This is a genomic window from Campylobacter sp. IFREMER_LSEM_CL1890 (assembly GCF_025772045.1).
Lineage (GTDB): Bacteria > Campylobacterota > Campylobacteria > Campylobacterales > Campylobacteraceae > Campylobacter_D > Campylobacter_D lari_D.
On record NZ_JAKMRK010000008.1, the window covers coordinates 1 to 89,244 of the forward strand.

Here is an 89,244-nt window from a genome sequence, read left to right on the forward strand (position 1 = left end):
GAGTTTTAGTAGATTATAATATAATATTAAGATGATGTTAAATAAATTATATTTTTTCTTAAAAGATAATAATATATTTCTAAGTGGTTCTGCTGGAGTTGGTAAATCATTCTTAACTACAGAACTTGTTAAATTATATAGAAAACAAGGTAGAATTGTTGTTGTGTTGGGTTCTACTGGATTAAGTGCATTTAATATAGGTGGAGTTACTTTACATAGTTTTTTTGCCTTTAAAAGATGTCAAAATTATGATGAGTTATATTATGAAGATAGAAAGCAAAGGGATAAAATAGAAAAATTAAAGAGAATTTTAAAGCAATGTGATTTGTTGGTTATTGATGAAATCTCTATGGTGAGTGCTTCATTGATGGAAATGATTTATTATAGATTAACAAGAAGTGACTTTAGTGGCAAAATTTTATTAGTCGGTGATTTTTTTCAACTTCCACCTGTAATAAACTACAAAGAGAATCAAAACACTTTATTTCAAAATACTCTATATGCTTTTTCTTCTCAAGCTTGGAATGATTTAAAATTTGTCAATTTAAAGCTTAGTATTACTAAAAGAACTTTGGATAAACAATTTTATGAATATTTATTTTTTCTTAGAATTGGTAAAGTAAATCAAGAAATACTAAGTTTTTTTAAAAAAATGTTATTTTATCCAAAAGATTTGCTTGAGTATATGGATGAATATACCCTATTGTGTGCTACAAATAAAAAAGCTAATTGTATAAATGCTAAAAAATTAAATCTTTTACAAGGTAAAGAAAAAATATTTAAATCAAGAATGGAAAAATTAGATCATACTTTAGATGATAAAATTTATGAGCAGTGGATTAAAGGATTAAATTCTTTAGAGGAGTTAAAATTAAAAATAGGCGCTAAGATTATTTTTTGTGTAAATAATAAAGAGGAAAATTATTACAATGGAGAACAAGGAATTATTTTAGATTTTATAAAAGATGATGAGCAAGAATATATTTTAATAGAAAAAAGTAATGGTGAGAATTTGCGATTAAAGGTTTATGAGTATATTTTGGAAGAATATAATTTAGATGATGAAGAAAAATTAGAAGTAAAAGTAAAAGCAAAATTTATTCAGTTTCCGATAAAGTTAGCTTATGCTATAACAATCCATAAATCTCAAGGTATGAGTATAGATAAGCTTATATGTGATATTGATGGAATTTTTGAAAAAGGACAATTATATGTATGTTTATCAAGGGCCATTAATCCTTGCAATTTAAAAATCATATATAATTATAAAATGCCTTTTGAGGATTATTTTTTAAGAATTTTAAAAACCGATAAAGAAGTGAAAAAATTTTATTTACAAGAAAAATTTATAGATTTAGAAGAAGACGAGGAGATAATATGAAATGGATTATAGTTTTGCTTTTAATGTTTTTTAATATCCATGCTAGTTCCTTGAGTATAGAAAATTTTAGAACTGATTTATATTCAAAGGTTGGAAATAATACTTTAAAAAAAATTGAAATGAATTTAGATTTTGAGGGAGAAAATTTAGATCAAAAGAAAATTATAGATGCTTTAAACACTATTGTATCCAGTTATTTTTATGAAGATTTATTTACAGAAGTTGGTAAAAATAATTTTAAAGAAACCTTGCTTAAATTTAGTAATAAAAAATATAAAACTCAAATTAAAAATATTTATATTTTAAAAATTAATTCGGTAGCTAAGTTTGACTTGGAAGAATTTAAGCGTTTTATAAATGATTTGGAAAAAAAAGATGACAATATAATAAAAACTATCAAACAAAAGGAAATTCAAGATAATTCCAAAGTTGCAAAAAATACGGATCAAAATAATACTCAATCAAAAGATATAAATACCGATCAAATAAACAACAATGATAAAGATGATAATAAAAGTTTTAATCAAGATACTAACACAAGTAAAGAGGCTATGGATATGATTTTAAAAACCATGGAAAAAACTCAAATGCAAATGTTAGCTCCAAGTAAAGAACAGCAAGATTTGTTTAATGAAATACCATTTTGATTATTGAATAATATCAAAATGGCTTGGGATTTTTGGTATAAAAATATTTTCGTTGATATTTTGATCAAATTTCTGATTATAAAAATAAATACTAACTAAGTTTCCCAACTCATCTTTATAAGAAATATTACTAAGATTATCATTTTTTAGTTTGATATTATATGTGATATTTTCGTATTTTGCTTCATAATTTTCATGAGATATTAATTTTGCATTTTTAAAAATTTCTTGAAGATTTGGTAAATTTTGCAATTGAGTATAAATAGCTTGTTCTAACTCAGGCTCTATGATAATAACTTCTTTGTGATTGATATAAATTTGTTTTTTATTTGGTTTAGTATAATTCCAAAATGCTTTATTTTGAGTAATGATAAAATTTCCTTTATAATTTAGCGAAGAATTATTGCTTTGCACCTTTTGTTCAAAATCACTACTAAAATTTTTAAAATTTATATCAAAAGCAAAAATACTACAAACAAATAACATTAAAAATATAAAATATCTCATAATTATCCTTTAAAAATTTTGTAAATTATATAAAATTTATCCAAACAAAACTTTTTATATAGTTCTAATTAAATTCAAGGTATAATCTAGCATATATTTTTGTAATTAAAGGTAAAAAAATGTTTTCTAGTGTATTTAAAGCAATATTTGGCACAAAAAATGATCGAGAAGTAAAAAAATATTTAAAGAGGGTTGCACAAATTAATGCTTTAGAATCAAAATACCAAAATTTAAGCGATGATGAATTAAAACAAGTATTTATAGAATTTAAAACACAAATTCAAAAAGAAGAAAAAACTTTAGATCAAATATTGAATGATGTTTTTGCGATAGTTAGAGAAGTAGGAAAAAGAACTCTTAATATGCGTCATTTTGATGTGCAATTAATTGGTGGTATGGTTTTACATGATGGAAAAATTGCTGAAATGAAAACTGGGGAAGGTAAAACCTTGGTTGCAACTTTACCTGTTGTATTAAATGCTATGAGTGGTAAGGGTGTGCATGTGGTTACCGTAAATGATTATTTGGCTAAAAGAGATGCAGAGCAAATGAGTGCTATTTATAATTTTTTAGGTTTTAGTGTAGGTGTGATACTTTCAGAGCAAAATAGCGATGAGGCACATAAAAAAGCTTATGAGTGTGATATAACTTATGGTACAAATAATGAATTTGGCTTTGATTATTTACGCGATAACATGAAATTTTCAAAGCTTGAAAAAGTACAAAGAGAGCATAATTTTGTTATAGTTGATGAAGTAGATAGTATTTTAATAGATGAAGCAAGAACTCCGCTTATCATAAGTGGACCTACAAATAGAACTTTAGACGGCTATGTTAAAGCAAATGAAGTAGCAAAACAAATGCAAAAAGGCCAAGCAGCTACTACTCCTCAAGAATTGCCAAGTGGTGATTTTGTTGTCGATGAGAAAAATAGAACTATTATGATTACAGAGGTTGGAATTTCTAAGGCTGAAAAATTATTTGGAGTAGAAAATTTATATAGCTTAGATAATGCAATATTAGCCCATCAGCTTGATCAGGCTTTAAAAGCGCATAATTTATTTGAAAAAGATGTGCATTATGTATTAAGAGATAAAGAAGTTGTAATTGTTGATGAATTCACGGGAAGATTAAGCGAGGGAAGACGCTTTAGTGATGGTTTACACCAAGCATTAGAAGCTAAAGAAGGGGTAAAAATTCAGGAAGAAAGTCAAACTTTAGCAGATATTACTTTCCAAAATTATTTTAGAATGTATAAAAAGTTAGCAGGCATGACAGGTACTGCACAAACTGAGGCAACGGAATTTTCTCAAATTTATAATTTAGATGTAGTTTCTATACCTACAAATATACCAATTGCAAGAATAGATAAAGATGATTTGATTTATAAAACTCAAGAAGAAAAATTTAAAGCAGTTATTGAAGAGATAAAAAAAGCAAATGCAAAGGGTCAGCCAGTTTTAGTGGGAACTGCAAGTATTGAAAGAAGTGAAGTATTTCATAATATGCTTGTAAAAGAACGCATTCCTCATCATGTGCTTAATGCTAAAAATCACGAGCAAGAAGCTTTGATTATTCAAGATGCGGGTAAAAAAGGTGCAGTGACTATAGCTACTAATATGGCAGGTCGTGGGGTTGATATAAAAATAGATGATGAAATAAGAGCTTTAGGAGGGCTTTATATTATAGGAACTGAACGCCATGAAAGTAGAAGAATAGATAATCAACTTCGTGGTCGTGCAGGACGTCAAGGTGATCCTGGTGTAAGTAGATTTTACTTAAGTTTAGAGGATAATCTTTTAAGAATTTTTGGTGGTGATCGCATTAAAAATATCATGGAAAGATTAGGTATAGAAGAGGGTGAGCATATAGAAAGTCGTATTGTTACAAGAGCTGTTGAGAATGCGCAAAAAAAAGTTGAAAGCTTGCATTTTGAAAGCAGAAAACACTTGCTTGAATATGATGATGTGGCGAATGAACAAAGAAAGACTATTTATAATTATAGAAATGAATTATTAGATGAAGAATTTGACTTGCAAGATAAAATTTTAAAAAATATTGCTGAGTATAGTAATCACTTAGTAAGCCAAATTTATTTAAATGCAGAACTTGAAGATGATGTTAAGCATTTTGAAAGCTTAAAGCAAAAAGTAAGTTATGAGTGTAATCTTGAGCTTAGCGAAGCTGATTTTAAAGATTTAGGTGTAATTGAAGTAGAAAATAAATTAAGTGAAATTTTAGAAAAAGCTTACAAAGATAAAATGAGTATTATTGATGATAAGGAAGCTAGAAGAATTGAAAGAATCTTATATCTTCAAATTTTGGATAATCTATGGAGAGAGCATTTGTACCAAATGGATGTTTTAAAAACTGGTATAGGTTTAAGAAGTTATAATCAAAAAGATCCTTTAGTAGAATATAAAAAAGAAAGTTATAATCTTTTCATGGAGCTTGTTGAGCGTGTTAAATTTGATAGTTTAAAATTGTTATTTAATGTAGTTTTTACTCAAAAAGAAGCACAAAATTTTGAAGAAAAAAGCCATGAGCAAAATGAGCAGTTTTTAGCTAATACCACAGAAAGTGGTGTTGATGAAAACGGTGAAGCACAAATTACTAAAGTACCTAGAAATTCACCTTGTCCTTGCGGTAGCGGTAAAAAATATAAAGAATGCCATGGTAAAAGTGGTCCCAAAAAAGGTATTTTAGCTTAAGGTTTGAAATGAATTTAGTTATAGTTGAAGATGATATAAATATGAGAAAATCACTTGAAATTGCTTTGAGTGAGTATGAAGAATTTGCTATAAAATCTTATAAATCAGCAACTGAAGCTTTAAAAAAACTAAATGATGATGTTGATTTGATTATTACAGATATTAATATGCCGGGTATGGATGGTATTGAATTTGTGCAAGCTTGTGAGAATAAATATGATTTTATTATTATCACAGGTAATGCAACACTAAATCGTGCCATAGAAGCAGTAAGACTTGGAGTAAAAGATTTTCTAGTAAAACCATTTGATATTAATACTTTAGTAACTGCGATAAAACGTGCAAAAATAATCCAAGAAAAGACTTCTAAAAAAACAAATAAAAAGACTATTAAAAAAGAAGAAAATCAAGATTTTTATGGCACTTCTAAAGCTTTGGAAGATTGTTTAAAATTGGCTACTAAGGCTGCTAAGACAGATGCAAGTGTGCTTTTTTTTGGAGAAAGTGGGGTAGGTAAAGAAGTTTTTGCAAATTTTGTGCATAAAAATTCAAAAAGAGCACAAAAACCTTTTGTGGCTATTAATATGGCAGCAATTCCATCAAATTTGATAGAAAGTGAGCTTTTTGGTTTTGAAAAAGGTGCATTTACCGATGCTAATACTACTAAAATAGGGTTGTTTGAGCTCGCTAATGAAGGCACTTTGTTTTTAGATGAAATAGGTGAAATGCCTTATGAAATTCAAGCAAAATTATTAAGAGCCTTGCAAGAAAAAGAAATTACAAGATTAGGAAGTACTAAGAGTATAAAGATTGATGTAAGAATTATTAGTGCAACTAATGCTCATATAGAAAAAAAGATTGCAGATAATGAATTCAGACAAGATTTATATTATAGGCTTAATACTATTCCTATTAATATACCACCACTAAGAGAGCGTCAAGAAGAAATTTTGCAAATTGCACAAAAGGTATTACTTGATACATGTAAAGAATACGATTTTAATGAAAAAACTTTAAATCAAGAAGCACAAGATGCTTTGCTAGCTTATGATTTTCCAGGTAATATTAGAGAGTTGATTTCTATTATACAAAGAGCTTGTATTTTAAGTGAAAATGATGAGATTAGCACTCAAGATTTATTCTTAGAAAGTAGAAAAAGTAAAGATATTAAAAATCTTGAAAAAGAATTGATTTTAGAAGCTTTAAAAAATTCGCAAGATATTGCAGAAGCAGCTAAGCTTATAGGGATGAGTGAGAAAATTTTTAGTGAAAAAATGAAAAAATACAATATTACTTAAAAAGGATGGATGATGAAAAAAATAGCCATTGTAGGTGCAACTGGAGCAGTCGGAGAAGAGCTTTTAAATGTTTTGGATGAGCTTGATTTCCCGGTTGAAAGTATTTTACCATTAGCAAGTGCAAAAAGCGCAGGTAGTGAAGTAGAATTTAGAGGAAAAAGTTATAAAGTAAAAGAATTAACTCCAAATGTTTTTAAAGAAAATCCTGTAGATATTGCTTTTTTTAGTGCCGGAGGAAACATAAGTGCTGAGTATGCAAAATACGCAGTAGAGTGTGGTGCTGTAGTGATTGATAATACTAGTCATTTTAGAATGGATGAAAATGTTCCTTTGGTAGTTCCTGAATGCAATAGCGAAGATATTAAAGATTGGGAAAAAACAGGAATTATTGCTAATCCAAATTGCTCTACTATACAAATGGTGCATGTTTTAAAACCACTTGATGATGTATTTAATCTAAAAAGGGTAGATGTAAGTACTTATCAAGCAGCAAGTGGTGCAGGTAAAGAAGGTATGGAAGAATTAGTTCAAGGAATGCAAAGTTTTTTTGCTTTTAAATTAGATGAATTTGAGGCAAAAACTTTTCCATATACCTTAGCTTTAAATTTAATTCCTCAAATTGATGTTTTTAGTGAAAATGGCTACACTAAAGAAGAATTAAAAATGGTAAATGAAACGCAAAAAATATTGCATAAAAAACTTGAAATTTCAGCAACTTGCGTAAGAGTTCCTGTGCTTAGAAGTCATAGTGAAGCTATTACTATGCATTTTGAAAAAGATGTTGATGTTGTTAAGGTTAGAGAGATACTTTCTAAAGCACCAAGTGTTGTTGTGATTGATGATGTAGAAAATAAAAAATATCCTATGCCACTTTTTACAAGCGATGCTAATGAAACTTATGTAGGAAGAATTAGACGCGATATTAATCATAAAAATATTTTACACTTATGGTGCGTGGCTGATCAAATTCGTGTAGGAGCTGCTACAAATGCAGTGCGTATTGCACAAAAATGGTTAGAATTGGTTTAAAAAGGAGAAAAATGTTAGAAAGATTTTTTGAGAATTTATTGGTTAAGAGCCGTTTAGTCACTATTTTGCCTGTAATTTTTGGCCTTATAGGAGCTTTTGTTTTATTTTTTATTGCAAGTTATGATGTGATTAAAGTTTTAAAATATGTATTTGAGTATTTTATGTTACCTAATTCTACGGTAGATTTGCATGAGGATATTGTTGGTTTGATTATAGGGGCTGTAGATTTATATTTAATGGCTTTAGTTTTATTTATATTTTCTTTTGGAATTTATGAACTTTTTATTAGTGAAATAGAAGAATTTAAACAAACTAAACAGTCAAAAGTTTTAGAAGTGCACAGTTTAGATCAACTAAAAGATAAACTTGCAAAAGTTATTATTATGGTTTTAGTTGTAAATTTTTTCCAAAGAATTTTACAAATGCAACTAAATACGGTTTTGGATATGACTTATCTTGCAGGTTCTATTTTAGCTCTTTGTATAGGACTTTATTTTTTACACAAAAGTGATCATTAAAATAAGGAATAAAAATGATTTTTATTGATGCATGTTTTAAAAAGTCAACCCCTTATACTCCAGTTTGGATGATGCGCCAAGCAGGAAGATATTTACCTGAATATATGCAGGTTAGAGCAAGTGCTGGAGATTTTTTATCACTTTGTAAAGATTATAAAAAAGCGAGTGAAGTTACCTTACAACCAGTAGATATTTTGGGTGTTGATGCAGCTATTATTTTTTCAGATATTTTGGTAGTACCTTTAGAAATGGGTATGGATTTAAAATTTGAAAAAGGCGAGGGCCCTATATTTTCAAATCCTATTAAAACAAAAGAAGAATTGGAAAGATTAGATGTTGAAAAAAGCATTAAAAACCTTTCTTATATTTATGATGCACTAGCATTTACTAGAGAAAAACTTACACAAGATAAAGCTTTGATTGGTTTTTGTGGAAGTCCTTGGACTATTGCTACTTATATGATAGAGGGTGGTAGTAGTAAAAATTATGCAAAGTGTAAAAAAATAGTTTATCAAAATCCTGAATTTTTACATCAAATTTTATCTAAACTTACTTTTGTTTTAAAGTATTATATTCAAGAGCAAATTAGAGCAGGTGCTAATGCTATACAGATATTTGATAGTTGGGCAAGTGCTTTAGAAAAAGAAATGTTTTTTGAGTTTTCTTTTAAATATATGCTTGAAATTGCTGATTTTATAAAGGAAAAATATCCGCATATTCCTGTGATTTTATTTCCTAAAGGGGTAAGTGGGTTCTTAGATGATATAAATGGAAATTTTGATGTCTTTGGAGTAGATTGGAGTACCCCTTTAGAGTTGGCTAAGGAAAAACTAGGCGCTAAATATACTTTGCAGGGTAATATGGAGCCTTGCAGACTCTATGATAAAAAAGCTATTGAACAGGGTGTGGATAAAATTTTAAATATTATGCAAGATAGTGCGCATATTTTTAATCTCGGACATGGAATTTTACCTGATATTCCTGTTGATAATGCTAAATATTTTATCAAGCTAGTTCAAGAGAAATCTAAAAAGTGAGTAAAATAACTTTTGGGCCTATAAGTTCAAGAAGATTTGGACTTTCATTGGGAATTGATTTAAGTCCAAATCAAAAACAATGTAATTTTGACTGCGTTTATTGTGAATTACAAGCTGCAAAACCTTTGGAAAAATCTTTAATTTATCCTAAAATAAAAAATATTATCGATGAAGTACAAAGTGTATTGAAAGGTAATGTGCAATTTGACTTTTTAACATTAACTGCAAATGGTGAGCCTACTTTATATCCTCATTTAAAAGAATTAGTTTATGAATTAAATAAAATAAAACAAGATAAAAAACTCTTAATCCTAAGCAATGGTAGTGGAGTTTTAAATTCGGATATTTTTGATGCTTTAATGTATATTGATGTAGTTAAATTTAGTCTTGATAGTGCAATGGAAAAAACTTTTTATAGAGTTGATAGGGCTTTAAAGCAAATAAAACTTGAAACAATGATAGAACAAATGATCGCCTTTAGAGAGAAATTTTTGGGTGAGCTTGTTATGGAAGTTTTAATTGTCAAGGGATTGAATGATAACAAAGATGAGATGTTGGCTTTAAATGAGGCATTTGACAAGATAAGACCATCAAGAGTGGATTTTAGCACTATAGATAGACCGCCTGCGTATCCTGTTAAAGGTATATCTTTGGAAAAGTTGGAAGAATTAAGTATGTATATCACTAGTGTGCCTGTTGTGCTTGCTAAACATTATTACAAAGGTGAAAAAATTGATTTTAATATCCAAGAGCTCTTGAAGATGCTGCAGCTTAGAGCACAAAGTGAATTTGACATAGAAAACAAATTTAGTCAGCATAGTAAAGATATATTAGAAAAATTAATTAAAGAACGAAAAATTGTTGTAGAAAATTTAGCAGGAGTAAAATTTTACAAAAAAGCGTAATTTTTTATAAAAAATCTTGACAAAAAAGTTTTTTTCTTATATAATATCATTTCTTATTTATTGATGTTCCGGATTAGCTCAGCGGTAGAGTAGTCGGCTGTTAACCGATTGGTCGTAGGTTCGAATCCTACATCCGGAGCCACTTTGTAAATTTAATCTCATGTATATTTTATAATAATCTAATTTGTAATTTATAATTATATTTTTTTTGATGGTCAATTAGTATTTTCTTATTTTATGAAAATACTAATTTTTAATATCAAAAGTAAAAAATTTACTTTCAAAATTATTTCCTACTTTTTCATATTGAAACATAGCAGGTTCTAAATTTTGGACTTCATGATATAATAGTCCTAGTGCAAGTCTTGCTTCTAAGGTTTCTTCATTTTCTAATTTTGCAAGCTCTAGTAAAGCTATGGCTGAATTTGGATTATTAGAACCTATCGCTGCTACTGCGGCTAAAAATAAAGTTTGTGCATCTTTGATTTTATAATCATCTATTAAGATATTGTAAAGCGTATATGCTTCTTGGTATTCTTTAGCAAAAATATCAACATAAGCTAGAGCAAAAATCAGCCCGATGGAATTTTTATTACTCATAGCAAGTCTTTTTTTTATGTCATTTCTAACATGATTTAATAAGCCTGTAATTTGCATAAGTGTCACATAGCTGTCTTTAACTATACCAGCTCCACCAAATAAAGAATTATAATCAAGCTTGGTTGTTAAAAAATACATTTGTGCTTGTTTGGCATACTCTTTAATATCAAGATTTGTGTTTTTAGAATTAAAATATAAAATATTGCTAATAATATCCTCACCGAGCAAATCTTTTAATTCTTTTATTTTTTGATTTCTTAAAATTTCAAGATTATTGCCATTAGCAGCTACTATAGCAAACATTAGTTCTAAAGGAGTATTTTTGCTATTTGAAAGGTTGTCTAAATAAGGAATCATAGCAGTAAAGTCACTTTTAACTAGATGTAGTAAATATTTATAGATATTATGATTTTGATCGATATTATTATCTGCTTGTAAATTTTCCAAAAGTTCATTAGCAAGTTTGGTATAATCTTTTTTTACTAAATCCATGCAATATATGGCAAAAATACCTGCAATATAATTTTTTGGATTTAAATGATAAGCAGTTGAAAAATGTTTATATGCATTATTATAATCTTGCAGTTGTGCATAAGTTAAAGCAAGATTATAATGAATTACATCGTGAGCATGATAAATTTCACTTAAATTTTTAAATTCTTGATTTGCTTCTCTTAGATGAAAATTAAAAGCTAGATTGATAGCATGAGATAATTCCACATTAACGCCTGATAAAGCTTTGCTTTTAACAAGCAATTCATTTTCATACTCATACCCTTGTATGAAATTTCCCAAATCAGCTTTTGTGATGAGTTCCATGCTTTGTTTTATATCAAAAACGCGATAAGGTGAAAAATAAAAAAGTAAATCATAAATTTGTTGTTTTCCTGTGATTAAACTTTTGGCAAAATGTTGCTGCGCTATATCAATATTTGAAAAATTTCTTTTTAGTCTTGTTTTTATGTTATAGTATTTTGAGCCAATAGCTCTATCTTTTACATATAAAGTTTTTAAAATTTGTGCACCATTGTCAAATTGGCCTGTTTTTAATTCTACTAAAGCTAGAGCCATTTTGCTTCTTATGGCTTGATTTTCTATTTTTGATGCTTTTTCAAGATATTCTTTAGCTTTTTTATATTCTCCCAGTTTTGCATATAATAAACCTAAGGGTAAGCTTGCTTCATAATCTTGTTGCTTTTGCAGAAGATTAATGGCGTTTTGATCAGATTTTAATAATGCGTAAATTTTTGCCCCAAGGTAATAAGACTCCCCTTGATAGCTGTTGATATTACTTGAACGCATGAACATTTGTAAAGCCTCTGGATAAAATCCTTGATAGTAATTAATTAATCCTAGATAATAATCATACAAAGAAGATTTAGAATCTTGTGGTAAATGTACTCTTGCTAAATCAAGATAATATTTAAATTTCTCTTTATCGCCTAGATTAAAATAACACACAGCTATATTAATAGCTGCTGCAACTTTGTGTTCTTCTAATTCTAAAGATTGTTTGAAATTCTCAACAGCACTAATATAATCTTTTTGTTTCATTTGAGCTACACCAAGATTATAACTTGATAAAGATTGATTGAAAATATTAATATTATTATAAAGCTCTAAAGCACTTTCTATATCACCTTTTTCATATAATAAATTTGCCTTTTGTACTACAAGATCTAAAGCAGATTGTTTCACCTTTGTGATACTTGTACTAACATTATCTTCTAAAATTGGATTATTTGTGATTACTTTTTTATCTTCTTTAAAAACAAGAAGTAAAACTAAAATAATAAATAAAATTAGAGCAAGAGCACCAAGTGTTGAAATCAAAATAAGAAATTTTTTATCAAAAAGCTTTTTCTTTTCTTCAGGTTGTGATGCTTGAGGTTCTTCCTCTACTCTTTGAAAAGTACTTTCTTCTTCCTCTAATTCAGGAGGTATTGTGCCAGGAGGGATAGTTTGTTCTTCCACTCCTGGATTTTCATCAATCTCTGAAAAAGCTTTTTCTTGATTATCTTGTTCTTTAAGTGTTACTTCTTCGGCCATGTTTTCTCTTAAAAGTATTTTCTTAATGCATCAGGAATTCTTATATTTCCATCTTTTTCTTGATAATTTTCCATAATAGCTACCAAGGTTCTACCAACAGCTAGTGAAGAACCATTAAGTGTGTGAACTAATTCATTTTTGCCCTTATCGTTTTTAAAACGGATCTTTGCGCGTCTTGCTTGAAAATCTTTACAATTTGACACAGAGCTAATTTCACGGTATTTGTTTTGCGATGGAAGCCATACTTCTAAGTCTACTGTTTTCGCAGCAGAAAAGCCCAAATCTCCCGTGCAAAGCATTAAATGCCTATGTGCTAGACCCAAAGAGCTTAGTAAATCACTGGCGCAATTTAACATTTCTTCAAACATCAATTCACTTTGATCAGGCTTACATATACTAACAAGCTCTACTTTTTCAAATTGATGTTGCCTTATAATACCTCTTGTATCTCTACCCGCGCTTCCTGCTTCTTGTCTAAAACAAGCACTATAGCAGGTCATTTTTAAGGGTAGTTCTTCTTGAGTTAAAATTTCATTAGAATAAAGATTAGTTACAGGAATTTCAGAAGTTGAGATGAGATATAAATCATCATTTTCTACCTTATACATATCATCTTTAAATTTAGGAAGCTGTCCTGTGCCATACATGGTTGCGCTATTTACTAAAAATGGTACATTGACTAGCTCAAAACCTCTACTTCTATTAAAATCAATCATATAATTTACCAAGGCTCTACTTAGTAAAGCTCCTTCATTTTTAAGCACACAAAAACGACTTTGTGAGATTTTAACCCCTCTTGTAAAATCAAGCCAGTTTAATTTTTCTCCCAAATCATGATGTTCTTTGATTTCAAAATCAAAACTAGGAGGTGTTAGAACTTTTTTTAATTCTACATTTTCATCTTCATCTTCTCCAAAAGGCACGCAATCATCAGGGATATTTGGTATTGCTAGGGCAATTTGTTCTAGTTTTTCTTCTAGCGTGCTAACGATTTTTGACTGAGTATTGATTTTTTCTTTATTTTGGCTTAGTTGTACTTTTAAGCTTTCTTTATCTTGTGTTGTTGCAAGCTCTTTACTAAATTTATTTTGAAAAGCTTGAAATTCTTCCAAAAGTGCTTTTTCTTTTTTTAAATTTATAAATAAGTCGCTAAGTTCTTTGAGTAAATTTTCATCTACTTTTTTAGCTTTTAGTTTTTGCGCAATTTCATCAAAATTATTTTGCAAAAGTTTTAAATCTAACATTCTAACTCCTTTTATAGTCCTATTTTAGCATAAATTTTTTCCATTGTTTCTCGGGCTTGTTTTTTTGCTTTGCTTGCTCCAAATTCTAAAATCTCATCGATTTTAGAAGGATTAGCTAGTAATTTTTCATATTCTTCCTTAGCCGAGGCAAAATACTCACTAATGATTTCATTTAAATATATTTTAAAATGCCCATAGCCTTCACCACCTTTTTCATAACGGCTTTTTAAAGTTTCTTGTTTTGTTTTGTCTAAAAACAATTTTGCGATTTTAAATACATTACAATTTTGCCAATCTTTTGGATCTTCTAAAGCTGTACTATCTGTAACAATGGAAGAAATTTGTTTTTTAATAGCTTTTGGTGTATTAAAAATATCGATTGTGTTTTGATAAGACTTGCTCATTTTGGCTCCATCAGTACCAGGTACTACTGCAACTTCATCATTAACTTTAGCTTGAGGTAGGGTAAAAATTTCACCCCATTCGTTATTTACTTTTAAGGCTATATCTCTTGCTATTTCAACATGTTGAATTTGATCTTTACCTACAGGAACTACTTGAGCATTAAAAAGTAAAATATCTGCAGCCATTAAAACAGGGTAAGAAAAAAGCCCATGGTTGGCATTTAAACCTTTGGCAATTTTATCTTTATAGCTATGTGCTCTTTCTAAAAGTCCCATTGGGGTAAATTGAGAAAGAATCCAATAAAGCTCCATTACTTCTTTTACATCACTTTGTAACCAAAATACGCTTTTTTGTGGATCAATTCCTAAACTTAAAAAAGCTGCCGCAGCTTTGAGTGAATTTTGTTTAAGTTTTTCTCCATTAAAATTTGAAGTCATAGCATGATAGTTTGCTATAAACATATACATTTGATTTTCTTCTTGCATATTTAGCATTTGTTTTATAGAGCCAAAATAATTTCCTATATGTAAATCCCCACTTGGCTGTAATCCTGTAATAATTCTCATTTTACCTCTTTTTTGATTTCTTTAATTATTTCTTGGATATTTTTGTTTTCAATATTTATAATGATATTTGCTTTTTTTTCATATTTTTTGATTCTTTGATCAAATAGTATTTTAGCATTGTTTGTGTTTGAAAATAAGGGTCTTGTGGCCAATTCTTCTTTATTTAGTCTTTGCAAGAGATAATCAAAACTTGCTTTTAAGTAAACGATAGTACCAATATTTTTTATTTTTTTTTGTTCTATGAAGCCACCACCGCTTGCAATAGAACAATTTTGCACATAAGTTAAAAACGAAACAAGTTTTTTTTCTTCTTTGCGAAATTTTTTTTCTCCATATGTTTTAAAAAATTCACTAATTTCAAGATTAAATTTTTCTTTGATTAAAACATCTGTATCTAAAAAGAATTTATCATATTTTTTTGCATAAGCCCTTGCTATAGTTGTTTTACCACAGCCCATAAATCCTACAAAAAGGAGGTTAGTTTTCTTGCTCATCTTTGCTACCTTTTTTTCTTGAAGCTAAAATTAAAGGTACACCTTCAAAGTTAAATTGTTTTCTAATTTGATTTTGTAAATATCGTTTATAACTAAAATGTAAAGCTTTTGGTCTATTCATAATTAGAGCTATTTTTGGAGGTGCTAAGTCGTATTGAACCGCATAATAAATTTTCACTAATTTACCATAATCATGTGGTAGCGGGTGGGCTCTTGTGGCTTCTTCTACCAAAGCATTTAATTTTGCTGTTGGAATTTTTTGGGTGAAATTTGCAAAAACTTCTAAAATTTTATCCAAAAGCACATGTATTCTTTTTCCACTTAAAGCTGATACGCTTACAACAGGTGCATAAGCTAGGAATTTAAAACGATCTAATTTTAATTCTTTTAAAGTTTTATCAAAATCAAGTTCGCTTTTATCCCATTTATTAAGTACGATAATCACACCTAAACAATGTTTAGCAGCAAGCCCTGCGATACGCTCATCAAGTTCGTTAAAACCTTCAGCTGCGTCAAGTACTAAAAGTGCAATTTGAGCATTGGCTAGGGCATATTCAGTTCTATTAAGTGCATAACGCTCTAAACCCTGTATTTTCCCGCGTTTTCTAATACCTGCGGTATCTACAAATTCGATGATTTTATCTTTATGCATAATGCTTTCATTAACAGGATCAATTGTAGTGCCTGCTATATCGCTTACCACGCTACGTTCTTCTTTTACTAAAGCATTTAAAAGACTTGATTTTCCTACATTAACCCTGCCGATAATTCCCACTTTAATATGATTTTCATTAATAGTTTTTAGCTTAAAATCTCCGCTATTTTCATCAAAATTTTCTAAATAACTTTCAAAGTCTTCTTCTTCATCTGCATTTAAATAACTTTCATCTAAAAACTTACTAGCCCACATACAAAGCTCATCAATGCCTATATTATGTGTTACAGAGATATTAAAAACTTCTTTTACTCCAAAATTAGAAAATTCCCAAGATCTTTCTTCGTCTTTTTTGTTATCGACTTTATTGATTACTAAAGCTATGGGTTTGTTGAGTTTTTTCATTTCATAAAAAAAAGCTTTATCTTCATCATCAGGTAAAAATTTTCCATCCACCATATAAAAGATAATATCACTATTTTTAGCAGCTTTAAGCGAATTTGCTTTGATATTTTTAAAAAGCTCATTACTCTCATCAAGCCCGCCGCTATCTATCAACAAAGCTTTTTTGCCATCAATTTCTACTTCTATTTTATTAGTATCTCTTGTAGTTCCACTTATGTCACTAGTTATTGCAATGCGCTTTCTTGCAAGTCTATTAAAAAGACTTGATTTGCCAACATTTGGTTTTCCTATTAAAATAATACTTTGCATTAATACTCATTTTTTAAATTTTTATTTGTGATTATATAAAAATTGCCTTAAAATTAAGCAAAAAAGACTAAAATAACAGGAATTTTATATGGAATTTATATGTTAAGAATAGTTAAAAAGAATTTAGGTATATATTTTATGATTATTGCTTCTATAGAATTTGCATTTGTAGGTGCTTGTGCAAAAATTCTTAGTGAAGAATTATCATCGATTGAAATTATGTTTTTTAGAAATATTATAGGCACAGCTTTTATGCTTTATGCGCTTTCAAAATTAAATTTTCATAAAAGTGGCGGACATCTTGGACTGCTTATTTTTAGAGGTATTATAGGAACGATCGCTTTATATCTTTTCTTTTATAATGTTTCTAATATTTCATTAGGTGGGGCTTTTGCTTTTCAAAAAACAGCGCCTATTTTTATAGCTTTGATTGCTTTTTTGTTTTTTAAAGAAAGTTTGGGATTAAAAGCTTGTTTTGGGATTTTGATTGCTTTTATAGGAGTATTATTAATCTGTCAGCCTTTTGCAGATAGCACTACGCATTCAGGTTTTGATTTAAAAAATAGTATTTTAGGAATTTTAAGCGGTTTTTGTGCAGCCTTGGCGCTAACTAGCGTAAGAGAGCTTAGAAAATCATACCCAGCGCCATTTATAGCTTTATCTTTTGTTTTAATTGGTACTTTGATGCCTTTAATGTCTATGATTGTAGGTTCTTTTTATGAAATAAAAGAGCTTGATTTTTTAATTGCTCCTTTTGTTATGCCTAGTCTTAAAGCTTGGATTTTTATTGTTTTGATGGGAATTTTTGGAGCAATGTATCAAATTCATGTTACTAAAGCTTATGGAGTAGCAAAAAAGGCAGGAGTTGTTGCGGGGGTTAGCTATATAGATGTAGTTTTTACTTTATTTTTGGGCATATTATTAGGAGATGAATTTCCTAGCTTAATGGTTTTTATAGGAATTTTTAGCATTATTTTAGGAGGAATTATTTTGGTTAGTAAGCAAACAAAAGGAAAGAAAAATGGAAAATAAAACAGATTTAATTTATGGTTTAGAAGATAGACCACCTTTTGCTAAGGCATTTTTTGCTGCATTAGTGCATTTAATGGCTATGTTTGTTGCTGTGATTACACCTGCTTTATTAATTTGCAAAGGACTTGGGATAGATGATACTAATACGGCTAGAATTATTTGTATGTCGCTTTTTGCTTCAGGCGTTGCTTCGCTTTTGCAGATTAAAACTTGGGGTCCTATAGGGAGTGGACTTTTATCTATTCAAGGGACTAGTTTTAATTTTGTTGCACCTATTATTTTAGGTGGGCTTGTTTTAAAAAATAATGGTTTATCGCAAGAAGCAATGCTTGGAGCCATTTTTGGCACTTTAATGCTTTGTTCTACTACTGAAATGATTATTTCTCAAATTTTACCTTTTATTAGAAGAGTGATTTCGCCTTTGGTTTCAGGTATAGTTGTGATGATTATAGGTCTTAGTTTGATTAATGTTGGCCTTGTGAGTGCAGGAGGTGGATTTGCGGCTAAGGCAAGTGGTGAGTTTGGCTCATTACAAAATTTATTATTAGCCGGAGTTGTGATTTTAAGTATTATTGTTTTAAATCGTTTTAATAATGCCTATATAAGAATTTCTTCTTTATTTATAGCTATGATAATAGGACTTTTAGTAGCTATGACTTTTGAAAATTTTAGTTTTAATTTTAATGAAAATTTACCTTTAGTGTTTTTACCCGATCCTTTACATTATGGTTTGAGTATTGATTATAATCTTATTTTACCTTTGATTTTAGTTTTTATGGTAACTTCTTTAGAAACTATCGGCGATATTAGTGCTACTAGTGAAGTTTCAAATCAGCCAGTTAAAGGCGAACTTTATGCAAAAAGATTAAAAGGCGGGGTTTTGGCTAATGGTTTTAATTCCTTTGTTTCAGCCTTTTTTAATACTTTTCCAAATTCATGTTTTGGGCAAAATAATGGCGTTATAGCTTTAACAGGTGTTGCAAGTCGATATGTTGGATTTATTGTAGCTTTTATGTTGATGATTTTGGGTTTGTTTCCTATTGTGGCTGATATTACTTTGCAAATTCCAGAACCTATTTTAGGAGGAGCAACTTTAGTAATGTTTGGTACTATAGCTGCAACGGGAGTTAGGATTATTTCTAAGGAAAATTTAAATCGTCGTTCTATTATCATCATAGCTATGAGTTTGGGTATAGGGCTTGGAGTTTCTAATAATCCTGATATTTTAGAATTTATGCCAATGTGGTTTAAAACTTTATTTTCTTCAGGGATTGCAGCAGGTGGGATTACGGCTATTATCTTAAATTGCATTTTTCCGCTTGAAGAAAATGAAAAAAATAAAGTAAAATAATAAAAAATAAGGAAAAATAATGAAAAAAATGATACTAATAACAGGTCCTTGTGTAATAGAAAATGAAGAACTTGTTTTTAAAGTTGCACAAGAGCTTGAATGCTTTTTAAAAGATGGTAGAATTGATTTTTATTTTAAATCAAGTTTTGATAAAGCAAATAGAACTAGTATTAATAGTTTTAGAGGGCCAGGTCTTGAAAAAGGCTTGGAAATTTTGCAAAAAGTGAAAGATAAATTTGGCATGCAAATTCTTACTGATATTCATGAGAGTTCTCAAGCGAGTGTTGCGGCTGAGGTTGTAGATGTTTTACAAATTCCTGCCTTTTTATGCAGGCAAACTGATTTATTAGTAGCTGCTGCTAAAACAAAAGCCAAGGTAAATGTAAAAAAAGGGCAATTTTTAAATCCTGAAGATATTAAATACAGTGTAGCTAAAATTTTACAAACTAGAGGCATTGATGAAGAAGGTTTTGAAATAGCCAAAGAAAATGGAGTTTTTGTAGCTGAGAGAGGTTCGAGTTTTGGTTATGGAAATTTGGTCGTAGATATGAGAAGTTTGGTTATCATGAGAAAATATGCTCCAGTTATTTTTGATGCTACTCATAGTGTGCAAATGCCAGGAGCAAACGGTGGAAGTAGTGGAGGCAAAAGTGAATTTGTAGAGCCATTAGCAAGAGCTGCTGCTAGTGTTGGTGTAGATGGATTTTTCTTTGAAACGCACATTGATCCTTGCAAAGCTTTATGTGATGGACCAAATATGCTTGATCTTTCAAGACTTAAAAACTGCGTAAATACGCTTTTAAAAATTCAAGAAATCATTTAGAAAAGGAAAATTATGAAGATAATAGAGGGAAATTTAAGTTTAAAAGGTGATGAGAAAATTGCGATTATCAATGCAAGATTTAATCATATCATCACAGATCGTTTAGTTGAAGGTGCTAAAGATGCTTTTTTAAGACATGGGGGCAAGGAAGAAAACTTAAGTCTTATCTTAGTGCCAGGTGCTTTTGAAATTCCTTTTGCATTAAAACAAGCTTGTGAGAGTAAAAAATTTGATGGAATTTGTTGTGTTGGAGCAGTAATTCGTGGAAGTACACCACATTTTGATTATGTAGCAGCTGAAACTACTAAAGGTATAGCAAGTGTAGGGCTTGGAACCAATATACCTGTAAGTTTTGGAGTTTTAACAACTGATACTTTAGAGCAAGCCATAGAAAGAGCAGGTAGTAAAGCAGGTAATAAGGGTTTTGAAGCTATGCTTACTGTAGTTGAAATGCTTAATTTAATCCAAAAAATTAAGGCTTAAAATGGCTACTAGACACCAAGTAAGACAAAGTATAGTTTCTTTGCTTTATGCAGCACAGTTAAATCAAGAAAATAAAGATTTTATCAATGAATTTTTGGATGAGAAAAAAATTCGCAATGACCAAAGAAAATTCACTCTAGATTTATATAATGGTATCAATGAGCAACTTACTTTGCTTGATGAGAAAATCAATGAGTGTTTGAAAGAGCACAAATTAGATGGAGTAGCTAGTATAGAAAAGGCCATTTTGCGTTTGGGTACTTATGAGATTTTATTTACTTCTACACAAAAAGCGATTATCATTAATGAGGCTATAGAGCTTGCAAAAGAAATGGCAGGAGATAATGCTCCTAAATTTATCAACGGGGTGTTGGATAAAATTAACAAGGAAAAGCAATGAAACTTTGTGTGGCTTTTGATGTGTCAAGTTATGATGAGTGTATTAGTTTGGCTAAAGAATTAAAAGGTTTAGATCTTTGGGTTAAAATAGGGCTTAGATCATATTTAAGAGATGGGGTAAAGCTTTTAGAGGCGATTAAAAAAGTGGATGATTTTAAAATCTTTTTAGATTTAAAGCTTTATGATATACCAAATACCATGGCAGATGCTTGCGAAGAGCTTGCTAAACTTGATGTGGATATGTTTAATATCCACGCAAGTGCAGGTAAAAGTGCTATGTGTATGATTATGGAGCGTTTAAGTGTTTTGAGTAAAAGACCTTTGGTGCTTGCTGTATCTGCTTTAACTAGTTTTGATGAGCAAGAATTTTTTAGTATATATAGACAAAATATCAAACAAGCCGTTAAGGAATTTTCTAAAATTAGCTATGAAAGCGGTCTTGATGGTATGGTTTGTTCGGTATATGAGAGCTTATTGATTAAAGAAAATACAAATACAAATTTTATTACACTAACTCCTGGAATTCGTCCTTTTAAAGAAAATTTAGATGATCAAAAAAGAGTAGCTGATATACAGTGTGCTAAGGATAATCTGTCAGATTTTATCGTGGTTGGAAGACCTATTTATAAGGCAAAAGAACCTAGAATGGTTTGTGAGAATATATTAGAGCATTTAAAATAAGCCTAGAGGCTTATTTTAAATAAATTTTCATTTTCTTATTTTCTAAAATAATTCCATCATCATCACTAATAATTTGAAATTCTCCATTAAAATATCTTAAGAAGTCGTTTTCAAATTTCATAGATTCTTGATCGCAAAGCATTTTTGTCGAAGCAAGATTATCTTCTATTTTGATACTACTTCCTTGATCTTTATAGTTTCCAAAAAATCTATTACATCCTGATACACCAAAAACTCTTTTATCTTTATTATCAAAACTAATGCTTGCTTTAGTATTTTGAGGAAGTTCATGATTTTTTCCATTAGCTTCATAAGAACTTATAGTAAATTCTTTATTTTGTAAATCATCAACACTTAAATTTGCCACAGAACACCCACTAAAAATAGCTAAGCTCGCTATACTTAATGTGATTATTTTTTTCATTTTTATACTCCTTTGATTTATACATGAAAATGTTTTAATTCATCCTCTAAATTTTGACAAACTATATTTAACTCATGAGCAACATCTAATAAAATTTTTGAAATTTCTTCATTTTTATCACTTAATTTTACCGTTTCTTGCATTTTATCAAGCAAAGATTGCAAAGTTTCTTGTGTGCTTGAAATTTTTTGCATGCAAGCATTTGCTAAATCTCTTGCATTTTCATTGCAAACTTTTACTTCATTGGTTCCTTCTACAAGTTCTTTTGCATCTTGATTTAAAGAGTTAATTTCGTTAGCATTGTGTTTTAACTCTTTGGAAACTTCATTGATACTATCTACCAATTGTTTGGTTACGATGGCAATATTTTTTAAAAATTCTTCTGAATTTTGAGCAAGATTTCTTACATCTTCAGCAATAACTGAAAAGCCACGACCAAATTCTCCAGCACGCGCAGCTTCAATACCTGCATTTAAAGATAATAGATTGGTTTTATCAGCAATTTCTCCCATCATGTCAGAAGCTTTTTTAATCTCTTCTGCTTGTTTTTCCATAACTTCTACTTTTTGAGATAATATATCTTCATTTTCAGCTACAACTTTTACCTTATCTACTACTTGATTTAATGAGTCAAGCATAGTGTTTAAAACTTCAAAAGATTTTGTATTGGCTTTATTTGCGTTATTTGAAAGTTCAGCAAGATCTTGTAATTCTGTATGAATTTGCTCACTTAAATGATAAGATTCATCAGTTTTTGTATGACCTTCTTTAGTTCTATTTGCTAGATCAAGTGCATTAGCATTTAAAAGTTTAGATTGTTTATCTACCATTTGAGAATTTTTATTAGTAGAAATCACTGTATTTTGAATTTTTTCAATAAATTGGTTGATGTAGGTGCAAGCTTTACCTATTTCATCGGTGCTTTTTATATTAATTCTTGCGCGTAAATCTCCATCGCCGCTAGCTAGTTCTTTGGCATGTTTTAAAAGATCTAAAACAGGATTACCTACAACTATTTTTAAAATATAAAGTACAGCAAAAACGGTAAAAAGTAAAGCAACACTAAAGATTATAATATAGGTTCTAGCTGAACTTGCCAAATCATCATCTACATGTTTTAAATCATTGTACATATCCATAACACCCAAAACATCACCTTCTTTAGCATTAGCATGACAAGCAAGACAACCTTTATTGGCGATAAGTGGGCGTATAAGTCTTAGATAATGTCCTTGTTCGTTATTGATTTCAACGGCTTTAATTTCTGGCTTGTTAAATTGCTCGTTGATAATACTCTCATCACTTTTTGTAAAATGTTGTATTTCAAAGAGCTCAACTGTGCTTTTTGAAGGATAAATTTTAATATCTTTTATACCTTCTATTTCACCAGCATCTTTTATAGCTTGTTCTATAATAGCAGGATCGCCCAAATTCATTGCCATTCTTAATGTTTGAAAAACAGAAGTACTTAAAGTATCTAAATGTGCACGGCTGATTCTATCTGTAGTTTGTTGAGAATCTTTTTGTAAGATAATCTGCATGATAATAAAACTAATTAGCAATGTAGAAATCATTGCTAAAGATATTTTTGCGCCTATGCTCTTAAACATTTAAAACTCCTTTTATTAGTGTAAAAAGTGTCTTATGCCGCTAAAGTATAATGCGATACCATACTCATTAGCAGCTTGGATGATATCCTCATCTCTTATGCTTCCACCCGGTTCAATGATGGCTTTTACTCCTATTTTGCTAGCCTCATCTATACTATCTCTAAATGGAAAGAAAGCTTCGCTTGCTAAAACACAACCATTTAGATCAAGCCCCATTTCCTTGGCTTTATTAATAGCTGCTTTAGCTGCATCGATACGACTTGTCATACCCATACCAATGGCTACCATAGCTCCATTTTTTACATAAACTACATTGTTTGATTTAGTAAATGCAGCAATTTTCATAGCTATTTCAAGATCTTTTAATTCTTGTTCATTAGCTTTTCTTTCGCTTTTTAAAATCGCATTTTTTAATTCATCTTCTTTAACTTCATCACTATCTTGATATACAAAACCACCATCTATGTGCTTAAAATCATATTTATCATAAGCTCTAGTTAAAAATGGCGCTTTTTGTGTAAAGATTTTAATACGCTTTTTATCTTTAAAAACTTCCAAAGCATCATCGTCTACATTTGCTGCAATAATAACTTCTATATAAATTTCATTGATTTTTTGCGCTAATTCTTTATCTAAAGTTCCATTGATAGCAACAACCCCACCATAAGCACTTAAGGTATCGCATTTAAGAGCATGGATATAGCTTTGGAGTAAGTTTTCTTTTATGGCAAATCCGCAAGCATTTGCATGTTTTACAATGGCTACTGCCGGAGCTTTATCAAAAGCACTTGCTAAATTTAAAGCCGCGTTAATATCGGTTAGATTGTTAAAACTTGCTTCACCTTTTAAGGTTGTAAAATTGTGTGTGAAAAAGTCATCAAATTCATATAAAGCACCTTTTTGATGAGGGTTTTCTCCATATCTTGTGTCAAACACTTTTTGACCTACGATAAATTTACTTGCACCAAAGCCACCATTAAAACGCTCATTCATATAATTTGCTATGTAAGCATCATAATTTGCTGTATGCTCATAAGCTTTGATCATCAATGCTCTTCTAAAATCAAGATCTAAGGTATTATCTTTTAAAGCTTGTATGATTTTATCATAGTCTAAAATATCACAAACGACAATGACATTTTTAAAGTTTTTTGCACCACTGCGTATCATAGCAGGACCACCAATGTCGATATTTTCTACAATCTCATCAAAATCTTGGGTTAAAATTGTAGTTTTTTTGAAAGGATATAAATTCACACAAAGCAAGTCTATACTTTCGATGTTGTAATCTTTGGCTTGTTTTTGATGATCTTCATTTTCTCTTTTGTATAAAATTCCACCATGAATTTTTGGGTGCAATGTTTTAACACGCCCTTCAAACATTTCAGGGCTTTGAGTAAATTCACTAACTTCTTGTACTTGTAAATTATTTTCTTTTAAAAGCTTATAAGTACCTCCGGTGGATAAAAGCTCATAACCTAATTTAGTAAGTTCGCTAGCAAATTCTACAACACCTTCTTTATCACTCACACTAATTAGTGCTTTCATTAATTTTTCCTTTCTATATATTGTTTTAAAAATTCATATGATTCATTAATTTCTTGAAATTTTTTAACACCTTCTTTGATTTTTTCTTCATCACTATTGTTTGCGTTTAAAATATCAGGGTGGTATTTTTTGGCAAGTTCTCTATAGCGTTTTTTAAGCTCTTGTAAGTTTGCATTTTCATTTAAGCCTAAAATTTCACAAGCCTTTTGTAAATTCATACCTGTATTTTGTGTTTGCATAGAGTTTAAAAGTTTTTCAAGTATATTTACATCAAGTTCAAAAGCTCTAATGATAGCTCTTAAGACATCTTTTTTGGTATTGTTAAGTTCTCCATCAATCAAAGCCATTGCTACTAAGACATTTAAAATATTAATTCTTTCTTGTTGTGGTAAAGGCACTTCTTTGATAAACTCTTTGGCTATATCAAAAGTATCATTTAAAGTGTTTTTATGTTCATTAAAACATTGTTTTAAAAAATCTCTTTCTTTTTTATCTTTAGCATTATAATCAAGAATTTGTGAGATCATGTTTGCTTCATTCTCGCTAACTCTACCATCACTTTTTGCTATTTTTGCTAAAAGCGCTATAACATAATAGTTTAATCTCCTTTTAAAGCCATCAATCCTTTCTTCATGATAGCCTTGTTTAAAGCCTTGAGAGAAGCTTTTAGCTCCTTTTTTGAAAGAGCCTAAAAGATCATCTTTACCCCAAGTTTTATAATACCAATAAAATGCAAGAATTGCTAATACTAATAAAACAAAAAGCATTTCTATCCTAAATATTCTTTAAATTTATCAAAATAAATTTTTTGTAGTTTTACTAAAGATATCTTAATATCATCTAAAACGAAATCTTTTTCATTTAAAATTCCAAGTTTTGCAAAATTAATTTTCATTTTGTTTGCAAATTCAATAAAATTTTCTTCATTTTTAACACCAATTACAACTCTAGTTGGACTTTCTTCAAAAATAAAACTTCTGTTTTCAAAATTTGTTTTTACATTTACACCTAAATTCGCCTTTGCGCTCATTTTGGCTAAAGTCATAGCAAGACCACCTATGCCTATGCTATTAGCACAATCAAGTAACTTTGCTTCGTTTGCTTTTAGTAAGAAATCCCATAGTTTTAATTCTGCTTTAAAATCTATATCTTCAAGCTCTCCTGCGACTTTTTGATCTAGTACTTTAGCAATCAAAGATCCACCAAAACTACCTTTACTTTCTCCTATTAAATAAATAGCTTGCGTTTCTTTACTAAAGTATGATTTTAAAACATTTTCTGCTTTTTCGTGAATACCAACGCAAGCTATGGTTGGACTTGGAAAAATACTTACTCCATCGGTTTCATTATATAAAGAAACATTTCCGCTTACCACAGGGGTATTGAGTTCTTTACAAGCTAGTTTAATACCTTCACAGCCTTGGGCAAATTGCCACATTACTTCAGGGTTTTGTGGGTTGCCATAGTTTAAACAATCACTAATTGCCAAAGGTCTAGCTCCCGAGCATGCTATTTTTCTTCCTGCGCTTGCAACGGCTGCTGCTGCACCGATTTTTGGATTTACATAGTTTAATCTTGAGTTGCACTCAATGGCCATAGAAAGCAAGCAATTATTTTCTTTAATTCTAATACTATTTGCTCCTAAAGCCCCATCGCTTTTTAAGGTGTTAGTTTGTACGCTTGAGTCAAACTGCTCATAAATATAAGCTTTATTGCTGATATTTTCATTTGCAAGAAGTTTTTCAAAGGCTTCTTGAGTGGGAATGCTAAGTTTAAATTGATAGTTTTTTATTTCATCTAAGTATTTTGGCTTAGCCACAGGTCTATCAAGTATAGGTGCTTTTTCGCTTAGTGGTTCAATAGGGATTAGACCAACTAATTCATCATGCCAAAATAATTCCATTTTGCCAGTATCTGTAACTTCGCCTATAATGGCTGCATCAAGCCCCCACTTATTAAAAATCTCAATAACTTTTTCTTCATAGCCTTTTTTAGCACAAATTAGCATTCTTTCTTGAGATTCACTTAGCATTAACTCATAAGGAGTCATACCTTCTTCTCTCATAGGAGTTTTATCAAGGTAAAGTTTCATCCCGCTACCACTGCGTCCTGCCATTTCAAAAGAGCTTGAAGTAAGTCCTGCTGCACCCATATCTTGAATTCCAACTATATAATCAGTTTTGAAAAGTTCCAAACAAGCTTCCATTAATAATTTTTCAGCAAATGGATCACCAATTTGAACAGTTGGTCTTAAGCTTTTGCTAGATTCATTAAAACTATCGCTTGCCATTACAGCTCCACCAAGTCCATCACGACCGGTTTTTGAGCCTACATAAATTACAGGATTTCCTATACCTTCAGCCTTTGCATAAAAAATATCTTCGATTTTGCAAGTTCCAAGTGCAAAAGCATTAACTAAGATATTTCCATTAAAGCACTCATCAAAAGCACATTCTCCACCTATAGTAGGAACACCCATACAATTACCATAGTGTGAAATTCCACTTACTACACCCTTAACTAAATATTTTTGATGTTTGCCTATTTTTTCATCATGGATATTACCAAATTTTAAAGAATTCATACCTGCAACAACTCTAGCGCCCATGGTAAAAACATCGCGTAAAATTCCACCCACACCAGTAGCTGCACCTGCAAATGGCTCTATAAAACTTGGGTGATTATGACTTTCTACTTTAAATACAGCAGCCATTCCTTTGCCTATATCTATTACTCCAGCGTTTTCACCAGGACCTTGGATTACCCAAGGAGCTTTAGTTGGAAAGCCATTAAGGTATTTTTTACTTGATTTATATGAGCAATGTTCACTCCACATTGCAGAAATCACTCCAAGTTCTAATAAATTAGGTTCTCTACCTAGTATATTTAAAATTTCTTGATATTCCTTATCGCTAATTTTGTGTTGTTTTATAACATCTTTATCCATAATTATCTCCTTTTTATTTTCCTAAACAAAAATTACTAAACATTGCATCTAAAATTTCATCTCTTTCAAAATTTTTGGTAAATTGAGCTATTTCTCCTATGGCTAAATTTAATTCAAAAGCAAAAAGTTCTAAAGAACTTTCCTTTAATAAATCTCTTGCACGCAAAATAGCTTCACTAGCATTTTTACAAGCATTGAGTATTAAAGTATTGCTAATTAGCATTCCATCGCCATCTAAAGTATTTAAGTATTCATTTAAACTTTCCTTAATGGCTTGAGTGTTTTTTTGGGCGCAAATGCGTATACAAGAAGTGCTAATTTCATGTTTAAATTTGGTAGCCAAATCGCTTTTATTTAAAACATAAATGATTTTTTTATCACAATCTTTTAAAGCTTGTAAAATACGTTCATCTTCTTCTTCAAATTCTTTAGATCCGTCAAAAACAGCTATAATGATATCTGCTTCTTTAATGCTTTCATAACTTAAGTTAACTCCGATTTTTTCTATCTCATCATCTGCGTTTCTTATACCTGCTGTATCGATGATTTTAATTAAATGTGAGCCTATTTTTAAACTTTCCTCGATACGATCTCTTGTGGTGCCTGCAATATCAGAAACAATGGCTCTATTAAATGCTAAAAGCGAATTTAACAATGAGCTTTTTCCGGCATTTGGCTTACCTATAATAGTAACTTTAAAGCCATCTATAAGACCTTTTTTACTTAAGGAAATATCTACTATATCGCTTAAAAGTTTTGAATTTTTTTCACACATAGCAATGATTTGATCAAGTAAATCTTGCGGTAAATCATCATCTGCATAGTCAATGCTAGTTTCTACAAAAGCAAGAGTTTGAACAAGGTCTATTCGAATGGCGTTTAAAAATTTACTTAAATCACCTTTAATATTTTTTGCTATGATATTTGCAGCACTTGTTGATTTTGACATGATAGCATCTTGTATACTTAAAGCTTTTAAAAGATCCATTTTGCCATTTAAGCAAGCTCTTTTGCTAAATTCTCCAGGATTAGCAAGGCGCGCGCCTGCTAAAACAAGCTCATCGAGTAAAATTTCACTCAAAGAAAAACCGCCATGAAGTTGAAATTCCACAATATCTTCTCCTGTAAAAGAGTAGGGTGCTTTAAAATAAATTACTAAAGCCTCGTCTAAAAAGTCATTATTGTTTTTATAAAGTTTGCATAAGTGCGCATAGCGTGGTGTGAGTTCTTTTTTGTGGGTAATTTTTAATGCAAGTTCTAAAGCTTTTTTTCCACTTACTCTAATGATGCTTATAGAGCCCACTCCGTGAGCTGTAGCAATAGCAGCTATCGTGTCATTCATTCATTTTTCTTCAAAAAATCATTCACAACGATATATCTTTGATCGTCATTTTGTTTGATAGCTACATACTTATCAGGAAAGCGTTCTCTTAATTTTTCTAAAGCAAGTTTTAGCCAAATTCCATCTAGTGGTTTTGTTTGAACTCTTCCAGTGTTCTCTACTTTTTCTATGAGAATTTTTAAATAACTATCAATAGCTTGGGTTTGGTTTTCCAAAAATTGCGCTATTTCTAGTCTTGGTTGAATTTTATATTTAGCGTTAAGCCAATTATAAAGTAAATATGAAAAAGCTTTATATCTGTGAGCTTCTTTGCCTATAAGTAAGGCTGCATCTTCTCCATCAAGTTTAATTAAAACACAGGTTTCATCCCAAACACTAACTTGCACAACTTTAATATCAAAATCAAAAGTTGCTAGTAAATTTTCTAGTGAAATTTTTATCTCATCTATATAAGAAACAATGTTTTTTTCTTCTGAAGACTCCTTATGGAAAGAATCAAAAATAGCATCATTTTTTACTTTATAATGTTCTTTAGGTTGAGCAATATTTTCAATTGGTTTTTGAAAATTTTCTTTATATTCTTTTTTATATTCATTTTTTTCAAAATTTTTTTGAGAATATTTGTTAAATTTTTCATTTTGATTTTTTTTAGGTTTTTCATTATGGACTTTTTGAGTTTTTTTATGTCCTTTAATACAGATTATCGCATTTTTTTTAAAAAGGCCAAAAAATCCTGCTTTAGCATGTTGAATAACTTCATATTCTAAGTCAATCACAGAGCACTCAAGTTGTTTTGAGGCTTCTATGAGTGCAGTTTGTAAGTCTTTAGCTTCTATGTTCATGTTTAGCTATTTCCTCTTTTTTGTGGTTTTTGAAAAGCTTATTAACAATTACTTGTTGAATAAGTGAGCATATATTATTTACACACCAATACAAAGTTAAACCTGCTGGGAATGTTAAGAAAAAGAAAGTAAAAATTAATGGTAAGAATTTCATAATCTTTTCTTGCATAGGATCTTGTATAGCCATTGGTGTAATAAGTTGCTGGATAAACATAGTTAGACCCATAAATATAGGTAAAATAAACCATGGATCCATCACAGATAAATCTGTAATCCAAAAAGCCCAAGGTGCAGCTTTAAGTTCTATGGCATTTAGTAAAACTCTATAAATTGCAAAGAAAATTGGAATTTGAATGAGTATAGGTAAACATCCGCTCATTGGGTTTGCACCATGTTTTTTATAAAGTTCCATCATATGTAAATTCATTTTTTGTGGATCACCTTTGTAGCGTTCTCTAATTTCTTTCATTTTTGGTGCTAAATCTTTGAGTTTATTCATAGAAATCATTGATTTGTAAGTAAGTGGGAAAAGAATAATACGCACAATTAAAGTCATCACTACGATAGCCCAACCCCAATTACCCAAATAACCATGTAAGAAATTTAAAAATTCAAACATAGGTTTAGCTATAAAAGTAAACCAACCATATTCTACCACATCATCTAAATCTGCATGAATGCTTCTTAAAATTTCATGCTCTTTTGAACCTATATATCCGGTTGCTTTAAAATTGTTAGTTGCACTTGCAAAAACGATAGAATTTTCGTGATTATCTTTAGTAACTACTGCATTTAAAGGTTTTTCGAAATTATAAAAGAAAGCACTATAATAGCGATCTGAAGCTGCCATAAGGGTTACATTAGAAAAACTTTCATCATTTTCTACATCACCATCTTCTAACATTGTTATTTTATCATCTTTATCTAAGATTAAAACTCCATGTACTGTATAACTATCAACTGCTATATTTGGACGATAACCTGGAGTGATAAAATAAGCTGTATCTTTGCTTAGATTTACTTCTAAATCATAATTTCCATATTTGTGAAAAGTGATTTTTTTAGTTATTATTAGATCATTTAAATTTTGAGTAAGAATTAATGTTGTATTTTCATCATTTACATTGATAGTTTTTTGACTAGCTGTATATACTGTATTGAATGCCTCTTGATTTATCTTTGCATCACTAAATCTTATTTCTAGTGGCAAAGGTGATAAAGAAGTATCTACTAGATTAATGCTTTTACCATTTTCATCTTTATATTTTTCATCGCTTAGATAAAATTTAGCTATTCTACCTAAAGAGTCAATATGTGCTTCAAAATGCTCACTTTTAACAACTGCTATTTCTTCTTTTTGATTAACACTAAGTTCTGTCTTTGGAGCTTGTGTATTTGTATTTGCGGTTGTAGTTTGTGGAGCTGAATTGTTTTGTTCTATATGAGTGATATTTTGCTCATTTTGTGGTGCTTTTGGGATAAAAAAATAATCATAAACTACAAAAAATAAAAATGATAATACAACGGCAATTAATATGCGTTTTTGCTGGGATAAATTTTCTGACACGGATTGTCCTTTGGAAATATAATCTTAATTAAAAAAAATTGATTATCATTGCAAGGGATATAAAAATAATTGAGTTGTTTTAAAGCATTAAAACTAGGTTTAAAACATACACCTGAGTTTAGAGTATTCTTGCGTATTTTAGGATAATCAATACCACCTTTAAAAAACGGATTGCATTTTAAAATTCTTAAAAAAACTGCACCAAATGCTTTAAAAATATTATTTTTTTTAAATTGCCATAAGGCATATTCAGAACAACTTGGATAATACCTGCAGCATTGTGGCTTAAAAGGGCTGATAAAGAGCTGGTAAAATCTAATAAGTTTTAAACAAGCTATTTTATACATCCTATTTTTTTCAAACCCCATTTCAAGTTTTTTTCTAATTTTAAAAAAGGAATTTTAGTAATACTTGTCTTAGCTACAAGTATGTATTTCCCGTTTTCGACTTGATTTTTAACCTGAAAAAAAGCTGATCTTAAGAGCCTTTTGGCTCTATTTCTAACGACAGCTTTTCCAACTTTTTTACTAGCAACAACAGCAAATTTTTTTTCTTTACTTAAAGTATAAAAGATGATTACACCTTCACAGTGCCACTTTTTACCTTCTTTATAAATTGTTGCAAACTCTCCTAAGTCGTTAATACTTAGAAAATCTTTTATACCGCTAATCTTTTTCTACCTTTAGCGCGTCTAGCATTGATCACCTTACGACCATTTTTGCTTTTCATACGCACGCGGAAGCCATGAGTTCTTTTTTTAGGAGTTTTGTGTGGTTGATATGTTCTTTTCATATTCTTTCCTTAACTTAAAATAAAAAACAAAATAATAAGCGTGTATTTTATCAAAATCTTACTTAAATCTGCTTTTAATTAAGAGTTATTTTAAAAGTTTTTGCTAAATTTTTGTTTTATTTTTATGTATTTTAAGGAAAAATCATGAGTTTTGAAATTTGTGAGAGTAAAAAAGAAGATTTAGAAAAAATTTTAGAATTAATTAAAGAGCTTGCTATCCATGAAAATATGCTTGAAGATGTAAAATGCACAACTAAAGAACTTGAAGAATCTTTTTTTGAAAATAAATATGCTAAGGCTTTAAGTTTAAAAGTTGATGGTAAAATCATAGGTTATGCAATGTATTATTTTACTTTTTCGTCTTTTTGGGGTTTAGGTGGGTTATATCTAGAAGATATTTATATTCAAGCAAAATATAGAAAAAAAGGCTATGCAAAAGCTGTTTTTAAATATTTAGCACAAATTTGTAAAGAAAAAAATCTTAAAAGATTAGAATGGGTATGTTTGAACGATAATGATTTAGGGATTGAGTTTTATACTAAATTAAATGCAAAGCATATGAATGAGTGGAGAACTTATCGTTTAGAGGGTGAAAATTTAGAAGTATTGATGTAATGAATAAGCGTAATTTGTATTATTTAAAAGCTTTTGGTTATGAATATTTTAACGAGCAAAAACAAATTAGGCATTTTAATTTAAGTTTTAAAGAATTAAACGAAAGGGTAAAAACTTGCAATCTTTGTCATTTTTCTAGACTAAGAAAGCATAGTTTAATGGAAAAAGAAGCCAAAAATGCTAAAATTTTGATTTATCAGGCCTTTATTGACAAGGAAGAGAATGAAAGTGGAAAGTTTTTTGCTTCTAAAAATAAACAAGAACTTTTGAAATTATGCAAGGAGCTTTTAAATTTAAAAGATGATGAGATATATTTTTCTTATATGTTTAAATGTTTTAGTAATTTTAAAATAGACGATCAAGCATTAAAATTATGCTTGCCGTATTTTTATAATGAGCTTGATTTTATAAAAGCAAAGATTATTTTATGTCTTGGTCAAGAAGCTTTTGCAAGTTTGGGTTTTGAGAATTTTCAAAAATATAAAGGACAATGTATGTATTATAATAATGCCTTACTTTTGCCAAGTTATGATTTGAATTTTTTGAGTAAAAATCCTAGCTTTTATGCTGAATTTATAGAAGATATTAAAAAAATAAAAGGTTATTTATGAGAAAAAGTTTAGTTTGTTTGATGATGAGTTTTGTTTTAACTTTAAATGTCTTTGCGAAAGAGCAAAAACCATCACCTATAGAACCTAGTGAGTCTTTTTATCCTAATTTAGAATTTCAAAATTGTGATAATGATTGTTTATTTACTTTGTTAGAAACAGGACTTTATTTTAATTTTTTATCAAGATTTAATAATGATAATGCAAATGAGCTTTTAGTCAATATCTATACCAAACTTTTAAATTCTATTATAGATTTTGAAAAAAGAATTCAAAAAAATGCTAGCATAAAACTAGCTATTATTATACCTGAGCAAACGATTAAAAGTTATTCTAATACTATTATAAATTCAAGCATAGCGTATTTATTAAGACAAAGAGCGCAAATAAAAGTAAAGGTGTTTTTAATAGGTACAGAAGATGAGAGCAAGATAACTAAAGCTTTTAAACAAGCTCAAGATGAGAAATTTAATTATATTATCGCAGGTTTTACAGATAAAGGTGTGAAAAATTTATTAAAAGAAAGCCTTGATTCTAATGTAAAAGTTTTTATTCCTACTGCACACAAAAGAAATTTTGATACGCAAAATGAAAATGTGTATTTTGGAAGTATAGATTATCAAAAACAAATCCAAAAACTTTTGGAATACTCCAATGGTAAAAATATTATTTTTTCAGATGGAACACCTTTGGCAAATCGCTTAGATGAGAATGTTTTAAACGCAGGTAATGGTAGTGAGAAAATTTATACTATTAATAGTTCTAAATTTGATTTTAGAAGTATTTTAAATCAAAATAGAAGTTTTCAAGATTCTAGTATTATTTTAAATACTTCTTTGATTAAAACAGCACTCATAAGCTCACAAATAAGAACTTATGATATAGAGCCTTTTGTATTATTATCAACCCAGATTAATTATAATCCTATTTTGCTAAGTTTAACGCAAATTAATGATAGAAAAAAACTTTTGCTAGCAAATTCCATTTCTAATGAGGATCAAACTCTAAGCTATCTTAATGAGCTTTTTTCGCAAAATATTAATTACAACTGGATAGCTTATGCAACTAGCGTGGGCCTTGATTATTTTTATACGCAGTTTTTAGATAAAGATTCTCAAAGAATTTTTGATGAGGGTTTAAATGATAATCAATTTGACTATAAGGTTAAAATCATTCGCTCGCAAGGCTTAGGTTTTACTCCTTTGCAAGATCAGTAAAAACCTTAGTTATAGTCTCATCTATAGGGGCTACTTTTTCATTTTTTAAAAAAGCTAGGGTAAATTCAGCTTCAAAAAGCTTGGTATTTTCTTTATAAATCTCTTGTTTTATACAAACTGAGGCTTTTTTAAGCTTTGTGATAAATGTTTTTACTTCTATAAGATCTCCAAGTTTAGCGGGTTTTAAAAAGTTACAATTTGCTTTTGTAAGTAGAAAATGTCCTGTATTTTTATCAAAAATTTTTGCATTTTTTTGAAAAAATATCTCACTTCTTGCTCTTTCGCAAAATTTTAAGTAGTTGCTATGGTATACCACTCCACCTGCATCGGTATCTTCATAATAAATTCGTATTTGCATTTTAGACCTTTTATTTTATTATATATTGATCGGAAAATATCGCTTACAATCAACTTTTTTTATTGATAAATTTGTTGAAATTCTACTTAAAATGTCATAAGAAAAGCATAAAATATTCTTGATTTTATATCTTATGTTAAAATTGTATTTTATATCATTGAAAAAAGGAAAATCATGCAAGTTTTGCAAAAAATGTTTAAATTGCTAGCTATTATGGCTTTTGTTTTTAGTGTGAGTGCAAATGCACTTAGTGAGGGTAAAGAGTATATTACTTTAAAAACACCTATTCCAAATGCACAAAATTCTCTAATAGAGGTATTTTCTTATCGTTGTATTCATTGCTATAATCATCATCAATTTCACACTCTAGCAAAAGTTAAACAAGCTTTACCAAATTTAAAATATGATCTTTTCTCGGTAAGTTCTATGCTCGAGTACGGTGGTGCTTTAAATGAGATGTTTGCTTTAGCTTCTTTTAAAGAAAAAGCTTTAGGTTTAGATGTTACTAGTGAAAAAAGTCTTACTTATAAGCTTGCTGATGTGTATTTTGTAAGTCATTTTGAAAAAAAATTAAATTTAAATAATCTTGATTTGTTTTATAAAATAGGTTTAAATGCCATTGGTGCTAGTAAAGAAGAATTGCAAAAATTTTTACAAACTAAAGAAGCCAAAGAGCTTTTAGTTGCTTATGATGTAGCTAATGAAATTTCAAGAAATTATGGCACGCCTGCTTTTGTAGTAAATGGCAAATATCAAATCAATCCTGAGTATATCACTTCTTTAGAAGAACTAATCCGTATAGTTAAAGAACTTTCTACCAAGTAATGCTTTTTTAAGCATTACTTTTTGTAATTTTTGTGATAAAGTATTATTATTTTTTATTTTTTTAATAATTATATTTTCATTTTGAAATTTTTTCTTATTGTTTAATTAATATTTAAGTTATATTAATATAACTTAAGCATGTTTATAATAAATTGCAAATATTTATTATATATAAAATACAAATAGGAGAAATAAAATGAAATTCAACTTAAATAATTTGTCAAAAGCAATGGCGGCAGCTGCTTTTGTTCTTGGTGTGAGTGCAAATGCACTTAGTGAGGGTAAAGAGTATGTGGTTTTAAAAACACCTATCCCAAATGCTCAAAATTCTTTAATAGAAGTATTTTCTTATCGTTGCACACATTGTTATGATCATCATAAGTTTAATACCATGTCAAAAGTCAAAGAAAAATTACCACAATTAACTTATAAATTTTATCCTGTTAGCTCTATGGGTGATTATGGTAAGCAAGCTAATGAAATTTTTGCTTTTGCTGCTTTTAAAGATGAGCAAAATAAAGTAAGTCAAAGCGATAAAAATAGTTTAACTCATAAAGCTTCTGAAGCATATTTTAATGCTTATTTTAAGAAAAAACAAAGATGGGGAAATGGAGCCAATCCTGAAGCGTTTTATGAAGTAGGATTAAAAGCAATTTCAGCAAGCAAAGAAGATTTAGATAACTTTTTAAAAACTCCTGAGGCTAGTGAAATTTTAAAATCTTATGAAAATGCTAATGATATCTCTAAAAACTATGGTACACCTGCATTTGTGGTAAATGGTAAATACCAAATCATACCACAAGCTATCACATCTCCACAAGCTTTAATAGAAATAACAGAAGAATTAAGCAAGATGTGATTTGAGGTATTTTATGAGTTCTTGTCCTATTAGTAAAATCACCACTTGGCAAAATACAAGAGTTCCTTGGTTGATAATGGTTATAGCTATGGTAGGCTTAACTTTTATAGCACACTTTTTGTTTCAAGAATACCTTTATATGGAGCCTTGTGAGCAGTGTGTTTATATAAGATTTGCTATGTTAACTATGGCTTTTGGTGGTATTTTAGCCTTGATAGATCCTAAAAATGATTATCTAAAAATTTTTGCTTATACTTTTGTATTTTGGGGTATATGGCTTGGTATAGAGTATTGTATTACTCTTAATCATATCCATGAGGTAGTACATTCAGAAAATCCTTTTGCTGGTGTTGATGGGTGTAGAGAAATTCCTATATATCCTTTTAATTTACCATTGCATGAATGGGCACCAGGATGGTTTTTACCAACAGGTGAGTGTGGTATGGATACACCTATAGTGCCTGAAGATGTTTATGGTAGTTTAAATGCTTTTCAGAAATTTTTTGTTGGAAATCCTCCAAATTTTGAAGATGGTTTGTATAGTAATGGTTGGTATTTGATTCCTAGTATGGAATTTATGAATATGGCGATTTGTTGTTTGTTGGCTTTTGTTGTTTGTTTGGTGATTTTAGGAAGCATGTTTGTTTCTTATACATTTTCACATTCTAAGGCTAAATTTTATGCTTTGATTGTTTTAATATTAGTAGTTTTGCTAAAAATTTTAGGTGAGCCAAGTGTGCAAATAGCTTAATAATATAAAAAAGGAGAAAAAATGAAGATTAGTAAAATTGTAAGTAGTATTTTGCTTGCTGGTAGTGTTGTTATGGTAGTGCCTAGTGTTTCTTTGGCTATGGGTGGACCTAGTGGTGCTAAAATTGATTGGGAAATTCAAGGCAAAATTGGCGCAGTAAAGATGAATCCTTATGGTCTATCTCCGCTTAGTGCTGTAATTATGGATGGTGGATATAAACTAAGTGATGTAAGCGTAACTATAATTCCAAAACCAAATGGGCAAACTATATCTTATAAGGTTAGCCCTAGTAAAATTAAAACTTATGGGGGAATTCCTGTTTTTGGACTTTATCCATCATATTTTAATACAGTAAAAGTAAGTTATACCAAAACTGCTTTTGGAAAGAGTGAAAAAGTAGTAGATGAGGTATATAAAATAGCAACTGGTGGAGTTAATATAGAGCCAAGTGGAAGTATTATGCAAAGAGGTGTGCCTTTTGAAAAAGTAGAAGTGATTAAAGTAGATAAAGGTTTTGAAGATAGGTTGTATTTGGTTAATAATGCTCCAGGGAAACAAAGTGGAAAAGGCTCTCAATCTGTTTGGAATAACCCAACAGGTGGTGCAATGGAATGGGATGAGAATTCAAATGCATTTATCATTGATACAAAAGGTGAAATTCGTTGGTATTTTGACAATGATAAATTAATGGATTGGAATAATATTTACAACCGTGGTATTATGATGGGATTTAGGCAAAATACTGATGGGGCTTTAACTTGGGGTTTTGGACAAAGATATGTTAAATATGATTTAATGGGTAGAGAAATTTTCAATCGTCTTTTACCTTCTTCTTATATAGATTTTTCTCATTCTATGGATAATATGCAAAATGGAAATTATCTTTTAAGGGTGGCTTCTGCCAATGTTAAGCGTCCTGATGGTAAAAATGTGCGTTCAGTGCGCGATGTGATAGTAGAAGTTGATAAAAATGGTAATGTAGTAGATGAGTGGAGATTGTTTGAAATTTTAGATCCATATAGAGCAAATGTAATCAAAGCATTAGATCAAGGTGCTGTTTGTTTAAATATTGATGCGAGTAAAGCAGGGGTTACTTTAAGTGATGAGGATTTAGCTAAAATGGATGCAAGTGATTCTTTTGGTGATATAGCAGGTACTGGAGTAGGGCGTAACTGGGCTCATGTAAATAGCGTAGATTATGATCCAAGTGATGATAGTATTATTATTTCAAGTCGTCATCAAAGTGCTATTATAAAAATAGGACGCGATAAAAAAGTAAAATGGATACTAGGAGCACACAAAGGCTGGGGAGAAAAATACAAAAAAACACTTTTACAACCTGTTGATAAAAATGGCAAAAAGATAGTTTGTGAAGATGAGTATAGTAAATGTCCAGGATATGAAAACGAAGAAGGTGGTTTTGATTTTACATGGACACAGCATACTGCTTTTAGAATAGATGAAAAATCTGACAAAAGATATATTTATATCACAGCTTTTGATAATGGCGATGCAAGAGGTATAGAGCAACCTGCTTTTGCTTCAATGAAATACTCAAGAGCAGTTGTGTATAAAATAGATCAAAAAAATAAAACCGTAGAACAAATTTGGGAGTATGGAAAGCAAAGAGGCAATGAATGGTTTTCACCTGTCACTTCTTTAGCAGAATACCATAAAGATAAAAATTCCATCATGGTTTATAGTGCTACTGCTGGAATGTCATTTGACTTAAGCAAGGGTGCTGCTGTAGGTGAGCCAAAACCTGAAATAGATGAATTTAAATGGGGAGCTAAAGAACCTTCAGTACAAATTCGCTTTAGCGGAGCAAGTACTGGTTATCAAGCTATGCCTATTGATTTAGAAAAAGCATTTAAATAAGAAAAAAAGGGCTTTTTTAAAGCCCTTTTAATTTTTTTATAAATATCCTGCTCCTAAAGCTAAAAAATAACCTACTATACAAGAAACAATCACACCAATTAATCCTGGTAAGATAAAGCTATGATTGATAACAAATTTACCTATTTTTGTAGTACCTGATCTATCAAATTGTATAGTTGCAAGATCGCTTGGATAAGTTGGTAAAATGTAGTATCCATAGCAAGCTGCTGCAAAAGCAATGATAATACCTGGTTCAACACCAATTCCTAGTGCAAGTGGCACAAAAGCTGCAATTGCTGCTGCTTGAGAATTAACAAATTTAGAAATAAGTAAAAGCATAATAGCATAAGTCCAAGGATGTTCTATAACGATATTACCTAAAGATTCTTTCATCATAGGAGTATGCACTGCAAACATTGTATCTGCCATCCAAGAAATTCCAAAAACAGCTACTAAGGCTATCATACCGGATTTAAAAATTTCATTTTTTGCAATTTTGCTTGCATCAAGTTTGGTAAAAATGATTAGCGCTGCACCTGCTAAAAGCATAAACATTTGAATAGTTGCTACCATATTCATAGGCTTGGTAACGCCTTTTGAGGTAAATTGCGGTCTAAGCTCTGGAAAAGCTCCAAGTATAGCTACTATAGCAATAGCACCTAGGAAAATCCACATAGCTACCCATTGGATAGTTGGAAGTTTTTGTCCAAGAAGAGTTTTACTATCGCCATAGATATATTCTCTTTGTTCTGGATTTTTAATCTTAGCTTGAAAATCCTCATCTTTATCAAGATCTTTTCCCCTAAACCAAGAAAAAATTCCTATAGCCAAAACACCTACTAAGGTAGAAGGTATAGTAATAGCAAGTAAATCTACATAGCCATCAAATCCTGCTAAAGGATGTTTATTAATTTCTGGATTTAAAAGTAGGGCTGTTAAGCTTACAACTGCAACTGAAACAGGACTTGCGATAATACCAAGTTGTGAAGAAATACTAGAAGCAGCCATTGGTCTTTCTGGGCGAATACCATTTTTAATAGCAATGTCATAAATAATAGGCATCATAGTATAGACAACATGCCCAGTTCCACAAAGCATGGTAAGAATGCAAGTTACAAATGGTGCCAAAATAGTTAAGAATTTAGGATTTTTTCTTAGAACTTTTTCTGCAATTTGCAACATTACATCCAAACCACCACTAGCTTGTAAAGTTGCACTAGCAACAACAACAGCTAAAATGGTAAGCATAACATCAATAGAAGGTTTTCCAGGTGCTACAGCAAAACCAAAACTTAAAACTAATAAACCTATACCGCCTAATAAGCCTAGAGCGATACCGCCTTTTTTTGCCCCATAAAAAAGACAAATAAGAACAACAATTAGTTGAATACTAAATTGAACACCTTCGCTAAGGCTAGTTAGTATTTCCATACTCTCTCCTTATTTTTTGAAATATGTGAGAGTATAATCCAAGTTTTATTAATAGTAAATAAAATTTTTTATTATTTAAATAAATATTTACCAATATTTTGAATTTATTTATCAAAATATTAGTTATTTTATATTTATTGATAATATTTTAAGATTACATAAAGAATTTTACTGATTTTTTCAATAGAAGCTATTTCACATTTTTCATCTGTTGAGTGAGGGCTATGGATATTTGGTCCTATTGAGCAACATTCTAAAGGTTGTTTTTCACTTATAATACCACATTCTAAACCAGCATGTATAGTGTAAAGCTTGGCGTTTGGGTTTTCTTTTTTAAAATAACTTAGAATTTCTTCTCCAAATTTAGTATCTTTATTAGCCCACGGTGGATAAAAATTTGCACTTGAAACTTCGCAGTTTTGCATCTTAAAATAAGTTAAGGTTTCAAATTCTATGTTTTTAAGTTCTTGTAAATCATTAGATCTTGCAAAAAGCTCAAAATGAAATTTGCTATCTTTTTCATAAGCTAATGAAAGATTGATACTTGTTTGAACTAAATTTAATTGATGATTAAAAGTTCTAACTCCTTGTGCAAAAGCATTAATGAGATTTAAAATAACTTGAGAATTTTTATAATATGTTCTTTTGATTTTACCTATATAATTTACTTTAAAATGATCATTTTCTTTTGGAGGATTTTTAAAAAATGCTATAACTTTAGCATGTTTTGGTATAGAATTTATTCTTTCACCTGCTTTAAATTCGCAAAGTTCCCCTTGATTTTGAGTGATAAAATAGCTCACTTCTTTAATAGAAGATTTAATGTTTTTAACAATATCAATTCCCGAGTGCCCACCTTTAAAATCAATTGCTTCTATCTCATAACAATCTTCTTCTTTTTCATCTATTTCTAAGTTTAAACTAGCAAAAATATCTACCCCACCAGCACAACCTATAACAACTTCATCATCGCTTTCGTGGTCTAAATTTAAAAGCTTGCTTGAGATCAAAGTATGGGTGAGATTGTTTGCTCCACAAAGTCCAACTTCTTCATCATTAGTAAAAAGACATTCTATATTTTCAAAATCTTTTAAAGCTTGCATCATTAGTGATACTCCTATGCCATTATCTGCACCTAAGCTTGAATTTTTAGCCTTTAAATATCCGTTTTCTTCATATATTTGTATATTTGGAGCTTCTCCCATGCAAACCATATCATAATGACTTTGTAAACAAATTTTAGGATTTCCTTTGTGTGCGTGGATATTACCTGCTTCATCAACGCTTACTTGGCAATTTTGACTTTTAGCAAAATCAATGAGAAAATTTTTCAATTCTTCGGTTTTGAAACTACAATGAGGTATTTGAGCAATTTGTTTAAAATTTTGTATAATTTCTTGCATAAATTCTCCTTTTTATTGTAATTATGGCATATTTTTATATAGATGAGGTTTAAATGAAATTTTCTAGGAAACAAATTAAATTATTTATAAACTTATTAAAAGATCCGAAGAAATTTTTAATCGCACTTTTTTTAGTTGCTTTTGCTTATGTTTTAAACTATGATAGTGGTTCATATATCAATGCTAAAGTAAGTCGTGTAGTAGATGGAGATACTATTGAGGCTAAATTCGAAAATGAAAAGCTTAAAATCAGACTTTTTGGTATAGATGCGCCTGAGAGTGATCAAGCTTATGGAAAGATGGCTACGCAATTTCTAAAAGCTATTGTATTAAATAAAGAAGTAGTTTTAAATGTAAAAGATGAGGATAAATATGGTAGAATTTTAGCCATTGTGTATTTAAATGATAAAGATATTAATCAAGTTATGGTTAAAAATGGTTTTGCTTGGGCGTATGAGCATTATAGTGATTTGTATATAAATGAGCAAAATTATGCCAAGATAAATAAAAAAGGATTATGGGAAAGTGAAAATCCTGTAGAGCCTTATAAATGGCGTAAGCAAATAAGATTAAAATAGGATGAGAAATGTTTAAAAGTGTATTTTTTCTAGGGTTTTTAGCATTATTTTTTAGCGGTTGTTTTGTAAATGAAAGAGGGGTTTCAAATCGCTTTTATGATGATTGTAAAGAATATTATGATGCAAGTGGGACTTATCATAAGGAATGTCCAAAGAATTGGGTGGATTTACCTTTAACCCCCGATTCCTTTTAAAACTGCATTAAGTTCTTCTTGCATTGATTCTTGTTTAGTTGTTTCTTGCTGATTTTGATTATTATTTGTAGCGGCTTGATTTTGTTTAAGTTTAAATATATGATCATCTGTAGTAATAACTTGAAAAGATGCGTCAAAAATTTTAATCTCATTTACAAAACCAGCTACTTTAACCTCTCTTTTTCTTGAGTCATCGCTAAATAAAGCACTCGCTTCAAGATTTAAAATATCTCCCACTTTTAAAGGAGCATAAAAAAAGCTTCTTGAGCCTATTAAGACGCTAAATTCTTTATTAATTGCAGCTTGTGCTATGTAATTTGCTGCATTAAATACAAAGCCACTATGCACTAATCCTAGTTCATCTACTGCCATATCATGGGTTGTGATTAAAATACCTTTGGCGAAATTTTTTTCTATATGAGAAATACTTCCTGCTAAAGTATTGTTTATCCCTGGACAAGTGATAAGTTCTGATTTGATACGATTTAACTCTTCTGGGTCTATTAATTCTTCTATAGTAACAGCACTTACTGTTCTTGCCATTTTTACACCTTTAATTTAACATAAACTCTTTTTGGTGCTTCATAACCTTCGCAAGTTAAATTTGAATCATTTTTATCTAAAAATTGATCTAAAGAATAAGAATCAATCCATTGTGTTTTTCTTTGTTCTTCAAAATCAGTTTGTTTAGTTGTTATAACTTCAAATTCACTAAATCCAGCTTTATAACACCAATTTCTTAAACCTAATATCGACGGAATGAAAAAAATATTTGGTATTTTTGAGTAAGTTTTTTGAGGAATAAGTGCTATTTCTCTTTCATCTTCTATATACATAGTGTCTAAAAAGACTATGCCGTCTTTATTTAAAGATTGTTTGAGTTGTTTTAGCATGGCTATAGGATCACTACGATGATAAATCACTCCAAGACAAAAAATCACATCAAATTTTATGCCATAATTTGGTACATCAGCTACGCCTAAAAGCTCATATTGTATAGGAGTTTTTGCAATGGAGTTTAAAAGTAAAAATTGCAAATAATACTTAATAGAAGGATCAAAACCAATGAGCTTTGAAGGATTAAATTCAAGCATTTTAAACATATAATAACCATTGTTGCAACCAATATCTGCTACTATTTTGCCTTTTATTTCTTGCATATAAGGCTTTAAAATATTAAATTTGATAAAACTTTGCCATTCTGTATCTATAAATAAATCATTAATTTTAAAAGGTCCTTTACGCCAAGGTTTTAATTCTAAAGTGATATTCTTGATCTCATCATCTAAACTTTTATCACAAAAAATATCAAAACTTTCATTTATAAGGTAATTTGAATTTTGAATTTTTCCACTAAGTTTTTGAATTTTTTCATATAAAGGATGTTTTAAAATTTGCTTAAATAAAGCATTATTTTGCATATTTTTCCTTGAAAAACTCCCTTATTTGGGAGTTTTTATTATTGAAGTAGGCTTGCTAGTTTAGTTTGTAGCATTACATTTGAATGTGCATTTGCAAATAAAAATGCATTTTCTTTTAGGTAATTTGCATTAAAATCATTGATATTTTGAGCTAAGTCATTATTTTGTAATTTGCTTTCAGCTTCTTTAGTATTAATACTAGTTTGCAAAGATGAGTTGATATTAGAATGGATAGCGTTAATTCCAGCACCAATATCTGCGCGTAAAGAACCTACTTGATCTTGAAAATCACGAATTCCGTCTTGATTTTCAAGGTTTAAATTTGCTGTGCTTGGTTGATTTAAATTAATACTTTCAACCCCAGTACCAACAACAAAATCCATACTCTGAAATACATTTTTTCCATTAAAAGTCGCATTAGAAAAAGCATCATTGATTGAAGTTACAAGTTTGCTTGCTTCAGAATTTAGCATACTTTTTTGTCTGTCATTTAAAGCAGCATTGTTTGAGCGCACTGAAAGTTCATTGAGTTTGTCTGCAGTAGCTGAAATGTTATTTAAAGTTGAATCAGCAATTTGTAAAACTCCTATGGAATCATAGGCATTTAAAATACCTTGATCTATAGTGCTATATTGACTTCTTAAAGAATCAGCTATGGCTAAATTTGCTCCATCGCTCCCATCTATAGCACGGATTGCAGCTATGTTTTCTAAAGCTTTTTCTTGGCTTTTTTGAACTTGATTTAAGTAGTGATTTTGTTGAGTTGTTCCTATATCGCCTATTTTCATCTTTGACTCCTTTTAAAGACTTATTTTATTATATCATTTTTTTGTTTTAAAATTTAAGAAAAACAAAATTACTTGTGATAACATGATAATTTTCATCACAACTTCACTTGCACCATGAATTTTTATAAATTCTTGAGTTTTAGTTGCTTCTTCTCCTAAACTTTGTGCTTCTAAAACATAAGCAGTGAAGTAAAATACAAAAAGCAAACTTAGTGCCAAAATGATCAAAGAAAGCATAAATTTTGAAAAATTTATTTTAAAAGTTAAATTTTTGTCTTTAAATGAAAAAATTTCTATTAAAATAGAAAAAACACTCACACCTAACAAAACATAGCCAAATTGCACAAAAATGTGTGTCATTAAAAGCCCACTTTGAAAATGAGTTAAAACCCCTTCACCTATGAATTTAGCAGGATAAAATATAGTCGGAGCTAAAAACACACCTATGCTAATTTCAATCCCAATTAAGCTTGCTAGTAAAAATAAATATATTGATTTCATATTTTCTCCTATAATAAAGATAATTATAGTCTAATTTTTTAAATTCCATGCAACAAAGGCTCTATCAAATCCATTATAATCTTGATAAAAAGTAGCCTTGAAATCATTTTCTTTTAAAATTTTATTTAAAATTGTTTTTTGATCATAGCCAAACTCACATGCTAAGACTTTTGTGTTGTGATTTTTGGCAAAAAGAATAATTTCATGTAAAATTTCCCAACCTTTATCTCCACCAAATAAAGCATTGTGTGGTTCGTTTTGAACCCATTTATCTAAAGGATAGTCATTTTTTATGTAAGGAGGATTAGAAAAAATAAAGTCAAAATTTCCTTGTATATTTTTAAAATCACAAAGTTGAAAATTGATTAAATTTGAAACATTATGAAAATCTGCATTTTTTTTAGCAAGCTCTAATGCTTTTGGATTGATATCACAAGCTTGTATAAAAATTTGTTTTAACTTTGCTAAGCAAATACTTAAAATTCCACTTCCAAAGCCAATTTCAAGTATATTTTTAAAAGAGTTATGATCTAAAATTTCTAAACATCTTTCAAGTAATATTTCACTATCAAAACGCGGTATCAAAACCTCTTTTTTAGTAAAAAAATCAAAACCATAAAATTGTGTTTTTTGAAATAAATACTCAAAAGGCTCACCATTTAAAAATCTATCTACATATTCTAAAAAAACTTTTTCATCAATTTGAAATTCAGGATTTAAAAAAATCCAAGCTTTATCTTTTTGTAAAAGTTCACAAAGAATAAAAAGTATATATTCTTTGTGAGTAGGATCTTTTGCGTAAGCTTGCTTTAAAGCTTGTTTGATTGAAATCATTGCAAAGCTTTGATTCTATCGTAAATACAAGGATGACTTAGATGAAAGAAAGTATAAATTTTACTTGTTTTAACAAAGGCTTTGTTTTCTTTTGCTAAAGCTATGAGAGCATTTTTCATATCTTCTCTAGAGCTTAGTTTTGCTCCGTGTAAGTCAGCATTAAATTCATTTTTTTGACTCATTTTATTAAGCAGTGGAGAAATAATAAAAGTAAAAATATTTCCAAAAATCAATAAAAGTGCAAAAACTCCAGCATTCACTCCATCTAAATGACTTTCAATATAAAAAAAGTTTGGTAAATGTGCAAAGATGAAAAATAAAGCAAAAAGCATCAAAGCACTAGCAAATAACATTTTTAGCAAATCTTTATGCACAAAATGTCCTAGCTCATGACCCAAAACAGCAATGAGTTCTTTTTCTTTTAAAGCATTTAAAAGTGTATCAAAAAGTACTACTCTTTTGCTTTTAAATAAGCCACCAAAATAAGCATTTAATCTTTTATCTCTTTTGCTTGCATCGATAACATAAACACCATTTGCACTAAAGCCACATTTTTGCATTAAATTAGTGATTTTTTCTAATAAATTTTCATCTTCAAGTTTTTTCATTTTGTTAAACATAGGTGCAATAAGTGTAGGGTAGATGAGATTTATAATAAGTATAATTATAAAGCTTAGAGCAAAAGCCACTACCCACCAGTATGTGTTAAAAAATTCAAAGCAAAATACTAAGGCATAGATGATTAAAAAGCCAAAAACAAGCATTAGAGCTAAAGATTTAATGCTATCTTTAACAAAAAGCGCTAAAGTTATATTTGAAAAGCCGTGTTTTTTATCTTTTATAAAGCTTTCATAATAGCTAAGTGGTAAATTTAAAATACTAATAATCAATAAAAATGCAAGCAAAAATAAAGTATTTTCTAAAGTAGAATTTTCTTTTATAAAAATTTCTTTTAAATACAAAAAGCCAAAGCTAATCCAAGAAATGTTAATCATCAGATTATAAAGATTAGAAAAGATTTTGTATTTTTCATTTTCTATGGCGATATTTGCAGTATTTTTATAATCTTGTTCATTTAAAATAATTGCTTGTTTTTCTCTTTCTTTTTTTAAAAAAGAAATTTGCACATAAGATATAAAAACCAAAAAAGCTGTATAAATACATAAAATAGTTATCAAAGTCATAGTTTTTCCATGTAATTTTTTTGTGAAAGTATGCAATAAGAAAGTAAATAAGCATAGGTAAATTACCTATGCTGTATAAGAAGAATTCTTGTTTATGTCAATTAGAATGAGTATTTAACGCCAATATTACCAGTTAGGTAAGTTTCATCAGTGTTATCATCTTTATTGCCTAAGATTTGTTTAGCGCCTACACTTAGATCAATAGAAAATCTATCTGTAACGCTAATATTGCTTCCGATAAGGATTTTACCGAAAGTTTTATCTTTTTCAGCACCAGCTACATTGTAGCTAAAATCACTTCCTGTAAAACGACCTTTAAAATCATCCCCACTCATAGCAAAAAATTGTTCGATTTTTGGAGTTACATAGAAATAGCTACCACCATCAAAGAATTTTCTAAATTCTGCTCCAATTTCAGCACTCGCTGCAAAACTATCCATTGAGTAAACTTTTTGAGCCCAAAGACCATTTTCTGTATAATCTGGAGTGTGGCTATAATAAAGATTTAGTCCAATTAAAGGTTTGATTGAAAAGCTATCACTAAAATCAAATACATAACCATAGTTACCACTTGCACCTAAGTAGGTTTGTGTAAAATCAGACTTTTGCACTGAGCCATTTACAAATCTTTCTTGATCTGCAAAGCTAAATTGTGCATAAGATTTAATATCAAATTCATGTTGACCATTTGTAATTCTTGAGTAAAGACCTAGTTGTAAATTATTAGAGTCTTGATTTAAAGAATTATGATTTAATTGTGAATCAGCATAAGTTAAATATGCGCCAAAGAAAATAGCATCGCTAAATTGTCTATCAATACCTATAGTAGTTCCATATACGCCTTCGCTTTCGCTACCAATTATATTTGCACCACCAAATGCATTAGCCCATACGCTATTTTCACCAGTGCTTCTTGATTGTGCCATTCTAGTAGCAATAGCCATCTCGTTAGCCAAGTTAATAACTTGAATAGCACCTTGGCGGTTAGAATTGTTTGCGCTTTCTCTAGCTGAATCAACTATTGCTTGAGCTTGTCTTACATCGCCTTTGATAGCGTTAACTAAAGCCGAGTTAGCTGCTAAATGTCTATCAGAATTTTTTAAAGATGCTAAAACTGAATCAATTTTGTGCCCATAAGTAATAACTTTTTTGTTATTGCTTATATTATCCATTTCTTTTTTAATATCGGATAGAATTTTATCATAATTAACTTCTTTAGGATCAATACCAGGATTGTTTTGGTTTTGTTCAAAAGCTTTTTGAGCGTAATAATCATGTAGTTGAGTTAGAACTTCTATTCTCATTTCTTTTAGAAGCTTACTAATGCTAATATTTTTAATATTATTTGTTAAGCCACCTTGAGCATAAGCATCATTTCCAATTACATTAAGTCTATAATTGAAGTATTTTTTATCTTGATCTACGATTACTTTTACAACTTCACCTTCATATTCTGCTAGTGCATGACCTTTAAGACCTAAAAGTTTTCCTTCTGGAATTAATAATACATTTCTAACGGTATTTACTTCTGCAAATTCTTTGTTGAAGTTTGTAGCACTCATTAAGTAAACGCCTTTTTCTGTTACAGGGTTACTAAAGTTTGCAAGCTCAAACACAGAATTTCTAATTACTGCATTACCATTTACTGTAAATTGATGTGGTCCATGTAGAGTAAATAATGAATCATGAGCAAAAAGGTCTCCATTGATAGTTAAAGCACCATTATAGTTAATACCATTAAAATCACCTGCTATGATTTTAAAGTTCGCATGATCCATATTAACATTACCATCAATTAAGCCATCATGGAAAACATTTAGAGAAACATTTTCTCTTGAGTCTTGAATCCAAGTTGGTCCCCATGGATTTCTGTCGATTAAGGCGCCGCTATTTATACCTGTATCTGGATCAAACATAGCACCAAATCCATCATCTACATTATTGCCACCTTGAGCTCCTAAGCCAGGAACTCCTGGAAAGCCAAAACCAGGATCTGGGTTTGCTATCACTATATTATCTGGATTTTTTTTGCCTATGAAGTTTACTTCTTTAGCTTTGATAGCGAAAGAATAATGAGGTTTTATACCACCTATTGAGCCAAAAGGAACATCTTTACCTCCAACTACAATAGTGTTGTTAGCTGCATTTATTGTTAAGTGCTTAATAGGTGTTTCTAATACAGCACCTTGTCCATAATCATTATCACCTAGATGATTACTAATATAGAATGTTTGTTCTTGTGGTTTTGAAATTACAAATTGATATTCCCCCTCCCCTAGGTGTGTTAGCTGACTATCTTCAATTGCACCAGGAATAGGATTGGATGGCTCTATAGCCATAGCTGAACTAGCTACAAAAGTAGCAACGCAAGCGGAAAGAAAAATTTTTCTATTCAACTTTTTCATTGTTCTGAAACTCCTTAATAAAATTATAATTTTATTGAAAAAACATTATAACAACAATAACAAAAAAAGTCAATTAAAAACAAATAAAATTTATAACTATTAAATAGAGTAAATAGAATAATAAAAAATTATTATAAATTATCCTCACTTTTTTCTAAAATCTCAAAATAAGCTTCTTCTAAAATACTAAGTTCATTTTCTAATGAATTTAGCTTTTCATAAAGAGTGTTTATACCTAGCTCTTGATAGATTATAGGATTACTTAGAGCATTTTTTATTTCTTTTATTTCTTCTTCTAATTTATGAATTTTATCAGGATATGAGTTTAAAATTTCATTTTCTTTATAGCTTAGTTTTTTACTCGATTTTTCTTTTGTTTTTACACTTGCGGTGGTGTTTGTTTCTAAGCTTTTAGAAAATTCTTCAAAGTCTTTGTATTCTTTTTCATTTTCTAAATATTCACTATAAGAAAGAACTTCTATATTAATATTTGCATTATCTTCAAAAGCATAAAGTTTAGTTGCTATTTTATCAACAAAATATCTATCATGCGAGACAAGCAAAATCGCGCCTTCAAAAGAAAGTAAGTATTCTTCTAAGATATTAATCGTAGCTATGTCTAAATCATTTGTTGGTTCATCTAAGATTAATACATCATATTCTTTGGTAAAAAGCAAGGCTAGAGCAACTCTGTTTTTCTCACCCCCACTTAGTACACTCACACTTTGCTCTAAAAATTCTTTTGGAAATAAAAATTGTTTTAAATACCCATAAACATGCATATTTTTACCACGCACTTGAATGTGATCGCCACCATTTGGGCAAAAAATTTCTAAAAGTTTTTTATCAGTATTTAATAAGCTCCTGCTTTGATCAAAATAGCCTATTTTAACTTCACCTCTTTTAATCTCTCCGCTATCAAGCGGAATTTGATCAAGTAAAATCTTTAAGAAAGTAGATTTTCCACAGCCATTTTTACCTACTATGGCTATGCGTTCACCTTGTAAAATTCGTGCATTAAAGTCTTTAAAAAGTGTCTTGTTGGCAATAGACTTTGAGATATTTTTAAGTTCAAAAAGCATTTTTTTGCGGTTTTGGCTTTGAGTTTGGTTAAAATTTTTACTTGCTCTTTTGATTTCAAGTTGTAAGCGTTTGATAGCTCCTGGGTTTTTCTTAGCTTCTTCACGCATTTTAAAAATGCGTTCTTTGCGTCCTTCGTTGCGTTTAAGCCTAGCTTTGACTCCTCTTCTTAGCCATTCTTCCTCACTTTTTAGTTGCTTAAGCAAGGTTTCATGGCTTTTAGCTAAGGAAGCTAAAATAGCTGCTTTTTTTTCTAGATATTGCGTATATCCACCCTCAAAAATGCTTAATTTTCCCGTTTCTATTTCTACGCATTTTTGCGCTATAGCATCGATAAAATACCTATCATGAGAGATGAAAATAACACACATTTTAGAGGCTTTTAATCTTTCTTCTAAAAAGTTACTCATATATACATCTAGATGATTAGTTGGCTCATCAAGCAATAATATATCAGGATTTTTCAGCAAAAGCGTGCAAAGCCCTACGCGTCTTATTTCGCCCCCACTTAAAGAGCAAAGTGTTCTGTCTTTGTATTCTAATAGTTTAAATTCTTCTAATATTCTTTGTATTTTTTGGTCTAAATTCCATGCGCCTTTTGAATCTATAAATAAACTTAATTCATCTACTTTTTTTAAATATTCTTTATTTTCAGGATCAAAAGCTAGTTTTTCATTATAGCTTTCAAATTCTTTCAAGGCTTGGTAAATTTCTTCAAGTTCTTTTTTGATGGCTTCGCTTACGCTTAAGGCGCTTTCAAAGCTTACTTGTTGGCTTAACATACCTATACTAGCGTTATTTTGTTTAATTACTCTACCGCTATCTAGTTTTAAAGTCCCCATAAGGGCTTTTAAAAAGCTTGATTTTCCTTCGCCATTTTTGCCTATAATGGCGATTTTTTCTCCTAAATTTGCACTAAAATTTGCATTTTCTAAAACTATTTTTGTATTAAATTTCTTATTTGCGTCGATTAAATCTATTAAAGCCAAATTTCTTTCCCAAATGTTTTTTACGATTTTACTTTAAAAAGTATTAATTTTGCTTAAATAAAATTACGCCATGAGAGCATTTGTTTTTTTTACTTTATTAGTTTTATTTTTTGCTTTGGCAAATTGGTATATTTATAAAAGATTTTTAAGTAGGGTTGATTTTTTAAAACCTTATAAAAAGTTTGTATTAGCTTTTGTTTTAATAGTTTTTGCATGTGAATTAATCTTTTTTATAAATATGCGCGGGGACTTTTTACATGAAAAGTTTTATTATATTTTAGCTATTTTTCCTACTGTTACTTGCTTTTTCTTGCTTTTTGGAGTGATTTTTGAATTTGGCTCTTGGATTTTTTTTAATGAAAATAAAAAAGAGCAAATTTTCAGTGTCCAAAGAAGAAAGTTTTTAAAATTAATTTTTGATTCTTGGCTTATTATACTTAGCGTTAGTATGGTATTTAAAGGTTTTGTAAATGCTATTAGCACACCTAGAGTCAATGAAGTAGATATTAAAATTAAAAATTTAAAAGAAGATTTAAATATAGTTTTAATTTCTGATGTGCATTTGGGAAAAAATTTAGGAGAAGATTTTTTAAAAACTTTAATCGATGAAGTTAATGTTTTAAATGCTGATATGGTCATTATGGCTGGGGATTTAATCGATGCAGATATTGCTAGTATGCCTTATATTAATTTATTAGAAAATTTTAAATCAAAATATGGTACTTATTTTGTTTATGGAAATCATGAGTATTATAATGATATAAATGCAATAAGCAAAAAGCTTAAAACTCTTAAAAATTTCAAAGTTTTGGAAGATGAAAGTATTGATTTTGGGGATTTTACTTTAAGTGGGACTTTGGATTTGGCTGCCAAGCGTTTGGGTTTTAAAGAAAGCAATATAGAAAAAATCAAAACTCAAATCAATCAAGAAAAGGTTAATATTTTAATCACTCATCAACCAAAGTATGTAAAAACTTATGATGTAAGTGGGTTTGATTTGATTTTATCAGGACATACACATGCAGGACAAATTTTCCCTTTTTCTTTGCTAGTATATTTAGAACAAGGTTTTGTGTATGGGCTTTATAAATTAAGCAAAGATAGCTTGCTTTATGTAAGTAGTGGAGCTGGATTTTGGGGGCCTGCTGTGAGATTTTTAGCTCCTAGTGAGATAGCTTTGATTAGATTAAAAGGAGAATGAGTGGGATTTAGCAATAGTGCTTCAAAAATGTTTGGAATCATAGCAAAATATAAATTTCCAAAAATTATACAAAAAAATATTAATAAAGCTTATGTAAATGCTTTTAATATCAATATGAGTGAATTTAAACCTTTAGAAGAATATGAGAGTTTAAATGCTTTATTTACAAGAACTTTACTAAATGAGCGAGAATTAGAAGATGGCTTTATAAGTCCAAGTGATGGTAAAATTTTAGAACTTGGAAGTAGCTTTCAAAATGATTTAAAAGAAAATTTAGCCTTTAGCATTAAAGGTTCAAGTTATAGTATAGAAGAGCTTTTAAAAAACTCAGCTAGTAAAGAAGAATTAGAAAATGGCATAGATTATGCAAATATTTATCTATCTCCAAAAGATTATCATCATTATCATGCACCTTGTAATATGCAAATTTTAAGTGCTACTTATATGAGTGGGGCCTTATTTAGTGTGAGTGAGGCAAAGTTAGCTAAGATTATAAACCTTTATACTAAAAACGAAAGAGTAGTTTTAAAGTGCTTAGTGGAAGGAAAATTTATACTTTGGATGGTATTTGTGGGTGCACTAAATGTCGGTAAAATGCACTTTAGCTTTGATGCTAGCATACAAACTAATGCTGCAAATTTTGATTTTACTCATACCTATGAAGATCTTTTTGTAAGAAAAGGCCAAAGACTTGGAAATTTTGAACTAGGTTCAACTATAGTTTTAATCGCTCAAAAAGGGTTTTTAAAATTTAGTAAAAATGCTTATGAGCAAGTTGAATTTTCTAAGAAGATTGCGGACTTTGCTTAGTCTCATCTTCATTAGCAACTTTATATAAAAAGGCAAAAATTTCAGCCACTGCTTTATACATATTAGGTGGGATTTCATCGCCTAAGTCAAGTTTGCTAAGCACTTCTACTAAGTCTTTGTCTTCTTTTATGGGTATGCCATTTTCTTTGGCTAAAGAGATGATTTTAGCAGCGTTTTCACCTTTGGCATTAGCTAGGATTTTTGGTGCATTTTGTTCTTCTTTGTTATAGCCTAGTGCAACGGCTTTTTTTGTTTTTTTAGCCATTTTTAAGCCCTTGTGTCAAAACCCATATTAAAGTCATTATATTCTTCTTGATTGTGAAATTTACTTTTAATTATATCGCTGATGAAAAAATTAGAGCTTAGAAGTCCTACTTTAACTAAGGCTTTTTTTAGTTCATGTGCTCTTTCATAAAGTTTTTTTCTAAAATTAGCATTTTCTATCATCATATTTATATCGATGTATTTATCATTGCTTAGAGATAAAAATACATTGATTCTTCCTAATTTTTCAAATTCAAGATTAATTTGTGCATAAAATTTATCTTTTTTACCGCGTTTAAAAACTACATTAGATTTTTCTAAATCATCCCAAAAGAAAGGTAAAAAAGTATGAATGCTATTATTGGCTAAAGATAAAAGTTGGTTAAATTCAAGCTGAGCTATAAGACGATTTGCTTGATTTAGTATGCTTTCATTGTCTAAATTTTTGGCTAGATTAGAAACTTGCAAAAGAGTGGATTTAATATCTTTTTGTAATTCTGAAGAAATTTCTGCAGTATCTTTTTGGGTGATTTTTCCAAGATCTTTTATAGAAAGTTCTAATTTTTTTTCTATATTTTTTATATCTTCTAAAGAATTTTTTGCTTCATAATTTTTAGGATCTAAAGCTTTTAAAACCTCGTTGAGTTTTCTTCCTATTAGGCCTAGTTCTTTGTTAAGATTATTTAAAAGCTCTTCTTGTAGATTTTGGCTAAAATTAAGATTTTTACTTACATTTTGTTTGAAAATATCTTCTAGTAAAATTTTACCCGAAGTGCTTTTAAATATATCTTCTAATTTAGTATTATTTGCTTGTAAATTTTGACTTTTGTTATCATTTTTGCTTGGTTCTTCAGTATTTTTTTGTGGTGTTTTTGGCTCTTCTTTGGGGTTTTCTTTGATATCTTTACTTTGTGGTATTTTTTCTTCTTTTGTGTTTTGAATTTCTTTATCTTTTGCTATGCTTTCTTGTTTTTGTTGAGTTTCTTTTTTATCCTCTGTGCTTTTTTGTGGAGTTTTTATTTCTTCTTTTAACTCTTCTTTGATGTCTTTAGTGTGTGGAGTTTTATTTAAATTTTCTTGTGTTGTTTCGGTTTTGTTTTTGTGATTTTTTATATCTTTTAAAAGTATTATAAAATCTTTTATATTTTGGCTAAGCTCTTTTAGTATATGAGTGTTTTGAATTTTTATGTTTTCGGGTTTAGCTAGTTCTTTGTTGATAAGTGTTAAATTTTTATTAAGATTTTTGATAAAATTATCCGCAATATTTTGGAGTTTTTCTTGACTAATAGAACTTGGGTTTTTATTGATATAATTTTTAAAATTTTCTATTTTATCAAATAGCTTAAAAAGTGTTTTGTAGTTTGTATTTTCCAAAGAAATTTTATTATCTTTTTTGTGATTTTGTAAGATGTGAATAAGCTCTTTTAAGGTGCTTGTAGTATCAAGATTTTTAAGATCTAAATTACTTATATCGTGTTTTAAATTTTCACTTGTAGCGCCTTTTATAGTACTTAAAAGATTAAAAAAACTCTGTGGTAAATTTTGTTCTTTTAAAGAATGATTGAGCTTTGCTTCTAAAAATATGCCTGAATTTTTCACTAAAGATGAAAGATTTTTATTATTAATATCTTTAGCAGGCTTGACTAAATCTTCTAAAATTTTAAGCAGTTTTTCAAATTCAGGATTTTTTGAAAGCTCTACTTGGAGTTTTTTTACTTCATTGGCAAAATTAGGTGCAAAATTTAAATCTTTATGATTTTTTAATACTGCCAAATCAGGATCTTTATTGGTTTTGATTTGATCTAAAAGTTTATTAAGTAATTCTTGTAGTTTTTGATCAATTTTGCTAATATAATCTTTGGGTAATTTAACTTCAGAATCGCTTTTGGAAAATAAAGGATTTTTTAACGCTTCATTGAGCGAGGTTTTTTTGTCTGATTTTTCACTTTTATTTTCTTTATTTGTTTCATTTTTTGCAAACTGATTTTGATTATTAGAGATATTAGTTATCATCTAGCATTACCATATTACCAGGTTTTCTTTTAAATTTGGTAAGTTTTTTAAATTTTGGTTTATCGATGGCAAATAGTATCAAAATACTTAATAAAACTATATAAAAATACATAAAGCCATAAGCTTGAAAATAATACATCAAAGTTCCCAAAACTGCAGGTGCAAATAAAGCACCAAAAGAATAGGTAAAAAGAACTGCTCTGCCAAGTTCAACTCTTTTGCTAGGATTATCAAGCATATCATTTGCTCTTGCTAAAGAAAGAGCGTATAAACAACACATGCCCATGCCTAGCAAAAATCCAAAAAAGTATTTTAGATAAATATTATATTCTAAAAGTAGTATGCAAAGCATAGCGCTTAAAGCAATAAAAGCACACAATATAATGGCAAATTTTCTGCTAATTTTATCAGAAAGAGTTCCGATATAAAGTTGCGAAATAAAGCCACCTACCATAGTAGAGAAAATAAAAATAGAAGCTTCTTTTGCGCCAAATCCTTGTATAAGTACAAATAAAGAAGCCATGGAAAAAAAGCCATTTAAAAGCATGCCCGCTATAAAACTTGTTACTAAGGCTAAAGGCACTATATCAAAAACCTTAGGAATGGAAATTTTTGTTTTTTGTGGCAAAATAGGCTCTTTAATGCGGATTAAAAATAAAGGAATGGAGGCAAACATAATAAAACTAGCACTTAAAATAAATACTGTATTACTTGGAAAGTCAAAAGACATAAGTAAAATTCCAAAACCTGATGATGAGTAAAATACAACCTCATAAAAGGCTATTACTCTTGAGCGAATAGTGTTTTTTGCTTTTTCATTAAGCCATGATTCTATTACCATTAAAAGCGCATAATAGCAAAAACCTAGCAAAAATCTTAAAAACATCCAAAAATAAAGATTAGAATTTAAGCTATGAAGCATGGTGGCTATACCAAAAATAATAGCAAAAATTCCAAATGATCTTATATGTCCTACTTTAGAAACTATTCTATGGGCACTAATTGTACTTACCATAGCACCAAGAAAATAACAACTTCCTATTACGCCTATATAAAAATTACTAACATTATTATGCTTTAAAATAATAGCTATGGAATTTACTGTTAAAGCACTTCCTATGAAAACAAAAATCATACCAAGAAATAATGCTGTTAGTGATCTAATCGTTCTTTTTGAGCTTAACATTTTCTTATTAAAAAATTATATATTAATACCGCTATGGGTGTGACAAACATTGCACAAAACAAGGCAAAAATACTCATTAAACCTTGAAACTCTAAAAATAAAAATCCTGCTATTAAAAACACATAAGCAAAAATTTTAAATAAAGAAAAAAAAGCTAACGCGTTTTTAAAAATACTTTTAAATTTTGGTTTTAAATCGTCATCTATATGGATAAATTTTATAATTTTTGGCAAAGAATATTGTTTTTTAGCAAAAATTTGTAAAGGTCTTTGCGTAAAATCATAATTTTTAGCTGCTTTAAAAATAAAATTTTTATAATTTAAAAAAGATATTAGAATGATTAAATTTTGAGCTAAAAAGCCAAATTCAAAGCTTATAAAGGTTTTAAAGCTTAATTCTTTGTAAAAAAAAACTCCTGCTAAGAAAAGTAAATTTAATCCTAGCAAGAGTTTTAATAAAATTTTAGGCTTTAGGATCATTTTTTAAATCTTTATAGCGATTTTCTTCTTTAAATTCTTCGTAACTTTTTACTTGTGCTTTATAGGCTTTGTAAACATTTAAAATCGCCGCAGCTACTCCTATAAACACTCCTACCCAAAAAAGCCAAACAATGCCGGTTAAGTTTTTTAAAAAATAGCCTATACCAACTCCGATTAAAACAGCTACAACCATGGATATACCGAGGCTTAATCCATCTGCAGCTTCTATACCTTTGCGAATGATTTTTTGTCTTTTATTCATAATGCTTTAAAACTTTCTTGTGCTGCTTGTATAGTTTTATCAATGATTTTTTTATCCATACATTCACATATAAAACCTGTTTCAAATTGAGATGGTGCTAAATATACACCTTTGCTTAGCATCTGCGCATGAAATTTGGCAAATAATTTAGTATCTGATTTTAAAGCGTCTTTATAATTATTAACAGGGTTTTCACAAAAGAAAAATCCAAACATAGAACCAACGCAATTAACTTGCAAAGGAATTTTGCAATCATTTGCAGCTTCTTTAAAGCCTTGAGTAAGTCTTTTGCCTAGTTTTTCTAATTTTTCATATAAGCCTTCATAATTTCTTGCTTTTTTTAAGCTCGCATAACCTGCAGCCATAGCAAGAGGATTGCCACTTAGTGTTCCTGCTTGATATACCCCGCCCAAAGGACTTAATAAATCCATGATTTCAGCTCTTGCAGCAAAAGCAGCTGCAGGAATACCTCCGCCTATAACCTTACCAAAAGTTACTATATCAGCTTTTATATTATTAATCCCAAAAGAGCCAAGATATGAAGCTCTAAAGCCACTCATAACTTCATCAAAAATTAAAAGAATTTGATGCTCATCACATAGTTTTCTTAGCTCTTGTAAAAATTCTATTTTAGCAGGTACTAAACCCATATTTCCTGCAATTGGCTCTATAATGATACAAGCTATATTATCATCATTATTGATTAAGTTTTTAACACTATCAATATCGTTATAAACGGCTACTAGAGTATTTTTAGCTACATCGGTTAAAACTCCTAGTGAGCTTGGGGTGTTAAAAGTAGCTGCACCGCTTCCAGCACTCACTAATAAAGAATCGGAATGCCCATGATAACATCCTTCAAATTTGATGATTTTATCTTTTTTACTAAATCCTCTTGCAAGACGAATAGCACTCATAGTAGCTTCAGTGCCACTACTTACAAAACGGATTTTATCCAAATGTGGCCAATCTTTTAAGATAAATTTGGCCAATTTAGTTTCAGCTAAAGTTGGCGCACCAAAGCTCGAGCCATGCTCTAATGCTTTTTTACAAGCTTTTTCAATATCCTCATCACAATGTCCAAAAAGTAAAGGTCCCCAACTTTGCACATAATCTATATAAGTATTTTCTTCTATATCGCTAATATAAGCACCTTTGCCTTGTTTGATAAATAAAGGATTGCTACCTACACTTGCAAAAGCACGCACTGGGGAATCTACCCCACCTGCTATATGCTCACAAGCTTCCTCAAAGGCTTTTTTATTGTTTTTCATTTTTTACTCCTTTTATTGCTAGTAATATAATCATAAAGTGATTTTATTTCATCTTCTGTTAGCGAGTAAGTTGGCATAATGCTTTTTGCCTCTTGAGGTTGATTTAGAATTTTTCTAAAACGCGTATAAGGAGTGTTTTTAATACTTGGCACAATAAAAGGAATTTTTTCTCCATTTTTAGTGTAATAACCTAGTATTTGTTGACCTCCATCGCCATGACATTTAGCACAACTTATGCCTCTTGGATTTTTGTAAAGGGACTCTTGGTATTCTTTAGGAGAGATAAAATCTTCAGCCCAAGCACCATAAATTATAAAAAATAAAAATAATACAATTTTCATTCATTGCCTTTAACAAAAAAAGAAGTTTTGTTATGATACAATTTTTTAAGTTAAAGAAAGCTATAAAATTTAAGGAAAGAAATGATACTTTTAGATGGTAAAAAGCTAAGTGATAAGTTAAAAGAAAATTTAAAACAAGAAGTATTAGAACTTAAAGCTCAAAGTATAGAACCTTGTTTGGCTGTAATTTTAGTAGGCGAGGATCCTGCTAGTGCTACTTATGTGGGTTCTAAAGCAAAAGCTTGCGAGCAATGTGAAATTAAGTCTTTAGTTTATAAACTTGATGTAAATACAACTCAAAATGAGCTTTTGGCTTTGATTAATACTTTAAATCATGATGATAGTATAGATGGAATTTTAGTTCAACTTCCATTGCCATCGCATATTAATAAAGATATAATCTTAGAAAGTATTAACTTTAATAAAGATGTAGACGGCTTTCACCCCTTTAATGTCGGAAATTTAAATCTTAATTTAAAAGGTGGTTTTTTACCATGTACACCTTTAGGAGTTATGAAAATTTTAGAACATTATGATATAAAATTACAAGGAGCTAGTGTAGTTGTAATAGGAGCTTCAAATATAGTAGGCCGTCCTATGGCTACTCTTTTGTTAAATGCTAATGCTAGTGTGAGTATTTGTCATATTTATACAAAAGATTTAAAAGCTTATACAAAAAATGCTGATATTGTTATCGTAGCAGCAGGTTGTCCAAATCTTTTAAAAGAAGATATGGTTAAAGAAGGTGTGGTGGTAATTGATGTTGGGATTAATAGAGTTGATGGAAAAATAGTAGGTGATGTTGATTTTGAAAATGTAAGTAAAAAAGCTAGTTATATCACTCCTGTACCAGGTGGAGTAGGGCCTATGACTATTGCCATGCTTTTAGAAAATACTATAAAATCAGCTAAAAATAGGATAAAAAAATGAAATTTTTGAAGAAAATTTATAAATTTACACAATCTTGGACGGGAACTTTAGTAGTTGTTTTATTGATTATATTTTTCTTTATACAAGCTTTTACTATACCAAGCGGTTCTATGAAAAATACTTTATTAGTAGGGGATTTTTTATTTGTAAAAAAATTTTCTTATGGTATTCCAACCCCGCATATTCCTTGGGTGGAAATTCCTGTTTTACCTGATTTTAATAAAAATGGACATTTAGTAAGTGGTGAAGGTCCTAAAAGAGGGGATATTGTGGTATTTAGATATCCGCATGAGCCAAAAATCCACTATGTAAAAAGATGTGTGGCCAAAGGTGGAGATGAAGTAGTTTTTGCAAATAAAACCTTATATGTGCGTATGGTTGAGGGTGATGAATATATGAAAGATTATTATCCCAATAAAACAAAAATCATAGGCGGAAGACTTTTTGTAAAAGAGCCTTTTGTGGAAAAAGGAATACATTATGATTCTAGAGTGGATATAGACAGTGTATTTTTTCGCTATTTAAATTTGGGGCAATTTGCTATGAAGCCTGTTTCTTTTGATGAATTAGGTGCTAATAATATTTATGGTTTTAATGCTTATTATTATAAAGTACCTGAAAATGAATATTTTATGATGGGCGATAACCGTGATCATTCTAGCGATAGTCGATTTTGGGGAAGTGTAGATTATAAATATATAGTTGGACAACCTTGGTTTATTTATTTTTCATGGGATGAAAATAAAAAAGTTAGATGGGAAAGAGTAGGGCGTTTAGTTGAAACTATAGAAAAAGATGAACGCTTTATTCATCATAATGAAAGCGACATAGAAGCTTTAGAATAATTACCCAAAGAAACAAATAAAAATAGTTTGTGTAGAAAATGTATAGTTTCTACACAAAATTTTTTAAAAATATACAATCTTGATTTTGCTCGTAGAATTTTTTAAGCTCCAAGTTGTAACAATTACAAAAATTAAAATTAGTATAAGATAAAAGGATAGAAAATGCTAAGCCAAAGATCTCAAAATTTAGGAGAATCCTTAACTTTAGTAATGACTGATATAGCCAAAACTTTAAAAGCAAATGGTGAGAAAGTTATTAGTTTTTCGGCAGGTGAGCCTGATTTTGATACTCCAGAAATCATTAAAAAAGCAGCAATTGAAGCTATTGAAAAAGGTTGTGGAGCTTATACGCCAGTTGTGGGTATAAAAGAAGTTATAGAGGCTATACAATATAAATTTAAAAATGATAATAGTTTAGATTATAAAACAAGTGAAATCATTACCAATGTTGGTGCTAAACATTCTTTGTTTATGGCGATTGAGTGTTTAGTTGAAGAAGGTGATGAGGTTGTCATTCCAAGTCCTTATTGGGTGAGTTATCCTGAAATGGTAAAATTTGCAGGCGCAACTCCTGTGTTTATAGAAGGTGAAGCAAAAAATGGATTTAAAATCACCCCAGAACAATTAAAACAAGCTATTACTTCAAAAACTAAGGTTTTGATGTTTAATTCTCCATCAAATCCTACAGGAGCTATATATTCTAAAGAAGAAATAAGTGCTTTAGCTAAGGTTTTAGAAGGAACTAAAATAGTAGTTTTAAGTGATGAAATTTACGAAAAATTAGTTTATGATGGAGAATTTTGTGCTTTTGCACAAGTTAGTGAAGATGCTTTAAATAGAACTGTAAGTATTAATGGTCTTAGCAAATGTGGTGCTATGCCAGGGTGGCGTTTTGGATACATGGCAAGTAAAATGAGCGAGTTTAATAATGCTGTTAAAAAATTACAAGGGCAAAGTACATCAAATATTTGTTCAATCATCCAACACGCAGCTTTGCCAGCCTTACTTGGAAAAGCAGATAATGATATTGAAATGATGAGACAAGCCTTTTTAAAGCGTAGAGAATTAGCTTGTGAAATTTTAGCCAAAAGCGATAAGTTAAAATTAGAACAAATTCCACAAGGAGCTTTTTATTTATTTATATCTTGCAAAGAAGTTGATAATGATTCTATGAGATTTTGTAAAAGACTGCTAGAAGAGCAAAAAGTAGCTTTGGTGCCAGGTATTGGTTTTGGCATGGAAGGGTATTTTAGGCTCTCTTATGCAACTAATGAAAAAGATATTATTGAAGGTTGTGAAAAAATCGTTGAATTTGTAAAAAACTACTAATTTCTTAAGCCTGTTAAAAACAGGCTTTCTTTCAAAAAAACTTATAAGCAAGTCTTTGGTATGATTATGCAAAAAATACAGGAAAAATAATGGAATTTGAAGTTCAATATAAAAGTGCAAATGCTAGAGCTTGTCGTATAAAAACTACACATAGTGAAATTGTAACTCCTATTTTTATGCCCGTTGGAACTTTGGCTGCGATTAAAAGTCTAGATGCTGTTGATATGAGTGAGATTTTAAATGCAAAAATTATTTTAGCAAATACTTATCATTTGTATTTAAGGCCTGGTTCTAAAGTGATTAAGCAAATGGGTGGCCTGCACGGTTTTAGTAAATTTGAAGGCTCTTTTTTAACAGATAGTGGAGGTTTTCAAGCTTTTTCTTTAAGTAAAAATTCAAAACCTGATGAAAAAGGTATTCAATTTAAAAGTCATATCGATGGAAGTTTGCACTATTTTACCCCGCAAAGTGTTTTAGATGCACAATATGATTTTAATTCAGATATTATGATGATTTTAGATGATTTAGTGGCCTTACCTGCAAGTAAAGAAAGGATAGAACTTTCTCTAAAACGCACTATAAAATGGGCAAAAGAAGCTATTGATTATCATAAGTTAAAACAAAGTCAAGGTGTGGGAATAGGGCAAAATATCTTTGGTATTATCCAAGGTGGGACTGATTTTGAAGCTAGAAAAATTTGCTCTCAAGCACTTTGTGAGATGGATTTTGATGGGCTTGCTATAGGTGGATTAAGCGTGGGAGAAGAAAATGAGGCTATGTATGATACGGTTGAAGCTATGATGCCTTATGTGGATAACAATCGCCCTAGATATTTAATGGGAGTTGGCACGCCTGAAGATTTAGTAGAAAATGTAGCAAGAGGTGTGGATATGTTTGATTGCGTGATGCCAACAAGAAATGCAAGAAATGGTACCTTATTTACTAGCTTTGGAAAATTTAATATCAAAAAAGCAGAACTTATCACTGATCATGCCCCTATAGACGGCAAATGTTCTTGCTATACATGTAAGAATTTTTCAAGGGCCTATTTAAATCATTTATTTAAAGCCAAAGAATTAACCTTTTTTAGACTTGCAAGTATTCATAATTTACACTATTATTTAAATTTGGTCAAGCAAATGCGTGAAGCTATTATTAAAGATGAATTTGAAAATTTTAGAAAAGAATTTTATAGGCAAAGAATGTGTTAAATGATACTTTAAAACAAATTATTAGCAATATTAATATATCAAATGCTTATTATGAATTTGATGATTTTGATATTTTCACTCTAGATATAACTAAAAATTCTAAAAGTGTATTTGTTTTTAAAGAAAATCAAATTTTTGAGTATAAAGATGAAAATTTGATTTTATTTTCTAATACGGAATTTATAGCTATATTAAAAGAAATTTTGCAAAATGAAAAAGAAAAAAATAATACCATTAACCTTTCTATAGAAAAAAGAGAGGAGTTGATTTTAGAAAATAAAAAAGTAAAGAATTTCTTGACAAAATATTTTATATTAAAAGTTAAGCTTAGTAAAAGTTATAACATGGTTTCTTCTGTTTTAGAAGCTTGTAAAATTTGTCATAGCAAGCATCATTTTATAAAGAAAAGTTTAAAAACAATTATTTTAAATTTAGCTGTTTTGGAAAAAAATATTAAAGAAAATATATCAAGATTAGAAGGGATTTACACTTATATTAATACCGCAAGAAATGAAAAAATAAATAAAAATATTTACTTTTTAAGTATTATGTCTGCAATTTTTTTACCTTTAAATTTAATCGTTGGATTTTTTGGTATGAATACCAAAAATTTATTTTTATCTGAAAATGAATACGGAACTTACTATATTTTAGCTGTGATTTTAACGATATTTTTTATTTTATTTTTATGGTATCAATTTAAAGATAAAAAAGAATTAGATTTGGATGAATTTTCTGTAAAAAAGAAATAAGTGGTACGCCCAAGAGGATTCGAACCTCTGACCTTTTGAACCGCAATCAAATGCTCTATCCAGCTGAGCTATGGGCGCAAAAATAAAGAGTAATTCTATCAAAAAATTCTTAAAATTAGCAAAAATAAATATTTTTATAGAATTTTTATATTTTTATGCTAATCTTCTTTTTAATATTTTAGCTTAAGGCAAAGTCATGATACATAAGATTTTAATAGCCAATAGAGGTGAGATTGCAGTAAGGGTGATCCGTGCTTGTAGAGATTTGCATATACAAAGTGTTGCTGTTTATACTGAACCTGATTATGAGTGTTTGCATGTAAAAGTTGCTGATGAAGCATATAGAATAGGAACTGATGCCATAAGAGGGTATTTAGATGGTAAAAGAATAGTTGAGATTGCTAAAGCTTGTGGAGCTGATGCTATACATCCTGGATATGGTTTTTTAAGTGAAAATTATGAATTTGCAAAAGAATGCGAAGAAGCAGGGATTATCTTTATAGGTCCAAAATCAGATGTTATCCGTAAAATGGGTAATAAAAACATAGCAAGATATTTAATGAAAAAAAATGGAATCCCTGTAGTTCCAGGTACTGAAAAATTAAATCATTGCACATTAGAAGAAATCAAACTTCAAGCTTTAAAAATAGGCTATCCTGTAATTTTAAAAGCTAGTGGTGGTGGTGGTGGTAGAGGCATACGCGTAGTACATAAAGAAGAGGATTTGGAAAAATCTTTTGAAGCATGCAAAAGAGAAGCGCTAAGTTTTTTTAAAAATGATGAAGTTTTTATGGAAAAATATGTTATTAATCCAAGGCATATTGAATTTCAAATTTTAGCAGATAATTATGGTAATATTATTCATCTTTGTGAAAGAGATTGCTCAATACAAAGAAGACATCAAAAAATCATTGAAATAGCACCTTGCCCAAGTATTTCAGAAAAACTAAGAAAAACCATAGGAGTTACTGCAGTAGCTGCTGCAAAAGCTGTAGGTTATACGAATGTTGGGACGGTTGAGTTTTTACTTGATGATTATAATAGATTTTATTTTATGGAAATGAATACAAGAATTCAAGTAGAACACCCAATTACTGAAGAAATTACGGGGATTGACCTTATCACAAGACAAATTCGTATAGCAAATGGGGAAATTTTAGATCTTGAGCAAAGCGATATAAAACCAAGAGGTTTTGCGATAGAAGCTAGGATTACAGCAGAAAATGTATGGAAAAATTTCATTCCAAGTCCAGGTAAAATTACAGAGTATTTTCCAGCTTTAGGGCCATCTGTGAGAGTGGATAGTCATTTATATAAGGACTATACTGTGCCACCTTATTATGATTCTTTACTTGCAAAATTAATTGTTAAGGGTTCAAGTTATGATAGTGCAGTTAATAGACTTGAGAGAGCTTTGAAAGAATTTGTGATTGATGATATTAGAACAACTGTTCCATTTTTGATTGCAATTACCAAAATAAGAGAATTTAGAAGAGGGTATTTTGATACTTCTTTCATAGAAACACATATGGAAGAGCTTTTGGAAAAGACAGAAGATAGACACCAAGAAAATAAAGAAGAAGTAATTGCTGCTATAGCTGCAGCCTTACAAAAGATAAAAGAAAGTAGGCAATCATGAGTTTTTTAGATGAATTAAAAGATATAAAAAAAGCACTTCAAAAAGAACAAAGTCAAACAAAAAAAGAAAAGGTTAAAGCGAGTAAAAGCGGAGTTAGTATGAAAAATACTGACTTAGATGCTATACAAAAAGACTTAGCTAAGCAAAATGAAGATAAAAAGCAAGAACAAGAATTTGAAGATATGTTTTTAAAAGAAGAGCGTTTAGCTAATGAATTTATGGAATTTGTAAAAAATAGTGATATTAAAAAGATCTAATGAATAATATTATTGGTTTTTGTACTTTAGAAGAAGAATGTCCTTATCTTGAAAATAGATATTGTAGAAATGAGTATAATTATATATCTTTTATTAACAAAGCACAAAATCAAGAATTAGTTTCAAGAGGTTGGCGTCGCTTTGGTTCATATTTTTCAAGACCAATATGTAATGATTGTAATGAATGTCAAAATTTGCGTATTTTGGTAGAAAATTTCCATTTTAGTAAAAGCTATCGTAGGGTTTTAAAAAAAAATATAGCTACTAAAATAATCTTACAAAAACCTTCTTTAAGTGATGAGCATTTATTGCTTTATGAAAAATACCACCATTATCAAAAAGATAAAAGAAATTGGAAAATTTATGATTTAAATTTTAGAAAATATTACAATCTTTATGTAGATAATGCAGGTACTTTTGGATATGAACTTGATTTTTATATAGATAATAAGTTAGTTTGTGTTGATTTGATTGATATTTTAGAAGATGGAATTTCTAGTATATATTGTTTTTATGATCCTGATTTTTCACATCTAAGTCTTGGAAAATACTCGCTTTTAACAGAAATCAAGCTTGCGCAATTAAAAAAATTAAAATATATTTATTTAGGATATTTTGTAAAAGGGTGTCAATCTTTATCGTATAAAGCCGATTATAGTCCAAATGAAATTTTAAAACACACTAGTGCTTTAGATGAACAGGCATTTTTGTGGAGTTAGGTTTATAGAGAGGATTTTATGCAAGTAGTGCAAACTTTAGAATCTGTTAGTGTTAATACTGATGATTTTTTAATGTTTAAATATTTTCAAGATCTTATCCGTAAAAATTTTTCTAAAGTCATAGGAAATAAAAATAAAACCCTATCTTTTTTTGTGGAAAATGAAATTCCTCAAAGAAGATATTTTTTAAAACTTGTTAATCACAAGTATAAAAAAAATACTGGAAACCAAATCGATAATCTTGCTTTTGCGCATTATAAGACCTTTAAATTAAATCTTGCTCAAGCAAATACTTTAAAGCCTGTAATCTTTGCTAAAATAGGTTTTGCGCAAAAAAATATCTTAATAACTTTAAGTTCTAATGAAAAAATGTTTGCTGTATATTTAGAGCAATATTTTAAAGATCATAAAAGCATGTATGATGAGAAAAATTGTATTTTTTCAGTAGAATACAAAGATGATAATACTTTAAATCTTTTAGAAATTTTAGCAAGCGTAAATGAGCATTTAAAATATTGTGTGGATTTTACAATCAATGAAACTCAACTTTTAGAATTTAGAAATAAAATGAAAAATAAAGCCAATACTAATTGGAAATTTAATGCTTTGGCTAAACTTTTTGAGAATTATTTCCAAACTTTAGGATGTAATTCTAGTGATGATTTTGCTACTATTAGACAAAATTATCTTAATTTAGTTAAAATTTATCATCCTGATCGCCATCAAGGTAAAAGCAAAATCGAACAAGCTTATTGTCGTGAGGAATTTGAAAAAATTCAGCTTGCTTATGAGAGTTTAAAATCTTTATATAAAAACAATACATAATCTCCAAATAACATCATTTTAAGTTGCAATTTATTAAAATTAATTTTTATAAAATTCTAGGAAGAAATTTTGGTTGCTGATAGAAAATTATTTTTTTTAAGTTGCATTCTAATAACTATAGGGATACTTTTTTCATATTCTTTAAGTGCTTTTACTGTGCTTTATTTAGAATATAATGAATTTCATTTTTTCATCAGACAGCTTTTTTTTGGACTTAGTGGTATAGCTATTATTTATTTTGTTTCAAGATTAAATCCTGATAGTAAAATGGCACATTATTTAATGATAAGTGTTTTGTTAATCTCTTTTTTATTTATACTTATTTTGCCTTTTTTACCTACCTTTCTTGCTACTGCAGCAGGTGGTGCTAAAAGGTGGATCAGGCTTGGTCCTTTATCTATTTCTCCTGTTGAATTTTTTAAGATAGGTTTGATTTATTTCCTTGCTTGGTCTTATACAAGAAGAATTGATGATAGCAAAAAAGCAATCAAACACGAAGTTTTAATTTTAATTCCTTATTTTATTTTAGCTGCTTTTGTTATTGGCTATATTTATATGACACAAAATGATTTAGGCCAAAGTGTTATCTCTTTTTTCTTGGTTTTTGCTTTAGCATTTTTTGCAGGAGCTAGTAAAAGACTTTTTGTTTTTGGCGTGGTTATTGTTGGAATGATTGGGGTTTTGGTGATTTTAAGTAATCAAAGAAGAATTCAGCGTATTTCTGCTTGGTGGGGAAATATCCAAGATGCGTTTTTACCTTTTTTTCCTGATTGGCTAGCAAGTGCTTTAAGAGTAAGCCATAACTCAGAACCTTATCAAATTTCACATAGTTTAAATGCTATAGCTCATGGTGGATTTTTTGGAGAAGGGTTGGGTCTTGGAACTTTTAAATTGGGATTTTTAAGTGAGGTGCATACGGATTTTGTTTTATCAGGGATTACTGAGGAAATAGGATTGTTAGGATTAAGCATTATATGTTTGATTTATTTGATGGTCATACTTAGAATTTTTAGAATTGCTGGGCGTTGTGAAAATAAGGTCCATTTTTTATTTTGTTCAGGTGTAGCTTTACTTTTATTATTTTCATTTTTTATGAATGCTTTTGGAATTATTTCTTTAACTCCATTAAAAGGAGTTGCTGTGCCACTTTTAAGTTATGGCGGCAGTTCTATGTGGTCTATTTGTCTTGGAATAGGTTATGTTTTAATGATTAGCAAGAAGGTAAAAATTTAAACTCATTAATTAAAATATATAAAAATTAACTTAAATAAAAAATATTCTATAACAACTCTTTACAAAAAACTTTTTTCTGCTATAATTATGCTCACATTTATTATAAAGGAGGCGGATATGAAGAAATACAGGCGTTTAAACACATTATAATCATTTATCAATTTTATTTTAATTTTAACAAAGGAAAAAAATGAAAAAAATATTATATGTTGTTTTAGCGTTATTTGGTATATTAGCTTTAGGTGCTTGTTCAAGCGATAAAAATCAAGCTAGTGCTTCTGGTGAAAAAGTTTATAAAGTAGGTATAGCTGCAAATTATCCTCCTTTTGATTTTATTAAAGATGCAAAAATTACCGGCTTTGATGTTGATTTATTGGAAGAAATTGCTAAAAGAGAAAATTTAAAACTTGAATGGGTAAATATGAGTTTTGATGGTTTAATTCCTGCCTTAAAAGCTGGAAAGATTGATATGATAGCTTCTGCTATGAGTTCAACTCCTCAAAGATTAGCAAGTATGGATTTTAGTGATACTTATTTCAATACTAAAAATTTATATTTAAAATTAAAAACAGATTCTAGTATTAGCGATAAACAAAGTTTGGAAGGTAAAAAAATAGGTGTTCAACTTGGAACTATTCAAGAAAGTGCTGCTAAGACTATTCCAAATGCTCAAGTGGTTGCAAGTGAAGAAATGTTAGCAGCAATTTTAGCTTTAAAAGCTGGCAAAGTAGATGCAGTTTTAACGGATAAAGATATTGGTAAAGGTTATTTAAAAACTAATGAAGAGCTAGAAGCATTTTTAGAAGAAAATGATGGAAGTTCAGGGTTTTGTATAGCTTTTGATAAAGGAAAACAAAGTGAGCTTGTTCAAAAAATTAATGCAGGTTTAGAAAAAGTTAAAGCTGATGGTACTTACCAAAAAATCGTAGAAAAATACGATTTACAATAATTAACTTAAAGCCTTGATACTTATATTCAAGGCTTTAAAAAAATATTCCATATCTTCTTTTGTATGCGTATAATGAAAACCCACTCTTAGCCAACCTGGTTTAGATTTTAATTCTTGATTGTCTTTTAGATTGAGTAAATCATGCCCATAAGGTCCTGCACAAGCACAACCTGCTCTTGTTTCTATCTTATAAGTTTTACTTAGTTTATAAGCTAAATCAAAAGGAGAAATTCCTTCTATATTAAAAGCAAAAATAGGTAATCTATTAGTGATATTTTTTGCATATAAGATCATTTTTGGAAAATTTGTACATTGTTTGAAAAAATATTCACAAAGTTCTTTTTCTTTTTTTTCTATATTTTTTAAACCTATTTCATTGCGTATTTTAAAAGCCAAACTTGCTCTAATAAGCTGAATAATTCCAGGTGTGCCACCTTCTTCTAAATTTTCAACTTCGCATAAATATTGTTGAGATGTTCTTGAAACATAGCCCACAGTTCCGCCTGCTGCAAAGCTAGGGGTATTGCCACATAGATTTTTTTTGATAACAAGTAAGCCACAAGATCCTACACCTCCAAGTAGTTTATGAGAGCTAATAAACACTGCATCATAAAATTTAGGATCTAAATTAGCATAAGGAGCTAAAGTGGAAATATCAAAAGCAACTATACCGTTGTGTTGTTTGATTAAAGTGTAAATTTTTTTATAATCACTTAAAATTCCTGTAACATTAGAAGCTGCATTAAAGCTTGCTATGATTTGTCTGTTTTTGGATTTTTGTAATAATTTTTCTAAAAAATTAAAATCTAATTCCCCATTTTTATCTAAGGGCACTCGAACGCATTCACACAAAGCTTCTCTAAATGAAAGTTCATTAGAATGGTGTTCATAGGGTCCAACTATAACCAAAGGTAAGGTATTTTTGTCTGTATTTTTAAAATATTTTTCTTTAATAAGTGGTGGTATATATAGACCTAAAAGTTCTTGAAATTTTTTTATAGCTGCTGAAGATCCATTCCCACAAGCTATAAGAGCAAAACTATCATCTAATTCAAGGTATTTTTTTAAATTTATTCTTGCGTTTTCATAATGCTGTTGTGTGATAAAAGAATTTAAAGAGCTATCTGAATGTGTATTTGCATAGGTGGTAAGAATTTTTTTAATTTCTTTTTCTATGCTTTTTAGTGCTAAAGCGCTAGCTGTAAAATCAAAATAATATATTCCTTTTTTTAAAATAATATCTTGTTTTAGTTTTTCAATATCCAAAAAAAATCCTCTAATTTTTTGTTAAAATTATAACATACAAAATATTTATTTTAAGGATGTGATTATAAAATTTGGTGATTTTTCAAAACGCTGTGAAACTTTGGAGCTTGAAAGTATTTTTGATTTTTATAGTATTTTTGATGAGTTTGAATTTGATTTGAAATTAAGTTTATATGAAAATATCTTAAATGTTTTTATTTTGAAAGCCTTTGATATTTTAGCTTCTTTAAATTTAGATGAGAATGCTTTAAAAGCTTTGAGTGTTTTAAGTAAAAACGATAGAAAACGCTATTCTATTAATAAATCTATTCCGCATTTTCAGGCTCTAGGACTTATTAATAAACTTTTAGAGAAAAATATTTTGATCTTAGAAAAAAGTCAAGAAAAGCCAATTATAAAAAACAAAAGACAGAAAGTTAAAAAAGAATTACGCTCTTATAATATACAAGATAAGGTTGTTTTTAAAAATCAAGGATTAAGATTTTTCTTTTATTTTATATATCCTAAACTTAATTTAATCGCGATGAAAAAATACAATGAATTAATAGAACTTATCCAAGAAAATTTGGAAAAATACCAAAGTTTTACTTTTGAACTTTTATGTAAAGAATTTTTAGCAAAAAAACTTAAAGTGGATCAAGTGTATAGTTTTTGGAATTATTATCATGAAATAGACTTGTATTATCATGAAAACAATTTTTGTGTTTTAGGTGAAGTTAAATTTAAAGAAAGAAAAATATGTAAAAATGTTTTAAATATTTTAAAAAGTAAAGCAAAACAGTTGCAAATTCAACCTAATTTATATGTGCTTTTTTCAAAGAGTGGCTTTAGTAAAGAGCTTATTTTAAATAAGGAGCGTAATTTGCTTTTATATACTTTAGAAGATTTTCAATTTTTAATTAAGGATTAAGTGTGGATGAGAATATTTTAAAAAGTTTAGATTCTAGTGAAAAAGAAAACTTACAACAAGGATTAAAAGCCTTAATAGAGCAAACCTATGTTATAGAAAATGAATATAAGCAACTTAATGAAAACTACACTGCATTAAGACAAATGGTAAGTGAGATTATAGAGGTTTTGCCTATGGCTTTGTGGATTTTAGACGCAAATAAAAATATTATTTTGCAAAACAACCTAGCTACACAAAAGCCAAAGCTTTTAGAATGCATTGATCTTGATAAAACACATTATGAGCTTGAGTTTGATCATAAATTTTATCTAATCAAAATCACCTCTCATACTGATAAACTTATAGTAAATGCAACAGATATTAGTGATGAAAAAAGAAATGAAAGGTTAGCTAGCATGGGAACAGTTGCAGCACATCTAGCGCATGAAATACGCAATCCTATAGGTTCTATTTCTTTATTAAGCTCTACTTTGTTTGAAAGAAGTGAGTTAAAAAATAAGCATATAGTTTTAGAAATCCAAAAAGCAATTTCAAGAGTAGAGCGTATTGTAAATTCTACTTTACTTTTTACAAAAGGAGTACATGTTAATTTAAATGAGTTTAATTTACAGGAGTTACAAGATGAGTGTGAGCAAGCTATTGGAACTTATAATTATCTAGCTAATATCGATTTTAAATTTGAATTTTTAGATTTAAAAATCAATGCAGATAAATCTTTACTTGCTTTAGTTTTGCAAAATTTACTTTATAATGCCATAGATGCTATTGAAGAAAGCGAAAATGATGATGGTTATATAAAGGTTAAGTGCGAACAAAAAGAAGATAGGGTTTTTATTAAAGTTTATGATAATGGTGTAAGTATCAAAGATAAAAAAATGGTTTTTGAGGCTTTTAAAACAACTAAATTAAAAGGTAATGGTTTAGGTCTTTCTTTATCAAAACAAATTATTGATGCGCATAATGGAGTTTTAGGTTTTGATGAAAATCCAAAATGTTTTTTTATAGAGCTTAAAATTTAAGCTCTATAAAATAAATTTTTTCTTAAAATAATAAAAATATTTGTCCTCATAGCTCAGCTGGATAGAGCGCAGAATTCCTAATTCTGAGGTCGCAAGTTCAAACCTTGCTGGGGACACCATTTCAAGGAAAAAGATGTTTCATATAGTCTTAGTTGAACCTCGCATACCACAAAATACAGGAAGTATAGGCAGAATGTGTTTTAATGCAGGTTTTGCTTTACATATTATCAATCCACTTTTTAGTATTGATGAAAAGGCAGTTAAAAGAGCAGGACTTGATTATTGGAAAAAATTAAATCCTTTTTTATGGGATAATTTAGAAGATTTTTTAAAAGAGTATGAAAAATTTCAAGATAGATTTTTCTTTGCGACAACTAAAACTACTCAAGCTTATTTTGATGTAAATTATCAAAAAGGTGATTTTTTATTTTTTGGAAGTGAAAGTTTTGGTTTGCCTATGGATTTAATGCAAAAAAAATGGGAAAATACTATTACTATACCGATGAAAGATTGTGGTAGAAGTTTAAATTTAGCTACGAGTGTGGGTATAGTGAGCTATGAAGCTTTGAGGCAAAATTTTGCCTCTTTTGAAAAATTTTAATGATTTAAAACTTGATTTAAAAATTCTTTCAATCTTTCATTTTTTGGGTTTTCAAAAGCTATTTTAGGACATTCATCTACTGCTATAATGCCTTTATCCATAAAGAAAATTCGATTAGCTACATTTCTTGCAAATCCCATTTCATGTGTAACTACAAGCATGGTTAGACCTTCTTTAGCTACTTCTTTCATGATATTTAAAACCTCACCTATCATTTCAGGATCTAAAGCTGAAGTTGGCTCATCAAATAAAATCACATCAGGATTCATCATTAATGATCTTGCTATGGCAATACGCTGTTTTTGTCCACCTGAAAGCTTATGAGGAAAATAATTTTCTTTATCACTTAGGCCAACTTTTTTGAGTAATTCTCGTGCTTTTTTTACTGCTTCATCTTTACCCATGATTTTTGTTTGTACTGGCACTAGGCATAAATTTTCCAAAACATTTTTATTATTAAAAAGATTAAAATGTTGAAATACCATGCTTACTTTTTGTCGAATTTTATTGATATCTGTTTTTTTATCAAGTATATTGATATTATTGATATAAATATTACCACTATCTGGTGTTTCAAGTTTATTTAAACAGCGTAAAAAAGTACTTTTTCCACCTCCGCTAGGCCCTATAATAGCAATAATATCACCTTTATGTACTTCAATGCTAATATCTTTTAAAACTTCTAAATCTCCATATTTTTTAATCAAATTTTCTATTTTAATCATGTTTGTTTAATCTCATTTCTATAAATCTTGCAATCAGTGTTAAAATTTTAACGCTTACATAATATACAAGCCCTGTAAAAATAATAGGTTTAGGGTTGTAATAAATTGCTTGTAAGCTTTTACTTTGCATGGTAATATCCATAACGCTAATATAGCCCACTATTGAAGTTTCTTTAAATAAAGAAATAAATTCATTCATTAAAGAAGGTAAGATATTTTTAATCGCTTGCGGAAAGATGATTAGTCTCATAGAAGCAGAATAATTAAGCCCCATTGCTCTTGATGCTTCCATTTGTCCTTTGTCTACACTTTGAATTCCACTTCTTACGATTTCAGCTACATAAGCAGAACTATTAAGTCCAAGTGCGATAATAGCTACATAAAAATTATCACTCCAAGTAGCAAAAATCACTACTGAAAAAATCAAAAGCTGTAAAAGCAGAGGGGTTCCGCGTATAATGTCTATGTATTCATCTATGATGAAATTTAAACTTTGGATTTCTAAAAATCTTAAAAATGCTAGGAAAAAACCAAGTGCTATTCCTATTAAAATTCCACCCACTGTTAAGCCAAGTGTTGTGAAATAACTATGAACATAAGCTTTGGCTTCTATAGTATAAGCATATTCTCCTGTAGCTAAGCCATTTTGATCTTTAACTTGTAAAATTTCAATAGGAAATGAAAAATAAGCCCAAAAAACAATAATGGCAAAAAATACAAAAATTTTCATCGTATTTTGTTTCAATTTAAACACCTTATAAAATTTTAAAAAAACTAAGTGTATAAAAATTAAGTTTTCTTTTTACTTAAAAGCATTTTTATGTGTTTTTTTGGTAAATATCGTGAGTTAAATTTTCACATAGCTGTAAAAAATAAAATAAAATTAATATAAAATTATATTTTTTTGTAGCAAATTCATTTTTTTATGATAAATTTACACTCGATTAAATTATAAAAAGGAGATAAATATGGATTTAATATCCCAATTTGTTGGCTTTGTAAATAATCAGTATTATTCCATTTTGGTTATTTTGCTTATTATTGTAGGGTTTTATTATAGTTATTTGACGGGTTTTGTGCAATTTCGAATGCTTCCTTATGTGTTTGACATTTTGACAGAAAAGCAAGAAAAACATGAAAAACACCATATTACTCCTTTTCAGGCTTTGATGATTTCAACAGCTTCAAGAGTTGGTATAGGAAATATTGCAGGTATTGCAGTAGCGGTTGTTTTGGGCGGACCTGGTGCTTTGTTTTGGATGTGGGCTATGGCATTTTTTGGCGGCGCTTCGGCTTTTGCAGAAAGCACTTTAGCACAAGTTTATAAAAGTCGTGATGGAAAAAGTTTTAAAGGTGGCCCTGCTTATTATATTAGTAAAGCTTTAAATTTAAAATGGCTTGGTGCTATATTTGCGGTGATTTTAATCATTACTTATGCTTATGGATTTAATGGACTTCAAAGTCAAACTATGACTTCAGCATTTGAGTTTTATTATAAAGGTATGGTTGATGCTAGCGAAGTAAGTTTTTCGCAAAGTTGGTGGCCTATTGTAATAGGGGCTATTTTGGCTATTTTTGCTGCTTATATGTTTTTTGGTGATCATACTAAAATAGGTAAAGTAAGCTCGGTCATCGTTCCTATTATGGCGATGATTTATGTTGGTTTATCTATTATAGCGATGTTTATGAATTTTGATAAAATTCCTGAAGTGTTTTCTATGATTTTTAAAAGCGCTTTTGATTTTGAAGCTATTTTTGGTGGATTTGCAGGTTCTGCTTTGGTTATAGGTATAAAAAGAGGATTGTTTTCTAATGAAGCAGGTATGGGTTCAGCACCAAATGCAGCAGCTTCTGCTCTTACAACTCACCCTGCAAAACAAGGGGTTATTCAAGCATTTTCTGTATTAATTGATGTGATTATTTGTACAAGTTCAGGATTTTTAGTGTTATTTTCACTTGCTTATGCTAATAATATTGGTGTAGACGGTAAGCCTATTTTAACAGCACTACCTTTAGTACAAGAATCCATGAAAGAATATTATGGAAATCTAGGTGTACATTTTACTACTGTTAGTATAGTTTTATTTGCTATTACTTCTTTGATAGGAAATTACTATTATGCTCAAGCAAATATTAAATACCTTACTCAAAATCCTATTATTATTAATCTTTTTAAAGCAAGTGCCGTGCTTATGATTTTTATTGGTGCAAATATGGATTTAAAATTTGCATGGGATTTAGCTGATACTACTATGGCGTTTATGGCTACGATTAATATCATTTCTATTTTATTGCTTGGTGGTATAGTGAAAAAGGTATTAAAAGATTTTAGCGAGCAAAAAAGACAAGGTAGAGATCCAGTGTTTAGCGCTTCAAAGCTTGGTATTAAAAACGCAGAGTGTTGGGACTAATGATAGATTATATTATTATTGCTTTGTTTATAGCTTTTATGGTTTTTCTTGTGTTTGGCTTTAACCGCCAAATGCAAGAAAAAGCTAAACAAAGAGAAGAAAAATTAAAAACAAAGAAAGATTTTAAAAAAAATAGGTAAAATACACTAAAAAATTTTTAAAAAAGAGTGTAAAATGAAATTGTTAATAGAAATAGGCACAGAAGAACTTCCTGCTATTCCTTTATTAAAAGAACTTCCAAATATTACTAAAAAATGGGAAAAGATTTTACAAGAGTATCATTTAGAATCTGAATTTAAATTTTTCTATACTCCTAGAAGATTGGTTTTTATCCATGAAAATTTTAAAGAAAAACAAGATGATTCTTTTGTGGAATTTATAGGTGCACCTAAGGCGATAGCTTATAAAGATGGAAAGCTTACTCAAGCAGGATTTAGCTTTTTAGAAAAAAGTGGTTTAAAAGAAGAAGAGCTTGAATTTAAAGAAATTAAGGGTAAAGAAGTATTGTATTGTCAAAAACAAGTACAAGGCTTGCAAAGCAAAGCAGTTTTAGCTCAAATGATCGAGGCTTTTTTAAAAAGCTTGAGTTTTGGTAAAACTATGAGATGGGGTGATGGTAGCTTTGAATTTATTAGAGCTATCCGCTCGCTTTGCTGTATTTTAAATGATGAATTGATTGAGTTTGAAAGTTATGGCGTTAAAAGCGCAAAAAGTACTTTTGTTCATAGAAGTGTTAGTTATGATTTAATACCTTTTTCAAATATTGATGAGTATCTTAAAACTCTAGAGCAAAATTATATTATTTTAGATCAAGAACAAAGAAAAAAACTTATTATTGAGCAGTTAAAAATACTCGAAAAAGAAAATGATATTACTATTGCAAAAGATGATGAGCTTTTAGCCGAAGTTGTAGCTATCACAGAGTATCCAAAAGCATTATTAGGGTATTTTGAGAAAGAGTATTTAGAAATCCCAAGCGAAGTGATAATTACTTCTATGAGAGAAAATCAACGCTATTTTGCAGTATTTAAAAACAACACTTTAAGCAATCATTTTATTGTAGTTTCTAATGCGGTTTGTGAGGATTATTCTAAAATCATTAATGGAAATGAAAGAGTTTTAAGGGCAAGATTAAGTGATGCGATGTTTTTTTGGAAAAATGACTTAGCACAGGGCTTAAATAATGATAAAATAAGCCAAATGGTATATCTTGAAGGACTTGGAACCTTAAAAGATAAAATCATTAGAGAGCAAAAAATCGCTACTAAGCTTTGTGAAGTTTTTGCTAATACTCAAAAAGATGAAATCTTAAAAGCCATAGAATACTCAAAAGCTGATCTAAGCACTCAAATGGTGTATGAATTTACTGATCTTCAAGGTATTATGGGATCTTATTATGCTAAAGCTATGGGTATGAGTGATGAGCTTGCTTTAGCGATTAAAGAACAATATCTTCCAAATGGCGATAATTCAGCTATGCCAAGTAATGAATTTAGTTCTATTGTAGCTTTAGCTTATAAATTTGATACACTCTTGGGGCTTTTTTCAATGGGGAAAATACCAAGTGGTACAAAAGATCCTTATGCTTTAAGAAGAGCAGCAAATGGTGTTTTAAAAATTATTCTAGCTTTAAATAAAAATTTTGATCTTAAGATATTTTTAGACACAATAGCTAGTGAGTATAAAAGCTTTGATTTGAAAATTTTACTAGACTTTATCTTAGAGCGTTTATATACTTTTTATGAAGTAAATGCTTCTTTTGTTAAAGCTGTGCTTAGCTCTAAAACTTATGATGTTATTTATATTGATTCTTGTATTAAAGCTTTAATACAAAGTGCAAATAAGGCAGATTTTGGTCAAAATTTTGCTACTTTTAAGCGTTTGGCAAATATTGCAATATTAAGCGAAGTTCAAATTAATGAAAATTTGTTTAACACTCAAGAGGAAAAAGATTTATACCAAGCTTTTATGCAGTGTAAAACAAAAGAAAATAACACCCAAGAGCTTTTAGAAAGCCTTTTTGCACTAAAACCACAAATTGATGCTTTTTTTGATAAAGTAATGATTAATGACAAAGATGAAAATATTAAAAACAATCGTCAAGCTTTAGTATGTGCAATTTATCGTGAGTTTTTAAAAATAGCTGATATTAAAGAGCTTAGTATATGAGAAAAATTCTTTTTTTACTTTGTTTTTTGGTATTTGCATTAGAAGCTAGAGAGATTGAGCTTGTAAAAGGGCAAGTAGTTTTTTTAGAATTTGATAAAAATAATTTTTTACAAATTAGCTCAAATTCTAAAAAACTTCCTTTTTTTGAGTATAAAAATAAAGTCATTGTTAGTATAGCCATACCTTATAAAAATCCTAAAGATAGAAAATTAATAGCTGAATTTAAAGATAATTCCAAAGAAGAAATTAACATAAAATTTAGCGAAGGAAACTATAAAAAAGAATTTTTAAAAGTTAGTGCTTCTAAGGTTAATCCACCTAAAGAAACACTTGATCGCATTAGCAAAGAATATCAAGAAGCTATTAAGGTTTATAATACTTATACTAATATGGCTTTATTTGAAGGCAATTTTACATACCCTTTAGAAAGTAAAATTACAAGTGCTTTTGGAAAAGCAAGATTGTTTAATGATACTCTTAAAAGTTATCATAGCGGAACTGATTTTAGAGCAGCAAGTGGGACAAAAATTTATGCTAGCAATGATGGTATTGTAAGGATTGCTTCAAATCGTTATTATGCAGGAAATTCAGTGGTAATTGATCATGGATATGGGATTTATTCTCAGTATTATCATCTATCAAAACTTAATGTAAAAGTAGGACAAAAGGTAAAAAAAGGTGAGCTTATAGGTTTGAGTGGAGCTAGCGGTAGGGTTACAGGGCCACATTTGCATTTTGGAATTTTAGTTAATGGTGTGCAAGTTGATCCACTTGATTTTATAGCCAAATTTAATGCTTTATAATGATAGTTTTTAGCGAGTTTTTTCAAAATTGGATTGATAAATATTACTCCCAAGCTGTGAGTGTTGGTAAAAATGGAGATTTTTATACCGCAGTTAGCGTGGGAAATCTGTTTGGAACACTCTTAGCTAATCATTTTTTAAAACTTATAGATGATAAAAAGCTAATTTTACCGGTTGAAGTTGTAGAAATAGGGGCAAATGAAGGGCATTTAATGCTTGATTTTATACAAGCTCTATACACTCTTAGGGCCGATATTTTAGAGCAGATTGAGTGTTTTATCATAGAGCCACATGAAAAATTAAAATGTGTTCAAAAAAAACTTTTTGATGAGTATGATTTGGATGTAAAAATTTATAATTCTTTAGAAGAATGTCATTTTAAAAACGCCTTTTTTTACGCTAATGAATTATTTGATTGTTTTGCGTGTGAGCTTATAAAAGATGGAACAATGGCATATGTTGATGATGATTTAAACATTATTTTTAAAGCTATGAATGAAGATCTTTTAAAAGAATGTGAAAAATATTCTATCACTAATAGCGAGCTTTGTATTTCTTATAAACCCTTTTTATCCAAATTAAAACAAACCTGTGAAAAACTAACTTTTGCGTGTTTTGATTATGCAAAAAAAGAAGAAAAAATTAGTATTAGAATGTATAAAAATCACCAAGTGTATAATCTTTTTGAAGAAAACTTAAAAGATTTTTTTGCTAAAAGCGATATTACATATAATGTAAATTTTGATCATTTTTTACAAGTTTTAAAAGAAGAGGGCTTTGAGGTTTTAGAATATAAAAATCAAAATCAAGCCTTAATTGATTTTGGCTTAGAAGAAATTATCGAGCAAGTTAAAAATATTAACCTCCAAATTTATAAAAACTTTATCAACCAAAGTAAAAATTTGATGTTTAACTTTGGCGATAAGTTTAAGTTTTTAGAATTTAAGCTTTAAAATCACTGCTTGTAATATCAAGCCCAAAGCCTTTTAAGCCTATAAATTCTTTATCGGTATTTTGACTTAGAAGTTTGATTTTTGAAATTTTTAAATACCTTAAAATTTGCGCTCCTATGCCATAATTTTTAAATTGTATGTTTTCTTGTTTTTCATTTTTCATGAAAATGATTACACCACCTTTTTGACTTAAAAATTCAATCTGTTTTAATAATTCATTAAATTTATTAGAAGTTAGAAGCTCAAAGTCGCTTCCACTAAGATAAAATTTAACATTCTCACATTCTTTCAAAGTGCCAAAGCTAAAAGCTATGTGTTCATTTTCATTGTGATCTTTAAAAGTCATTTTTTTAGCTTTAAAACCTGCTAAAATACTTTCTTCTTCTTTAATTAAAGAAATCAAACTTTCATTTTTTAAACGATACTCGATTAAATCTGAAATAGTAATCATATTAATATCATGTTTTTTGCAAAACTCAAGCAAATCGCTTCTTCTAGCCATATCTCCATTATCTTTAACAATTTCACATATTACGCATGCTTCTTTTAATCCTGCCAAACGACATAAATCCACTGTTCCTTCTGTATGGCCCGTTCTTTCTAAAACTCCACCTTTTTTTGCTATCAAAGGATTAATATGTCCAGGACGCACAAAATCACTCGCCTTTGCATTATCATCAGCAAAAATTTGTATAGTCATATCTCTTTCGTAGGCACTTACTCCTGTTGTTGCATTTTTTGCATCGACAGTGATAGTAAAAGCTGTTTCGTGATTTGATGTGTTTTTAGGTACCATTAAAGGTAGTTCAAATTTTTTAGCTAAGTTCTCACTTAATGCTACACATACCACACCTCTTGCGTGAGTGATGGTAAAATTTACTTTTTCTTGTGAGCTAAATTGTGCAGGGAAAATCAAATCCCCTTCATTTTCCCTATCTTCTGCATCCACCATTACCAACATCTTACCATCTTGAAGTTCTTTTATAGCTTGTTCTATACTTATATATCCCATAAAATCATTCCTTGAAAATATTTTAAAAATATTATAGCATTTTTCTTGACATTGTATAAAAAATAATATATAATATCACTTTTAATTTAAATAAAAAATTTCTATTGGGGTATCGCCAAGCGGTAAGGCAACAGGTTTTGGTCCTGTCATTCAGGGGTTCGAATCCCTTTACCCCATCCACTTCATATGATGCCGCGAAGTAGAGCAGTGGTTAGCTCGTCGGGCTCATAACCCGAAGGTCGGGAGTTCAAATCTCCCCTTCGCAACCATTATATAAAAATAATTTATAATCTATTTCAACAGATGTTTTTTAGCAATATTGAAATCAAATTAATTTAAAATTTCTAAAATTATTGAAATTTTAAAAATACAATACAAAGAATAAAATAGATAAAATATATTTAACAAGAATAAATGGCGAGTTTAATAGGCGTATGATTTATTAATTAATATTGCACATGCTTTGTATTTTATTGTAAAAATGTAAAAAAATGATATTTTTTGCTAAATAGGTAATGTATTAAAATTTTTAGAGTGCAAGAAAAAACAATATTGATTTAAAGTCTAACAAATAAAAATATTTCTTAATTGATGAAGTGCAAATGAGGAGACTTTATATTTTAAAGCTGGATATAACAAGATAGTATTATAAGCTGCTAACTACTTAATCATTTCTTGATTAAATTCTTTAAGATCTATAAATAATAAATCTTTATAATGATTAGCAAATGCTTCTTTTAAGGTTTTATTAAATATTTCATTATGAATATTCATTCTAAGATTCTTTAGATAAGTATAATAATGAGTAGTATTAAGTTCTTTAAATAAAACATTCATAGTTTTTTAAATTCACAGCCATTATCTGTGAGTATACTAAATTCTTTTATGAGTATTATTAGTTTTTAAGATAATAACAAAACTTTTAAGATATGCTAGTATATCTTGTCTTTTTAGGAGATAAAGCTACAGTATAATCAATTCTTGTAACTAAATCTATCATAGTAAGTATATATTTTATTTTATTATCGACATATTTTATAGTATCTATTGCCCAAGTATTCATAGGAGTTGTTTTAAGATTTTTTTAGTTATCTATTTTTAACTCTCTCTTGTAGCTTTTATTTTGGCCTAGATAATTAATTCTTGTAAGTGTTATTCTCATTTTATCTTTAGAGATGATTCTTCCTATGGTGGAAACACTAGGAGGTAGGCTTTAAAAAATAATACAATCTTTCTTTATCTAAATTTATATAAATATGCCTAAGTCTTTTAATATTTAAAGTAATTTCCAAATCAAAAGAACTTCTTATATTTTTTACTTTAGTGTATTTTGTATTTAGGGTATTTAAATTATCATTATTTTTGTGATAAATTTCTTGTTTTCTAAAAAGTATCTTTTTATCTATATTAAAAGCTTCTAAAGTAGCTTTTAAATTTTTATTTTTTGTTCTATTATTTTATGTTTTATTTCAAAAATATAACTATATTCTCTTAATTTAGCAAATCCTTTTATACATCTAAATAAATAATCTGTTTGGATAAATATTCCTTAGTTAGTTTTATTAATCAAATATTTCTTGATTGGTAAATAAAAGATAGTAGTTTTATTAACTAAGAAAGTGCCAAATGTGTTCGAACTTGTGTGATAATATTTTATCTTGATGTTTTTAATCTTCACATTGAAGCAATACAAAATAAGTATAAGAAATTAATTTTAAAATATTTTGTATAATTATTCTAAGGTTGATTAACCATATTGTAGCAATTATTATATTATTGTAATAATAATCAAGATTTATTTAATGATTACTCTTTCTTTTTTATGAGTCATTAAATGATATAAGAATAAATTATACTCTTGTTTTCTAAGTTGATAACATGAAATAAAATTTATTTTATACTCTTCTTGAATATTAAAGATAATAAACATCTAACCACTGCAATAATCTTTAAAAAATATTGATTAAGTTTGATGTTGAAATAATGTATGCCGTACTGCCTTCTATATAGTATGAACTACAAGTAAAATTCTTTCTTTTTTAAAAAATATAATCTTCTTCATTGCTTGATTGATATAACTAAGCCATATTTATATGTAAATCACTGATTTGGTCTTGTTAAAACCAACTACAATGAAGCTTAAAATAAATATAGCAGTTTTGATTTTTAAACATTTGAAGAAATGGAATAAAAATCCTGAAAAAATTATCAATTATTTTAAAATAATTATAGATAAACATGACAATGAGATAAATATATAGTATTAATTTTAAAATCCAATTTTATACAAATCCAACATAATAAAGATTTTCATCACTTAGTTATTTTAAACAAACAATTGCGTTAAAAAATGAAATCATAAATAATGCTATGAAAAATATATCAAACTTATAGGATAAAATTTTTAAGTAAAAAACTATAAATGGAGTGCGGTTGTAAATATCAAAGAAACTACACCAATGAATGATTTAGAAAATCTTTTTTAAACACTTTTAAAAATACGGCTTTTAATGCCATTAAATAGCAATCACCGTGATGAAGAAGAGAAGAAGCAAGATAAGGTTTTCAAAAGAAGCACCTTTTCTTCTCTAAATAAAATGCACCTTATAGGTGCCATATGTTTTGTGCTAAAATGGGTGCGGGGGCTGTCTGAGTGCGTAGCACGGAGCACGGACAAAGTCTGCCGCTTAATATTAAGATTAAACAGATATATCTAAAAGCTGATCTTTTTTATTGTCTGCTTTATCTGTATTTGTAGAATTACTTTGTTCTTCTTTTTTAGCTTCAGCTTCTACTTTTTTTGTATTATCATTCTCAGCTTTTTTTTCTTGTTCAAATTTAGCTTCTTCAAGTTTTAATAGTGGTTTTGCTGTATAACGCAAGCTTGTATCAATAACTTGATTACAACATTGAGAATATACTAATCCCATCATTATCCTTTAGTGATTTATACAAATACCTAATTTAGCACAAGCTTGATGCTGATAAATAGGCTGATGTATTGTCTGGCAATTATGAAAATTTTCACAAGTTATACTTCTATCTTGTTGTTGTGAATTATTAAAATTTTTCTTGCTATGATAACTATGATTTAAAGCTAAAGCAACGCTAGATAATGAAGCAATAACTGCTAAACCTAAGATAATTTTTTTCATTATTTTTGAGCCTTTTTATGATTATTTTTGATATATGAATAATTATAAAAATCAAAAAATTAATTTAATATTAAATAAGAGAAAAAAACAAAATTTGCTTAAATATTGAAAAAAATTACTCAACTTTTTTTGTTTTTTCTCTCGCGTATGCGTATGTATTTTTTTATATATTTTTTAAAAAAAGAAAGGCTGTCTGAGTGCGTAGCTGTAAGGGGTATTTTAAAAAGAATATGTAACTATCTATAGCTTTAAGGTTTGGAGGATAGTTACATAGAAAACTTAAATAATTTTATATAATTACATAAATATTTTATAGGAGTGTATAATGAATAAGATTGACACTATCGCAAATTTTTTAAATAAAAAATCTAAAAAATGTTTAGCTATAAATGGGTCTTGGGGTATAGGTAAAACTTATTTATGGAAAGAAGTTGAAAATAAACTTTCTAAAGATAAAAAAGTTGTTTATATAGATCTTTTTGGCAAAGAAAGTTATAAGCAAATATTAGAAGAAATAGTTGTAAGCCTACATGGAGATTATAATAAAATTACCAAAACAACTTTTAAAGGTTTAGAAGGTTTGGTTAAAAGTATAAGTGGCGGCTTAATAGATATAGATAGTGATGCTATTTTTTCCTTTTTAAAAAAGGAAGACTTTTATAATATTATTGTGTGTTTTGATAACATAGAAAGAAAATCTGACAATCTTTCTTTGAAAGAAATTTTAGGACTTGTAAATTTACTTAAAGAAGAAAAAGAATGTAATGTTGTTGTGATTTTTCATGAGGAAGAATTAAAAGAACAAGATGACAATTTGACTGAAAATAATAAAGAAAAACAGACTAAACAATACAATAGTAAAAACTGGTATCAAATATACAAAGAAAAAGTTATTGATATTGTGAAATAACGATAAAAGACAATGATGAAGTAGCAAAAGCAATCATAAAAGATAGAATAAATAAATATACTAAAATTACAGATGAGATAAGAAATATTATTGAAAATATTATTTTCGAAAGATATAAAGAACAATGCAATGGAAATCTAAGATTATTATATCATGTGTTAGAACATATAGATTATTTTAACAAGCAATGTTTTTTATTATTTTGCAAGTATGACAATAAAAAAACATTTTCAGATGCTCTAAAATTAAATTATATCTCATTAATATTTCAAATTAAAAAATACCTTTCTATTACAATAGAAAAAAATGACTTTTCCTCAAACTACCATCTTTATGAACAATACCTAAAAAATATGTTTTATTTAAATAAAGAAGAAAAATACCAACTAAGACGCGATTTTTATCAAACTTTAAAAATTGATCTTTATTACAAACTTCAAAACTGCAAGATAGAATATTTGGTAGGTAATTTAAGTGATGAACAATTTGTAAAAGATATTGAAAATTCACTCCTAAAAATAGACTTTTATTCAGAAAATAGAATGACACACTTTCCTTATGGTTTTTATCAAATTTTACTTTTAACCTACACACAAATTACAAATAAAAAATTAAGCGACATAGAAGAAAAAATCAATCAGCATTATATAGAAGCTCTTATTATAGAAGAATTTAAGTTTGATCTTAATCATGATTATAGGTCTGACATAGCACTTTTAAAATTATTAGAAAATGAAAAATGGAAAGATTATTATGAAGATACCAAAGAAAAATACAAAACAAGCAAGTATGAAAATATTAATGATTTTATCAATAGCTATGAAAATATAGAAAGTAGTTTTTATCCTGAAGCGATCAAACAGTATAATTTTTTTTAAAAAAGAAGAATTAATACAGCTATTTAAAAATAATAACAATTTTTGTAAGAAATTTTTTAATCATTTTTCTATGAATATGGTTGCAAGTCATAAATTTGACGATGATTTAAATAATAATTTATTCCAAGCTTATTTAGATTTTTTAAATTTAGATGAAAATAAAATAAAAAAAGTATTGTTTTAGAATATATAAATTCACAAAATAGCGTATTAAGAAAGTTACTAATAGAATAATTGTGTTAAAGATATTCAATAAAATACTATTAAATTTACAAAAATTAAAAAGTTCTTATGTGTTTATAATTTACAAACATTATAAAATTAAACTACTTATCTCTTTTTAATTTATCAATAAAATCACTCCATCATCGCATTAACTCTCTTTTCTATCATCAAGTCTTATATACCGCTTTTACTTTATTTCTTTCCCTATGATCTAAACATAGTTCTATAACTTCACTATCTTGTTTATGAATATTTTTATACTCATAAAGAAAAGTTGAAGCAGTAGCTCTAAAACCATGATATAGTATTTCATCACCAAAACCTAATCTTTTAATGGCTTGATTTAATGTGTTTTTACTCATTTTTTAGATTTACTTATATCATTTGAAAAAAACATATTTTGAATCTGAGTAAGAAAAATTTTTAACATATAAAAGCAAGCCTAAAACACTCTGACTTAGCGGAATAATAAAATCCTCTCTTGCTTTAACTTTATTAATTTTTTTCTCAAAATCTACTTCTTTTTATTCTAAATTTCTAATATTAGCACTTCTTAAAAAATAAATATGGACTAATTTGCAAAGAAATTTTTGTAAAAATACTTATTAATCGTAAGTAATAATTCTTTAAATCTTGCTTCATCTGTGAAGTTTTATAACTTTGAACTTTATTAGTACCATAAAGTGCTTTTTTATATTTTGATTTTTAGTATTTTCTTTTTGAATATGTTCTTTTGGATTAATGCCTTATGATAGCATGTCGTTATAATCATTTACAATCTCTCTCGCTCGTGTTAATATGGTTATAGGATATTTTCCTATTTTAAAAGAATACCCTTTTTATTAAGTTTATATCTAAAATAAAAATTCTTATCAATATTTCCATGAAAAACCCTAGCTTCAATATATAAATTTTTAGTACAAGCACTTTGATATAAGTTTTTTATCAACAGTTAAATTTTTAAGTTGCCTATCATTTACAATAATCACTGATTTTCCTTTAAAGTGTGTACAAAAAAATATTTTTTTTAATTTGTCAAAAGATTTTAATTGTAGTAATAATTCGTGATAGAGAAGTAATGGTGGATTTAGAAAGCGTCTAAGTATCCATACTTTAGAAATTAAATATCTAAATAACATATACTTTTGAAAATTCAATAATTTGTATA

Annotated in this window: 89 protein-coding genes and 5 tRNA genes; 50 read left to right on the plus strand and 44 right to left on the minus strand. The window is 28.9% G+C overall.

Annotated features, from left to right (window positions below; all coding sequences use genetic code 11):
• Nucleotides 1–34 precede the first annotated feature (34 nt).
• Complete coding sequence (locus L8W57_RS05090; RefSeq protein WP_263662153.1) at nt 35–1,381, plus strand: ATP-dependent DNA helicase; 1,347 nt, start codon at nt 35–37, stop codon at nt 1,379–1,381.
• The gene (locus L8W57_RS05095; protein ID WP_133319337.1) at nt 1,378–2,028 is read left to right on the plus strand and encodes a flagellar basal body-associated FliL family protein; all 651 of its coding nucleotides are present in this window, start codon (nt 1,378–1,380) and stop codon (nt 2,026–2,028) included. Before L8W57_RS05090 ends, L8W57_RS05095 begins: the two co-directional genes overlap by 4 nt.
• Here the strand turns inward: L8W57_RS05095 and lolA are convergent, their stop codons facing one another.
• Complete coding sequence (gene lolA / locus L8W57_RS05100) at nt 2,029–2,535, minus strand: LolA-like outer membrane lipoprotein chaperone (RefSeq protein WP_263660561.1); 507 nt, start codon at nt 2,533–2,535, stop codon at nt 2,029–2,031.
• A gap of 119 nt (nt 2,536–2,654) precedes the next feature.
• On the opposite strand from lolA, the gene secA reads away from it, so the two are divergent.
• The 7 genes from secA to L8W57_RS05135 all read left to right on the plus strand — a co-directional run bounded on the left by secA (nt 2,655) and on the right by L8W57_RS05135 (nt 10,175).
• The gene (gene secA / locus L8W57_RS05105; RefSeq protein ID WP_263662154.1) at nt 2,655–5,246 is read left to right on the plus strand and encodes a preprotein translocase subunit SecA; all 2,592 of its coding nucleotides are present in this window, start codon (nt 2,655–2,657) and stop codon (nt 5,244–5,246) included.
• 8 nt (nt 5,247–5,254) lie between these two features.
• A complete protein-coding gene (locus L8W57_RS05110; RefSeq protein WP_133319334.1) occupies nt 5,255–6,544 on the plus strand; it encodes a sigma-54-dependent transcriptional regulator in 1,290 nt (429 codons plus the stop codon).
• A 9-nt stretch (nt 6,545–6,553) separates the two neighbouring features.
• Complete coding sequence (locus L8W57_RS05115) at nt 6,554–7,573, plus strand: aspartate-semialdehyde dehydrogenase (RefSeq protein ID WP_263662155.1); 1,020 nt, start codon at nt 6,554–6,556, stop codon at nt 7,571–7,573.
• Nucleotides 7,574–7,584: 11 nt separating this feature from the next.
• Entirely contained in the window at nt 7,585–8,091 is a 507-nt protein-coding gene (locus tag L8W57_RS05120; protein ID WP_087699510.1) for a YqhA family protein, read from the plus strand.
• 14 nt (nt 8,092–8,105) lie between these two features.
• A complete protein-coding gene (gene hemE / locus L8W57_RS05125) occupies nt 8,106–9,128 on the plus strand; it encodes a uroporphyrinogen decarboxylase (RefSeq protein WP_133319332.1) in 1,023 nt (340 codons plus the stop codon).
• Nucleotides 9,125–10,033 carry a radical SAM protein gene (locus tag L8W57_RS05130; RefSeq protein WP_133319331.1) on the plus strand — a complete coding sequence of 303 codons (909 nt, stop codon included), beginning with the start codon at nt 9,125–9,127 and terminating at the stop codon, nt 10,031–10,033. The genes hemE and L8W57_RS05130 overlap by 4 nt, the downstream gene beginning before the upstream one ends.
• A gap of 67 nt (nt 10,034–10,100) precedes the next feature.
• Nucleotides 10,101–10,175, plus strand: a tRNA-Asn gene (locus L8W57_RS05135).
• A gap of 104 nt (nt 10,176–10,279) precedes the next feature.
• Here L8W57_RS05135 and L8W57_RS05140 read toward each other — a convergent pair.
• Genes L8W57_RS05140 through der form a run of 5 tightly spaced genes read right to left on the minus strand, consistent with a single transcriptional unit; the run spans nt 10,280 to nt 16,760 of the window.
• Nucleotides 10,280–12,682 (minus strand): tetratricopeptide repeat protein, encoded by a 2,403-nt coding sequence (locus tag L8W57_RS05140; protein WP_133319330.1) that lies wholly within the window; start codon nt 12,680–12,682, stop codon nt 10,280–10,282.
• 8 nt (nt 12,683–12,690) lie between these two features.
• On the minus strand, nt 12,691–13,926 hold the full coding sequence (serS, locus tag L8W57_RS05145) for a serine--tRNA ligase (protein WP_133319329.1): 1,236 nt from the start codon (nt 13,924–13,926) through the stop codon (nt 12,691–12,693).
• 11 nt (nt 13,927–13,937) lie between these two features.
• A complete protein-coding gene (gene trpS / locus L8W57_RS05150) occupies nt 13,938–14,897 on the minus strand; it encodes a tryptophan--tRNA ligase (RefSeq protein WP_133319328.1) in 960 nt (319 codons plus the stop codon).
• Nucleotides 14,894–15,391: a shikimate kinase gene (locus L8W57_RS05155; protein ID WP_133319327.1), complete on the minus strand. Its 498-nt coding sequence runs from the start codon at nt 15,389–15,391 to the stop codon at nt 14,894–14,896. Before L8W57_RS05155 ends, trpS begins: the two co-directional genes overlap by 4 nt.
• On the minus strand, nt 15,375–16,760 hold the full coding sequence (der, locus tag L8W57_RS05160) for a ribosome biogenesis GTPase Der (RefSeq protein WP_133319326.1): 1,386 nt from the start codon (nt 16,758–16,760) through the stop codon (nt 15,375–15,377). Before der ends, L8W57_RS05155 begins: the two co-directional genes overlap by 17 nt.
• A 99-nt stretch (nt 16,761–16,859) precedes the next feature.
• Between der and L8W57_RS05165 the strand changes: the two genes are divergently transcribed.
• From L8W57_RS05165 to pyrF, 6 genes are read left to right on the plus strand one after another with little or no spacing between them, the layout of a single operon-like run.
• Complete coding sequence (locus L8W57_RS05165; protein WP_133319325.1) at nt 16,860–17,792, plus strand: DMT family transporter; 933 nt, start codon at nt 16,860–16,862, stop codon at nt 17,790–17,792.
• Entirely contained in the window at nt 17,782–19,143 is a 1,362-nt protein-coding gene (locus tag L8W57_RS05170; protein WP_133319324.1) for a uracil-xanthine permease family protein, read from the plus strand. Before L8W57_RS05165 ends, L8W57_RS05170 begins: the two co-directional genes overlap by 11 nt.
• Before the next feature lie 19 nt (nt 19,144–19,162).
• Nucleotides 19,163–19,966: a 3-deoxy-8-phosphooctulonate synthase gene (kdsA, locus tag L8W57_RS05175; protein ID WP_133319323.1), complete on the plus strand. Its 804-nt coding sequence runs from the start codon at nt 19,163–19,165 to the stop codon at nt 19,964–19,966.
• Between the two features lie 12 nt (nt 19,967–19,978).
• The gene (gene ribE / locus L8W57_RS05180) at nt 19,979–20,449 is read left to right on the plus strand and encodes a 6,7-dimethyl-8-ribityllumazine synthase (protein WP_039628154.1); all 471 of its coding nucleotides are present in this window, start codon (nt 19,979–19,981) and stop codon (nt 20,447–20,449) included.
• A 1-nt stretch (nt 20,450) separates the two neighbouring features.
• Nucleotides 20,451–20,849 (plus strand): transcription antitermination factor NusB, encoded by a 399-nt coding sequence (gene nusB / locus L8W57_RS05185; RefSeq protein WP_133319322.1) that lies wholly within the window; start codon nt 20,451–20,453, stop codon nt 20,847–20,849.
• Nucleotides 20,846–21,529: an orotidine-5'-phosphate decarboxylase gene (gene pyrF / locus L8W57_RS05190; protein ID WP_133319321.1), complete on the plus strand. Its 684-nt coding sequence runs from the start codon at nt 20,846–20,848 to the stop codon at nt 21,527–21,529. The genes nusB and pyrF overlap by 4 nt, the downstream gene beginning before the upstream one ends.
• Nucleotides 21,530–21,539: 10 nt before the next feature.
• Here pyrF and L8W57_RS05195 read toward each other — a convergent pair whose 3' ends face one another.
• From L8W57_RS05195 to rpmH, 11 genes are read right to left on the minus strand one after another with little or no spacing between them, the layout of a single operon-like run.
• On the minus strand, nt 21,540–21,953 hold the full coding sequence (locus L8W57_RS05195; protein ID WP_133319320.1) for an META domain-containing protein: 414 nt from the start codon (nt 21,951–21,953) through the stop codon (nt 21,540–21,542).
• A 17-nt stretch (nt 21,954–21,970) separates the two neighbouring features.
• Nucleotides 21,971–23,563, minus strand: a complete 1,593-nt coding sequence (locus L8W57_RS05200) for a methyl-accepting chemotaxis protein (protein WP_133319319.1) — start codon at nt 23,561–23,563, stop codon at nt 21,971–21,973.
• Between the two features lie 15 nt (nt 23,564–23,578).
• On the minus strand, nt 23,579–25,111 hold the full coding sequence (gene purH / locus L8W57_RS05205; protein ID WP_133319318.1) for a bifunctional phosphoribosylaminoimidazolecarboxamide formyltransferase/IMP cyclohydrolase: 1,533 nt from the start codon (nt 25,109–25,111) through the stop codon (nt 23,579–23,581).
• Nucleotides 25,111–25,878, minus strand: a complete 768-nt coding sequence (locus L8W57_RS05210; RefSeq protein ID WP_133319317.1) for a DnaJ domain-containing protein — start codon at nt 25,876–25,878, stop codon at nt 25,111–25,113. The genes purH and L8W57_RS05210 overlap by 1 nt, the downstream gene beginning before the upstream one ends.
• A gap of 2 nt (nt 25,879–25,880) precedes the next feature.
• Nucleotides 25,881–28,058, minus strand: coding sequence for a phosphoribosylformylglycinamidine synthase subunit PurL (gene purL, locus L8W57_RS05215; protein ID WP_133319316.1), 2,178 nt, complete (start codon nt 28,056–28,058; stop codon nt 25,881–25,883).
• A gap of 13 nt (nt 28,059–28,071) precedes the next feature.
• Complete coding sequence (mnmE, locus tag L8W57_RS05220) at nt 28,072–29,400, minus strand: tRNA uridine-5-carboxymethylaminomethyl(34) synthesis GTPase MnmE (RefSeq protein ID WP_133319315.1); 1,329 nt, start codon at nt 29,398–29,400, stop codon at nt 28,072–28,074.
• A complete protein-coding gene (locus L8W57_RS05225) occupies nt 29,397–30,242 on the minus strand; it encodes a Jag N-terminal domain-containing protein (protein WP_133319314.1) in 846 nt (281 codons plus the stop codon). Before L8W57_RS05225 ends, mnmE begins: the two co-directional genes overlap by 4 nt.
• The gene (gene yidC, locus L8W57_RS05230) at nt 30,226–31,809 is read right to left on the minus strand and encodes a membrane protein insertase YidC (RefSeq protein ID WP_263662157.1); all 1,584 of its coding nucleotides are present in this window, start codon (nt 31,807–31,809) and stop codon (nt 30,226–30,228) included. Before yidC ends, L8W57_RS05225 begins: the two co-directional genes overlap by 17 nt.
• Nucleotides 31,773–32,156 (minus strand): membrane protein insertion efficiency factor YidD, encoded by a 384-nt coding sequence (gene yidD / locus L8W57_RS05235; RefSeq protein ID WP_039664776.1) that lies wholly within the window; start codon nt 32,154–32,156, stop codon nt 31,773–31,775. Before yidD ends, yidC begins: the two co-directional genes overlap by 37 nt.
• Entirely contained in the window at nt 32,144–32,470 is a 327-nt protein-coding gene (gene rnpA, locus L8W57_RS05240) for a ribonuclease P protein component (RefSeq protein ID WP_207921000.1), read from the minus strand. The genes yidD and rnpA overlap by 13 nt, the downstream gene beginning before the upstream one ends.
• A complete protein-coding gene (gene rpmH / locus L8W57_RS05245; protein ID WP_012661270.1) occupies nt 32,467–32,601 on the minus strand; it encodes a 50S ribosomal protein L34 in 135 nt (44 codons plus the stop codon). Before rpmH ends, rnpA begins: the two co-directional genes overlap by 4 nt.
• A gap of 141 nt (nt 32,602–32,742) precedes the next feature.
• Between rpmH and L8W57_RS05250 the strand changes: the two genes are divergently transcribed.
• From L8W57_RS05250 to L8W57_RS05260, 3 genes are read left to right on the plus strand one after another with little or no spacing between them, the layout of a single operon-like run.
• Nucleotides 32,743–33,216 carry a GNAT family N-acetyltransferase gene (locus tag L8W57_RS05250; RefSeq protein ID WP_243705642.1) on the plus strand — a complete coding sequence of 158 codons (474 nt, stop codon included), beginning with the start codon at nt 32,743–32,745 and terminating at the stop codon, nt 33,214–33,216.
• Complete coding sequence (locus tag L8W57_RS05255; protein ID WP_133319311.1) at nt 33,216–33,827, plus strand: uracil-DNA glycosylase family protein; 612 nt, start codon at nt 33,216–33,218, stop codon at nt 33,825–33,827. Before L8W57_RS05250 ends, L8W57_RS05255 begins: the two co-directional genes overlap by 1 nt.
• Complete coding sequence (locus tag L8W57_RS05260; protein ID WP_133319310.1) at nt 33,824–35,041, plus strand: hypothetical protein; 1,218 nt, start codon at nt 33,824–33,826, stop codon at nt 35,039–35,041. Before L8W57_RS05255 ends, L8W57_RS05260 begins: the two co-directional genes overlap by 4 nt.
• Here L8W57_RS05260 and L8W57_RS05265 read toward each other — a convergent pair.
• A complete protein-coding gene (locus L8W57_RS05265; RefSeq protein WP_087699453.1) occupies nt 35,019–35,399 on the minus strand; it encodes a YbgC/FadM family acyl-CoA thioesterase in 381 nt (126 codons plus the stop codon). The genes L8W57_RS05260 and L8W57_RS05265 overlap by 23 nt on opposite strands.
• A 174-nt stretch (nt 35,400–35,573) precedes the next feature.
• Between L8W57_RS05265 and L8W57_RS05270 the strand changes: the two genes are divergently transcribed.
• From L8W57_RS05270 to L8W57_RS05285, 4 genes are all read left to right on the plus strand, one after another.
• Complete coding sequence (locus L8W57_RS05270; RefSeq protein WP_133319309.1) at nt 35,574–36,224, plus strand: thiol:disulfide interchange protein DsbA/DsbL; 651 nt, start codon at nt 35,574–35,576, stop codon at nt 36,222–36,224.
• Between the two features lie 196 nt (nt 36,225–36,420).
• Nucleotides 36,421–37,083, plus strand: a complete 663-nt coding sequence (locus L8W57_RS05275; protein ID WP_039663243.1) for a thiol:disulfide interchange protein DsbA/DsbL — start codon at nt 36,421–36,423, stop codon at nt 37,081–37,083.
• A gap of 13 nt (nt 37,084–37,096) precedes the next feature.
• Nucleotides 37,097–37,834 (plus strand): protein-disulfide oxidoreductase DsbI, encoded by a 738-nt coding sequence (gene dsbI / locus L8W57_RS05280; protein WP_263659343.1) that lies wholly within the window; start codon nt 37,097–37,099, stop codon nt 37,832–37,834.
• A 21-nt stretch (nt 37,835–37,855) separates the two neighbouring features.
• Nucleotides 37,856–39,712: an aryl-sulfate sulfotransferase gene (locus L8W57_RS05285; RefSeq protein ID WP_263662158.1), complete on the plus strand. Its 1,857-nt coding sequence runs from the start codon at nt 37,856–37,858 to the stop codon at nt 39,710–39,712.
• A 36-nt stretch (nt 39,713–39,748) separates the two neighbouring features.
• Here the strand turns inward: L8W57_RS05285 and L8W57_RS05290 are convergent, their stop codons facing one another.
• Complete coding sequence (locus L8W57_RS05290) at nt 39,749–41,143, minus strand: anaerobic C4-dicarboxylate transporter (RefSeq protein WP_133319306.1); 1,395 nt, start codon at nt 41,141–41,143, stop codon at nt 39,749–39,751.
• 134 nt (nt 41,144–41,277) lie between these two features.
• Nucleotides 41,278–42,546 carry a M20/M25/M40 family metallo-hydrolase gene (locus tag L8W57_RS05295; protein WP_133319305.1) on the minus strand — a complete coding sequence of 423 codons (1,269 nt, stop codon included), beginning with the start codon at nt 42,544–42,546 and terminating at the stop codon, nt 41,278–41,280.
• Between the two features lie 53 nt (nt 42,547–42,599).
• Here L8W57_RS05295 and L8W57_RS05300 point away from each other — a divergent pair, with 53 nt between their 5' ends.
• Nucleotides 42,600–43,124, plus strand: coding sequence for a thermonuclease family protein (locus tag L8W57_RS05300; protein WP_263662159.1), 525 nt, complete (start codon nt 42,600–42,602; stop codon nt 43,122–43,124).
• 8 nt (nt 43,125–43,132) lie between these two features.
• A complete protein-coding gene (locus L8W57_RS05305) occupies nt 43,133–43,318 on the plus strand; it encodes a hypothetical protein (protein WP_263662160.1) in 186 nt (61 codons plus the stop codon).
• On the opposite strand, the gene L8W57_RS05310 is transcribed toward L8W57_RS05305, so the two are convergent.
• The 8 genes from L8W57_RS05310 to abc-f all read right to left on the minus strand — a co-directional run bounded on the left by L8W57_RS05310 (nt 43,298) and on the right by abc-f (nt 52,520).
• Complete coding sequence (locus L8W57_RS05310) at nt 43,298–43,861, minus strand: hypothetical protein (protein ID WP_133319302.1); 564 nt, start codon at nt 43,859–43,861, stop codon at nt 43,298–43,300. The two genes, L8W57_RS05305 and L8W57_RS05310, sit on opposite strands and share 21 nt — an antisense overlap.
• Nucleotides 43,862–43,863: 2 nt before the next feature.
• The gene (gene cmoB / locus L8W57_RS05315; RefSeq protein WP_263662161.1) at nt 43,864–44,739 is read right to left on the minus strand and encodes a tRNA 5-methoxyuridine(34)/uridine 5-oxyacetic acid(34) synthase CmoB; all 876 of its coding nucleotides are present in this window, start codon (nt 44,737–44,739) and stop codon (nt 43,864–43,866) included.
• A 38-nt stretch (nt 44,740–44,777) separates the two neighbouring features.
• On the minus strand, nt 44,778–45,527 hold the full coding sequence (locus L8W57_RS05320) for a flagellin (protein ID WP_263662162.1): 750 nt from the start codon (nt 45,525–45,527) through the stop codon (nt 44,778–44,780).
• A gap of 33 nt (nt 45,528–45,560) precedes the next feature.
• On the minus strand, nt 45,561–46,028 hold the full coding sequence (locus L8W57_RS05325; RefSeq protein ID WP_263662163.1) for a DUF4149 domain-containing protein: 468 nt from the start codon (nt 46,026–46,028) through the stop codon (nt 45,561–45,563).
• A gap of 30 nt (nt 46,029–46,058) precedes the next feature.
• Complete coding sequence (locus L8W57_RS05330) at nt 46,059–46,859, minus strand: HemK/PrmC family methyltransferase (protein WP_263662180.1); 801 nt, start codon at nt 46,857–46,859, stop codon at nt 46,059–46,061.
• Nucleotides 46,859–48,046, minus strand: a complete 1,188-nt coding sequence (locus L8W57_RS05335) for a M48 family metallopeptidase (RefSeq protein WP_263662164.1) — start codon at nt 48,044–48,046, stop codon at nt 46,859–46,861. The genes L8W57_RS05330 and L8W57_RS05335 overlap by 1 nt, the downstream gene beginning before the upstream one ends.
• Nucleotides 48,047–48,147: 101 nt before the next feature.
• Nucleotides 48,148–50,451 carry an autotransporter outer membrane beta-barrel domain-containing protein gene (locus tag L8W57_RS05340; RefSeq protein ID WP_263662165.1) on the minus strand — a complete coding sequence of 768 codons (2,304 nt, stop codon included), beginning with the start codon at nt 50,449–50,451 and terminating at the stop codon, nt 48,148–48,150.
• A gap of 131 nt (nt 50,452–50,582) precedes the next feature.
• On the minus strand, nt 50,583–52,520 hold the full coding sequence (abc-f, locus tag L8W57_RS05345) for a ribosomal protection-like ABC-F family protein (protein ID WP_263662166.1): 1,938 nt from the start codon (nt 52,518–52,520) through the stop codon (nt 50,583–50,585).
• Nucleotides 52,521–52,590: 70 nt separating this feature from the next.
• On the opposite strand from abc-f, the gene L8W57_RS05350 reads away from it, so the two are divergent.
• Both L8W57_RS05350 and L8W57_RS05355 read left to right on the plus strand, forming a co-directional pair.
• A complete protein-coding gene (locus L8W57_RS05350) occupies nt 52,591–53,721 on the plus strand; it encodes a metallophosphoesterase (RefSeq protein WP_263662167.1) in 1,131 nt (376 codons plus the stop codon).
• Nucleotides 53,722–54,531 (plus strand): phosphatidylserine decarboxylase, encoded by an 810-nt coding sequence (locus L8W57_RS05355; RefSeq protein ID WP_263662168.1) that lies wholly within the window; start codon nt 53,722–53,724, stop codon nt 54,529–54,531. It abuts the gene before it with no gap.
• On the opposite strand, the gene L8W57_RS05360 is transcribed toward L8W57_RS05355, so the two are convergent.
• The 7 genes from L8W57_RS05360 to L8W57_RS05390 are packed head-to-tail and all read right to left on the minus strand — an operon-like array spanning nt 54,506 to nt 60,350.
• Entirely contained in the window at nt 54,506–54,796 is a 291-nt protein-coding gene (locus L8W57_RS05360; protein WP_133319292.1) for a FlhB-like flagellar biosynthesis protein, read from the minus strand. The genes L8W57_RS05355 and L8W57_RS05360 overlap by 26 nt on opposite strands.
• 2 nt (nt 54,797–54,798) lie before the next feature.
• A complete protein-coding gene (locus tag L8W57_RS05365; RefSeq protein ID WP_263662169.1) occupies nt 54,799–56,808 on the minus strand; it encodes a flagellar hook-length control protein FliK in 2,010 nt (669 codons plus the stop codon).
• Nucleotides 56,798–57,994 (minus strand): MFS transporter, encoded by a 1,197-nt coding sequence (locus L8W57_RS05370; RefSeq protein WP_133319290.1) that lies wholly within the window; start codon nt 57,992–57,994, stop codon nt 56,798–56,800. The genes L8W57_RS05365 and L8W57_RS05370 overlap by 11 nt, the downstream gene beginning before the upstream one ends.
• The gene (locus tag L8W57_RS05375) at nt 57,988–58,473 is read right to left on the minus strand and encodes a hypothetical protein (RefSeq protein WP_012661294.1); all 486 of its coding nucleotides are present in this window, start codon (nt 58,471–58,473) and stop codon (nt 57,988–57,990) included. Before L8W57_RS05375 ends, L8W57_RS05370 begins: the two co-directional genes overlap by 7 nt.
• Nucleotides 58,457–58,735 (minus strand): AtpZ/AtpI family protein, encoded by a 279-nt coding sequence (locus L8W57_RS05380; protein WP_039641170.1) that lies wholly within the window; start codon nt 58,733–58,735, stop codon nt 58,457–58,459. The genes L8W57_RS05375 and L8W57_RS05380 overlap by 17 nt, the downstream gene beginning before the upstream one ends.
• Complete coding sequence (hemL, locus tag L8W57_RS05385; RefSeq protein WP_263662170.1) at nt 58,732–60,009, minus strand: glutamate-1-semialdehyde 2,1-aminomutase; 1,278 nt, start codon at nt 60,007–60,009, stop codon at nt 58,732–58,734. The genes L8W57_RS05380 and hemL overlap by 4 nt, the downstream gene beginning before the upstream one ends.
• Nucleotides 60,006–60,350 carry a c-type cytochrome gene (locus L8W57_RS05390; protein ID WP_263660595.1) on the minus strand — a complete coding sequence of 115 codons (345 nt, stop codon included), beginning with the start codon at nt 60,348–60,350 and terminating at the stop codon, nt 60,006–60,008. Before L8W57_RS05390 ends, hemL begins: the two co-directional genes overlap by 4 nt.
• Before the next feature lie 81 nt (nt 60,351–60,431).
• Between L8W57_RS05390 and folD the strand changes: the two genes are divergently transcribed.
• The 5 genes from folD (at nt 60,432) to L8W57_RS05415 (ending at nt 65,417) form a co-directional block, all read left to right on the plus strand.
• On the plus strand, nt 60,432–61,280 hold the full coding sequence (folD, locus tag L8W57_RS05395; RefSeq protein WP_263662171.1) for a bifunctional methylenetetrahydrofolate dehydrogenase/methenyltetrahydrofolate cyclohydrolase FolD: 849 nt from the start codon (nt 60,432–60,434) through the stop codon (nt 61,278–61,280).
• On the plus strand, nt 61,277–62,125 hold the full coding sequence (gene lepB / locus L8W57_RS05400) for a signal peptidase I (protein WP_263662172.1): 849 nt from the start codon (nt 61,277–61,279) through the stop codon (nt 62,123–62,125). Before folD ends, lepB begins: the two co-directional genes overlap by 4 nt.
• Before the next feature lie 162 nt (nt 62,126–62,287).
• Nucleotides 62,288–63,454, plus strand: a complete 1,167-nt coding sequence (locus L8W57_RS05405; protein WP_263662173.1) for a pyridoxal phosphate-dependent aminotransferase — start codon at nt 62,288–62,290, stop codon at nt 63,452–63,454.
• Nucleotides 63,455–63,543: 89 nt separating this feature from the next.
• Nucleotides 63,544–64,665, plus strand: a complete 1,122-nt coding sequence (gene tgt, locus L8W57_RS05410; protein WP_263662174.1) for a tRNA guanosine(34) transglycosylase Tgt — start codon at nt 63,544–63,546, stop codon at nt 64,663–64,665.
• The gene (locus L8W57_RS05415; RefSeq protein ID WP_133319282.1) at nt 64,659–65,417 is read left to right on the plus strand and encodes a CorA family divalent cation transporter; all 759 of its coding nucleotides are present in this window, start codon (nt 64,659–64,661) and stop codon (nt 65,415–65,417) included. The genes tgt and L8W57_RS05415 overlap by 7 nt, the downstream gene beginning before the upstream one ends.
• A gap of 1 nt (nt 65,418) precedes the next feature.
• Here L8W57_RS05415 and L8W57_RS05420 read toward each other — a convergent pair.
• Nucleotides 65,419–65,495 (minus strand) — tRNA-Arg (locus L8W57_RS05420).
• 118 nt (nt 65,496–65,613) lie between these two features.
• Here L8W57_RS05420 and L8W57_RS05425 point away from each other — a divergent pair.
• From L8W57_RS05425 to L8W57_RS05450, 6 genes are all read left to right on the plus strand, one after another.
• Complete coding sequence (locus L8W57_RS05425) at nt 65,614–67,056, plus strand: acetyl-CoA carboxylase subunit A (RefSeq protein ID WP_220566761.1); 1,443 nt, start codon at nt 65,614–65,616, stop codon at nt 67,054–67,056.
• Nucleotides 67,053–67,313 carry a hypothetical protein gene (locus tag L8W57_RS05430; RefSeq protein WP_133319280.1) on the plus strand — a complete coding sequence of 87 codons (261 nt, stop codon included), beginning with the start codon at nt 67,053–67,055 and terminating at the stop codon, nt 67,311–67,313. Before L8W57_RS05425 ends, L8W57_RS05430 begins: the two co-directional genes overlap by 4 nt.
• Nucleotides 67,313–68,032, plus strand: a complete 720-nt coding sequence (locus L8W57_RS05435) for an arginyltransferase (protein ID WP_133319279.1) — start codon at nt 67,313–67,315, stop codon at nt 68,030–68,032. Before L8W57_RS05430 ends, L8W57_RS05435 begins: the two co-directional genes overlap by 1 nt.
• Before the next feature lie 18 nt (nt 68,033–68,050).
• Nucleotides 68,051–68,857, plus strand: a complete 807-nt coding sequence (locus tag L8W57_RS05440; RefSeq protein ID WP_133319278.1) for an adenylosuccinate lyase — start codon at nt 68,051–68,053, stop codon at nt 68,855–68,857.
• Between the two features lie 69 nt (nt 68,858–68,926).
• Nucleotides 68,927–70,090 carry a putative lipid II flippase FtsW gene (gene ftsW, locus L8W57_RS05445; protein ID WP_133319277.1) on the plus strand — a complete coding sequence of 388 codons (1,164 nt, stop codon included), beginning with the start codon at nt 68,927–68,929 and terminating at the stop codon, nt 70,088–70,090.
• Nucleotides 70,091–70,280: 190 nt separating this feature from the next.
• Nucleotides 70,281–71,039 (plus strand): basic amino acid ABC transporter substrate-binding protein, encoded by a 759-nt coding sequence (locus L8W57_RS05450; RefSeq protein WP_133319276.1) that lies wholly within the window; start codon nt 70,281–70,283, stop codon nt 71,037–71,039.
• Here the strand turns inward: L8W57_RS05450 and L8W57_RS05455 are convergent, their stop codons facing one another.
• Nucleotides 71,040–72,305, minus strand: coding sequence for an aminotransferase class V-fold PLP-dependent enzyme (locus L8W57_RS05455; protein ID WP_133319275.1), 1,266 nt, complete (start codon nt 72,303–72,305; stop codon nt 71,040–71,042).
• A 58-nt stretch (nt 72,306–72,363) separates the two neighbouring features.
• Here L8W57_RS05455 and L8W57_RS05460 point away from each other — a divergent pair, with 58 nt between their 5' ends.
• From L8W57_RS05460 to L8W57_RS05475, 4 genes are all read left to right on the plus strand, one after another.
• Nucleotides 72,364–73,215, plus strand: coding sequence for a DUF234 domain-containing protein (locus tag L8W57_RS05460; RefSeq protein WP_133319274.1), 852 nt, complete (start codon nt 72,364–72,366; stop codon nt 73,213–73,215).
• A 2-nt stretch (nt 73,216–73,217) separates the two neighbouring features.
• Nucleotides 73,218–74,234: a sensor histidine kinase gene (locus L8W57_RS05465; RefSeq protein WP_133319273.1), complete on the plus strand. Its 1,017-nt coding sequence runs from the start codon at nt 73,218–73,220 to the stop codon at nt 74,232–74,234.
• 42 nt (nt 74,235–74,276) lie between these two features.
• A tRNA-Arg gene (locus tag L8W57_RS05470) sits at nt 74,277–74,353 on the plus strand.
• A gap of 14 nt (nt 74,354–74,367) precedes the next feature.
• The gene (locus tag L8W57_RS05475; RefSeq protein ID WP_133319272.1) at nt 74,368–74,835 is read left to right on the plus strand and encodes a tRNA (cytidine(34)-2'-O)-methyltransferase; all 468 of its coding nucleotides are present in this window, start codon (nt 74,368–74,370) and stop codon (nt 74,833–74,835) included.
• Here L8W57_RS05475 and L8W57_RS05480 read toward each other — a convergent pair.
• Together L8W57_RS05480 and L8W57_RS05485 are read right to left on the minus strand one after the other, a co-directional pair.
• Nucleotides 74,832–75,560 carry an amino acid ABC transporter ATP-binding protein gene (locus L8W57_RS05480; protein WP_133319271.1) on the minus strand — a complete coding sequence of 243 codons (729 nt, stop codon included), beginning with the start codon at nt 75,558–75,560 and terminating at the stop codon, nt 74,832–74,834. The genes L8W57_RS05475 and L8W57_RS05480 overlap by 4 nt on opposite strands.
• Nucleotides 75,553–76,305 carry an amino acid ABC transporter permease gene (locus L8W57_RS05485; RefSeq protein WP_133319270.1) on the minus strand — a complete coding sequence of 251 codons (753 nt, stop codon included), beginning with the start codon at nt 76,303–76,305 and terminating at the stop codon, nt 75,553–75,555. The genes L8W57_RS05480 and L8W57_RS05485 overlap by 8 nt, the downstream gene beginning before the upstream one ends.
• Before the next feature lie 223 nt (nt 76,306–76,528).
• On the opposite strand from L8W57_RS05485, the gene L8W57_RS05490 reads away from it, so the two are divergent.
• The 5 genes from L8W57_RS05490 to L8W57_RS05510 are packed head-to-tail and all read left to right on the plus strand — an operon-like array spanning nt 76,529 to nt 81,896.
• Nucleotides 76,529–77,971, plus strand: coding sequence for an alanine/glycine:cation symporter family protein (locus L8W57_RS05490; protein WP_133319269.1), 1,443 nt, complete (start codon nt 76,529–76,531; stop codon nt 77,969–77,971).
• Nucleotides 77,971–78,111, plus strand: coding sequence for a hypothetical protein (locus L8W57_RS05495; RefSeq protein WP_164717489.1), 141 nt, complete (start codon nt 77,971–77,973; stop codon nt 78,109–78,111). The genes L8W57_RS05490 and L8W57_RS05495 overlap by 1 nt, the downstream gene beginning before the upstream one ends.
• A 34-nt stretch (nt 78,112–78,145) precedes the next feature.
• On the plus strand, nt 78,146–80,140 hold the full coding sequence (gene glyS / locus L8W57_RS05500; protein WP_263662175.1) for a glycine--tRNA ligase subunit beta: 1,995 nt from the start codon (nt 78,146–78,148) through the stop codon (nt 80,138–80,140).
• Nucleotides 80,137–80,943, plus strand: coding sequence for a M23 family metallopeptidase (locus tag L8W57_RS05505; protein ID WP_263662176.1), 807 nt, complete (start codon nt 80,137–80,139; stop codon nt 80,941–80,943). The genes glyS and L8W57_RS05505 overlap by 4 nt, the downstream gene beginning before the upstream one ends.
• 2 nt (nt 80,944–80,945) lie before the next feature.
• On the plus strand, nt 80,946–81,896 hold the full coding sequence (locus tag L8W57_RS05510; RefSeq protein WP_318529543.1) for an SAM-dependent methyltransferase: 951 nt from the start codon (nt 80,946–80,948) through the stop codon (nt 81,894–81,896).
• Here L8W57_RS05510 and L8W57_RS05515 read toward each other — a convergent pair.
• Nucleotides 81,886–82,908 (minus strand): bifunctional 3,4-dihydroxy-2-butanone 4-phosphate synthase/GTP cyclohydrolase II, encoded by a 1,023-nt coding sequence (locus L8W57_RS05515; protein ID WP_133319265.1) that lies wholly within the window; start codon nt 82,906–82,908, stop codon nt 81,886–81,888. The genes L8W57_RS05510 and L8W57_RS05515 overlap by 11 nt on opposite strands.
• A gap of 105 nt (nt 82,909–83,013) precedes the next feature.
• Here L8W57_RS05515 and L8W57_RS05520 point away from each other — a divergent pair.
• Both L8W57_RS05520 and L8W57_RS05525 read left to right on the plus strand, forming a co-directional pair.
• Nucleotides 83,014–83,088 (plus strand) — tRNA-Gln (locus L8W57_RS05520).
• 13 nt (nt 83,089–83,101) lie between these two features.
• Nucleotides 83,102–83,177: transfer RNA gene (locus tag L8W57_RS05525), tRNA-Met, on the plus strand.
• A 653-nt stretch (nt 83,178–83,830) separates the two neighbouring features.
• Here L8W57_RS05525 and L8W57_RS05530 read toward each other — a convergent pair.
• The 3 genes from L8W57_RS05530 to L8W57_RS05540 all read right to left on the minus strand — a co-directional run bounded on the left by L8W57_RS05530 (nt 83,831) and on the right by L8W57_RS05540 (nt 86,063).
• A complete protein-coding gene (locus tag L8W57_RS05530; protein WP_165955267.1) occupies nt 83,831–83,971 on the minus strand; it encodes a hypothetical protein in 141 nt (46 codons plus the stop codon).
• Between the two features lie 1,636 nt (nt 83,972–85,607).
• Nucleotides 85,608–85,838 (minus strand): hypothetical protein, encoded by a 231-nt coding sequence (locus L8W57_RS05535; RefSeq protein ID WP_133319264.1) that lies wholly within the window; start codon nt 85,836–85,838, stop codon nt 85,608–85,610.
• A 9-nt stretch (nt 85,839–85,847) separates the two neighbouring features.
• The gene (locus tag L8W57_RS05540) at nt 85,848–86,063 is read right to left on the minus strand and encodes a hypothetical protein (protein ID WP_263661706.1); all 216 of its coding nucleotides are present in this window, start codon (nt 86,061–86,063) and stop codon (nt 85,848–85,850) included.
• Nucleotides 86,064–86,388: 325 nt separating this feature from the next.
• Between L8W57_RS05540 and L8W57_RS05545 the strand changes: the two genes are divergently transcribed.
• Nucleotides 86,389–86,973, plus strand: coding sequence for a KAP family NTPase (locus tag L8W57_RS05545; RefSeq protein ID WP_263662177.1), 585 nt, complete (start codon nt 86,389–86,391; stop codon nt 86,971–86,973).
• 353 nt (nt 86,974–87,326) lie between these two features.
• Nucleotides 87,327–87,851 (plus strand): hypothetical protein, encoded by a 525-nt coding sequence (locus L8W57_RS05550; RefSeq protein WP_263662178.1) that lies wholly within the window; start codon nt 87,327–87,329, stop codon nt 87,849–87,851.
• Nucleotides 87,852–88,243: 392 nt separating this feature from the next.
• On the opposite strand, the gene L8W57_RS05555 is transcribed toward L8W57_RS05550, so the two are convergent.
• Nucleotides 88,244–88,438 (minus strand): hypothetical protein, encoded by a 195-nt coding sequence (locus L8W57_RS05555; RefSeq protein ID WP_263662179.1) that lies wholly within the window; start codon nt 88,436–88,438, stop codon nt 88,244–88,246.
• Nucleotides 88,439–89,244 lie beyond the last annotated feature (806 nt).

Coding starts and splice junctions, on each gene's coding strand:
- L8W57_RS05090 (WP_263662153.1), top strand. CDS start 35: ATGTTAAATAAATTATATTTTTTCTTAAAAGATAATAATATATTTCTA.
- L8W57_RS05095 (WP_133319337.1), top strand. CDS start 1,378: ATGAAATGGATTATAGTTTTGCTTTTAATGTTTTTTAATATCCATGCT.
- lolA (WP_263660561.1), bottom strand. CDS start 2,535: ATGAGATATTTTATATTTTTAATGTTATTTGTTTGTAGTATTTTTGCT.
- secA (WP_263662154.1), top strand. CDS start 2,655: ATGTTTTCTAGTGTATTTAAAGCAATATTTGGCACAAAAAATGATCGA.
- L8W57_RS05110 (WP_133319334.1), top strand. CDS start 5,255: ATGAATTTAGTTATAGTTGAAGATGATATAAATATGAGAAAATCACTT.
- L8W57_RS05115 (WP_263662155.1), top strand. CDS start 6,554: ATGATGAAAAAAATAGCCATTGTAGGTGCAACTGGAGCAGTCGGAGAA.
- L8W57_RS05120 (WP_087699510.1), top strand. CDS start 7,585: ATGTTAGAAAGATTTTTTGAGAATTTATTGGTTAAGAGCCGTTTAGTC.
- hemE (WP_133319332.1), top strand. CDS start 8,106: ATGATTTTTATTGATGCATGTTTTAAAAAGTCAACCCCTTATACTCCA.
- L8W57_RS05140 (WP_133319330.1), bottom strand. CDS start 12,682: ATGGCCGAAGAAGTAACACTTAAAGAACAAGATAATCAAGAAAAAGCT.
- serS (WP_133319329.1), bottom strand. CDS start 13,926: ATGTTAGATTTAAAACTTTTGCAAAATAATTTTGATGAAATTGCGCAA.
- trpS (WP_133319328.1), bottom strand. CDS start 14,897: ATGAGAATTATTACAGGATTACAGCCAAGTGGGGATTTACATATAGGA.
- L8W57_RS05155 (WP_133319327.1), bottom strand. CDS start 15,391: ATGAGCAAGAAAACTAACCTCCTTTTTGTAGGATTTATGGGCTGTGGT.
- der (WP_133319326.1), bottom strand. CDS start 16,760: ATGCAAAGTATTATTTTAATAGGAAAACCAAATGTTGGCAAATCAAGT.
- L8W57_RS05165 (WP_133319325.1), top strand. CDS start 16,860: ATGTTAAGAATAGTTAAAAAGAATTTAGGTATATATTTTATGATTATT.
- L8W57_RS05170 (WP_133319324.1), top strand. CDS start 17,782: ATGGAAAATAAAACAGATTTAATTTATGGTTTAGAAGATAGACCACCT.
- kdsA (WP_133319323.1), top strand. CDS start 19,163: ATGAAAAAAATGATACTAATAACAGGTCCTTGTGTAATAGAAAATGAA.
- ribE (WP_039628154.1), top strand. CDS start 19,979: ATGAAGATAATAGAGGGAAATTTAAGTTTAAAAGGTGATGAGAAAATT.
- nusB (WP_133319322.1), top strand. CDS start 20,451: ATGGCTACTAGACACCAAGTAAGACAAAGTATAGTTTCTTTGCTTTAT.
- pyrF (WP_133319321.1), top strand. CDS start 20,846: ATGAAACTTTGTGTGGCTTTTGATGTGTCAAGTTATGATGAGTGTATT.
- L8W57_RS05195 (WP_133319320.1), bottom strand. CDS start 21,953: ATGAAAAAAATAATCACATTAAGTATAGCGAGCTTAGCTATTTTTAGT.
- L8W57_RS05200 (WP_133319319.1), bottom strand. CDS start 23,563: ATGTTTAAGAGCATAGGCGCAAAAATATCTTTAGCAATGATTTCTACA.
- purH (WP_133319318.1), bottom strand. CDS start 25,111: ATGAAAGCACTAATTAGTGTGAGTGATAAAGAAGGTGTTGTAGAATTT.
- L8W57_RS05210 (WP_133319317.1), bottom strand. CDS start 25,878: ATGCTTTTTGTTTTATTAGTATTAGCAATTCTTGCATTTTATTGGTAT.
- purL (WP_133319316.1), bottom strand. CDS start 28,058: ATGGATAAAGATGTTATAAAACAACACAAAATTAGCGATAAGGAATAT.
- mnmE (WP_133319315.1), bottom strand. CDS start 29,400: ATGAATGACACGATAGCTGCTATTGCTACAGCTCACGGAGTGGGCTCT.
- L8W57_RS05225 (WP_133319314.1), bottom strand. CDS start 30,242: ATGAACATAGAAGCTAAAGACTTACAAACTGCACTCATAGAAGCCTCA.
- yidD (WP_039664776.1), bottom strand. CDS start 32,156: ATGTATAAAATAGCTTGTTTAAAACTTATTAGATTTTACCAGCTCTTT.
- rpmH (WP_012661270.1), bottom strand. CDS start 32,601: ATGAAAAGAACATATCAACCACACAAAACTCCTAAAAAAAGAACTCAT.
- L8W57_RS05255 (WP_133319311.1), top strand. CDS start 33,216: ATGAATAAGCGTAATTTGTATTATTTAAAAGCTTTTGGTTATGAATAT.
- L8W57_RS05260 (WP_133319310.1), top strand. CDS start 33,824: ATGAGAAAAAGTTTAGTTTGTTTGATGATGAGTTTTGTTTTAACTTTA.
- L8W57_RS05265 (WP_087699453.1), bottom strand. CDS start 35,399: ATGCAAATACGAATTTATTATGAAGATACCGATGCAGGTGGAGTGGTA.
- L8W57_RS05270 (WP_133319309.1), top strand. CDS start 35,574: ATGCAAGTTTTGCAAAAAATGTTTAAATTGCTAGCTATTATGGCTTTT.
- L8W57_RS05275 (WP_039663243.1), top strand. CDS start 36,421: ATGAAATTCAACTTAAATAATTTGTCAAAAGCAATGGCGGCAGCTGCT.
- dsbI (WP_263659343.1), top strand. CDS start 37,097: ATGAGTTCTTGTCCTATTAGTAAAATCACCACTTGGCAAAATACAAGA.
- L8W57_RS05285 (WP_263662158.1), top strand. CDS start 37,856: ATGAAGATTAGTAAAATTGTAAGTAGTATTTTGCTTGCTGGTAGTGTT.
- L8W57_RS05290 (WP_133319306.1), bottom strand. CDS start 41,143: ATGGAAATACTAACTAGCCTTAGCGAAGGTGTTCAATTTAGTATTCAA.
- L8W57_RS05295 (WP_133319305.1), bottom strand. CDS start 42,546: ATGCAAGAAATTATACAAAATTTTAAACAAATTGCTCAAATACCTCAT.
- L8W57_RS05300 (WP_263662159.1), top strand. CDS start 42,600: ATGAAATTTTCTAGGAAACAAATTAAATTATTTATAAACTTATTAAAA.
- L8W57_RS05305 (WP_263662160.1), top strand. CDS start 43,133: ATGTTTAAAAGTGTATTTTTTCTAGGGTTTTTAGCATTATTTTTTAGC.
- L8W57_RS05310 (WP_133319302.1), bottom strand. CDS start 43,861: ATGGCAAGAACAGTAAGTGCTGTTACTATAGAAGAATTAATAGACCCA.
- cmoB (WP_263662161.1), bottom strand. CDS start 44,739: ATGCAAAATAATGCTTTATTTAAGCAAATTTTAAAACATCCTTTATAT.
- L8W57_RS05320 (WP_263662162.1), bottom strand. CDS start 45,527: ATGAAAATAGGCGATATAGGAACAACTCAACAAAATCACTACTTAAAT.
- L8W57_RS05325 (WP_263662163.1), bottom strand. CDS start 46,028: ATGAAATCAATATATTTATTTTTACTAGCAAGCTTAATTGGGATTGAA.
- L8W57_RS05335 (WP_263662164.1), bottom strand. CDS start 48,046: ATGACTTTGATAACTATTTTATGTATTTATACAGCTTTTTTGGTTTTT.
- L8W57_RS05340 (WP_263662165.1), bottom strand. CDS start 50,451: ATGAAAAAGTTGAATAGAAAAATTTTTCTTTCCGCTTGCGTTGCTACT.
- L8W57_RS05350 (WP_263662167.1), top strand. CDS start 52,591: ATGAGAGCATTTGTTTTTTTTACTTTATTAGTTTTATTTTTTGCTTTG.
- L8W57_RS05360 (WP_133319292.1), bottom strand. CDS start 54,796: ATGGCTAAAAAAACAAAAAAAGCCGTTGCACTAGGCTATAACAAAGAA.
- L8W57_RS05365 (WP_263662169.1), bottom strand. CDS start 56,808: ATGATAACTAATATCTCTAATAATCAAAATCAGTTTGCAAAAAATGAA.
- L8W57_RS05370 (WP_133319290.1), bottom strand. CDS start 57,994: ATGTTAAGCTCAAAAAGAACGATTAGATCACTAACAGCATTATTTCTT.
- L8W57_RS05375 (WP_012661294.1), bottom strand. CDS start 58,473: ATGATCCTAAAGCCTAAAATTTTATTAAAACTCTTGCTAGGATTAAAT.
- L8W57_RS05380 (WP_039641170.1), bottom strand. CDS start 58,735: ATGAATAAAAGACAAAAAATCATTCGCAAAGGTATAGAAGCTGCAGAT.
- hemL (WP_263662170.1), bottom strand. CDS start 60,009: ATGAAAAACAATAAAAAAGCCTTTGAGGAAGCTTGTGAGCATATAGCA.
- L8W57_RS05390 (WP_263660595.1), bottom strand. CDS start 60,350: ATGAAAATTGTATTATTTTTATTTTTTATAATTTATGGTGCTTGGGCT.
- folD (WP_263662171.1), top strand. CDS start 60,432: ATGATACTTTTAGATGGTAAAAAGCTAAGTGATAAGTTAAAAGAAAAT.
- lepB (WP_263662172.1), top strand. CDS start 61,277: ATGAAATTTTTGAAGAAAATTTATAAATTTACACAATCTTGGACGGGA.
- L8W57_RS05405 (WP_263662173.1), top strand. CDS start 62,288: ATGCTAAGCCAAAGATCTCAAAATTTAGGAGAATCCTTAACTTTAGTA.
- tgt (WP_263662174.1), top strand. CDS start 63,544: ATGGAATTTGAAGTTCAATATAAAAGTGCAAATGCTAGAGCTTGTCGT.
- L8W57_RS05425 (WP_220566761.1), top strand. CDS start 65,614: ATGATACATAAGATTTTAATAGCCAATAGAGGTGAGATTGCAGTAAGG.
- L8W57_RS05430 (WP_133319280.1), top strand. CDS start 67,053: ATGAGTTTTTTAGATGAATTAAAAGATATAAAAAAAGCACTTCAAAAA.
- L8W57_RS05435 (WP_133319279.1), top strand. CDS start 67,313: ATGAATAATATTATTGGTTTTTGTACTTTAGAAGAAGAATGTCCTTAT.
- L8W57_RS05440 (WP_133319278.1), top strand. CDS start 68,051: ATGCAAGTAGTGCAAACTTTAGAATCTGTTAGTGTTAATACTGATGAT.
- L8W57_RS05450 (WP_133319276.1), top strand. CDS start 70,281: ATGAAAAAAATATTATATGTTGTTTTAGCGTTATTTGGTATATTAGCT.
- L8W57_RS05475 (WP_133319272.1), top strand. CDS start 74,368: ATGTTTCATATAGTCTTAGTTGAACCTCGCATACCACAAAATACAGGA.
- L8W57_RS05480 (WP_133319271.1), bottom strand. CDS start 75,560: ATGATTAAAATAGAAAATTTGATTAAAAAATATGGAGATTTAGAAGTT.
- L8W57_RS05490 (WP_133319269.1), top strand. CDS start 76,529: ATGGATTTAATATCCCAATTTGTTGGCTTTGTAAATAATCAGTATTAT.
- L8W57_RS05495 (WP_164717489.1), top strand. CDS start 77,971: ATGATAGATTATATTATTATTGCTTTGTTTATAGCTTTTATGGTTTTT.
- glyS (WP_263662175.1), top strand. CDS start 78,146: ATGAAATTGTTAATAGAAATAGGCACAGAAGAACTTCCTGCTATTCCT.
- L8W57_RS05505 (WP_263662176.1), top strand. CDS start 80,137: ATGAGAAAAATTCTTTTTTTACTTTGTTTTTTGGTATTTGCATTAGAA.
- L8W57_RS05515 (WP_133319265.1), bottom strand. CDS start 82,908: ATGGGATATATAAGTATAGAACAAGCTATAAAAGAACTTCAAGATGGT.
- L8W57_RS05530 (WP_165955267.1), bottom strand. CDS start 83,971: ATGAATACTTGGGCAATAGATACTATAAAATATGTCGATAATAAAATA.
- L8W57_RS05535 (WP_133319264.1), bottom strand. CDS start 85,838: ATGGGATTAGTATATTCTCAATGTTGTAATCAAGTTATTGATACAAGC.
- L8W57_RS05540 (WP_263661706.1), bottom strand. CDS start 86,063: ATGAAAAAAATTATCTTAGGTTTAGCAGTTATTGCTTCATTATCTAGC.
- L8W57_RS05545 (WP_263662177.1), top strand. CDS start 86,389: ATGAATAAGATTGACACTATCGCAAATTTTTTAAATAAAAAATCTAAA.
- L8W57_RS05550 (WP_263662178.1), top strand. CDS start 87,327: ATGTTTTATTTAAATAAAGAAGAAAAATACCAACTAAGACGCGATTTT.
- L8W57_RS05555 (WP_263662179.1), bottom strand. CDS start 88,438: ATGAGTAAAAACACATTAAATCAAGCCATTAAAAGATTAGGTTTTGGT.